The sequence below is a fragment of the Streptomyces sp. NPDC007157 genome (assembly GCF_040634235.1).
Taxonomy (GTDB): domain Bacteria; phylum Actinomycetota; class Actinomycetes; order Streptomycetales; family Streptomycetaceae; genus Streptomyces.
Genome location: NZ_JBEYFE010000004.1, coordinates 57085 through 172427 on the forward strand (window position 1 = coordinate 57085; position 115343 = coordinate 172427).

Below are 115343 nucleotides of genomic sequence, written 5' to 3' on the forward strand. Positions count from 1 at the left end.
CACGGCCGGTCACCCAGCGGATGATGTCGAAGTCGTGCACGGAACAGTCCCGGAAGATGCCGCCGGACACGGCGACATAGGCGGCGGGCGGCGGGGCCGGGTCCAGGGTGGTCGAGCGGACGGTGTGCAGCTTGCCCAGCTCGCCGGCCTGGACGGCGGCACGCGCGGCGACGAACCCCGCGTCGAAGCGGCGGTTGTAGCCGATCTGGATCGGCACGCCCCTGCCCTGTACGGCCTTGAGGACCTCGACACCGTCGCTCATGTGCTTGGCGACGGGCTTCTCGCAGAAGACGGGGATGCCGGCCTCGACGCCGGCCAGGATCAGGGCGGGGTGGGCGTCGGTGGCGGCGGCCACCACGATGCCGTCCACGCCGGCGGCCAGCAGCGCCTCGGGCGAGTCCACGACCTCGCCGCCGAACTTCTCGGCGGCGGCCTTGGCGGCATCCGCGAACGGATCGGTGAGGACGAGCGAGTCGACCGCGTCGAGCCCGGAGAGGGTCTCGGCGTGGAACGCGCCGATGCGGCCGAGGCCGAGGATTCCGATACGCATGAGGGTGTTACTCCTTGAATGCTGGGTACTGGGGCACCCCGTAGGGGCGCGGGGCTGTGTCGATATGCGGCTCCGCCGCGTGGGCGCGACAAGCCACAGCGGCGCCGCCGGCGACCGACGACGCTGGGCGGCACTCCTTCAGTCGAGCCCCCCCAAAACGTTCTGGTCCCAGTCGATCACCGAGCCGGTCACCACCCCCGACCGTTCGGACAGCAGGAACACCACGAAGTCCGCGATCTCGTCCGGTTGGCCGAGCTTTCCCATCGGCAGCCTGGAGGCCGCCTCCTCCCGCCAGCCGTCCCCCGCCCCGTGGAACGCCCGCTGCGTCGCGTCCTCGCCCTCCGTCGCCGTCCAGCCGATGTTCAGGCCGTTGATCCGCACCCGGTCCCAGCGGTGCGCGTGCGCCGCGTTGCGGGTCAGGCCGATCAGGCCGGCCTTCGCGGCGACGTACGGTGCCAGGAACGGCTGCCCGCCGTGCGCGGACGACGTGATGATGTTGACCACCGTGCCGGGCGCCTTGCGCGCGACCATGTCGGCCACCGTCGCCTGCATCGCGAAGAACGGCCCCTTGAGGTTGATCGCGATGTGCTGGTCGAACAGCTCGGGCGTGGTGTCCAGCAGGGTGCCCCGGGAGGTCAGCCCCGCCGAGTTGACCAGGCAGTCGATCCGGCCGTACGCAGCGATCACCTCGGCCACCGAGGCCTTGGCCTGTTCGGCGTCCGAGAGGTCGGCCCGCACGTACAGCGCCTTGCCGCCGGCGGCGGTGAGTTCGGCCACCAGGGCCTCGCCGGGCTCGGGGCGGCGGCCGGTGACGGCCACCGTGGCGCCCTCACGCACCGCGGCCCGCGCGATGGCCGCGCCGACCCCCTGGCTGCCGCCGTTGACGAGGACGACCTTGTCGTCGAGAAGTCCCATGGAATCCTTGGCCTTTCAGCTCTCGCGCCGGGCCGTGGCGGCCCGAAGTTCGTCCCGCAGCACCCGCGTCGCCCATCCCTCGCGCAGCGCCCGCCGCACCAGGTCCGCCTGTGACGGCGGGGCCATGCCGTCGACCGGCGGATCGCTGTCGAGGTTGGTCGGGAAGGGGTAGCCCTCGGCGCTCGCGGCGATGACGTGCTCCTGCCAGGCCTCGGAGGCCCCCTCCGTCCGGCGCCGGCGCAGTACCGGGTAGACCGCGTTGGTCACCGCCTCCCGGTCCACCGTCTCCATGGCCCGTCCGAAGGCCGAGGAGACCTGGAGCAGGTTGGCCATCCGGCGCACGTCCACGCTCCGGTTGGTGCCGGCCGCGTGGAACACCGCCGGGTTGAAGAACGCCGCGTCGCCCTTGGCCAGGGGCAGTTGTACGTGGTGGGCCCTGAAGTGGTCCTGGAACTCGGGCCGCCGCCAGGCCAGATAGCCCGGCTCGTAGGTCTGCGAGTAGGGGAGGTAGAGCGTCGGCCCGGACTCCACCGGCATGTCGCAGTGGGCGACCGCACCCTGGAGGGTGAGCACGGGGGAGAGGCGGTGCACATGGGCCGGGTAGGCCTCGGCCTGCTCGTCGGAGAGGAAGCCGAGGTGGTAGTCGCGGTGCGCGGTCTGCGCCATGCCGCCCGGGTTGACCACGTTGATCTGCGAGGTGACCTGGTAGCCGGGGCCCAGCCAGGCCCGGGAGACCAGGGCCAGGATGTCGTTGGCGTAGTAGTCGGCGAACGCCTCCGGGTCGTACAGCGCCGCCTTCTCCAGCGCGTTCCACACCCGTTCGTTGGCCCCCGGCTTCGCGAAGTGGTCGCCGGCCCGAGCGCCCGACTCCTTCTGCTCCGAGATCAGCGCCTCGAACACCCCCGTGGCCCGGTCGACGACCTTCGGGTCGGGGAACGCGCCCTTGAAGACGACGACACCGGGGCCGTCCGTGAGGGCGCGCACGAGTTCGGTCCGCACTCCTTGGGGCGTGTCTACGGTGCGCAGCCGCTCGCTGTCGTAGACGAGGACGTTGTGCTCGACGGCCGAGGCGTGCGGATAGGCCGCCGGGTCGGTGGTCCGCTCGACCAGCGCGCGGAAGGTCTCGAGGTCGCAGTCCTGCTCGGAGAGCCAGGCGCGGCCCTGTTCGGCGGCGAGGGACATCGGTGTCCTTCTTTCGGTCACGGCCACGGTCACGGCCGGGGTCAGGGCCATGGGAGCGGCGGGGCTCTGTCATTGTTGTCAGTACAAACCCATCGAACAACCAGCAGCGAGCCATCAAAAACCCCTCAAGGAGCCAGGCTGTGGGTCATCCCTTCCCGATCCGTGAAATCGCACGTCAGGCCGGGCTCAGCGAGGCCACCGTGGACCGGGTGCTGAACGGCAGGGGAGGGGTACGGGAGAGCACCGAGCGGGAGGTGCGGCAGGCGATCGCCGACCTGGACCGGCAGCGCACCCAGGTCCGGCTGGTGGGCCGCACCTTCATGGTGGACATCGTGATGCAGGCGCCCGAGCGGTTCACCACGGCGGTGCGCGGGGCGCTGGAGGCCGAGTTGCCCTCGCTGCACCCGGCGGTGGTGCGCTCCCGGTTCCACTTCCGGGAGACCGGGCCGGTGGCGGAGCTGGTGGGGACGCTCGACCGGATAGCCCGCCGGGGCTCGCAGGGCGTGATCCTCAAGGCACCGGACGTCCCCGAGGTCACCGCCGCCGTGGGGCGCCTCAGGTCGGCGGGGATCCCGGTGGTCACCCTGGTCACCGACCTGCCCGCCAGCGCTCGGCTCGCCTACGTCGGCAGCGACAACCGGGCGGCCGGCGCCACCGCCGCGTATCTGATGGGCCAGTGGCTCGGCGACCGGCCCGGCAATGTCCTCACCAGCCTCAGCAGCGGTTTCTTCCGTAACGAGGAGGAGCGCGAGATGGGCTTCCGCAGCGTCATGCGGGCCACCCATCCCGAGCGCACCGTGGTGGAGATCGCCGAGGGGCAGGGGCTGGACGCCACCCAGTACGACCTGGTCCGCGCCGCCCTCGAACGTGACCCGGAGATCCGCGCGGTCTACTCGATCGGCGGCGGCAACAACGCGACCCTGCGAGCCTTCGCCGAACTGGGCCGGGAGTGCGCGGTGTTCGTCGCCCACGACCTCGACCACGACAACACCCGCCTGCTGCGCGAGCACCGCCTGTCCGCCGTCCTCCACCACGACCTGCGGCAGGACATGCGCGAGGCCTGCCACCTGGTGATGCGCGCCCAGGGCGCGCTGCCCCCGGCGGGCCCGACCCTGCCGTCGCCGATCCAGGTGGTCACGCCGTACAACATGCCGGCCCCGACGGGACGCTGAGCCGGTCGCTCCCGGAGGCCGGCCGTACCCGTCTCACGGACCGTCCGGCCCCCTCACAGATTGATCGCGTACGCCTTGCGCAGCGTCTCGTGCACCGTCCACGTCGTACGGTCGCCCGCGCGCAGCACGGCCATGTCCCCCGGACCCACCGTGAGCGTCGGCCCGCCCTCGACCTCGATCGTCGCCGAGCCGCTGACCACCACGAACAGCTCGTCCGCCTCGGTGTCGGTGACCACACCCGGGGTGATCTGCCAGATCCCGCGGATCTGCTTGCCGTCGGCCGACTCCCAGACCACCTTGCCGGTGACCTCGGGCGTGCCGGAGCGGATCTGCGCCGGGTCCAGCGGCTCGGGTTCGAGGTCGGCGTCGGGGATGTGCAGGGCGAAGCTGTGCGTCGTCATACGGTGACCCTAGCGAGCCGACCGGCGCCCTGGGCGTGGACAGGGTGTGGGGCATCGGGCCTGGTGGGAGGACACTTCGTCGGGCCGTCTGGACTGGCGGACGCGGCGCGCCGGGGTGATCGTGGAGAACATGGCCGACTCCACGGCGGCGGTGCCGGAGCCGCACACGCACGGCACCCGCGAGGCCGTCCTGTTCGGCGGGGTCTACGGCGCCGTGCTGGCCTCCTCGATGGTGGCGGCGCTCACCCAGTACGGCCACACCTCCGCCGCGAGCCGCCGTTACGACGCCCTCTGGCTGCTGGTGACCGCCTGTGCCTCCGCCCTGGCCCACGGCTACGCCCACTACATCGCCGAGCGTGCCCCGCACCGGCGCTGGGACGGGCTGCGCGCCCTGGCCGACGAGTGGCCGCTGGTCACGGCCGTGCTGCCCACGGTCTTCCTGCTCGCGGGCGCCGGCTGGGGCTGGTGGCCGCCCAAGGGTGTCGAGTACCCGGCGTTCATCCTGAACATCGTGATCCTGTTCGGCCTGGGACTGGTCACGGCCCGCTGGTCGGCGCGGAGTTGGCCGGCGGCCGTGCTCATCGGCATCCTCGACGCGTTGCTCGGGGTGATCGTGGTGGTGGCCAACGCGCTGATCAAGTAGATCCGTTCATTGAACGGTGAACGGGTCTACGCTCACTCATGGTCACTGTTCCGCCGGGCGAGGAGCCGTCATGACAACCGAAGACGCGGTCACCACGGAGGCCGTAGAGAGCCTGCGGGCCACCGACGACCCCCGGCTGCGCGACGTGCTCGCGGCGCTGATCCGCCATCTGCACGCCTTCGCGCGCGAGACCCGGCTGACCCAGGGCGAGTGGGAGACGGCGGTCGCCTTCCTCACCGCGACCGGGCAGACCTGCACGGACACCCGGCAGGAGTTCATCCTGCTCTCCGATGTGCTGGGCCTGTCGATGCTGGTCGAGACGGTCAACGGGCACAGTGACCCCGGCGGCACCGAGTCGACCGTCCTCGGCCCCTTCCACATGACCGAGTCCCCGGTCCGGGAGCTGGGCGCGGACATCGACCTGGTGGGCACCGGTGAACCCTGCGTGGTCAGCGGAGTGGTCCGGTCCGCCGACGGCACCCCGCTGCCCGGCGCCGTCCTGGACGTCTGGCAGGCCGACCCGCACGGTTTCTACGACGTGCAGCAGCCCGAGGTCCAGCCGCCCGGCAACGGCCGCGGCCTGTTCACGGCCGACGGCGAGGGCCGTTTCCGGTTCCGGACCTGTGTGCCCAGCGCGTACCCGATCCCGACCGACGGCCCGGTGGGCGCCCTGCTGAAGGCCACCGGACGGCACCCCTACCGCCCCGCCCACATCCACTTCATCGTCTCGGCCGAGGGGCATACCCCGGTCACCACGCACATCTTCGTCGCCGGCGGCGACTACCTGGACTCCGACGCGGTGTTCGCGGTCAAGGAGAGCCTGGTCAAGGACTTCACCCCGACCGACGACCCGGCGCTGGCAGCGGAGTTCGGCGTGCCGAACCCGTTCCGGCACGCCCGGTTCGACCTCGTACTGGAGCGTTCGTGAAGCTGGACTTCGTGTACGAGACCCGGCCCGCCCGGGTGGTCTTCCGGCCCGGCGCCGCGCTCACCGCGCCCGCCGAGGAGGCCCGGCTGCTCGGTCTGCGGCGGCTCCTGGTGCTCAGCGGCGAGCGGGGTACGGGGACCGCGCGGGCCGTCGCCGACTCGCTCGGGTCCGCCTGCGCCGGCCTGCACACCGGGGCCCGGATGCACGTCCCCGTCGAGGTCGCCGACCGGGGTGTCGAGGCGGCCCGGGCGGCGGGCGCCGACGGCTGCGTGGCCGTCGGCGGCGGCTCGGCCATCGGCCTCGGCAAGGCCATCGCGCTGCGTACCGGCCTGCCGCTGATCGCGGTGCCCTCGACCTACGCGGGCTCCGAGATGACCCCGGTCTGGGGCCTCACCGAGCACGGCGTCAAACGCACCGGCCGCGCCCCCGTCGTCCTGCCGCGCAGTGTCGTCTACGACCCCGAGCTCACCCTCTCCCTGCCCGTCCCGCTCTCGGTGACCAGCGGGATCAACGCCCTCGCCCACGCCGTGGAGGCGCTCTACGCGCCGGACGGCTCACCGCTGGTGGCGCTGATGGCCGAGGAGGGCGTCCGGGCGCTGGCGGGCGCGCTGCCCGGGATCGCCGCCGCCCCGGACTCGGTACCGGCCCGCTCCCGCGCCCTGTACGGGGCCTGGCTGTGCGGGGCCTGCCTGGGCGCCACCACCATGGGCCTGCACCACAAGCTGTGCCATGTCCTCGGCGGCACGTTCGGGCTCCCGCACGCGGAGACCCACACCGTCGTCCTCCCGTACGCCCTCGCGTTCAACGCGCCCGCCGTGCCGGAGGCGGCGGCCGCCGTGGCCCGGGCGCTGGGGGCGGACGATGCGCCGGGCGCTCTCCAGGACCTCGCGCATCGCCTCGGCGCGCCCCGCTCGCTGGCCGAACTCGGCCTGAAGGAAGCCGACTTGGCGGTGGCCGCCGGACAGGTCGCCGGACAGCCGTACGCCAACCCGCGGCCGGTGTCCGGGGAGGACGCGCTGGGTGTGCTGCGGGCGGCTTACAAGGGCGGGTCCGTCCGGGGCGGGTGAGAGCCGCGGGACCCGGGGACCGGCCGGTGGGGGCTGGTCGCGCCCGCGCGGTGGAGCCGTATGCCGGATACGGTCCCGCGCCCCTGAAGGTGCGCTTTCAGTGCAGCGTGCGTACCCCGTCCAGGGCGATCGCCATGACGCGGTCGCGCTGGGCGTCGTCCTCGAAGGCCGTGCCCGTGATGCCGGAGACCATCCGGAGCAGATCGCCGATCTCCATGTCCGTCCGTACCACGCCCGCCTTCTGGGCCCGCTCCAGCAGCGGGCCGCCGGCGCCGTACATCGAGTCGCGGCAGGCATGGAAGATTTCCGACTCGTCGTTGAGGGCGTCGCGGATGGCCCGCTTGGTGACCATGTAGCCGGTGAAGCGGTCCAGCCACGAGGTCAGGGCCTGCCACGGGTCCAGCTCGGCCAGCTCGACGGCAGCCCCGCACAGGGTGTTGACCTCGTCGGCGTAGACGCTCTCGAAGAGGTCGCGGCGGGTGGGGAAGTTGCGGTACAGCGTGCCGATGCCGACCCCGGCGCGGCGGGCGATGTCCTCCAGGGAGGCCTCCGCGCCGTTCTCGGCGAACGCCTCGCGGGCGGCCGCGATCAGTGCGTCGTAGTTGCGGGCCGCGTCTTTGCGGTGCGGTCTGCGGGACGCGACGATCTCACTGACGGGGAAGGGGCCGACGGCCACTGCTGCCTCCCGGGGGACGAGGGTGAACCGGAGGGATTCCTCGACTTCGGTTGAAGCGGAGGGTTGCCTCCAGTACAGTGGAGGGGTACCTCCACTTTAGCAGTGCGGAAAGGGCCCGCCATGGCCGGACGCGGCCTGCGCCCGTGCCCTTCCGCACCGACCCAGACATCGCTTTCCCCGCGCACTTTCCCTGCGTGCTCCCTTCGTTCTTTCCCTTCGTTCTTTCCCTCCGTGTCCGATGTTCGGAGAGGCTCCTTCATGCCCCGGAAGTCCACCCGCCTCACCTTCGCGGTCCTCGCGACCGGTGCCGGCGTGTTCTCCATGCTCCAGTCGCTGGTCGCGCCGGCCCTGCCGACCGTCCAGCACGCCCTGCACACCTCGCAGTCCAACGCGACCTGGGTGATGACGGCCTACCTGCTGTCCGCCTCGGTCTTCACCCCGATACTCGGCCGCGTCGGCGACCTGACCGGCAAGAAGCGCACCCTCGTCGCCGTCCTGCTGGCCGTCCTGGCCGGCTGTCTGCTCGCCGCCCTCGCGCCGAACATCGGCGTCCTGATCATCGCCCGGGTCGTCCAGGGCGTCGGCGGCGCCCTGTTCCCGCTCTCCTTCGGCATCATCCGGGACGAGTTCGCCCCGGCCCAGGTCAGCGGCAGCATCAGCAACCTGTCCGCGGTGATCGCGGCCGGCGGCGGCGTCGGCATCGTGGCCGCCGGACCCATCGTCTCCGCGCTGGACTACCGCTGGCTGTTCTGGATCCCGGTCGGTGTGGTCGCCGTGACCGTTCTCATCGCCGCCCGCTATGTGCCCGAGTCGCCCAAGAGGGCCCAGGGCAGCGTGAGTTGGCTCGGCGCCGGGCTGCTCTCCACGTGGCTGGTGGCGCTGCTGCTGCCGCTGAGCCAGGCCGGGCAGTGGGGCTGGGGCTCGGCCAAGGTGATCGGCCTGTTCGGCACGGCCGTCGTCCTGTTCGCGGTGTGGCTGCTCGTCGAGGCCCGCTCCCGCACCCCGCTGATCGACCTGCGCGTCATGCGGCTGCCCGTCGTCTGGACCACCAACGCCGCGGCCCTGCTGTTCGGCGCGGGCATGTACGCCCTCTGGTCCTTCCTGCCCGGCTTCGTCCAGACGCCGTCCTCCGCCGGATACGGCTTCGGCGCCAGCGTCACCGCCTCCGGGCTGCTGATGCTCCCGATGCTGCTCGCGATGTTCCTCTCCGGCATGCTCAGCGGCCGGCTGGAGCCCAGGGTGGGCGCGAAGGCGCTCCTCGCCGCCGGTGCGGCCTTCGGCGCCCTCGCACTCGGCCTGCTCACCCTGTGGCACACCGCCCAGTGGCAGATCGCCGTCGTCTCCGGCCTGTTCGGCCTCGGCATCGGCCTGGCCTTCGCCTCGATGGCCAACCTCGTCGTCGGCAGCGTGCCGCCCGAGCAGACCGGTGCCGCGACCGGCATGAACGCCAACATCCGTACCATCGGCGGCTCCATCGGCGCCGCGCTCACCAGCGTCCTGGTCACCGGCCGGCTCCAGCCCTCCGGACTGCCCTACGCCTCCGGATACACCCACGCCTGGGCGCTGCTCACCCTGTTCTGCCTGACCGCCGTCGGGGCCGCGCTCCTGGTGCCGGTCCGCCGCGGACAGCGCGTCACCGCAGCGGTCACGGAGCCGGCGGCAGCAGCACCGGTACGCGTGCGGTAATGTTCACCTGCGTGATCACGCGGCATCCGCCGCGTGACTCCGCAGCGGGACGTGGCGCAGCTTGGTAGCGCACTTGACTGGGGGTCAAGGGGTCGCAGGTTCAAATCCTGTCGTCCCGACTTTACGAAGTCGCGGGTCAGGGGCTGTTTCGGAGCGATCTGAAACAGCCCCTCGACTGTTTCGGGGACCAGTTGGGGACCAGCGCACTTGACTGCGTTGAGGCGCCCCTTGACCCAGTCAAGGTGTGCCATATGGTCCGTCGACGTGCACACTTTCCGCCCTCCGCGGGCCGGTGCCGGAACGGTCGCGTCCATTCATTTGACGCTCCTGCCGGGAACCGCCGGTGCCCGTTCCTGTGTTCCGGGTTGTGGTGTCGTGAATCGTGTGGGCTTCCGCGGACGACGCCCGTCCCCGAACCCTGGTAGACGCACCCGCCCGGATCCGCGTCGAGGTTCGGCCGGAAGTGTCGAGCAAGGCAGCCGACGCGACCGCACACTGGTCAAACTCCCGGCCCCGCTCGCCCATCTGGCCAACGCCCCGCACGGCCGGTACGTGCTCGCCTGCCGGGTCGCCTTCGCGCACCGCGGGCCCGAGTGGGCGGACCGGGTGGCGGCGAACCGCGCGGTTGCCTACCGCATCCATCTCGATGCGGCACGGGGCCGCTGGTATGTGACGGCCTCCTGGCAGGTCCCGGTGTCGAAGACCGTCTCGATGGCCGCCGCCCTCGCGCACGGTGTGATCGGCGTCGACACGAACGCCGGTCACCCCGCTGCCTGGCGCCTGGACGCCCACGGCAACCCGATCGGCAACCCGCGCGGGTTCTTCTTCGACCTCACGGGCACCGCGCAGCATCGTGATGCCCAGGTCCCCCACGCCCTCACCCGGCTGTTGAACTGGGCCAGAACCTGTTGATGATGACGCCTCGCTCGCCCTCGTCGTCGGGGACTTTGTTCAGCATCGCCGCGGCGGCCCGGCTCATGACGTTGAAGGTGCCCACGAGACTCGTGGCGACCATGCGAGTGAACTCGGCCGGGTCCGCCGGTGTTCCGTCCGCCTCGGTCAGCTGGACCGCGGCGATGTGGGCCGCGGAGTTGACGTTGATGTCGAGCGTGCCGAATCGGTCGAGGGCCGCGTTGACGGCGGCGGCCGCCTGGTCGGGGTCGGTGATGTCCGCGCCGGGACCGAGAGTGTTGCCGCCGAGGACGACGTGAGCGCGGCGTTCGGCGAAGTGCCGGGCTACGCCCAGCCCCTGCCCGGAGGTGGCTCCGGCGATGAAGGCGGTTTTTCCTTGGAGGTTCATGGGGCCGGAGGTGACCCCTTCAGGAGCGGAGTGTCTCAGGCGCGGGACCACCCGCTGTGCGAGGTGGGCGAGTTGGTGCTCGACCGAGGCATGGCCGACGCGCACGCGGAGAGGGAGCAGGCGGCGTTCGAGTCGGACGACCAGGTGCCCGGCACCGGTCTTTCACCTGGCCGCGGCCAGGTGGCCCGTGGGTGCTCCTGCGGTGATGAGCATCGCGCCCGGCCGGGTGAACAACCGGCACCGTGACCGGATCATGCCGCCAGGCGGCTTCGCACTCCGTGGCGGCAGCCCGCCGTTCCGCGTGCTTGCCGGCGCGGGTCCGGGCCGGCTGATCGTCGGAGCCGTGGTCGCAGGATGCGCAAGGGCAAGGAGGTGTGCACGGCCGCCAACCGCTTCGTCGCCGGATGCGCGTGCTGTGCTGAGCTGATGCGGTCGCCGGGCGGTGCGGCCCCAGGGCGCCACCCACGCCCGCCTTGGTCGCGACCCCGGCTCGGGCGTCTTCCGGGCGCCTGGGGGAAGCGGTTCCCGCAGGTGGGCGTGGGTGGCGCCGTGGTCGTCGTCGGATGTGTCGCGGCAGTCACTGTTCCCCGTCACTGCTGCCAGGCCCGATCGCTGTGGCGGGGAACGTGGACGTTCTTGTCGGGGCCGGTGAGGATTTTGACGTCGATGTGCAGCGCGACGGTCAGAACCGAGTGGTGCACGTCACCCGTTACGTTCATGATTCAACTTCTTACATGGAAATACTTTCTCTGGAAGAAGGTTTGAGCTGAGCGTCCTGCCCGGGGTCGGATCACCTGCCCTGGCGTGACACCCAAGGAGGCCGCGATGTCGGCATCCAAGAACGAATCGCAGGGACTGATGGCACGGGTCGGCCGCCTTTTCGGCCGATCCGCCGCGAAGCACGCCAGGCGTGAGTCCCTGTCTCTACTGGAAGAAGAGGAACCCGTCATGTTCAGCGCTGCCAACGTCCAGGCCGCTCCCAGCCCGGACCTGCTCACGCCCGACAACTCGGTCATGCTGTTCGTCGACCATCAGCCGCAGATGTTCTTCGGCACCGGCAGCGGTGACCGCACCTCGATCATCAACGCCACCGTGGGTCTGGCCAAGTCCGCCAAGGCGTTCAACGTCCCGACGGTGCTGACCACCGTGGCCGCGGAGTCGTTCTCCGGCCCGATCCTGCCGCAGCTGGCCGGGGTCTTCCCGGGCCAGGAGCTCATCGACCGCACCACGATGAACGCCTGGGAGGACAGCCGGGTCGTCGAGGCGATCAAGGCGACCGGCCGTCGGAAGCTCATCATCTCGGGTCTGTGGACCGAGGTCTGCATCGTGCTGCCGGTGCTGTCCGCGCTCGGTCAGGGCTACGAGGTGTACGTGGTGGCCGACGCCTCCGGCGGCATCACCCCCGAGGCCCACGAGCACGCCGTCCAGCGCATGGTCAGCGCCGGCGCGGTGCCGGTGACCTGGGTCCAGGTCCTGCTCGAGCTGCAGCGTGACTGGGCCCGTACCGAGACGTACCTGCCCGTCATGGACATCGTCAAGGAGCACGGCGGCGCCTACGGCCTCGGCGTCGTCTATGCCCAGTCCGTCATCGGCGCCCACGCCGCCGGCTGACCCTCATCTGGCCCGCCGGCCCGGGAGCGCCTCGCCCCGGGCCGGCGCCGGCCCATTGTCCACAGGACCTCGACGCGCACGACGTTCGGGGAATTCGAGGGGCGCGGAGGTCGTCCCGCGTCGCACGGTGAACGCACCCGCCGCAGGCGGGCGCCGAACCGTGCGCGAACAGCGGTCGGTTGGACGGCCTCTGAAGGGTGCCGTCGCCTGCGGGACCTGGCGCGGCAGCTGGGTCGCCGGCCGACGGCCCGCGACCGTGAGCGCTGGGGCGGTGCCTCCTGCCCACGGCTACCGGCCGGATGACCGAGGGCCCTGGCGAAGAACTTCGATCGCATCCTGGGCACCGCCCGGGAGCCGACCCGTGCCCGCGGCAGAGCGTCCAGCCGATGCGACGGGCCGCGTCCGCACGCGAGAACAACCCGAATCGGACATGGGCTGCGGCCCAAGGAAACGACAGTGAACCTCAATCATTCCTCGGCGCCCGGAGCGCCGGGCCGTCGTGAGCCGCTCCTGCCGGCCCTCATGACCGTGACGACGGTGAGCGGCCTCATCGACGCGATCAGCTATCTGGGGCTGGGGCATGTCTTCACCGCGAACATGACCGGAAACGTGGTCATCATCGGCTTCGCCGCCGTAGGCGTCCCCGGCTTCTCCGTGCTCGGCTCGCTGGTGTCGCTGGCCGCCTTTCTGGCCGGTGCGGTGGTGGCCGGTCGTCTGGAAACCGTGCTGCGCCGCCGCGGTCCGTCGAGTTGGCTGCGCCGGATTCTGGTTCTTGAAACGGTTCTGCTGGCCGTGGCGACCCTTGTCGCGTTCGCCGCGACTCATGCGGTCCCTGCGCTGATCGCCTTGATCGCGCTGGCCATGGGCCTGCGCAACGGGACGGTCCGCAAACTCGCCGTGCCGGATGTGACCACGACGGTGCTGACGCTCACTTTGACGGGACTGGCATCCGACTCGACTCTGGCAGGCGGTACCAATCCGCGCGCCGGGCGCCGACTGGCCTCCGTACTGGCGATGCTGGCCGGGGCGCTGGGGGGAGCCTTGCTCGTGCGGCATGTGGGGCTTGGCTGGCCCCTGCTGGTCAGCACGTTCGGTACCGCTGCCGCGGCTCTGGTCGTGCCGCGCGGCACGACCTCCGACTGACGCGGCCCGCCGGTCACTCCCACCTCGCCCGGCCCGTCGGTCACCGCCGCCCTGCCGCGGCCCTGCGGTAGCCGCTTCACCCCTCACACAGCTTCTGAGAACCCCCCACTTACTGGAGATGATCCCCATGGCCACTATGCCTGTGGCTGGCCTTCCCCCCGTCACCGATGAGAAATCAGCCGAGGCCACGGTGCGCAATGTGCACCTCGGCATCGAGTACCCCGCGGCCCACATCGCGGACGTGGTGGTGCGCAACGCCAAGCTCTACACCGGTGCCCCGGGCCGTCCGCAGGCCAGCGCGGTCGCGATCAAGGACGGCAAGGTCACGGTGGTCGGCGACGACGCCGACGTGGCCCGTCTGATCGGCCCGAACACCCGGGTGGTGGACGCGCTGGGCCGCCGGGTCATCCCCGGCCTGAACGACTCTCACCTGCACGTGATCCGGGGCGGGTTGAACTACGTCCTGGAACTGCGCTGGGACGGTGTGCCCACGCTGCGCCAGGGCCTGGCCATGCTGCGCGAACAGGCGGCCCGCACCCCCAAGGGCCAGTGGGTCCGCGTCGTCGGCGGCTTCTCCGCCAGCCAGTTCGCCGAGAAGCGCCTGCCCACCGTCTCCGAGCTCAACGCCGCGGCCCCGGACACCCCGGTCTTCGTCCTCAACCTGTACCAGTCGGCGATCATGAACCGCGCCGCCGTCGAGGCGGCCGGCTTCACCAAGGACACTCCCGACCCGCGCGGCGGGCAGATCGTCCGTGGCCCGAACGGCGAGCCCACCGGCATGCTGCTGGCCGCCCCGGGCGCCCTGATCCTGTACTCCACCCTGGCCAAGGCCCCCACCCTCCAGGGCGAGGACCTCAAGACCTCCACCCGTCACTACCTGCGCGAGCTCAACCGCTTCGGTCTGACCTCCGCCATCGACGCGGCCGGCGGCTTCCAGAACTTCCCCGACAACTACGGCACCGTCATCGACCTGGCCAAGGAAGGCCGTCTGTCGCTGCGCATCGCCTACCACCTCTTCCCGCAGACCGGCGGCCAGGAGGTTGCCGACCTCAAGCGCTGGATCGAAATGGTCCGCCCCGGCGACGGCGACGAGTGGCTCCGGCTCAACGGCGCCGGCGAGAACCTCACCTGGGCCGCCGCCGACTTCGAGAACTTCTCCCAGCCCCGCCCGGAACTCGGCCCCTACGAGGCCGAGTTCGAGCAGGCCGTGCGTCTGCTGATGGAGAACGGCTGGGGCTTCCGCCTGCACGCCACCTATGACGAGACGATCCGCCGTGACCTCGCGGTCTTCGAGAAGCTCGCCGCCGACGGCCTCTTCCCTGCCGGTAACCGCTGGCTGTTCGACCACGCGGAGACCGTCTCGAAGGACAGCCTGGACCGGATCGCCGCCCTCGGCGGTGCCGTCTCCGTCCAGAACCGTATGTCCTTCCAGGGCGAGAACTTCGTCCGCCGCTACGGCGCGGGTGCGGCCGCGGAGGCCCCGCCGATCCACGCGATGCTGGAGCGCGGCCTGACCGTCGGCGCCGGCACCGACGCCACCCGGGTGTCCTCCTACAACCCCTGGGTCGCCCTGCACTGGCTGGTCTCCGGCCGCACCGTCGGCAACCTGGCCATCTACCCGCCGGAGAACCGCGTCTCCCGCGAGAAGGCCCTGGAGATGTACACCCAGGCCGGCGCCGAGCTCACCGGAGAGCAGGATGTCAAGGGCATCCTCGCCCCCGGCTACTACGGTGACCTCGCCATCCTCTCCGACGACTTCTTCAGCGTCGACGAGCAGGACATCCCGCACATCGAGTCCCTCCTCACCGTCACCGGCGGCCGCATCGTCTACGCCGCCGGCGAGTACGAGGGCCTGGACGAGCAACTCCCGCCGGTGAGTCCGCTGTGGAGCCCGGTGGCGCATTTCGGCGGCTACCAGGCCACCGTCAAGCCCAGCATCCCGGGCGCGCGACAGGCCGAACTCCTCGGCCAGGCCGTCGCCGAATCCGAACAGCACCGTCAGTGGCGTGTGGCCCGCGGCTTCACCCCCGAGGCCGCGCCCGAGATCTTCGACGCCTGCTTCGTGCTGTAACGCACCCCACACCCCGACTCACCGCTCCAGTACCACCCACCCACGCATGAGGAGAGTGCGATGAACACCGGATTGCTCATCCTGAGGCTGGCCCTCGGCCTGCTGTTCGTCGGGCATGGCATCCAGAAGGTCAGCCACCGGCTCGGAGGCCACGGGATCGAAGGTGGAGCGGAGGAGTTCCGGGCAGACGGGTTCCGCGGCGGCCGCCTCACAGCGGCCGCCGCGGGAGGCGGGCAGATCGTCGCGGGCCTGCTGTTCACCGCGGGAGCGCTCACCCCCCTTGCGGCCATCATCGCGGCGGGAGTCATGACGGTCGCCGTCACGGTGAAGTGGCGCAACGGACTCTGGGTGCAGAGCAACGGCTACGAGTATCCGCTCGTGCTGCTGATCCTGCCGGGCGTGCTGACGCTCACCGGACCCGGCCGCTGGTCGGTCGACCAGGCCATCGGCCTGCTTCCCTGGGCCCCATGGTGGACAGCCGCGGCCGTCGGCCTCGGCATCGCCAGCGGACTGATGACCCGCGCCCTTCTCGGCGGCAGTCGCTACTGAACCATCGCATCACGCATAGATCAGTGCATACAAACATGCACTCCATCCGACTTGATTTTCCGGAAGATCAAACGAACGAAGGGTATTGGCATGTCCACTTGGTTCATTACCGGCGCGGCCCGCGGTTTCGGCCTGGAGATCGCACGCCAGGCACTGGAGCGGGGTGACAAGGTCGTGGCGACGGCCCGCAACCCCAAGGCCGTGCAGGACGCCCTCTCCCAGTACGGGGACAGCCTGCTCGCTGTCGCCCTGGACGTCACCGACGAGGCGCAGGCCCGTGCGGCTGTCGAGGAGGCCGTGCAGAAGTTCGGGACGATCGATGTCCTGATCAACAACGCGGGACGCGGTCTGCTGGGCGCGGTGGAGGAGACCACCGACGCCGCGTTCCGCTCGGTCTACGACACCAACGTCTTCGGTCTGGCCAACGTCACCCGTGCCGTGCTGCCGGTCATGCGCCGCCGGCGGTCGGGCCGCATCCTCAACGTGAGTGCCGTCGGCGGCTTCAGCAGCGTGGCGGGCTTCGGCGTCTACTGCTCCACCAAGTTCGCCGTGGAGGGCCTCTCGGAGGCCCTGCGTGCCGAGCTGGCGCCGCTGGGGATCCAGGTCACGGTCGTCGAGCCGGGATACTTCCGCACCGACTTCCTCGACGCCACCAGCCTGCACACGGAGGACCAGGTCATCTCCGACTACGCCGCGACCGCGGGTGCCGTGCGTCAGGCCGTCCCGGGCCTCAACCACGCCCAGCCTGGTGACCCCGTCAAGGGGGCCAGGGCCATCCTCGTCCTCGCCGACGCCGCGAACCCGCCGGTCCGCGCGCAGCTCGGCGGCGACTGCCTGGCGGAGATGGATCGCAAGATCGCTTATCTGCGGGAGGAGACCGACGCCTGGCGGGAGCTTGCCCTGTCCACGGACCACGACGATGTGAAGGGCGCCGTCCGACCCGCCGCGTGACCCGCATGAGTCAGACGACATGCAGGTGCACCTCGCAATCCATGGGAAACGGGCCACCCGACCTTGGTTCTGCGAGGCAGCGGCGCCGTGCCACGGTGCGAGTTGTCACTCCGGCGGTAGCGTAGACAGGGAGACCCTCTGATCGGTCGGAGATGACCATGGTCGATGAGGAGATCAAAGCCCTGGCGGCCGTGTTGCTCGAACGTGTCGGGGAGCTGGCCAAGGAGATGGCGGCGCGCGTCCGAGCCGGCTCGCACGACTACCAGTACGACGCGGTGCCCGACGAGGAGCTGGAGGAGGCCTGCCGCAAGCATCTCGGCAACGCACTCGGCGCGTTGTCCGGACAGGAACCTCTGGACACCACGGTCGCGGCCCGCATCGGCTGTGGACGCGCGCTGCAGGATGTGCCGCTTCCCACGGTGATGACGGCCTACCGCATCGGCCTGAAGTACTTGTGGGAGACAGTGGTCACCGAAGCCACCGAGAACGCCCATGTGGAGTGCGACGTGCTGGTCGCAGTGGCCTCGGCGATGTGCGAGATCCAGGACAACATCACCCAGGCCATGGTCTCCGGGTACCACGACACGGTGGCCCAGCGGATCCTCGCCAGCGAGCATGAGCGTTCGGCGCTGGTGGAGGCGCTGCTGGAGGGCAGAGCCATGGACGCCGACGCCGTGTTGTCCGCTGCGGAGGTCATGGGAGTGCCGCGCAACGGTCCCTTCGTCGTGGTCGTCGCGGAGGTGCCGCAGATCGGTCGGCAGGCCCTGCCGGACGTCGAGGACGTCCTGAACCGGCGTGGCATCCGCTCCTTCTGGCGGCTTCGCCCCGATCTCCAGCAGGGCATCGTGTGCCTGCGTACCCTGCGGGAACTCGGCGACCTCACCGAGGTGTTGCGCCGCCACGCGGAGCAACGCGTAGGGGTGAGCCCCTCCTACAACGAACTGATCCGGACGGGGGAAGCTCTGCGCTTCGCCAAGGTAGCCATGCGTGCCGGCGACGCGGAGAGCGCCGCCGTGACCGTCTTCGACGACTCTCCGGTCGCGGTCGCGTCAGCCGGCGCGCCCGACGTGATGGCACACGTCGCCAGCAACGTCCTCGGTCCGATCGAGGCCCTGCCGGCCGGCGAATGCGCTGTGCTCCTGGACACGCTGGACGCCTGGCTCGGCTGCGGCGGATCGGCCGACGAGGCCGCCAAGCGCCTGTACGTTCACCCCAACACGGTGCGCGCGCGCCTGCGCCGCATCTCCGAGCGTACCGGCCGCTCCTTCACCGATCCCCGGGGCGTCACCGAACTCTTCCTCGCCCTGTGCGCAGTGCGGCAGATGCCGAAACCCCCGTCCGCGGTGCTGCCCGGCGCCATGGGGACGTTGAAGACAGCGAGCAGCTGAACCGATCGGTATCCGGGCTGAGTTGCCCCTCGCCGCGACTGCTCGTCCCTCGATGCCGACACCTCGGACCCGACGACGACCTTGGCGACGTCGTGGTCCATGTCCGGCATCTTCGCCGTGCCGCGGCAGCAACCCGAGCAGACAGTGACTGTGCCGTGCTCCGCCGCTTCGGCGCCGCCGGCGGCGGGTGCCGACCGGCGCCTCACACAATTCGCATACTCGGTGGCTCAGGGGACCTGCGCGCCCCGGATGACACGTGGAGGCAGTTTTCCACGCGGATGTTCCTCTGCACATCCCACCCCTCGCGGACGGTGGCCGGGGTGCTCCTGGGTGCTGCTGCCCGGCATATCCGGTACGTCGGGGCTGCCGTGCTCACCGCGCCGCTCGTCGCCGGAGCGCCGGAGCCAGAGACAGCTGCCCCAGTGCCGCCAGCAGGCACAAGGCGGCACAGGTCAGCCAGAGGGGTGTGGAGCCGATGACGAGGAGGCGGGTGCCGATGATCGGCGCGATCAGGAAGCCGGTTCCCCAGGCCATTCCGATCAGACCGTTGTAGCGGCCGCGGAGAGAGGCCGGTGCGAGGTCGGCGACGACGGCCGCGGTGATGGCGAAGACGAGGATTTCTCCCAGGGTCGACACCGCGACGGCCACGGCGTACACGACGGTTGTCGAGGCGACGGCCGTCACCGTGTTGCCGCAGGCCGCGACGGCGAATCCGGTGGCGAGCAACCGGCTCTTGTCGTAGCGGGCCAGCCGGTGGCCGATCAGCGGCTGTATCGCGATGACGACGACACCGTTGACCCCCATGACCAGTCCGTAGGCGCCGCTGGACATGGTGGTGCTCCGCATCGCCAACGGCAGGGTGGCGAAGGCCTGTTGGAAGACGATCGCGTAGACCACGATGATCCCGGAGAAAGCCAGCATCGCCCGGTCCCGCAGAGGGGTGCGGAACCCGCCGGCCGTACGGTCGTGGGCGGCCGGGCGGGTTTCGGGGATGGCGAGCCACACCAGTACGCCGAAGACCGTACAGGCCGCCGCGTCCAGCCAGAAGAGCAACTGGTAGTCATGGGAGGCGAGGTAGCCGCCCAGGACCATGGCGAACGAGAAGCCGAGGTTGATGGCCCAGAGCAGGAGGCCGAAGGCCCGGGTCCGGTCGGCGCCGGGCACCGCGTCGGCGACCAGGGCCTGGGCGGCGGGGCGGAAGAGGTCGATCGTGATGCCGAGCACGAAGCAGGCGAGGACGAGCACCGTGAGGCTCCGGGCGTGACCGAGCACCAGCAGCGTCGCGCCGTTCGCCAGCATTCCGCCGGTCAGCGCGACGCGGCGGCCGAAACGGTCCGCGAGGAATCCGCCGAGCGGCTGGGAGATCACCGAACCGATGCCGACGACGGCCAGGATGAGCCCGGTGGTGCCGAGGGAGACGTCTCTGACGCCGGTCAAGTAGAGGCTCAGGAACGGATTGACCATGGAGCCCAGGCGGTTGACCAGGGATCCGCCCCACAACACCCAGAAGGCGCCGGGTAGTCCGCCCGCCCGCACCCGTACGAACGTGCGCAGCCGCCCCTCGCGGTGCCCGTCGGACTTCGGGGAGGGCGCGTCGATTCTGCTCAAGGCTCTCTCCTACGGGGCGTACGAGTGGGGTGCGGAGGCCGCATGCGCGCCGTCCGCCAGCGCCCCACGGTCGACCTTGCCGTTCGAGGTGGTGGGCAGGCTGTCCAGCAGTTGGATCTCCTGCGGAACCATGTACGCGGGCAGCGTCTGCGCGCAGAACTCGCGCAGGTCGCTCGCCTCGCGTGTGCCGCCCGCACCACTCACGTCGTGCACCGTGAGGACGACGAAGGCGGCCAGTTGCCGGCCTCCGCCGGGGAGCCCCAGCGGCATGGCGGCCACGGCGGCGACGCCGGGGAATTCCGCCAACCGCCGTTCCACCTCCCTCAGTTCGACGCGATTTCCGTTGATCTGCACCTGGGAATCGGTCCGGCCGCAGAAGTGGAACTCGCCTTCCGGCCCTTGGACTGCCAGGTCTCCGGTGCGCAGGACGACCTGGCCGGACTCCGGGGACAACGGGTCGGGGACCAGCGCCGCCCGGGTGGCCTCCGGATCGTCCCAGTACCCGGAGAACAGTGCGGGGCTGCGCAGATGGATCTCGCCGGGGACGCCGGGCTCGTCCACGACCTGGCCGGCGTCGTCGCAGAGGAGCATCTCGGCACCGGGATGGGCGATCCCGATGGAGAGCCGCTCCACCGATTCGGGGAGGGGGTTGGGCACGTCCGCGAAGGAGCAGGCCATCGACTCGGTGCTGCCGTAGCAGTTGATGATGCGGGCGTGCGGCAACAGCTGCTGGAGCTGCCGCAGTTCGGGCAGCGGGAACTCCTCGCCGCAAAAGAGCACGCCGCGCAGCCGGTTGAGTGCGGCCAGTCGGCCGGGCTCGTACCGCAGCGTCTGTCGCCAGATCGACGGTACGCCGTTGACCTGGGTGGCACCGGTGTCGCGCAGTGCCCGCAGCAGATGCCGTGGCCAGCGCACCAGGTGCTGCTGGACGGGCACCACGCAGGCGCCGCTGCCCAGCGCGAGGCCGATGTTCAGCAGCGAGAAGTCGAACTGCAGCGGTGAGGTGCTGGCGATCCGGTCCTCGGGCGTGGCGATGTGGTGCGCCAGCATGCCCCGGTAGAAGGCGACCACCGCCCGGTGGCTCATCACCACGCCCTTCGGCCGCCCGGTGGTGCCGGAGGTGAAGATCATGTACGCGGGGTCGGTGACACACGCCGTGCGGCGCCGGGGCGGTCGCTGCTCAGGCGCGCGTTCGACGGTCAGCCCCTTCGCGTCGAACCGGGCCGTTCCGACGGGGTGCGGGACGTCCTCGCGTGCGCCGGCCATCGTCTGGAGGTGAAGCGCCGGCCGCGTGGCGGCGATGATGGCCTTCAGCCGCTGTTGCGGTATCTCCGGGCTTACCGGGACAAAGGTGAGGCCGGTTCGGGAACAGGCGAGAAACATCGCTATGGACAGGGCGGTTGTGTCGGCCTCCAGGATCACCCGGGCGCCGATCTCGATGCCGAGGGCGTTGAGCCCGGCCGCGTAGGTGTGCGCCAGGGAGCCGAGTTCCGCGTGGGTGGTCACGGTGGTGTGTCCGGCCCGCGCGGACTCGATGACGGCGGGAGCGTCGGGCGTGTGCCGGCCCGGTCCGAGCAGGAAGTCATGGAGGAACTCCCCGGCGGAACCGGCTCGGACGGGTGGCTGCTGGCTCACGTTGCTGAGACCCCTCGTTTCGTGCGCGAACGGTGATCGTGATCCGGGGCGGGCCGGGCGGTCGGCAGGCGGGTGGAGCCGAGTCGGCCAAAATTCCGGTATGCGGAAAATAGATTCCGATTATCAGCGAGCAGGCTCTCATGTCCGTAGCGGGGGCGGGGGGTGACGTGGATCACTTCTGTGGGGGTGGAGGCTTCGATGGGGTTTTCTCCGGTGCGGGGCGCTGGTGCGGAGTGTTGCTTCGCCCTGAGGTAACTCCCTTGCCCCTGTGGCCAGTTCGGGCCCGCAGGAAGTGCGGGGAATGCGTCCGCCGGTGTCTCGGCCTGGACAGGGTTCAACAAAGTGTGGCAGCGTCGGACTCAACGTGGAAGTCAAATTCCGCATCCTGGAATTACGTCACTTGGGGGGGTGTATGTCCGAGGCGGGACCGCTTTCGTTGGGTCAGCTCTCGGTGTGGCACGACATCCGAGACCTGCCGCCCGTCCGGTGGCACGAGCCGAACAACGCGGCGGCCTGGCCCCTTTCGCGAGGCGTCGACGCGGGGCGCGTCCGTGCGGCGGTGCGGGCGATGGTCACCCGTCACCCGTCGCTCCGGACGCGATACGACCTCCACGACGCCGAGGCGCCCGGCCAGTTGCCGCCCGACGCCCACTGCCACGACGAACTGCCGGTGATCGAGGGTGGCGATGCCGAACCCGAGAGCATCGCGGCCGAGCTCGCCGCCGAGCCCTTCGATCTGGGCCGCGAACACGGCTGGCGGGCACGGTTGTTGACCCGAGACGGGACGGCTTCGCACCTCCTGTTCATCAAACACCACATCGTCGCGGACGCCTGGGCACAGGAACTGCTCCGCCAGGAATTCCAGCAGGCACTCACCGACTCGGTGGGGCTCGGCCCCACCCCGCCGGGTCCCGCCGAACTCGCCGCGGAACAGCACACCCCCGCCGGGCTCCGAAGACAGGCGGCGGCACTCGACCACTGGGCTCAACTCCTCGACCGGGCCCCTGCGGCCGCGCTGCCCGGTGCCGTCGGCGCGAGGGGCGACGTCGTCCAGGGCACCATGCACTCCGCACCCGCCCGCGCGGCCGCACACACCGTCGCCGACCGCGCGGGGGTGTCCGTCTCCAGCGTCATCCTGGCGGCGTACGCGTGCGGCGTGGCCCGCGCGTGCGGTACCGACTCCCTGCTGGTGCAACTGATGAGCGCCAACCGGTTCTCCAGCCGCTGGAAGAACCTGGTGACCTCGATGAACCAGTGGGTGCCTGCGCTGATCGAGGACGCCCGCGAGGGCGACCTCGGCATGCTGGCCCGTGCCGTGCACTGGAGTGGCCTGACCGCTTTCCGGCACGGCATGCACGACGTCACCGCCGTCGCGGCCCTGCTCGCCCGCCGGCCCGACGCCCCCGAACCGGCTTGTGCCTTCAACTACGTGGCGGTACCCGAGAACGCGCCGCACCGGGCCGGGGGACCGGTGCCCGACAGCGCGCCCGCCATCACCTGGGAGGAACCCTTCACCACCATCGGCCCGCGCTGCTACGCCCGCGCATCGGAGAACGCGCACTCGCTGTCTGTCCGGCTCACCGCCAAGGACCTGAGCCGTGCACAGTGCGCCGCACTCCTCTGGGACCTGCACGACACCCTGCTGACCGCCGCCGAGCGGTAGTGACCGGGCGGAAGGGGCCGCGGACCGAGGCGTCGCCGTCGGCCACGCCGCCACCCAACCGGCACGGCCGGCCCGCCCCGCACTCTTGTGATCCCCCACCGGACCACGGGAGTCGGCGCACTTCGGCGACGGACCTCGCCTCGTCGAAACCCGTGGTGGCGGGCCGTGGCGAGCGACTTCGCCGCACACCGCGCCTCCCGTCCCGGACCGCACCACCGCCCCGTCCGCCGCCCGCGCTCGTTCCTGCCCAAGGAGGCCTCCCCGTGCCCGAACACGTGATGATCATCCACCGGTGGTCCGACCGGTATGCCGACTACGCCGCGTACCTGGACCACGCCGCACACCACGTCAGCTACATCACCACTGAACGAGGCGCCCGCCACCTGCCGCTCGAACAGGCCGCCGGCGTACGGTTCGTCGACAGCACGGAGAACGTCAAAGCGGTCCGCGACGCGCTTGACTCCCTGGTCGAGCAGGTCGGGCCGCCGACGCGGATCGTCGCGCTGCAGGAGACCGACCTCGACCTGGCAGCCGAGTTGCGGGCCGCATTCGACCTCCCCGGCCTGCGCGAGGCGGATCTGGAGCCGCTGCGCGACAAACTGCTGATGGCGCGAAGGCTCGCGGAGACGGGTATCGCGGTGCCGGCGACCGCCGAGGCGCCGGACCACGACGCTGTGACCGCCTTCGCCACCCGGCACGGCTGGCCGGTGCTGGTCAAACCGCGACGGGGGACCGCCAGCGCGGGGATCACCCGGCTGGACTCCCCGGCGGACCTTCGGGCGTACGACTTCCCACGGGACATCGACATGCTCGTACAGCCGTGGATGCCCGACCAGGTCCTGCACGTCGACGGCGTCTACACCGGTACGGGGCTCGGAGCGTGGCGGGCGTCGCGCTATCTGAGTACCTGCCTGGAGTTCACCACCGGCACGGCCCTCGGCTCCGTCGAGATCGACGACCGCCCACTCCTCGGCCGTATCGGTGAGCTCACCGCGGCCACGGTCGGCACGCTGTTCACCGGGCCGTCGGTCTTCCACCTGGAGCTGTTCGAAAGCGGCACCGGTGCACTGACCGTCCTGGAGATCGGGGCCAGGCCGGGCGGGGCCGAAGTGCCGTTCATCTGGCGCGAAGTACACGGCATCGATCTGATGGCTGCGGCCTTCGCCCACCAGACGGGCACCGAGGACCGCACCGCCCGGACCGTCCGCGACCCCTCCCAGGTGGCGGGCTGGCTGCTGGTGCCGCCGTCCGTACCGATGCCCTGCCGGGTGCGTGCGATCACCTCGCACCAGGGGCACGCACCGTACGCCGAAGTCCTCCCCGAAGTCGGAGAGTTGTTGAACGGCGGCGGCTACGAGCACGCCGGGGCACGGTTCCGGTTCCGCGGCCGCAGCAGTGCCGAGGTGACGGCCGCCGTCCGCGGCACGATCGGGGACGCGGCGCTGGAGTGCACACACGTCGACACCGAGGCGCCCGCACAACTCGTCGTGGTGGGCTGCGGCAACCCGCCCTACCGCGAGTACGCGCTGCGCACCGTCGCCGCCCGGGTCCGCACCGCCCTCGTACAGCGTGCGGACATCGACTGGCAGCGCCGGTACGTGGCAGACGCCTTCCGGTCGGTGGACACCTCCGACGCCTCGGCCACCACCGCTGCCGTCGCCTCGCTGCTCGCCGCTCAGCCCGGCCCGGGAGCCGTACTGACCTGGGACGAGACGCTTCTGGAGACCACCGCCGAGGTCGCCCGCCGGCTCGGCCTGCCGCATATGAGCCCCGAGGCCGTGCGCCGCTGCCGCGACAAACTCGCCACCCGTCGGCTGCTCGGCGCCGCGGGCGTACCCTCCGCCCGCTTCCGCCATGTGCACACCCGGGAGGAGGCGCTGGCGGCCGCGGAGTCACTCGGGCTGCCGGTCGTCATCAAGCCCCGCGCACTGGCCGGCAGTATCGGCGTCACCCTCGTAGCCGACCCCGAACAGGTCCGGGGCGCCTTCGACCAGGCACACACCGCCTCCTTCCCCGGCATCGGCGCACTGGACGGGGCGATGGTGGAGGAGTACCTGTCCGGGCCCGAAATCAGCGTGGACTGCGCCGTGTTCGGTGGAGTGGTGCGGATCGTGAACGTGGCGCACAAGCGCCTGGGATTCGCGCCGTACTTCGAGGAGATCGGCCATCTCGTCGCCCCCTGGCGCCACGAACCCTGGGCCGACGAGATGCAGTCCGTGGTCACCGACGCCCACACGGTCCTCGGTATTGGCACCGGCCTCACCCATACCGAACTGCGCCTCACCGCCACCGGGCCGCGCATCGTCGAGGTCAACGGCCGGCTCGGCGGCGACTTCATCCCGCTGCTGGGCACCCTCGCCACCGGCGTCGACCCGGTCGAGGCGGCCGCCGATATCGCGCTCGGCCGAACTCCCGGGCTCACGCCCACCCGTGACCGCTGTGCCGAGGTCGGTTTCGTCTACCCCGACCACGACGGCGTGGTGAACTCCGTCGATCTGACCGCCGCCGCGGCCGAGCCCGGCATCCTCGAAGCCATCCCGCTCGCCGCCCCGGGCACCACGCTGCTGCTGCCGCCCCGCGGCATCGTGCCCCGGCTCGCCGCCCTGGTGGCCGTCGGCGAAACCTCCGAGGACTGCGCGGCCGCCCTCGCCCGCGCCCGACGCGCCGTACGGCACTCCCTCACCCCGCTCCCGCGACGCTGACCACCGGTCAACGAGGAGAGATACCCATGACATGGATTCTTGGTGTCAACGCACCGCCCACCGGCTGGCACGACAGCGCGGCCTGCCTCATCAACGGAGACGGCGAGATCATCGCCTTCTCCGAGGAGGAGCGCTGCAACCGACACCGTCACTCGCTCTACCGCAAGCCGCTCGGCGCCGCCCGGTTCTGCCTGGCGCAGGCCGGGATCCCCGCGGCCGACATCGATGTGGTCGCTCTTGGCTGGGACAGCGAGCAGCTCTACCCGCGGCGCTTCGCGACCGACGCCGAGTTCCTCGCGTACGCCGTCGGCCTCGACTTCGGCGACCGCTCGCCCGAGGTCGTCCGTGTCCCCCACCACCAGGCGCACGCAGCCTCCTCCTTCTACGCCTCGCCCTTCTCCGAAGCCGGCGTGCTCGTCATCGACGGACACGGTGAGAACGAGTCCTCCACCATCTGGACGTACAAGGACGGCGCCGAGCCCCGCCTGGAGCGCACCTGGCAGCGCACCGCGTCGCTCGGCTACGCCTATGACGCCGCCTCGACCTGGCTCGGCTTCTCCTTCCTCAATGCGGGGAAGACGATGGGCCTGGCCGCCTACGGACGCGCCGCCCGCCTCCCGGTGGAATCCCTCGTGGACATCGAGGCCGACGACTTCCGCCTCGCCGTCGAGCCGCTGGCGGAGCGCCACGGGAGTGCCACCGCCGAGCAGATCAAGGAGCAGTACGACGCCGTCGTCGGGCGGTGGCGGGAGCGCTACACGAAGATCGCCGGGGCGGCGGGGCCGGGCGCCCCCGAGGAAGCGCTCACCGAGGACCCGAACGCGATTCTCGTCGCGTACACCGCGCAGCGCCTCATCGAGGAGACGGTGACCCACCTCGCGGCGCTGACCCGCAAGGCATCCGGCGTCGAGCAGCTGTGCCTCAGCGGTGGCGTCGCTCTCAACTGCAGCACCAACGGCACCCTGCCCGGCCCGTTGTACGTGCCGCCGGTGCCGCATGACGCGGGCGTCGCCCTGGGCGCGGCGTGGACGGTGTGCCCGCCGCGGCGGCGGACCGGCCCGCTCAGCCCCTACCTGGGCACGGACATCCACGGACCCGACCACGTCAACGGCCCCGCGGCCCTGGACACCTCCGGCCTGATCCGCCGCGACCTGGACATCGACGAGCTCACCACGCTGCTGCTGGACGGCCGGGTCGGCGCGGTCGCCCAGGGCCGGGCCGAGGTGGGCCCGCGTGCCCTGTGCCGCCGGTCGATCATCGCGATCCCGAACACCGCGGATGTCAACACCCGGGTGAACGTCATCAAGAACCGTGAACAGTGGCGTCCCTTCGCGGGTGTGACCCGGCCCGGCTACGGGGCCCGGCTGTGGGAACAGCAGGAGCACCTGAGCCGCTACATGCTCGGCGCGGCCAAGGCCACCGAACTCGGCCGACACGTCGCCCCCGGCGTCGTCCACGTCGACGGCACCACCCGGCCGCAGGTGCTGCACGGCGACGAGGCCCCGGCCGTGGGAGCCGTACTGGACTCCCTCCAGCGGCACGGAGTACCGCCGGTGCTGCTCAACACCTCCTTCAACGACAAGGGCGAGCCCGTCGTCGACACCGCGGCCGACGCACTGCACTCGTTCCGCTCCATGGACCTGGACTTCCTGGTGCTCGGCGACGAGGTCTACCGCAAGCCGAAGCAGCGGGGAGGTGCGCACTGATGCCGGTCGGCCTGCCGGAACCCGTCCGCTTCCGGGCGTACGGCCCGCGCCACATCGACGACATCGCCCGCCGCTACGGACTGCCGGAGGAGATCCGGAAGACGGTGCGCAGGGTGTCGCTGGTACTGCCTTTCCGGGTCAACGAATATGTGCTGTCCCAGCTCATCGACTGGGACCGGGTCCCCGACGACCCGATGTTCCAACTGACCTTTCCACAGCGCGGCATGCTCACCACGTCGGATGAGGACCAACTGGCCAAACTGTCCGCCGACCCCGCCGACAAGCTCCTGCTGCGGGAGGCCGTTCAGGAGATACGCGGCCGTCTCAACCCGCATCCGTCCGGTCAGCAACAGCTCAACGTGCCGAGCCGGGACGGCGTCCAGCTCCCCGGCCTCCAGCACAAATACCGCGAGACGGTGCTCTACTTCCCCGGCCAGGGCCAGTCCTGCCACGCCTACTGCACCTACTGCTTCCGGTGGGCGCAGTTCATCGGGGACGCGGACCTGCGCTTCGCCGTGCCCGACCCCCGCGGGCTCATCGACTATCTGGGCGGGCACCCCGAGGTGCAGGACGTGCTGGTCACCGGCGGGGACCCGATGGTGATGTCCACCGAACGGCTGCGCAGCCATCTGGAGCCGCTGCTGGGCGTCGATTCGGTCCGTACGATCCGGATCGGCACCAAATCCGTGGCCTACTGGCCGCAGCGGTATGTCACCGATCCGGACGCCGACGACGTCCTGCGGCTGTTCGAGCGGGTCGTGGCGTCCGGGCGGCAGCTCGCCGTGATGGCGCATTTCAGCCACCCGCGCGAGCTGGCGACCGACCTCGCGCGGCAGGCCGTGGCCCGCATCCGGGCCACCGGCGCGGTGGTCTACTGCCAGGCACCGCTGATCGCGCATGTCAATGACGACGCCCAGGTGTGGAGCGAGCTGTGGCGGGCGGAGCTGGCGGTCGGCGCGGTCCCCTACTACCTGTTCGTGGAGCGGGACACGGGGCCGTACGACTACTTCAAGGTGCCGCTGGGCAGGGCCGTCGAGATCTTCTCCGAGGCGTACCGCACGTTGCCCGGGCTCGCCCGGACCGTGCGCGGCCCGGTGATGTCGGCGACGCCCGGCAAGGTCCTGGTGGACGGGGTCGAGGAGCGGCCCGACGGGACGTTCTTCCGGCTGCGGATGGTCCAGGCGCGGATCCCTTCACTGGTGGGCAGGCCGTTCGCGGCCCGCTACTCGGCCGGTGCCGCCTGGCTCGACGAACTGGAACTGGCCCCCGGCACACCCGCCGACCTCGTGGCAGCCGTGCGCGGCGGCGCACCGGCCGGATCCGAACCCGAGAACCCGGCACGCACCGCGCGGCCGACCGTGCGGAAAGGAATCTGAGATGACCGCCGTCGTCGTGGCACCTCCCTCCCCGAATCTGGCGCTGAACCAGTTGGTGGACCAGCGCCGGGCCGCGGGGGAGTCACTGGTCCACATGGCCTTCGGCGAGGCCAGGCTGCCGGTACTGCCCCAGCTGGCCGAGCGGCTGGCACAGGGCGCGACGCGCTCCTCCTACGGCCCGGTGGCCGGCGCCGCGGGCGTACGCGGCGCGGCGGCCGGCTACTTCGCCCGCCGGCGGCTGTCCACCGCGGCCGACAGCATCGTGCTCGCGCCGGGCAGCAAGCCCCTGTTGATGGCGTTGCAACTGGTCACCCCCGGCGATGTGCTGCTGCCACGGCCCGCCTGGAACACCTACGCGCCACAGGCGGCATACGCCGGCAAGCGGGCCTACGGCGTGCCGATCCCCGCGCAGTGCGGCGGCGTGCCCGAGCCGGCCGCGCTGCGCGAGACGATCCGTACGGCACGGGCGGCGGGCGGCGACCCCCGGATGCTGATCCTCACCCTCCCCGACAACCCGACCGGAACCCTCGCGCCACCCGCCTTGATCCGCGAACTGTGCGCACTCGCACGGGCCGAGGACCTGCTGATCGTCTCGGACGAGATCTACCGGGACATCGTCCACGACCTACGAGCCACCCCCTTCCTCAGCCCCGCCGAAGTGGCCCCGGAACGCACCGTTGTCACCAGCGGACTGTCCAAGACGCTCGGGCTCGGCGGCTGGCGGATCGGCGTGGCACGCTTCCCGGAGAGCGACAGCGGGTCCCGGCTGAGGGACGCGGTGATCTCGGCGGCCAGCGAACTGTGGTCGACGCTCGCCGGGCCGATGCAGCACGTCGCGGAGTACGCCTTCGCCGAGCCGCCCGAGATCGTCGAGCGGATCCGGGCGAGCGCCCGGCTGCACGGTGCGGTGGCCCGTGCGGTCCACCGGATCGCGGTGGACGTCGGCGCCGTATGCCGCCCGCCCACCGGAGGGTTCTACGTCTACCCGGACTTCGAGCCGCTGCGCGACCGGCTGACCGGACGTGGCGTCACGGACTCGGCGTCCCTCGCGGGCCGCCTCCTCGACGACTCCGGGCTCGTCGTGCTGGCCGGTCATCTGCTGGGCGACACCCCGCACGCACTGCGCTTCAAAGTCGCCACCAGCCTGCTCTACGGGAACGAGCACCAACAGGAGGAGGCCCTGCGTACCGACTCGCCGACACGCTTGCCGCACATCGCCGGCGAACTGTCCAGGATCGCCGAGGGCTTCTCCCGGCTGGTCGCCTAGCGCACCGTGCGGACCGCCGACGAGAACAGCCCGAGGAGGAAACACGTTGAAGGAAACACGTTGAAGGAAACAGCCCCCACCCCGGAGTCCTTCCAGGAGATCGCCGCCGCCGCGGACCGCCTCCTGGCCGGCCTGGCACGGCTTGATGACGACGACATCGCGGCACCGTCATCGCTTCCCGGCTGGACCCGCGGCCATGTCCTGAGCCACCTGGCGCGGCAGGCGCCCGCGCTGGAGCGGCTGATGGAGTGGGCGCGTACAGGGGTCGAGACACCGCAGTACGAGAGCCGGGAGGCCCGGGACGCCGAGATCGCGGCGGGCGCCGGCCGGTCGGCCGCCGCGCTGGTGTCGGACGTCCGTGAGACCGCGGCGCACTTCCAGCACACGATCGAGACGCTGCCGGCGGGCGCGTGGCAGGCGCTCATCAGGCCGTTCACCGGTGAACTCTGCACCCCGCGGCGGATATTGGTCATCCGGATACGCGAACTCGAATTGCACCATGTGGACCTTGACATCGGATACGGGTGCGCCGACATTCCCGACGCGGCGCGGGAGATCATCCTGGCCGACGTACTCGGCTACTACGCCGAGGCCGAGGGCGTACCGGAATTCACGCTGCTCGACAGCGCGGGAGTGGTACTCGGGCGTTTCGGCACCGGCGGCCCGGACGTGTCCGGCACGCGCGCGGACGCGCTCGCCTGGCTGGCCGGGCGCTCCGGCGGAGCGGGACTCGCCTCGACCGCGGAGCTGCCTGTACTACCCGGATGGCTCTGACCGGCAGGCCCGCAACGTGTGCCGGAACAACTCCCAGCGACCTCCCGGCAATCCCCGAACGGTCTCCGAGGAATCAAGGAATGTGAACGGATATGGCGGACACAGTGGAACCGGAGCATTTCGACATCGGTTCAGTTCATACCGGTCTACTGGACTGCATTCAGGTAAACCTGGCGGTACTCGCCGACCACCACTACGGCCCCGGGGCACATCTGCGACTGGGCGCGTCGCTGGACTTCCGCTGTTGGGAACGCGCGGACGGTCTGCCGACGGTCGACCCACCGCTGACGGAACACCTGAACACACTGCCGGCAGCCCTGGGGCTCCAGGTGGTACGGCGGGAGTGCCTGCCCCGTGCCGAACTGCTGGCGGCGATCGCCGAGCGCGGCGGGACGTGGTACGTCGTCGCGGACTCCTTCCACCTGCCCTGGCTGCCGTACCACCGGCAGGCACACATGGATCACAGTTTCCTGCTCGCTGCCGGCCCGGACGGCTGGCGTGTCACGGACGCGTACCGCAGCGAGACCCAGTGGGGGCCGGCCGTGCCCGGCCACTGGACGCCGGCCGAGGAAGACCTGGCGGGCATCGAGTCGGCCGAGCTCATCGAACTGGTGGCGGTGGGTGCCAAGCCCGTGTCGGAGCTGCCGCCCACGCTGACCTCGGACGAGGCCACGGTGGCGGCGTACCTCGCCGCGTACGACGCCTGCGCCGACCGCGAGCGCGCTGTCGAACAGCTCACGGTCGAGACCTGGCTGCTGGCCAGAGCGCGCAAGTTGCACGCGAAATACCGTGCGCTGTTCGCCGACCGTGCCGACAGGACAGAGGCCGAGGAGGGTCATCTGCGTGCCTGGGACAAGGTCGTCGAGCAGACCTATCTCGCGCACCGACGGGTGTCCCGAGGGCACGCCGAGCCACCGGGTGTGGTGGACCGCCTGCGGCAGGCCCTCGCCGGCGACCGCACCCTCCTCGGCGTCGCGCCCGCTGGGCACCCGGCCACGGACGACGCGCTGCGGCATCGCGTGGCGGCGGTGGCCGGTGCGGTGCTCGGTGTCGGGGAAGCCGAACTGCTCGGCGGTGCCCCGTTGGACTCCTTCGCCTCGTTCAGCTCGTTCCGTCTGATCGAAATCATCGAGCGGCTGGAGAGCGAACTGGAGAGGGAGTTCGACGCCGACGAGCTCATCCCGGAAAACCTCCGTCGACTCGACGACCTGTGCCGCATCGCCCGTTGACCACCCCCAGAACTGACGAGAGGTGTCCCGCCATGGATCCCCGTTTGACCGAACTCCTTCGGCCCTTCCTCAAGAACGCCGGCCCCGATGAGCTCGTCATCACGTCCGACACCGACCTGCGCAGGCTCGGCGTCGACTCCATGCAGGCCATCGAGCTGCTCTTCGCCATCGAGGACTCGTTCGGGATATCCCTGCCGGACGACGAGCTCAACGACGCCACGTTCGCCACCGCCGGCAGCCTGTGGCGAGCGATCTCCGCACAGATCCCCGACGCGCCCGACGACGGGATCACCGGCCGGGTGACCGCATGAACACCGGGCCCACCGTCTCGAGCTCCGTCCCCCTGGACCTGGCCGCCCGTCTCGCCCTGGTTGCCGAGGCCACGGACCGGCACGCGGCTCGCACCGACCGTGCCGCGGAATTCCCGGTGGACGCGCTGGATGCGCTGCGCCGCACCGGGCTGCTCGGCCTCCTGATCCCCCGCCGATACGGTGGACTCGGCGGCGGCGTGAGCGACCTCTTGGCGGCCACGCAGACGCTGGGGCGGAGCGACATGTCCGTCGCGATGATCTTCGCGATGCACTGCCAGCAGGCGTCGGCCCTTGTCCGGTACGGAAACGAACGGCTGCGCAAAGAGCTCCTGCCGAAGACAGCGGCGGGAGAGATCTATCTCGCCTCCGTCACCACCGAAGCCGGCAAGGGCGGACATCTGCTCAGCGCGCAAGCCCAACTGAACGATTCCGGGGCGGATTTGGTGATCGACCGCTTCGCGCCGATCGTCACCGGTGGAATGCACGCCGACGGCTTCCTCATCACGATGCGCAGCCCGCAGGCCGCCACGGCGAACGAGGTCTCGCTGGTCTACGCGCACCGCGACCAACTCACCCTCACCGACTCCGGGGAATGGCAGCCGATGGGCATGCGGGCCAGCCACAGCATCGCGCTGAAACTGACCGGGAGCATCCCCGGGCACCAAGTCGTGGGCGAACACGGCGAGTTCCATGAGATCGCCACCGAGATCTTCGGGCCGCTGGCCCATCTGGGCTGGTCGGCGGCGTGGCTCGGCACGGCGGCGGGCGCGCTCTCCCGAGTGCTGCGGCTGCTGCGCAGTCCGGCGGGCCGTGAGCGCTTCGATCTGACATCGGAGCTGCTGCTCACCCGGATCTCCCGGTCACGCCGGCGCCTGGACGCCGTCCACGCACTGCTGCGGCAGACAGCCACAACGGTGGAATCGGGCGCGGACCTCTCACTGCCGGCACGGCAACTCCAGCTCAACTCCCTCAAGATCACCGCATCCGAGGAGTGTTTCGCGGCGGTGGACGATCTGGTCACCGCGCTCGGGCTGCGGCACGGCTACCTCAAGGACTCGCCCACCCGTCTCGAACTGGCGCTGCGGGACCTGCGCTCCGCGGCGCTGAACTACAGCAACGACCGGCTGCACCTCGCCGACGGCCGACTGGCGCTACGCGACCAGGGAGTGACCTTTGCCTGAGACACGGCCACAAGAGCCCTCGGCAGCGTCGCCCGTCATGCCGTCTTTCCCGTCGTCCGGCATGTCATCCGGCACCGGCGCACCGGACGCCACCGGCTACGCCGCGCTGGACGCCCTGCCCCGTACCGCGAGCGGCGCCCTGGTATGGGCCGCGCTCGGCCGGGCGGGCCTGGTCACGCGCGGCTACCACGACGGCGTCGTCCCGACAGGCGCCGACCCCGTGGGGCTCGCAGGGCTGCTCACCGCCGTGGACGCCCGTTTCTCGATCGCGTCCACACTCTCGGTGAGCGTCCAGCTGGCCACCGCGCTGCCGGTCCTGGCGACGGGCCGCACGCCGGTGGCGCGGCACGCGCTGGAACGTGCGCTCACCGGCCAGGTGACCATCGCCCTGGCCGCAACCGACGTCACAGCGGGCACCGACCTCACCGCGCTGCGCACCCGGGTACGGATCGAGGACGACGCCCTGGAGGTGGCCGGCGAGAAGAACTGGATCGCCAACACCACCACGGCCGGATACTTCCTGGTGCTGGCCCGGCACCGCCCGGGGCGGCACTTCACCCACTTCACCTGGGTCCTGGTACCCGCCGACGCCCCCGGCGTCACCGTGCGCCCCGCCGACTCCGCGCTGTTCGCCGCCTCGGGAGTCGGCCATGTCACCTTCGACGGTGTACGACTCGACCGGGACCATGTGCTGGGCCGGATCGGCTTCGGACTCCCCGTCTTCGTCCGCCACATCGGTACCGAACGCCTCGCCGGCGCCCAGTGGGGCGTGGCCCTGTGCCGTCGCGTACTGGAAGACACCCTGCGCCACGTGCGCGGTCGGCCGCACGGCGAGGGCAGCCTGTGGGATCTGGAGGGCGTACGGCAGCGCTTCGCGACCTGCCTCGTGCGGGTGCGTGAACTCCAGGCCCTGGTCGCGCAATACGCGGAGCCGGTCACCCTGCGCCATGACACGACGGCCGCCGCAACCCTCAAAGCGGCCGCCGGATCCACCGTCAACCACGTCCTGACCGAGTGTGGGCAGCTGTGGGGGGCGGCCGGCTTCGCCACCGGCGGTATCCAGGAAGTCCGCGCCCAGGCCGCGCTGTTCGGCATCGGGGGCGGCGCGAACGAAGTGGTCCTGGGCGCGGTCGCGGACGCCGCCGAGAGCATACTGGCCGGCCTGGCCCTGCCGGGCACCCTGCCGTGAGGGCACCGCTCCAGGTCGGGGACCAGGTCTGGGTGACCTCCACGACGGCCGACCAGGTGGCGCCCAGCACCCACCACGGCGATCTGCGCCGGGCGGCCGAACTGCCGGAATGGCGAGCCCGCGCGTTCCTGACCGGCCGCGCACTGCTGAGAGCACTGGTCGCCGAGGTGCGGCCGGCCCTGACGGGTGCGGAGATCACCGTGGACCGGCGCGGGAAGCCCTGGCTGCGCGACCATCGCGAAATCGGCGTCAGCGTCTCGCACAGCCGGGGCACGGTCGCCGCGGGCGTCGCGGTCGGCCGCCTCCTCGGCGTGGACATCCAGAGGCCCGACACCTCCGTCACCACGTCTTTCGCCCGCAAGTTGCTGCGCGAGCACGCCCAGCGGCTCGCCACACTGCCCCCGGCACGGGCCGTCGAGGAAGTGGCCTGGGTGTGGACCGCTCAGGAGGCATGCGTCAAGGCCAGCGGGGCGGGGCTCGCCGGCCGGCCATGGACCATCGACGTGCCGCCGGGCGCCCGCACCGGCCGCTGGGGCGACTACCGCTGGATCAGCCTGCGCGACCATTCCTCCGTTCCGTTCAGCTGCGCGTTCCCGGAGCCCGCGTCCGATGCGGCTGCAGTTGGCATGTCCGGCAAGACCGCGAAACACGAGAAAGGCGAACGGTGAGTATGCCCGCCGAACGGCACACCCTCTACGACTGGTTCGCTGCGTCGGCCGCCAGGTACGCAGACCACTCAGCGCTGGAGGTCGGCGACACAGCCCTGACGTACGCGGAACTCTCCGCCCTCGCCGACAGCGTCGCGGTCCGCCTGCTCCGGCTCCTGGACGGCCGACCGCCACACCGGGTGGGCTTGCTGGCCGGGCGCACCATCGATGCGTACGCGGGATATCTCGCCATCCAACGCCTCGGCGCTGTGGCCGTCCCGCTCGGCCCCGCCTTCCCGGCCGAGCGCAACGCCCGGATCGTACAGGCCGCGGGGGTCGATGCCGTCCTGGCCGACGGGACCACCGACCAGACCGGTCGGCTCGACGTCCCGGCCCTCACCCTGGCCGACCCCCAACCGTTCCGCCGCACGCCCGACCCCGCCCTTCCCGCCGGCAGGGCCCGGCCCGAAGATCTGGCCTACATCCTGTTCACCTCGGGCTCGACCGGTGTCCCCAAGGGCGTCCCGATCCAGCAGCGCAACATCTGCGCCTATCTCGCCCATGTCGTCCCGCACGCGGCGGCGGGCCCCGGCGCCCGTCTCTCGCAGACCTTCGACCTGACCTTCGACCCCTCGGTCTTCAACATGTTCACCGCCTGGGGGAGTGGTGCCACGCTGGTCGTGCCGACCCGCGACGAGCTCCTGTCGCCGGTCCGCTTCGTCAACCGGCGAGCCATCACCCACTGGAACTCCGTACCCTCGGTGATCTCGATCGCCAAGCGGCTCCGGGCACTGCGGGCCGGGATCATGCCGACGCTGCGCCGGAGCATGTTCTGCGGGGAGGCGCTGACACTCCAGCAGGCGGCGGCCTGGCAACAAGCGGCTCCGCACAGTTCGGTGGAGAACGCCTACGGCCCGACCGAACTGACCGTCACCTGTACCACCTACCGGCTTCCGCCGGACCCGGCGGACTGGCCGGAACCCGCCAACGGCACCGTACCGATCGGCACCCTGCACCCGGACCTGCAACTCCGGCTCCATGAAGGTGAGTTGTGCATAAGAGGTCCGCAGCGCTTTCCCGGCTACCTCGATCCGGCGGACAACACCGACCGCTTTCTCGCGCCCGACGGCACTCCCTGCGACCCTTCGACCGCGCTGACCGACGCCCACTGGTACCGCACCGGCGACCGTGTCGGTCCCCTGTCCGACGGCCGCGGCGACGCCGAGAACAGCGGTACACCGGGCGATCTGCCGCTGGTTCACCTCGGGCGCTTCGACCAACAAGTCCAGGTGCACGGCTACCGGGTGGAGCTCGGTGAGGTCGAGGCCGCGCTGCGCACACTGCCCGGAGTCGTCGACGCGGCCGTCCTGACGCTGACCACCCCCAGCGGCATCGAACTCGCCGCCGCGTACACCGGCACGACGGACGACGTGGACGATCTCCGAGCCGCCCTGCGCCGCCGTCTCCCCGCCTATATGGTGCCCGCGGGCCTCACGGCACTGGACGCTCTCCCGCTCAACCGCAACGGCAAGGTCGACCGCGCGGCCCTCGGCGCCGTACTCGGGGCGGCGGCCCGCTCGGCCGTTCTCGGCGGCTGAGTCCGAACGCGCCCGGTCACCCCGCACATCAGGGCCGACAGCCGTCAGGCCGCCGTCATCCCGCCGTCGATCGTCAGCGCGGCCCCGTTGATGAACCGGCCCTGGTCTCCCGCCACGAAGGCGACGAGTGCGGCGACCTCCTCGGGGGTGCCGAGCCGGCCGTCGAGTTGGCGGGCCGCCATCGCCGCGCGGGCCGCGCCGGGATCGGGGGCGTCGGAGAGGATCTTGTCGATCCACTCCGTCTCGACCGTCCCCGGGCAGATCGCCACACAGCGCACGCCCTCCCTGGCGTGGTCCACCGCGACGGCACGCGTCAGTCCGACCAACCCCGCCTTCGACGCGCAGTACGCGGCACGTCGTGCGAGGCCCACCTGACCGCCCACGGAAGCGATGTTCACGATCACACCCGCACCGGCCGAGATCATGTGGGGCAGGACGGCCCGGGTCAGGTAGAACGGCCCGGTGAGATTCACGCCCAGCACCAGGTCCCAGTCACCGTCGCTGGTCTCCAGTACGTTCGCTGCCACCCCGACTCCCGCCACGTTCACCAGGACGGCCGGGGATCCCAGCAGGCCGACGGTGGACTCCGCCGCCGCGGTGACCTCCTCGGCCCGGCGCAGGTCCAGGGGAGTCTCGTGAGCGGTGCCGCCCTCCTTCTCGATCAGGACCCGGGTCCGGGACAGGCCGGCCCGATCGAGGTCCAGCAGAGCCACCGTGAAACCGTCACCGGCCAGCCGTAGGGCGGTTGCCCGGCCGATTCCCGAGGCGGCTCCGGTGACGATGGCGGTCCTGTGCTGAAGCGTCATGCCGCGACCTTTCGTAGTGTGCGGACGTCCCGCGGCGATGCGCCGTACGGTCGAGGAGGGGCTGTTCGGGTCACAGGACCGCCCCCATGCGCCAGGGGACGATCTCCTCCGTCCCGAAGCCGAGTGCCTCGGACTTGCTCTCGGCGCCCGACGCCATGTCCACGAGGGCCTCGAACAAGGCGGTGCCGTACGAGACCTGGTCGGCGTGGCTCATGGCCGGGCCGGCGTCGAAGTCGATGTCGCCGCGCATCCGCTCGTACAGCCCGCTGGTGGTGCTGATCTTCAGGCAGGGGACCGGACGGGAGCCGAACAGCGAGCCGCGTCCGGTCGTGAAGGCGAGCAGGTTGGCGCCGCCGGCGACCATGCCGGTGGCCGACACGGGGTCGTAGCCGGGCGTGTCCATGAAGGTGAGGCCCGGCGCGGTGACCGCCTCTCCGTATCCGACGACGTCGTTCAGCGGGCTGGTCCCGGACTTGAGCACGGCGCCCAGGGACTTCTCCCAGATGGTGGTGATCCCGCCGGCCCGGTTCCCGCGCGACGGATTGTTGTCGAGTGTGGCGCCGCCCGCGGCCGTGTACTGCTGCCACCAGGCGATGAGTTCGTCGATGCGGGCCGCCGCCTCGGGGTTCGACGCCCTGTCCCGCAGCAGGTGGTGGGCGCCGTAGATCTCGGGGGTCTCGCCGAGGACGACCTTCCCGCCGGCCGCGACGAGCAGGTCGGCCGCGACGCCGAGGGTGGGGTTGGCGGTCAGCCCGGAGTACGCGTCGCTGCCGCCGCACTGGAGACCCAGCGTCAGTTCCGCGAGGGGGATCGGCGTTCGGCGCGATGCCGCGATCCCGGAGACCAGGCGCTCGATGCGGTCGAGCGCGGCGTTCACCGTCGCCGCGGTGCCGCCGAGGTCCTGGATGGTGAGGGTCTCGGTGCCGGCGTCGTCGCCGAGGAGGTTCTCCGGCTGGTTGACCTCGCAGCCGAGGCTGATCAGGAGGGCCGCCGCCACGTTCGCGTGGCCGAGGTAGCCCCGCAGGGTGCGCCGCAGGATGGCGTCACCGGGGGTGCCCTCCGCCATTCCGCAGCCGAGGTCGTGCGGAAGCGCGATGACGCCGTCGAGGCCGGGAGTCCCCTTGTGCCGGTCGTCGGCCCGCTGGGCGATCATCCGGGCCACCGTGGCGGAGCAGTTCACGGTCGGCACCACGACGATGTAGTTCCGGGTGGCCGCCCGCCCGTCCGCCCTGCGGTAACCGAGGAAGTGGTCGCGGGTGGGGGCGGCGGAGGCGGGCCGCGTGCGGGCCGGCGACGGACGCGTCGCCGGCTCCTGCCACCCGCCGATGCCCAGGTTGTGCACATGCACGTGCCCGCCCGCCGGGATGTCGGCCAGGGCCACGCCGATCACCTCGCCGTACTTGCGGACCGGCGCACCCTTCGCGATATCGCGCAGCGCGACCTTGTGCCCGGCGGCGATGTCCTCGACGACCGGTGCCGTGCCGTCGGCGAGTTCGACGGGCGTCCCCCGTGGCACATCCCCGAGGAGCAGCCCTATGTCGTCCGGTCCGGGCCGGGGCACCAGCGGCCTGACGGCTGCCACCGGGCCCGCTGCCTCTGTGTCACGACGTTCACTGTCCATGCCATCGACCGTATGACGCCAATACCGCACAAGGGAAAGACGGTTATCGATGGTCATTCATCCGGAATGCGAATGCCCCGTGCCCTGGGGGCGGTTCCGTCAGGCCCGGAACGGCCGGACGGGGACCCCGTGCGTACCGGTCTCGATGACGAAGACGGAACCGGACAGCGGGGACCTGTCCAACTCCTCGGCGGACAGGCCGTTGCGGGCCGAGGTGATGTACAGGCGGCCGTCCGGACCGAAGGCGCAACTGGTCGGCTGGAGGACGGGCACCGGAACGATCCCGACGACCCGCCCGGTCGGGTCGTACCGTCGCACCTCGCGGCCCCCGTGCATGGCCACCCAGAAACACCCCTCCACATCGACGGCGAGGCCGTCGGGAACGCCGGCCCCCTCGGTCTTGGCCAGCACCTCCAGGCGGCCGAGCTCTCCCGGCTCGGCGTGGAAGTCGGCCCGGTAGAGGAGATTGGCGTAACTGTCGGCGAGGTACAGGACGGTGTCCTCGGCGTTCCAGCCCAGGCCGTTCGGCAGGACGAGACCGCCCGCGACGACGACGCTCGGCCCGTCGCCGTCCCACCGGTGCAGCCGGCCCTGGCCCGGCGCGAACTCCATGTCGTTGCTGCCGGCCCAGAACCGGCCGTGGGAGTCCACCTTGCCGTCGTTCATGCGCAGGTTGGGCTCGGGCAGCACCGGGTCGACCAGCGTCAGCCCGCCGTCGGTGACGAAACCGAACCCGTCCGCCACGGCGGCGGCGAAGCCCTCCTGCGTGGCGCGGGGCGCGACCGCGCCGACCATCGTGCCGACCTCCGTGACGGTCTGCCGTCCGTTCGACAGATCGTCGTCGTACACCTTGCAGCCGTAGATGTCGACCCAGAGGAGGTGTCCGGTACGCGGGTCGAACACCGGCCCCTCACCCACGTCCGACGTATCGCTGCGTACCGCCACATCGAGATTCGAGTACGTACGGACAGTGGCCATCGCGACTCCGATCCTTGCGGCTTTCGACCAACCTCACCCCGCTCACCCCGAGATCGTCAACGGCGATTCACGGATGGGGGGTATTCTCCCCGCGAATGAATCCCCGCGTCGTCACAGCGGTGGAATGGCGGTCGTCCCTTCGGGCCGTGGAGCCTTTATCACCGCTCGGATGAAAGCCTGTGCGGCCGCGCCCAGCGGTCGCTCCGAGTGCCACCAGATTCCCACGTCCCGATACCGGTTGAGATGGCGAATGGGCCGCATTTCCATTCCCTCGCGCAGGACCATCACCCCGCCCAGGTAGTTGATGATGCCGATTCCGTGCCCGGCCCGCACCATGGCGCCGAGGGTGGTCGGCTGATGGGACACGATTCCGCTCGGCGCGACCAGGTCCTTGATGCTCAACTCGACCTCGGCCTCGTAACCGACCACCGTGTTGGCGAGCGGATCGCCGATCGTGATGACGCGCTGGCCCGTGAAGTCCGCGAGATCGACCTCGCTCTTCTCCAGCAGGGGATGCCCGGTCGGGGCGAGCATGACGAAGGGTTCCCGCCACAACGGACGCATGGTGAAGGCGTGGTCGTGCGGCTCCGGCCGGACCGTGCGCAGGGCCACCGAGACCCGGCGCTCGGACAGCGCCGCCTCGATGAAGTCCACGTCACCGTCCAGGACCGCCACCCGGATCCCCGGGTGTTCCTCCTGCAGCGCCGTGATGACCCCCGGGAGGAACTCCGAACTCCCGCTGGCGAAGCTCGCGACGGTGACGGTTCCCGTGATGTCGCCCCGGTCGGTCTGGCGCGCGGTGACCAGTTCGTCCGCCGCCGCGAGCACCGCCCGCGCCCGGGCCAGCAGGGCGCGCCCGTCGTCGGTGAGGGTGAGCGGCCGGATACGGCGCTCGATAAGCAGACATCCGAGTTCACGTTCCAGATTCGCGATGTGCGCCGACACGCGTGGTTGCGACAAATGCAACTTTTCGGCCGCTCTGGTAAAGCCACCGGTATCCACGACCTCGACCCAGGTTCGCAACCAGGCCAGTTCGAGAGTCATTGACCGAACCTCCTCGCCGCGCAGCCGGGCCGCCGCCGGTACGGAATTCCTTCCGGCGTCAGGGCATCTGCGCGGCAGATCATGTGTATTCGCATTTCGCCGTTGACGAGTTCCGGCGGCCATGGCCGACTGGAACAATGACGGATCAGACTTCCTTCGGCACCGCCCGCGGCCTGTTGTCCGCGCACGGCGCGGACCTCCTGCGCGGCGACGACGGTGCGGTGATCACCTCCGTGGAGACCTATGCCCTCGCCGTGCCCCTGAAGCGGCCCATCGCCGACTCCACCGCCGCCATGGCGCACTGGACGGTACCCGTGGTCGAGATCCGCACCGCCGACGGCCGTGTCGGCACGGGTATCTCCGGCGTGCACTGCGCTCCCGAACTCCTCTCCGACGTGATCCTTTCCTACTATGCCGATGCCCTTCTGGACACCTCGTCGGAGGACATCCTGGGCACCTGGAAGCGCCTGTACTGGCTGCCCACGCACTGGATGGGCCGGGCGGGCGTCGTCCACATGGCGCTGGCCATGGTCGACATCGCCCTGTGGGACCTCGCCGCACAGCGGGCCGGCATGCCCCTGTGGCGCCTCCTCGGCGGCACACAGGAGAGCGTGGAGGCGTACAACACCGACGGAGGCTGGCTCAACCTCTCCGACAGCGAACTCGTCCGGGACCTCACCGCGCTGGTCGACCACGGCTGGTCCCGGGTGAAGATCAAGGTGGGCCGGTCCGACTGGCGGGAGGACGCCCGCCGCGTGCGCGCGGTCCGCCGGGCGCTCGGCGACGACGTGACCCTGATGTGCGACGCCAACCAGCGCTGGGACCTGTCGACGGCGAACCAGATCATGCCCGTCCTGGAGGAGGCGGCGATGGACTGGGTCGAGGAGCCCGTGCACGCCGACGACCTCCAGGCGCACGCCCGCCTCCAGGCGTCGACGCGGCTGGACGTGGCGGCCGGGGAAAGCATCTACTCCTACCACCAGTTCGCCTCCTTCATGGCGGCCGACGCCATCCGGGTCGTCCAGGCCGACGTCACCCGGGTCGGCGGGGTGACCGAGTTCCTGCAGATCGCCTCGCACGCGGCGGCGCGGGGACTGCGGTTCGCGCCGCACGCCGGCGACATGATGCAGGTCCACCAGCACCTGGTGGGGACGGTCCTGTCCGAGGTGCCGCCGCTGGTGGAGTTCATTCCCTGGACGCAGGAGGCCTTCGTCGAGCGCAGCGTCGTACGCGAAGGGCTCATGGAGCGTCCGCAGGGTCCGGGCGCCTCGACCGCGATCGATCCGGCCGCACGCGTCCGCTGGCAGATCCCCGGAGTGGGGTCGGCCAAGACGCTGTGAAGCCGCCCCACGCATCCACCGACGGAAGGAACGAGATGACCGAGTCGCCCCTGAGGCACACCGACGAGCGAGTGGCCGTCGTCACCGGCGCGGGCCAGGGAATCGGGCGCGCCATCGCCGTGGCGCTCGCGGACCGTGGCGTACGGGTCGTCGTCACCGACCGCAACACGGAGACCGGCACCGCCGTGGCCAAGGAGGTGGGCGGCGACTTCCTGCCCCTGGACGTCTCCGACCCGCGGGCCGTCGCCGAGGCGGCCGACGAGGTCGTACGGCGCTTCGACCGCGTCGACGTCCTGGTCAACAACGCCGGCATCGCCCACGAGGACGCGGCCCTCGACGTGTCGGACGACGTCTGGAACCGCATCCTCGGTGTCGACCTGACCGGGACCTTCGTGGCCTGCCGCGAGTTCGGCCGGCACTTCGTGAGCCGACGGTCCGGGTCGATCGTGAACATCTCCTCCATCGCCGCCTTCATCGGCTCCAACCCCGAGTACCACGTCGCCTACGACGTGGCGAAGGCCGGAGTGGCCCAGCTGGCACGGTCCCTCGCGGTCGAGTGGGCGCCGTACGGGGTGCGGGTCAACGCGGTCGCGCCGGGCCGCACCCGCACCCCCATCCTCGACACCGTCGGGATGGACGATCCGCTGCGGATGACGCAGTGGATCGGCCAGATACCGATGGGCCGGCTGCTGGAGGCCGAGGAGATCGCGACGGCCGTGGCGTTCGTGGCGCTCGACGCGACCGCGATGACCGGGCAGACCCTGCTCGTCGACGGCGGCCAGATCGCCCAGTGACGACGTCACCGGCGCCTGCCCTCAGCCGAGGCCGAGGGCAAGCGCCTCTCCCTCGGCGAGCCGTACGTCGAGGAGGTCGGCGCCGTACCGCACCTGCACGACCGTGGCCCGGGACGCCCGGATACGCGCGGCTTCCAACCGCCCGTCGCGCCACCGGACGTCCGCGGTGAGGCCGCCACGGGCGCGCAGTCCGCACACGCTCCCGTCGGGCCAGCCGGACGGCAGCGCGGGCAGCAGTTCGACCTCGCGGCCGTCGGACTGCAGGAGCATCTCGGCGACTCCCGCCGTGCCGCCGGCGTTGCCGTCGAAGGAGTAGATGTTCTGCGCCGCGCCCGCCACCCCGCCGGCGGAGAACGTCATCAGGTTCGCCTCGCTGGCGTCCGCGATCAGGCTGGTGAGGTGCCTGAGGGCCGAGTCGCCGTCGAGGAGACGGGCGAAGTAGACCGTGAAGTTGGCCTCGACCCACTCGGTCTGCTCCCACCCCGGAGCCTGCTGCCTGCGCTCGACGGTGACCTCGGCGGCGCGGGCGAGCTCCGGTGTGCCGCGCGGGGTGATCTGGCGCTCCGGGAACAGGGCGCTGAGATGCGAGGTGTGCCGGTGGCTCGGCTCGGCCTCCTCGTAGTCGTGCAGCCACTCCTGCAACTGCCCGTGCCGCCCGATCCGCAGCGGCGGCAGCCGTCGGCGCGCGGCGGCGATCCTGGTCCGCAGGTCGGCATCCTCACCGAGCAACTCGGCGCTCTCCGCGCAGATCCGCAGCACGGCCTCCATGAACACCCGGTCCGCGGTGGCCCCCATGGACACCGAACACCGGCTGCCGTCGGGCGCGAGATACCAGTTCTCCGGCGATTCGGACGGCCCGGTGACGAGCAGGCCGTGCTCCGGCTCCTCGACCGCGTAGGCGAGGAGGAACTCGGCGGCCCCCCGCAGGACCGGGTACGCGCGCTCCCGCAGGAACGTCTCGTCACGGCCGTACTCGAAGTGCTCCCACAACTGGAGGGCGAGCCAGGCCCCGCCGGTCACGTTCATGCCCCAGCCGACGCCGGAACCGGGCGCCGTGTACCCCCACGCGTTGGTCACCGTGTGGGCGACCCAGCCAGGTGCGCCGTACATCTGCTCGGCGGTCGCCCGGCCGTGGTCCGCCAGGCGCTCCAGGAGGCCGAACAGCGGTTCCTGGCACTCGGCCAGGTCGGTGGGTTCGGCGGCCCAGTAGTTCTGCTGGGTGTTCATGTCCAGGTGGAAGTCGTTCGTCCAGGCCGCGCTGCTGGCCAGGCCGTCGTTCCACAGCCCCTGCAAGGCCAGCGGCAGGGGGGAGTCGCGGCGGGAGCCGGCCACGGTCAGGTAGCGGCCGTACTGGAAGTAGAGCGCTATGAGAGCGTCGTCGGCCTGTCCGGAGGCGAGCCGGTCGCGGCGGGCGTCCGTGGGCAGGGCCGCGATGTCGGACGGTGCCGATCCGAGATCCAGCGAGACCCGCCGCATCAGCGCCCGGTGGTCCGCGATGTGTGCCGCCCGGACGGCCTCGTATCCGGCTGCCGGCCCGGCGGCCAACAGGGATTCCGCCCGCGCCCGCGGGTCCGCCCCCGCCCAGTCGGTGCCGACGACGACGTAGACGACCGCGCTGTCGGCGCCCTCCAGACGGAGCGCGTCGCCCGCCCGGTGCACGGTGCCGCCGTCGGCTTCGAGACGGGCGTGGATCTCCAGCGCGACGCCCTGCTGCCCGTCGCTGTGCAGGGTCTCGTAGGCGTGACCGCTGAAGACGACGGAGGAGTCCGTGGTGGTCGTGTCACCGGGGAGCAGGCCGTCCCGGACGGACAGGATGAAGCCGAGCGATCCGGGGCGGTCCGTGGTGAGACGGATCGCGATCAGACCGTGCGGGTTCGTGGCGAACACCTCGCGGGAGAAGCGGACGCCGCCTTGCCGGTAGGTGACCGAGGCGAGGCCGGTGTCCAGGTCGAGGGTCCGGCGGTAGTCCTCGGCCGGAGGCCCGTCGGGGAAGGCGAACTGGACCTCGGGGAGGGGGAGGTTGGTCCCGAACGACCTCGGCCTGCCCGGTAGATGCTCCGCCGCGAGCCGCTGTGCTTCGGCGTGTTCGCCGGCGAAGAGGAGCTCGCGGATACGCGGCACCTGCGCCCGGGCGGTCGGACTCAGGTCCGTCGCGGAGGGACCGCCCGACCATGCGGTGGACTCGGAGAGCTGGATCCGCTCGCGGTCGGTGCCGCCGTGGACCATGCCGCCCAGGCGGCCGTTGCCGACGGGCAGTGCTTCGAGCCAGCGGGTGGCCGGGCGGTCGTACCAAAGCGTTCCGGGCGGGCGGCGGACATCGCGGAAGTCGTGGGCGGAGAAAGCTTTCAGCATGGCGTGCGCTTTCGGTACGGGGTGACGGACGGAGGACGGCTCACGCGGGGCGGACGCGGGAGCGGCGCGCGGCGCGGAGGAGAGGCGCTCGGGGTTGCCGGGCGGGGCGAAGTTGTGTTCGCGGGGCAACCGGGCGAGGCGAAGTGGTGTTCGCGGGGCAACTGGGCGGGGGCGAAGTGGTGTTCGCGGAGCAACCGGGCGGGGTGAAGTGGTCTTCGCGGGTTACTTGGCGGGGGCGAAGATGCGCTGGGCGGCGACGGCGGCGCCGCCGCGGGCCCACTCCTCGAAGGGGAGGGGTCTGACGACGAGGTCGCAGTCGGCCGCGGCGCCGAAGGCGCGGGCCGCGAAGGTGGTACGGATCTGCTCCTCGTAGAGGTCGTAGGTGGCCACGCCCTCGCCCGAGATGATGATGCGTTCGGGCCCGATGAGGTTGGCCACGGAGGCCAGCGCCAGGCCCAGGGCGTGGCCGGCCCGGGCGAAGACGGCGCGGACGTCGGCGTTGCCGGTGTGGGCGAGGCGGACCGCCTGGTCCATCGTCAGCACCGGATCGCCCGTCGCCCGGCGGGCCTGTTCGGTGATGGCCTGGGTGGAGGCGACGGCCTCGACACAGCCGGTGTTGCCGCAGGTGCACACCCGGTCGGTACCGCCCACCGGAAGGTGCCCCACTTCCCCCGAGACACCGTGGGCCCCGGAGACGACCCGGCCGCCGAGGGAGATCCCGCAGCCGATGCCCGCGCCGACGGTGACCAGGGCGAAGGACGACAGCCCGACCCCCACGCCGAACCACTGTTCCGCGACGGTCAGCGCGCGTACGTCGTTCTCGATCACGGTCGGTATGTCCGTGGCCGTCTGGACGAGTTGGGCGAGGGGAACGCGGCGCCAGTTCAGGAAGGGGGAGTACTGGACGGTGCCGGTGTGGCCGTCGACGTCCCCGGAGATCGTGACGCCGATGCCGTGCAGGGCGCCCGCCGCACGGGGCGGTGCCTTCGCGGTCAGCCGGTCGACGAGCCGGGCGATGGCCAGGACGACCGTACCGACGTCGCGGGAGGTGAGGGTGGCGCGGGCGGTGGCCAGGGTCCGTGCGGTGAGGTCGGCCAGCACACCGATGAGTTCGTCACCGGTGACCTTCACGCCCACGAAGCGGGCACGGTCGGCCCGCACCGCGATCAGCGTGGCCGGCCGGCCGGCGGTGCGCTCGGCCGAGCGGCCCAGCTCGGTGATCCAGCCGTCCGTCAGCAGGGGAGTGGCGACCTTGGTGATCGCGCCGGGTGACAGGCCGGTGCGACGCCCGATCTCGGCGCGGGTGAGCGGGCCGTGCGCGAGCAGGGTCTGGAACAGCAGAGCGGCCGCGGGTGGCTGATCAGCGAGCGTCATGCGGCGACCATACATTTCCATTGGAAAAGAAGATAGGAGAAGTTCGCCGCCGGTCAGTGCCCGCCTTCCCTACTCATCGCCCGAATCCTGATCCATTCTTTCCGCGAATGTCGATGATTCGGGCCGCGCAATATGTTGACGCTGGAAGAAAAGCCTGGCTACATTCGCGGCACCTCAGGACAGGTGGATGGGACGTCCACCCGTGCAGGTGGCGGCCGGTTTCCTCCTCGACCGGCCGCGTAAGTCATCGCGGGCTGCGCTCCCGAACGGGCGTCGCCTTACGGCCACTTGGGCGCCCGAACGCCCACTCGACCAATTCCCCATGCGGCTGACCGTGCAGAGGCACTTCCAGGCCTTCCGAGGGCCCCGCCGTGCCTTTCGCGCCGAGATGGAGTAATCACATGGCTCGTCCAGCAGGACCTGCTGCATCCGTACGCCACAGACTCCGAGCGGGCGGTGCGCGCCTGCGGCACCTGCCCGTCCTGGCCGCCACCGCCCTGGTGGTGTCCCTCGCCGCACCGACCGCCGCGACGGCGGCCGGAACCTCCCCGTCGACGGCTGACGCCTCCTCTTCGGTGCCGAATACCTCGGTGCCGAATACCTCGGGGCCGAGTGCCTCGCTCGCGAGCGCCTCCCCGTCGGGTGCCGGCCGCCGACAGGACCTCCTGGCCGCCAAGCCGTACATGGGCTGGAGCAGTTGGAGCCTGGAAGCCACCAGCTTCCCCGGCTACGGCGGGGTCGGCTGGCTCACCGAGGCACACGTCGAGCAGCAGGCCGACGTGGTCGCCAAGAAGCTCAGGTCCCACGGCTACGAGTACGTCAACGTCGACGCGGGCTGGTCGAACGGCTTCGACCGGTACGCCCGCCCGACCGCCAACCCCACCACTTTCCCGCACGGCATGAAGTCCCTGGGCGACTACCTCCACCACAAGGGCCTCAAGTACGGGCTGTACCTGGCCGTGGGCCTGGACCCGGCCGCGTACGGCGACGGGAAGACCCCGATCTACAACGCGCCCGGCTGCACCACCTCGGACGTCGTCTACTCCGACCTGCGCAAGACCAACGGGTGGAACTCCGCCTACAAGATGGACTTCGCCAACCCCTGCGCACAGAAGTACATCGACTCCCTCGCCGACCAACTGGCCGGCTGGGGCGTGGACTTCCTCAAGGTCGACGGAGTGGGACCGGGCTCCTGGCAGGGCGACGCGGACCACGACAACACCCCGGACGTGAAGGCCTGGCACACCGCGCTCCAGCAGTCCGGCCGTCCGGTCCAGTTGACGCTGTCCTGGTCGCTCAGCCACACGAAGGCCGAGACCTGGAAGGCGAACTCCAACGGCTGGCGGATCGACACGGACGTCGAGTGCTACTGCAGCACGCTGGTGACCTGGAACAACTCCGTGAAGGGCCGCTGGAACGACGTCGTGCAGTGGATCGACGACGCCGGGCCCGGCCACTGGAACAACCTCGACTCGCTGAACGTGGGAGTCGGCGCCATGGACGGCCTCACCGAGGCCGAGCGGCAGAGCTACATGACGCTGTGGGCCATCGAGTCGGCGCCCCTGTACTCGGGCGACGACCTCACCAAGCTCGACTCCTACGGGCTGAAGCTGCTCACCAACGACGAGGTGATCGCCGTCGACCAGGCCGGCCATCCGGCGCGGCCGGTCAGTCAGACCACCGACCAGCAGACCTGGTACGCCCGTAATCCCGACGGCAGTTACACCGTCGCGCTGTTCAATCTGGGTTCCGGCGCCGCCGACGTCACCGCCGACTTCGCCGACCTGGGCATCGACGGCACGGCGGCGGTCCGCGACCTGTGGCGGCACAAGGACCTCGGCCGCGTCTCCGGGCACCTCACACAGAACCTCCCGCCGCACGGCTCGCGGCTCTTCACCTTCACCCCGACCCGCCACGGCAACCAGCCCGGCACCCCGCTCGGCCTGCACGGCACCGCCGCCACCTCGACGAGCGTCTCGCTGGCCTGGGACGAGGTGAACACCGGTGCCTCACCCGTCACCCGCTACACCGTCTACGCCGACGGCCGGCCGGCGGCCACCACCACCGGCACCACGGCAACGGTCAACGGCTTGAGTGCCGCGGGCGCCCACACCTTCACCGTCGTCGCCCGTGCCGGCGAGGGGCTCAACTCGGGCCCGAGCAAGGCCCTTTCGGTCACCACGCCCGCGTCCGGCGGCCCTACCGCCTACGAGGCCGAGGCCTCCGGCAACCCCCTCACCGGCAACGCCACCGTCGCCGGCTGCGACGGCTGCTCCGGCGGGCAGAAGATCGGCAACCTCGGCGGCGGTGAGGTGGCCATCACCCACGTGAGCGCCCCGAAGGACGGCACGTACCTGCTGAAGCTCGACTACGTGGACGGCGACTCCAGCCGTGTCATCGACCTCACCGTCGGCGGCACCACCCTCCACATCCCGGTGCCGGGCACCAACGACAACAACTGGGGTGCCCCGCAGGCCCTCACCGTCCCCGTGCCGCTGAAGGCCGGAGACAACACGCTCAGCTTCGGCAACGCCACCGACTACGCACCCGACATCGACAAGATCACCGTCTGATCCGCCAGTTCGTACCGCTCGTACCGCACGCACGTATCGCACGTACCGCACGTATCGCACGAAGGAGGGTGCTGTGGTGGTCACATCACAGGGCAACCACGCAACGCCGGTGAAACCGCGCTCCGGTGAACCGGGCGCGGTGGCCACCACGGCCGCCTCGCCGGTCAGGAAGAAGACCACACCGAGGAAGGGGCGGCGGCCCGGCGCCACCAGGTCCGTCGCGGCACGCCGCCGGGACCTGCCGGTCGCCCTGCTGCTCATCCTCCCCGCCGTGGTCGGCTTCGCGTCCTTCTACGCCTATCCGACCCTGCGCGGCATCTACCTCAGTTTCACCGACTTCCACGTCCTGAGCCCGCCGCAGTGGGTGGGGCTGGACAACTTCCGGGAGCTGATCGGGGACGACGTCTTCTGGCACTCGCTGCTCGTCACCGTCTACTTCGTCCTGCTGTCCGTGGTCTTCGGCACCTTGATCTCCCTGGTGACGGCTGTGGTGCTGGACCGGGTGACCCGGTCGTCGGTCCTGCGCGGCGTGATCCTGCTGCCGTTCCTGATCTCCAACGTCATCGCCGCCCTGGTGTGGCAGTGGATGCTCGATCCGACCCTCGGCATCGTCAACATCGCCCTCAAACACCTGACCGGCCACTCCATCCTGTTCTTCGGCAGCGGGGGATGGGCGATCCCCTCGCTCGCCGCGATCAGCGTGTGGAAGTGGATGGGCTACTACGCCCTGCTGATCTTCGCCGGTCTGCAGACCATCCCGCCGACCATCTACGAGGCCGGCCGCGTCGACGGCGCCAGCGAAGTGCAGATGTTCCGCCGGCTGACCGTGCCCCTGCTGCGGCCGATCCTCGTCATGGTGGTCGTCCTGACGGTGATCAACTCCTTCCAGGTGTTCGACATCGTGCAGGTCACCACCGAGGGCGGCCCGGCCAACGCCTCGAACGTGCTGCAGATGTACATCTACCGCAAGGCCTTCCGGCAGTTCGACTTCGGTTACGCCGCCACCATGTCGCTGGCCCTGTTCGCCCTGCTCATCGCGGTCACCTTCACCCAGCTGCGGCTCGCCCGCGCCAACGAATCCGACCTGAACTGAAGGAGACCGCCATGGCTGTCACCACCGCACCCGGCCCGGCGGCCGCCGCGCGCCGCCCGGTCCGGAAGGACTCCCGCAGGCTCTCGCCCGGCAGGGCCGTGGCCTGGATCTACCTCGGCGTCATCGTCCTCGTCACGCTCTTCCCGTTCTACTGGATCCTGCGCACCGCGCTGTCGAACAACTACAAGCTGGCGACCAATCCGTCCTCGCCGCTGCCGGTGGGCTTCACCTGGGGTGCCTTCGAGCGGGTCCTGGGCCTTGCCTCCACCGCGGAGGCCCAGGCCCAGGGCGGCTCCGGCGCCACCCTCGACATCGCGCTCTACCTGCGCAACTCGGTGATCTACGCGTCGGTGCAGACCGCGCTGATCGTGCTGATCTCCGCGGCCGCCGCCTACGCGTTCTCCCGGCTGCACTGGCGCGGCCGCGACCTGGTGTTCAACATCCTGATCAGCGCCCTGATGGTGCCCAGCGTGTTCACGCTGCTGCCCAACTTCGTCCTGGTGAAGGACCTGGGACTCACCGACACCTTTGCCGGACTCATCCTGCCCGGCGGCCTCTTCCAGGCCTTCACCCTGTTCTTCCTGCGGCAGTTCATGCTCGGCCTGAGCAGCGAGGTCGAGGAGGCCGCCATCATCGACGGCGCCGGCCCGCTGCGGATCTTCTTCCGGATCATCCTTCCGATGTCGACCGCGCCGATCGCCACCGTGTCGCTGCTGATGTTCGTCAACGCCTGGAACGACTACTTCTGGCCGCTGCTGATCGCCAACGACCAGAACGTCCAACCGCTCACCCTCGCACTCGGCGTCTTCAAGCAGTCCTCGCCCCAAGCCGCCCCCGACTGGGCGGGCCTGATGGCCGCCGCCCTCATCGCGGCGCTGCCGATGCTGCTGCTCTTCCTCGCGTTCGGCAAACGCATCGTCAACTCCATCGGCTTCTCCGGCCTCAAGTGACCAGTGAAAGAAGGAACCATGAGAGTTCGCAAGGCTGTGGCCCTGGGAGCCTCGCTCACCCTGGCGGCCCTCCTCTCCGCCTGCTCCTCCAACTCCGACAGCGGCTCCGGCTCCGGCACCCTGAACTGGTGGACCTGGGACGACAAGCAGGCGGCCGCCTACCAGGTCTGTGCCAAGGACTTCGAGAAGGCCAACCCGGGCGTCAAGGTGAAGATCACCCAGTACAACGTCACTGACTACTTCACCAAGCTCACCGCCGGCTTCGTGGCCAACAAGGCCCCCGACGCGTTCCAGAACAGCGTCCAGTTCTTCCCGCAGTACGCCGACCAGCACCAACTGCTCCCGCTGGACGACTACATCAAGAAGGACGGCTTCGACCTGTCGCGCTTCTCCGTCGGCGTCGACTCCTGGAAGTACACCGACGGCAAGCAGTACGGCCTGCCCCTGGACTGGGCGGCCACCGGCCTCTACTACAACAGCGACATGCTCACCAAGGCCGGCTACACCGCCAAGGACGTCCAGAACCTGAACTGGAACCCCGACAACGGCGGCACGATCGGCAAGATGATCGCCCATCTGACCCTCGACACCAAGGGCCGGCGCGGTGACCAGCCGGGCTTCGACAAGGCACACATCAAGACCTACGGCTTCGGCCAGCTGGCCGCCAAGGACTTCCTGGGCCAGTCCACCTGGAGCTCCTTCGTCTCCACGACGGGCTGGCGGCTCGGCAACAAGGCCAACTGGCCGACCGAGTTGAACTACAACGACCCGCGCCTGGTGAAGACCATGGACTGGATCCGCACCCTGGTCGCGAAGGGGTACGCACCCAAGATCGGTACGTTCACCAACACGGTATCCGACGTCGACCTGCTCTCCTCCGGCAAGGTCGCGATGGAGACGGGCGGATCGTGGTCGGCGTCCACCTTCGCCAAGATCCCCACCATCAAGGTCGGCATCGGGCCCACGGTCCTCGGCCCCGACGGCAAGACCCGTGCCGTCTTCAGCAACTCCAACGGGAACACCATCTGGGCCGGCACGAAGAACCCGGACCTGGCCTGGAAGTGGGTCTCCTACATGGGCTCCGAGGCCTGCCAGACCAAGGCGTCGGCGACCGGCACCTTCTTCCCGTCCATCCCCGCCTCGATGGACGCCTCCGCCAAGGCGCTCAAGGCACAGGGCGTCGACCTCACGGTCTTCACCGACATGCTCAAGAACAAGGAGCTCTACCCCTCTCCGGACTTCAACAACGGCGCGGAGCTGCAGGACGCGATCGAGCCGCTGATCGAGGCCTACTTCGGCGGGCAGAAGGACGACAGCGTCTTCGCCGACATGCAGGCCAAGACGAAGAGCATCCTGAACAAGAAGTGACCGCCGCCGCCTCGGCGCACCGCGACCGGGACGCGGCCCGTACGGCGCGTCCTGCCGCCCTCCCTGAAAAGAGACCGTATGCCCACCACCCCCGCGCGAATCGTCAGCCTGCGCGCGGCCGGCACCTGCTTCGCCGTGGAACTGACCGAACCGGTGCCCCGAGTCCTGCACTGGGGAGCCGACCTGGGCGAACTGGCCACTGAAGATCTGACGGCGCTGAGCCTGACCGCCGAGCCCGCGCTGCTCAACAACGCCCCGGACCTCCCGCGCCGCTTCACCGTCTGGCCCACCGAGGCGGACGGCTGGTCCGGCACTCCGGCCCACCACGGCCACCTGTCCGGCACCGCCGGCGCTCCCCGCCCGACCCTGACCGGAGCCACCCACCGCACGGACCCCGACGGCGGCGGCGAACTCCAACTGCGGTTGGCCGAGGCGGCGTCAGGTGTGGACATCACGCTCACCTACACCCTGGACGCCCACGGGATCCTCACCGCCGACGCCGTCCTCTGCCGCACCGAGGGCGCGGACCCGGTGCCGTACGACCTGTCCGGCGCGCTGACCCTGCTGCCTCTGCCGCGCCGGGCCACCGAGATCCTGGACTTCACCGGAAAGTGGAGCCGGGAGCGCTCCCCTCAGCGGCGCCCGCTGCACCAGGGGGCCCATGTCCGTGACGTGCGACGCGGGAAGTCCGGTGTGGACTCTCCGTATCTCCTGACGGTGGGAGTGCCCGGCTTCGGATACCGCACGGGCGAGGTGTGGGCCGTGCACGTGGCCTGGAGCGGTGACCAGCGCTACCTGGTGGAGCAACTCCCGGAAGGAGCAGGCGTACACGCCTCGGCGCTCGGCGGTGGCGAACTCCTGCGGGCGGGCGAGATCCGCCTGGCGCCCGGCGACTCGTACCGCACTCCGCGCTGCCACTTCGTGTGGTCGGCGGACGGCCTGGACGGCATCGCGGACCGCTTCCACCGCCACCTGCGCGCACGCCCCCAGCACCCGCGCGGCCCCCGTCCCCTGGTCCTCAACAGCTGGGAAGGGGTCTACTTCGACCACGACCTCGGCCGGCTCAAGGCCCTGGCCGAGCGTGCCGCCGCGGTGGGGGTCGAGCGCTTCGTGCTCGACGACGGCTGGTTCAGCGGCCGTCGCGCCGACACCGCGGGGCTCGGCGACTGGCTCGCCGACCCGACCGTCTGGCCCGAGGGACTCGGCCCGCTCGCCGACCATGTCCGGGCGCTGGGCATGGACTTCGGACTCTGGGTCGAACCGGAGATGGTGAACCTCGACTCCCACCTGGCCCGTGCCCACCCCGACTGGATCCTGGGTCCCGCGGCCGGCCTCGGCCCGTCCGCACGCCATCAGCACGTCCTGGACCTCTCCCGTCCCGAGGTCTTCGACTACCTGCTGAAGTCACTGGACGCCCTCGTCGGAAGCTACGGCATCGCCTACCTGAAGTGGGATCACAACCGGGAACTCCACGAAGCCGTGCACGCTCGCGGCGACAGGCCCGCGGCCCACGCCCAGGTCGAGGCGTTGTACCGGCTCCTGGACGCGGTCAAGCAGCAGCACCCCGGCCTGGAGATCGAGAGCTGCGCCAGCGGCGGCGGCCGGGTCGACCTGGGCATACTCGCCCGCACCGACCGGGTGTGGCCCTCGGACTGCAACGACCCCGTGGAACGCCAGGCGATCCAGAACTGGACCGGCCAACTCCTCCCGCCCGAACTGGTCGGCTCCCATGTGGGCGCCGCCCTCAGCCATACCACCAATCGCGTCACTTCCGACACGTTCCGGCTGGTCACCGCCTTGTTCGGGCATGCGGGCATCGAGCAGGACCTCAACGAGTGCTCGGAGCAGGAGCTGGCCGCGCTGACCGCCTGGGGTGCCCTCTACCGCGAACTCCGTCCCCTGCTCCACACCGGTCGTACGGTCCGCGCCGACCTGGAGGACGAGTCCCGCCTCCTGTACGGGGTGGTGGCCCAGGACGGATCCAGGGCGCTGTATTCCTGGGCGCGGGTGGCCACTTCCCCCGAAGGCCAGTCCGGCCGCACGCCCTTTCCCGGCCTGGACCCCGACGCCCGCTACCGACTCCGCGTGCGGACCGACCTCGGCCTGCCCTCGTTCCACCAGGTGGCACCACCCCGGTGGTTGACGGCAGCCCTGGACGACTGGCTCACTCTGCCCGGCGCCGTCCTGGCCACGGCCGGCCTGCCCATGCCCACCCTCAACCCTGACCAGGCCCTCCTCGTCGAGGTCCGCCGCCAGGCCTGAACTCGCCGTGCCCGAAGCCGCACGACGCGCCTGGCACACAGCCACGCCGGCCCAGGCCGTCGAGCCGGCCCGAGGCGCGTTCAGGACCGCACGGCGAGAAGTGGGTCCCCGCGGCATGGCAACCTCCGACGGGGGCCAGAGGGTTACCCGTTCGTGCATCCCGACAATTCTGTGGCGACACCTGGTGAACGCCGACGCCGAAAGCCGCTCACGACGGTGGCCCTCACCGTGACCGTGGTCAGCGCTCTGCTGGCCGGCTGCTCCTCCCCGACGAGTCCTTCTCTCCCGGGGGCGGGCGGCCCGGCCCCGACGACGGCCGGCGCGGCCGGCCCCTCCGGAGAGACCGAGCCCGTCTACTCGTACCAGAAGGCCGTCCGGGAGACCGTGTGGGTCGACACCGGGCTCGACGAGGACGGGGACGGGAAGAACGACCGGGTGGCCGTCGACGTCGTGCGCCCCGGTGAACCCGCCGCCCAGGGCCACAAGATCCCGGTCATCATGGAGGCCAGCCCCTACTACTCCTGCTGCGGTCGTGGCAACGAGAGCCAGAAGAAGACCTACGACGCGGGCGGGCGACCGGTCCGCTTCCCGCTCTTCTACGACAACTACTTCGTCCCGCGCGGATATGCCTTCGTCGCGGTCGATCTCCCCGGCACCGGTCGCTCCGACGGCTGCACGGACGCCGGAGGGTCCATCGACATCCAGTCCACGAAATCCGTCGTCGACTGGCTGAACGGGCGCGCCCACGGCTACACCACGCACACCGGCACCACCCGCGCACAGGCCACCTGGACCGACGGCGCCACCGGGATGATCGGCAAGAGCTGGGACGGCAGCATCGCCAACGGGGTCGCGGCCACCGGCGTCAAGGGACTGAAGACGATCGTCCCGATCAGCTCCATCTCCTCCTGGTACGACGCCTACTTCTCCCAGGGAGCCGGGCTGGTCGGGAGCGCCCCCACGCCCGGTGCGCTGATCCGCACGGTCGAGAGCGATGCCGCCGGCGGGCGCTGCGCCGCCGTCAACAAGCCGCTCGGCGACGGGGCCGCCGTCAAGTCCGGCGCCTGGTCCTCCACTTGGGCCGAGCGGGATTATGTGGCGGACGCGGACAAGGTGAAGGCGAGCGTCTTCGTCGTGCACGGCCGGCAGGACCTCACGGTCCGCACCAAGGAGTTCGGCCAGTGGTGGGACGCGCTCGCCAAGAACGGTGTCGAGCGCAAGATCTGGCTCTCCCAGACCGGGCACGTCGACCCCTTCGACTACCGCCGCGCCGCCTGGGTGGACACCCTGCACCACTGGTTCGACCATGAACTCCTCGGTTACGACAACGGCATCGACCGCGAGCCGATGGCCGACATCGAACGCACCCCCGACCACTGGACCACGGACGCCGTCTGGCCGCCGAAGTCGACGGCCACCGTGACCCTCGACCCCGGCCAGGGCACGCAGCCGGGCGTGGGCACGCTCGGTACCCGCACCGGCAGCGGGACCGACACCTTCACCGACGATCCCGAGAAGAGCGAGACCGACTGGGCCGCGCACATCGACCAGCCGACCGGGGAGAAGGCCGGCTTCGTCAGCCGGCCGCTGGCAGGAGCCGTCCGTGTCTCCGGAGCCTCGAAGGTCACCGTCACCGCCACCTCGACGACCGTGACCGCGAACCTGTCGGCGGTCCTCGTCGACCTGGGCCCGGCCACCATCCGCGACTACGACCCGGCCGGCCTGGGCATCTCCACGGTCTCCGGAAAGTCCTGCTGGGGTGAGAGCACGGCACAGGACAGCGCCTGTTACAAGAAGACGGCGACCGACACCGTGCACGTCACGAGCACCGTCTTCAGCCGGGGCTGGGCCGCGCTCGGCACCGCCGCCGCCGCGCACCGGGTCCAGCCGCTCACGCCCGGCAAGGCGTACACCCTCACGCTCACGCTCGCGAGCACCGACCACGTCGTCCCGGCCGGCCACCGGCTCGCCCTGATCGTCGCGGGGACCGACCGGGGCATCGCCTCCCATGCGGCCGACCGGCCGACGATCTCCCTCGATCTGGCCCACACGTCCCTGCGGCTGCCGGTGGTCGGGCAACCCGGTTGGCCCTCCACCTAGTTCCCTGAGTACGGGACCCATGAACACGGCGGGGGCAAAACGGAGTGAACCAGGTGGAGGCGGCGGATACCGAGTGGAGTTTCGAGGAGTTCGTCGCCGTCCGCGGAGACCGTCTGTACCGGGCCGCGTGGCTGCTGACGGGCGACGCCCACGCGGCCGAGGACCTGTTGCAGACCGCGCTGGCCAAGGTGTGGCCCAAGTGGTCCCGAATCGCCGGCGACAACCCCGAGGCGTACGCACGCCGGGTGCTGGTCAACACCCATGCCTCGTGGTGGCGTCGGCGCTGGCGTGGCGAGACCCCCACGCCGGAACTGCCGGACGTCACCGCGGTCCGGGACGTCTTCGCCGAGGTCGACCTGGAGCAGTCGCTGGCCGGAGCGGTCCGGCGGCTGCCACCGAGGCAACGGGCGGTCGTCGTCCTGCGCTACTTCGAGGACCTCAGCGTGGAGGAGACCGCGCAGGTGCTGGGCTGCCGCCCCGGCACGGTGAAGAGCCAGGCCGCCAAGGCACTGCGGATCCTGCGGCAGCACCTGGGGCCGTCGCACGCGCTGGAGGTCGGTGAGCAGCCATGACACGTACGCCAGGGGACGCGGAGGAACACCAGGAGGGGCACGCGGAAGAGGAACTGCTGCGTGTGGTGCTGGGCCGGGCCACCCCGTCGGGCTGGAATCCGCGGCGCGTCCAGGAGATCCGGCGGCGTGTGGTGGCCCGGCGCCGGCGCCGGGTCGCGCTGACGGGCGCCGCCGCTGTCGCGTTGGCGGTGGCTGTCACGACGCAGCTCTGGGATTCGCCGCCCGCCAGGGACCGCACCGCGGCGACGCCCGAGGTGTCCTGGGCGCCGCCCGGCTTCACCGGACTTCCGCTCTCGGGCCTGTCCGCGGGCCCGTCCGCCGGGTGGCGCACGGTGCTGCGTCCGGACGGAAAGCCGGGCACGGCTGTCGTCGCCGCGTTCAGCCCGAGAGCCTCCGCCGCCCCGCTGACTCCCGTCGTCGCGGGCGGGGCGCTGGTGTTCTACGTCCAGACCGAGGCCGGAGGTCCCCGTGCCGCCGTACGCCGACTGGACCGGGTCGAGGGCTGGTGCGCGCGGGCGGGCGGCTCACAGGAACTGATGCGCATCGTGGCTCCGGCCGAGGACGGGCATGCGGCGCGCACCGGCTATGCGTGCCTCAACAACGCCTCCCCGACCGTGATCCAGCAGACCACCGAGATCCTGGCCACCGCCACCGCCACCGCCACCGCCACCGTCGGCCGCTGATGCGGTGGGTGGACGCGGACCCGGTCGTGGAGTCTGCCGGACGGCGGCGGTCGCCTCGTTCCGCGACGTCCGCCGCCGGGTTCCGGCGGACGACCGGCTCCAGCGGTCCGGAGGGGCCTCGGGCTTCGATGCCCCGGGCCGGGCCCGCTCGACCGAGGCCCCGCCGCGGCCTGTTGTGCCTCCGTCACCTGCCCCAGATCTTGCGGTACGCCTCCTGGTAGCCCGAAGGGTTCCAGGCCGAGGTCCCTTCGCTGTTGGCCGCCGTGGAGACGTGCACCGGCGCGACGTAACCGCTGGCCGGACGGCCGGAGAAGGCGCGGTTGAACTCGTCGGCGATCTGCCAGCCCTGCAGCGACAGCGGCTCGGGGACGGTGGCCGCCTGGTACTGACCGCCGTTGATGCGCTGGAAGGCGGACGGGTCGCCGTCGCCGGCGCCGATGTTGAAGGGCGGGCCGGTGCCCCGCTCCCCGGCCGCGCGGAAGGCGGGGGCGGCGTCGGCGAAGTACAGGTCGTTGATCGCCACGGAGTGGGTCCACCGGCTCCCGAACCGGGCCAGGAGGGTGGAGACCTCCCTGGCGGTACGGGCGCTGGTGTCCGGGATCGGGATGTTCTCGTACGCCAGCACCCGCACCCCCGCACAGGTGGCCAGCCCCTTTCTGATCAGCTCGGACTTGTGGTGGGCGAACGGGATCGAGGCGTCGGTGAACAGGACGACCCCGGCGTTGCCCCGGGAGTCCGCGACGACCCACTGCGCGCTGATCGCGGCGACCTCGCCGACGTCGGTGGTGACGTTCGTGAAGAGCCTGGGCCGCACGCTGGGACCGGGGGAGGTGACCGCGTGCCAGCCGACGAGCGGGATGCCCGCCGCGGTGGCCCGCGCGGTCTGCTGCGAGGTCGAGTCGGGGTCGAAACCGCCGATGACGATGCCCGAGGGCCGCAGCGCCACGGCCTCGCTCAGCGCCGCCTGGATACCGGCGGGGGTACCCTCGCCGTCGATCACCCGGACGTTCCAGCCGATGACCTTCGCGGCCTCCCGCAGGCCCTTCGCGACGCCCGCCACCCCCGGGTTGGTCATGGTCTGCGCGACGTAGACGATCGTCCTGCCGGACACCGCCGCGGGGCCGGTGGTCGGCCCGTTCCAGGGGATGTCGGTCCGCTCCGCCCGGGTGACGGCCGCCTGGGCCCGCGCCTGGACCGCCGGGCAGCCGCTCGGGCCGGTGGCGGAGACCGCGGGGCCGTCCGGCGACCCGCGTTCGCAGCCCGCGAGCGCGGTCGCCGCCGCCAGCAGGACGACGGTGACGGACCGGGCCGGGCAGACCCTGCGGTTGCCGTGCACGGGGGCTCCTCGCACGGGAGAGGGACGCGGGGCACTCATGGCGTGGGGCCCGCCGGGTCACCGTCCCGGGCCGAGGGGGACGGCTCGCCGGGTGCGGCGGCCGCGTCGGCTCCGGTGCGCAGACGGCGGGCGGAGTAGCCGGCCAGTCCTACGGCGAGCAGGAGCGTGCCGCCGTAGAACAGCGGGACCGTCCAGAAGTCCGCGCCCAGCTGGCCGATGCCGGTGAGGCCGACCGCGAGCACGGCGACGGCGACCAGCGTGCCCAGGGCGTTGGGGCGGCCGGGTCTGATCGCGGTGGAGCCGAGGAGGGCCCCGGCGAAGGCGGGCAGCAGATAGTCCAGGCCGACACTGGGATTGCCGATCTGCTGCTGGGCCGCGAGCAGCACACCGGCGAAACCGACCAGCAGCCCCGACGCGGCGAACGCGTAGACGGTGTACCGGCGGGCCGGGATGCCGACGAGTTCGGCCGCGCGCGGGTTCGAGCCGACGACGTAGAGGTAGCGGCCGAGCGGCAGCCGCTCCAGCACCAGCCAGAGGGCGCCGGCGAGGGCGAGCACGTACCAGGCGGGCACCGGAAGCCCTAGGAACCTGGAGTTGTAGAGATCGGTGAAGGCGGCGGGGAGTCCCAGCGGACCGGGGACGATCCGGCCGCCGTCGGTGATCCAGCCGGTCACGGCGTACATCATGCTGCCGGTCCCGAGGGTGGCGATGAAGGAGTCGATCCGGCCGAACTCGACGACCGCACCGTTGAGGACGCCCACGACCGCCCCGCCGGCGACCACCACCAGGCAGGCCCAGGGCCAGGGCCACTGCTCGGTGACCACGAGGTGCATCACCATCACGTGCGCCAGGCCGAGGCCGTAGCCGAGGGAGAGGTCGAACGCGCCGGTCACGATGGGGACCGTGGCGGCGAGCGCGAGGACGGCCGGGATCGACTGGGTGAACAGGATCGAGTCGACCGTGTCCCGGGTGGGAAAGGTGCGGGGCAGCGCGAGCGAGAAGACCAGGAAGAGCAGCGCGGTGAGGGCCGGCAGGCCGTAGGCGCCGACGTGGTGTCCGACAGAGCCCCGGCGCGGCCGGGCCGGGGCCCGGGGCGAGGCGGTCATGAGGCCGTCGCGGTTCCGGCGGGGGGCATGGCCGAGGCCGCCCGGGTGAGCCCGGCGACCGTGAGCGCGGGACCGCTCAGTTCGGCCGTCACGGAGCCGCGGACGAAGACCAGGGCCCGCCGGCACACGCCGGCGACCTCCTCGAAGTCCGTGGAGACGAGCAGCACCGCGAGTCCGGCGGCCAGTGCCTCGTCGAGCAGCCGGTAGACGGCGGCCTTGGCCCCGATGTCCACGCTCGCCGTCGGGTCCTCCAGGATCAGCAGGCGCAGGCCCACCGGATGCCAGCGGCCGATCATGACCTTCTGCTGGTTCCCGCCGGACAGCGTGCCGAGCGGGGCCTCGCTGTCCCGGGGACGCACCGAGAACCGTTCGATCAGGCCGGCTGCCACCGCGCGTTCACGGCGGGGGACGATCCGGCGCAGCGCCGGCACGCCCGCGGCGCCCGGGTTGGCCAGGAGGTTCTCCCGCACGGTCAGTTCGGCGGCGCAGCCCTCCCGCTGTCTGTCCCCGGGCACCAGGCCGACCCCGAGGCGGACGGCGTCGGCGACCGTACGGGGGCGGTACGGGCGGCCGTCGAGCAGTACCCGGCCGCCGAGGACGGGGCGGGCACCTGCCAGGGCCCGGCCCAGTTCCCGGTGTCCGGCGCCGGAGAGGCCGACCAGACCCAGCACCTCGCCCGCCCTGAGGTCCAGGCCGACCGGTCCTGAACCGGCGGTCCGTACGCCGTCGAGGGTGAGGACGGCGGGGCCGCCCGCGGGGACGGTGGCGGGGCGGTACGGCGCGGGTTCCTCGCCGACGATGTCGTGGACCAGGCGGGTGGGGCTGTGGCCCGCCAGGTCGCCCTGGCTGACGAGCCGGCCGTCGCGCAGGACGGCGAAGGCGTCGGCGACCTCGTACACCTCGTCCAGCCGGTGGGTGACGTAGATCAGACCGTGTCCCTGGTCGCGCAGGGTGCGCAGGACGCGGAACAGCCGGGCGCAGTCCGCGGCGGGCAGCCGGGCGGTCGGCTCGTCCAGGACGACGAGTCCCGCCCGGGTGGCCAGGGCCCGGGCGATGGCGACCAGCGACCGCTCGGCGGGGGAGAGCCGGGCGACCGGCGTGGCGGGGTCGAGGTGTCCGGCGACGGCCGTCAGGGCGTCGGCGGACCGCTCCCGGGTGCGCCGCCAGGAGATCAGCCCGGCGCGGCGCGGGTATCCGGTGCTCAGGGCGATGTTCTCGGCGACCGTCATCCACTCCACCAGACCGAGGTCCTGGTGGATGAAGGACATGGCGGCGGAGGCGGCACGGCTGCCGAGCGGGTGCCCGTCCACTGTGATCCGTCCCGCCTCGGCGCGGTGGATGCCGGCGAGCACCTTGATGAGGGTGGACTTTCCGGCCCCGTTGGGGCCGAGCAGGGCGAGGACGCTGCCCGCCCGGACGTCGAGGTCGACCCCGTCGAGCGCGAGGGTCCCGCCGAACCGCTTGGTCAGCCCGCGGACGCGGACCAGGGGGTGCGCAGAGGTGTCGGGAGGGTCGTGCACGGACATCTCCGAGGGTCGGCCTGGCGAGTTCTTCCCGACTGTCACCAGCGATCCTAATGCGACAATCCATACCAGATCGGGTATCTGTCGCTCCGTGTGACACCAACGGGTCAGTGGCCGGTGCCGGTCTCAGCTGCCCCCGAGGCCGCACTCGGCCCAGATGACCTTGCCCTGCGGCAGATAGCGCGTCCCCCAGCTCTGTGCCAGCTGGGCGATGAGGAACAGGCCCCTGCCGCCCTCGTCGGTGCTGGCCGCCCGGCGCAGATGCGGGGCGGTGTTGCTGGTGTCGGAGACCTCGCAGATCAGGGTGCGGTCGAGCAGCAGCCGGACCCGGATCGGGCCGGAGCCGTGCCGGATGGCGTTGGTGACCAGCTCGCTGAGCGTCAGTTCCGCCGCGAACGCGGCCTCGTCGACTCCCCAGTCGGCCAGTTGCCGCATGGCGGCGGCCCGGACCTGGCCGACGAGGGCCGGGTCGGCCTCCAGGTCCCAGTCGGCGATCCGGTCGGGGGACAGGGCGAGGGCGCGGGCGACGAGCAGCGCGATGTCGTCACCCGGGTGGACGGGTGCCACGCTGTTCAGGATCGCCTGGCAGGTCTCGTCCGGTGTGCGCCCCGGTTGCGCCAGGACCGCACGCAGCCGGTCGAGGGCGACGTCGACGTCGCGGTACCGGTCCTCGATGAGCCCGTCGGTGTAGAGGACCAGCAGACTGCCCTCGGGGAGGTCGACGTCGACGGCTTCGAAGGGCAGGCCGCCGAGGCCGAGCGGCGGACCGGCGGGCAGCTCGGGGAGGGACACCGTGCCGTCGGGGCGGACCAGCGCGGGCGGCGGGTGCCCGGCACGGGCCATGGTGCACTGCTGCGTGGTCGGGTCGTAGACGGCGTACAGGCAGGTCGCGCCCAGGATGCCCGCTTCGGCGGCCGCGGGGTCCTCCCGGTCCAGGCGTCCCACCAGGTTGTCGAGATGGGTGAGGACCTCGTCCGGGGGGAAGTCGAGTTCGGCGAAGCTGCGGGCGGCGGTGCGCAGCCGGCCCATGGTGGCGGCGGAGAGCATGCCGTGGCCGACGACGTCCCCGACCATGAGCCCGACCCGGGTGCCGGAGAGCGGGATGACGTCGTACCAGTCCCCGCCCACGTCGGACTCGGCCGGCAGATAGCGGTGGGCCACCTCGACGGCGTCCTGGTCGGGCAGGCCCTGCGGGAGCAGGCTGCGCTGGAGCGCCAGGACCATGGTGCGTTCGCGGGTGTAGCGCCGGGCGTTGTCGATGGACAGGGCGGCACGGGCGGCGAGTTCCTGGGCCAGCGAACGGTCGTCGTCGCCGAAGGGTGCGGGATCCCGGCCGCGGTAGAAGGCGGCTACGCCCAGGACGACACCGCGGGCCACCAGCGGGACCGCGATCAGGGAGTGGACGTGGGTGAGGAGTTCCTCGGAGTGCTCGGGGTCGTGGGCCAGCCAGCCCGCGGCGACCTCCAGATCCGGCTCCAGCACCGGCTCCCCGCCGGTCAGGCAGCGCAGCTGCGGAGTGGTCGGGCCGTAGTCGACCTGCTTGCCGACCGGATGGAAGGGGCAGTCGTCGCGGATGCCGTGCACCACCGTACGGCGCAGGTCGCCGTGCGGCTCGGCGGACTCCTCGCCGCGCAGTACCGCCTCGGGCAGGTCGATCGTGATGTAGTCGGCGAGTCGTGGCACCGCCGTCCGGGCCAGTTCCTGGGCCGTGCGGCGCACGTCCAGGGTGGTGCCTATGCGCGTACTGGCCTCGGACAGCAGCTCCAGCCGGCGTCGGGCGGCGAGGGCGTACCGTCCCACCTCCGGTTCCCCCACGAGCAGCAGCCCTCTCGACGGAGGCGCGACGGCGGGACGGCCGGCCCGTGCTCCCGCGACCGTGACGTCCCTGCCGCCCGAGGAGACCTGACCGGGCCCGGTGACGGTGACGGCCCCGGACGGCAGGACGAAACCGGGGGCGGCGGGCGCGGCGGGGAGGTCCGGCAACTCGTCGAACCGCCCCGGGGTGATGAGGGGATCGCGTGGCGCGAGGCCCGGCAGGACGGCCTCGATGGCCACGCCCTCGACTCCGGTGGTACTTGTCATGGGGCGGCTCAGCAGCGTGACACGGCGGCCGTCGGACAGGCAGACGTGGACAGCTGCCCGCTGTGCGCGGGAGAGCAGCTCGGTGGCCTTCTCCATGAGGATCGCGCGGTCCCGCGGGTGCTGTCCGAGGGCCAGTTCGTCCAGTCCGACGGTGTGGCGACAGCCGACGGCGGCCTCCGCCTCGGTCTCCACGTACGCCCCCAGCAGTGCCCGCTCACGTGCGGAACTCTGTCTCAGCAGCCGCCGTTCGACGGCTCGCGCCGCCTTGCGGATCACGGTGGCGAGCCGGGGGTCGTCGAAGGCGCGGGGATAGCCGAAGCACAGCACGCCCTCGATACGGCCGCTGAGCGGGTCGCGGACCGGGAGCGCGCGGCAGGCACTCGTCTGGGCCCGCTCGGCGAAGTGCTCGGCGCCGTAGACCCGGATGAGCTGCCGCTCCGCCAGTGCCAGACCGATGCCGTTCGTGCCGGCGACCTGCTCGGCGAACACGAACCCCGGCACGCACTGGATCGCCGGGAGGCTTCTGGCCAGGGACGCCTCTCCGAAACGGCGCAGCAGGACGGTGCCGTCGGCATCGGCGACGGAGATGTTCAGCCGAGTGCCGGCGAACCTGTACTGGAGCCGGTCGAGCACCGGCACGGCCGCGCGCACGATCCGGGCGTCCCGCTCGAAATCGTCCCGGAAGGGGAGGTCGCTCTGGTCCGCCGAGAGCCCCAGGGACCGGCAGCGCTGCCACGAGTTCTGGATCGAGGTGCGCACACCCGCGTCGACGGATTCGCCCTCCAGGAACCGCTCACGCGAACGCGCGGGCCCTGCGCCGTCTGTCGCACGCCCCGTGGCCGTTGGTGCCCCGCCGAACCGCACCGCGCTTCGCCTCGCTCGCGATAGTCCGCTCTCCGTAAACAATTTTCCATAACAATCCGACATGAAAGACAATACGGACATTAGGGGTGTGAGTCACGGGGTGGCACCGCTGTCCGCGTACGCCGCCGGGCCGCACGTCACAGGACCGCCACCGGGTTGACGGGCGAACCCGTCCCGCCCGGGACGTTCAGCGGCGCCACCACCAGCAGGAACTCGTACCGCCCGGCCTCCGCGGTGGCGGCCGAGAGGGCCTCCAGGTCGAGGTTGTCCAGCAGCGGGACGCCCATCGCGGCCAGGGCCAGGGCATGGACCGGCGAGTGCACACCCTCGACGGGCGAGGGCCTTACATCGCTGTCGCCGTCACCGCCGAGCAGCGCGATACCGCGCTCCGCCAGCAGCGGTACGGCGTCCACGTGGAAGCCCGCGCTCGCGGTGTCCGGGTCCCAGGCGCCCATTTCCCCGCGGCGGCGGACGTGCCCGGACCGCAGCAGCACCGCGTCACCCTCGCCGATCGTCACCCCGAGCGTCCGCTCCGCGTCGGTGACGTCCCGCGCGTGCACCGCTCGTCCCGGCTCCAGCCAGCGGACCCCGAGGACGGCGGGGAGGTCCAGGAGCACACTCCTGGTGACGAGGGGCCCGAGCGCCGACACCGCTCCGAAGCGGGCGCCCGCGGTGCCCACGACGTCGGCGGCCGTCCGGCCGTCGTAGAGCTGCCCCCGGTAGGCGATGTGGCACAGGGCGTCGAGATGCGTGACGCCCTTGCCGTGGTAGTCGGCGGCGATGAAGTCCTTGTGGGCGGTGGGCTCCGGGCGCTCCACGTCCCCGAGGTCGGTCATGTGGTGCAGCGCGGGCCTGCGGTTGTCGGGGCCGGGCCGGGTGTTCCACGGCAGCGCCAGCGGGACGACCGTCCCGGACCGCACGCCGGCCGTGGCCCGCCGTACCCGGTCCGCGGTCACCCGGTTCCAGGCACCGCGGTCGGCCGGGTCCCACCGCCCCCAGGTGCGGACCGCCTCGAAGAGCGCGTCGAACTCCCGCCGGGAGACGGCGGGCCCGTTGCCGGTGACGGCCGAGCCGGGACCAGGGGGGTCGGGGGCGGCGGCGGGCTTCGAGGTCATCGGTACTCACCGTCCTCCGTCTCCCGGGCGGACGCACGGGAGCGTGGCGCCTGTGATCAACTCCAGCTTCGCACAGCGGCCCGCGCGGGCGGGCCCAGATGTGGGCCGCCTCGGTCTGGGGCGACCATGGATGAAGACAGCACGCCCGCCGACGTGCCACGAGCCAGGGCACCGGGCGGGAGGGAAGATGAGGGATGGGCACGACGGACTCTCCCCGAGCAGTCGCCGGCCGGTCGGCGGCCGGTTCCGCCACGCCACCCAGCGGCCTGCTGGATCTGCTCAGCGTCGCCGCGGTGGTGCTGAACGCGCAGGGCCAGGTCGTCCTGTGGAGCCCGAAGGCCGAGGAACTGTTCGGCCACAGCGCCGGGGAGGCGCTCGGGCAGTACGCGGCTGAGCTGATGGTCCACGAGGAGCACCGGGACGAGGTCGTCAAGCTGTTCGCGCAGGTCATGGAATCCGGCCAGGACTGGGCCGGGGTCTTTCCGGTCCGGCACAAGGACGGCAGCACCCGCCTGGTGGAGTTCCGCAACATGCGGCTGCTGGACGACCTCGGCGGCTTCTACGCGCTGGGTCTCGCCGCCGACCAGGCCGCGGTCGAGCGGGTCGAGAGGGACGCGGCCCTGGCCATGCGTCTGGTGTCCCAGTCCCCGGTCGGGCTGGCCATCCTGGACTCGGACCTGCGGTACCGGGCCGTCAATCCCGCCCTGGAACGCATCACCGGCCAGCCCGCCGCCGATCGCCTGGGGCGTTCGGTCGGCGAGATCCTGACCTACCTGGACACCGGACCGGAGGCGCGGCTGCGCCGGGTCCTGGAGACGGGCGAGTCGGTCGTGGACCGGGACATCGTCTGCCGTCCGCCCGGCGACCCGGACCACGACCACGCCTGGTCCGTCTCGTACTACCGGCTGGAGGACTCCGGCGGGCGGGTGCTGGGCCTGGCCTACTCCGTCATCGACGTCACCGAACGCCATCGGGCGGCCGCCGAGGCGGCCGACGCCCGGCGGCGGCTGGCACTGATCGCCCAGGCCTCCGCCTCCGTGGGCACCACCCTCGATCTGGAGACGACGGCACGCGAGCTGGCCGACGTCGTCGTACCGGACCTGGCCGACGTGGCCGCCGTGGACGTGCTCGACCGGGCGCTCGACGGCCGGACCGCTGAGCAGGAGGGCCCGCTGTGCTTCCGCACCCTCGCCCTCAGCGCGGTCCACGCCGGCGAGGAGATGCGCGCGGCCCACCCGCCCGGGGAAGTCGCCGTCTACGACAGCGACCGTCTGATCGCCCGGTGCGTACGCGGCCGTCAGCCGGTCCTGCTGCCCCGCACCACGCGTCGGGACCTGGAGCTCATCGCCCGCGACGACGCGACCGCCGCCGTCCTCGCGGACTCGGGCGTCCACTCCTACCTGGCCGTACCGCTGCCGGCCCGGGGCGAGGTCCTCGGCGCCCTGACCCTCGCCCGCACCCGGAACCCCGCGCCCTTCGACGACGACGACGTGTTCCTCGCCTGCGAGCTGGCCGCCCGGGCCGCGGTCTGCATCGACAACGCCCGCGGCTACCAGGCCCAGCGCCATGCTGCCCTCACCCTCCAGCGCTGTCTGCTCCCGCAGCTCGCGACGCACCTGCCGGGCCTGGAGGTGGCCTGCCGCTACCAGCCCGCCGGCGCCACGAGCGAGATCGGCGGCGACTGGTACGACGCCATACCCCTGCAGGGCGACAAGACCGCCCTGGTCGTCGGGGACGTCATGGGCAGCGGTATCAACGCCGCCGCCACCATGGGGCAACTCCGCAGCGCCGCACGCGCCTTCGCCGAACTGGACCTCGCCCCGGACGAGGCCCTGTACCACCTCGACCACCTCACCGAAGGGAGCGAGCAGGCCATCACCACCTGCCTCTACTGCGTCTGCGACCCGCACCGGGGCGAGTGCCGGATGTGCCTCGCCGGCCACCTGCCCCCGGCCCTGCTGGCGGCCGGACACCCGGCGCGGCTGCTCGACCTGCCGCCCGGCGTACCGCTGGGCGTCGGCGGGGTGCCCTTCGAGGCCGCCACCATCGAGTTCCGCCCCGGCGACGAACTGGTCCTCTACACCGACGGCCTGGTCGAGACCCGCAGCGAGCCCATCGACGCCCGCCTGGACACCCTCCTCGACGCCGTCACCGCGACCCGCGGCCGCGATCTGGAAGAGACCTGCGAACGCATCCTGGAGACGCTGCGGCCGCCCGGCGGCGAGGACGACGTCGCCCTGCTCATCGCCCGGGCCCAGCCCCTGCTCCCGGGCAGTCCGCCGAGTCCGGGGCCGGCGGAGACCTTCTGCACCGGACGACCGGTCGGCGAGTGGTCTCGGGGACAATCGTCACCGTGAACGACCGTATGAGCGAAGCGGAGAACCGGCTGGCCAGGATCGAGCGGCTGCTGGCGGACGGCGAGCGGGAAGTGGTGCCCGCGTGGCGCAGGGCCACGCAGGGCGAGCCACGGTGGGCCGTGACCGCCGTGATCCTGCTGGCCGTGGTGCTCCAGCTGGCGCTGCCGCACCGGCTCGCCCTCCAGCCGTACTGGGCCCTGCCGGCCCTGGAACTGGTGCTGCTGGCCGGCCTGATCGTCGGCAACCCCCGGCGGGTGGAGCCCCGCACCCGGTGGCTGCGCGTGCTGGGCCTGGTCCTGATGTGCGCGATCAGCCTCGCCAACGGCTGGGCGGCGGTGCGGCTGGTGGTCGGACTGGTGAACGGCACCGAGGGCGAGGACGCCGGACCGCTGCTGCTGACCGGCGGCGGCATCTGGCTGACGAACGTCATCGTGTTCGCGCTCTGGTACTGGGAGTGGGACCGCGGCGGACCGATGGCGCGGGTCCAGGGCCACCACCAGTACGCGGACTTCCTCTTCGTGCAGATGCAGAGCCCCGAGACCGCCCCGCAGGACTGGGAGCCGACCTTCCTCGACTACCTGTACCTGTCCTTCACCAACTCCACCGCCTTCAGCCCGACCGACGTGATGCCCTTGTCGCGGTGGGCCAAGATGCTGATGATGCTGCAGTCCTCCGTCTCCCTGGTGACGGTGGTCCTGGTGGTGGCGCGGGCCGTGAACATCCTGCACTGACGGCCGGGCTGCCATAGGTTCGGCGGTATGAGCGAAGACTCCCTGCGCCTGGTGACGGTCGAGCGCACCGCCACCGGCCGCTTCACCGCGACGAACGCACGCGGCGGCACGATCGTCTTCGGCACCGCCGACGGCACCGAATTCACCCCGGTGGAGCTGCTGCTCGCCGCGATCGGCGGCTGCACCGCGGCCGACGTCGACGTCGCCACCAGCCGCCACACCGAGCCTGCCGCCTTCACCGTCGCCGTCAGCGGCCACAAGGTCGGCGACGAGGGCGGCAACCGGATGACGGACCTCGCGGTCGCCTTCTCGGTCACCTTCCCGGACGGCCCGTCGGGCGACCGGGCCCGCGCCATCCTGCCCCGGGCGGTCGCCGTCTCGCACGACCGGCTGTGCACGGTCAGCCGCACGATCGAGGCCGGGACGCCCATCGCCGTCTCGGTCGAGGACGACTGACCCCCGTGGGCGGTGTGCCGCCGGTGGTTCGTCAGGTCCGGGGCGGCGAACCGGCTGTGCGGGCGCCGTGCTTGGGTGGAGGGATGAACGGATTCCCACCTTTCGACCGGACCGCGTGATGAGCACCGTCGACGCGTTCCCGCTCGGCGCCTCGACCACGCTCGCCGAACTCGCCCGCGATCCGCACCCGCGCCTGGCACGGCTGCGCGCCGACGAACCCGTGTCCTGGCTGCCCGAGTTGAACGGCTGGCTGGTCACCCGCCGCGACCTCGCGCTCGGCGTGATGCGGGACGCCGTCTCCTTCACCGTCGACGACCCGCGCTTCTCCACCGCCCAGGTCGTCGGCCCGAGCATGCTCTCCCTGGACGGCGCCGCGCACACCCGCCACCGCGAGCCCTTCGCCGCTCCCTTCCGGCCCCGCGAGGTGCACGACGGCTTCGCCGCGTTCATCGAGGGGGAGACCGACCGCCTCATCACCGCACTGGAACCGTCCGGCGCCGCCGAACTGCGCCGTACCTTCGCCGGACCGCTCGCCGTCGCCGTGGTCACCGAGGCGCTCGGACTGGTCGGGGCGACCACGGACACGGTCCTCGGCTGGTACGACGCGATCGTGCGGTCCGTCTCGGACATCACCGAAGGACTGGAAGCAGGCCCCGCGGGCACCGCCGCCTACGCGGAACTGCGGGCCGCCGTCGAGGCCACGATCGTCGACCGGCACGCGACCTCGCTCCTCGTCTCCGCCGCCGGCCGGCTGACACCGCCCGAAGTGGCCTCCAACGCCGCGGTGCTGATGTTCGGCGGCATCGAGACCACCGAGGCGATGATCACCAACGCGCTGCTCCACCTGCTCGGGGACCCCGGCCAACTCGCCCTCGTCCGGGCCGATCCGACCCTGCTGGACGGTGCGGTCGAGGAGTCGCTGCGCCTGGAGCCCGGGGCGGCGGTGGTGGACCGCTACGCCACCCGGGACATCGTCCTCGGCCCGGCCGCCGTCCGCCGCGGCGACCTGGTCACCGTCTCCCTGAGCGGCGCCAACCGTGACCCGGCGGTCTTCCCCGACCCCGACCGCTTCGACGTCCGCCGGGGCAACGCCCGTCTCCAACTGGCCTTCGCCCACGGCCCGCACCACTGCCTCGCCGCCCATCTCGCCCGCCTGGAGACCCGTATCGCTCTCCAACGCCTGCTCGAACGCCTTCCCGGACTGCGCCTCGACCCGGAACGGCCCGCCGCGCCGTACGGTCTGGTGTTCCGCAAGCCCCCCGGCCTGCACGTGCGGTGGTGAACGGTCTGACCCGTGCCGGAGTGTGCGCAAGCACCTCGACGGGGCGTGGGTGACGCAACAGGCATGCATAGCTTGCGGACTCCGGTACGGCGCCGCACCCCCCGCCCCGACGTAGCGTGAGCCCGTCACCGCAAGCCCGCCCGCAGCAGGGGAGTCCCCGATGGCCCGCTCCGAAGCCCGCGTCACCACCGACCGCCCCGCCCGCTACGCCAAGCAGCTCGCCTCACACCTCGGCCGCCGCTCCCGGACCAGCTGGGACGAGGAGACCGGCACCGGCGCGATCGTCTTCCAGAACGGCACCGGCACCCTCACCGCCACCGACGGTGCCCTGCTGCTCACCGTGGAGACGGACCCCGAGAACCTCGACCTCCTGGAGGGCGTCGTCGGCCGTCATCTGGTCCGTTTCGGCACCCGCGACGAACTCCTCGTCGCATGGCACCGCGACAACGGCGAACCGGGTACCACCCAGACCGACTCCGGGGCCCCGCAACCGCACTGAGCTAGTCGAACTGGCTCGGCATCGGTGCCGGGGTCTTGCCGGACAGGACGTCCTTGAGGCGCTGGGCGCCGGTCTGCACGGCCAGCGCGGTGCTGTCGTGGTCGACGCCGGACAGGCTGCCGTTGGTGACGGCCGCGCCGGAGGCGCCGATACGCAGCACGGCCACGTCCGTGGTGTAGGTGGCGGACTGGCCGTTGGCGTTGCCCTGCACGGTCACCGTCAGGGCCTCGCGCGCGTCGCCTGACTTCGGCACCTTCGCCGACACGACCTGTACGGTCCGCTGCCCGCCGTCCTTACCGGTTGCCGTGAACTGGTTGCACTTGTCCGGCAGGGTCTTCAGCCAGGCCAGCGTGGCGTCCAGGTTCGCCGAGCCGTAGTCGCCGACCTGGTACAGCATCCGGGAGTCCTCCGAGGTGAACCCGCGCAGGCCGGAGGCGCCGGAGGCACGGCCGAGGAGGCTGTCGGAGTACAGGCCGTCGAGGAGGCGCTGGCAGTCGGCGGCGTCGGACTTGGCGGTGAGGAAGTCGGCCACGTCGACCTTGCCGACCAGCATCGTGTTGCGCCAGGTCGCCGCGTCCTTGGCCAGCTGCCAGTTGTCCTCGATGTCGGCCGGTGTGATCAGGGCGGCCTGCGCGCCCGCCCCGGTGAGGGCGGGGGTCGCCGACGGGGACGCGGGCGAGTGCTCGCCGGCCGGCGAGACGGACACGGCCTCGGGGCCGCCGCTCTCGTCCGTGCAGGCCGCCGTGGCGAGCAGGATCCCCGTCGCCAGGGCCGAGACGAGAACACGCACGGATCGGGACGGACGGATCATCGCGACTGCCTCCTCGGGAACGCGGTACGTCACTTCGCGGGGGGCAGCGGTGCTGCGTCACTCCACGGGCAACGGCGGTACGTCCCTCCACGCCACCATCCGGCACGGTCGCCGACCACCCGCGCGTGCCATCCGGGTGAGCGTCATGATCCGGGAACGGTGATCCGCACCTTCCGGCTGCCGCAGCGCGGGCACACCGCGTCGGTGAGCGGCGACCACACGGCCCGGCCGGCCTCGTCGACGTACTCCTGGGTGCTCTGCAGGTCCGGGTCGGCGATCGGGTCGGTGAAGAACACCGCCGGGAACGTGGCCTCCCAGACCTCGCCGCACCGCCCGCAGGCGAACACGAAGGTCTCGGGCACGGCGCCGGGCACGGGTCCGGGACCCGGGGGCTCGTTCATCGCATCCGGCTCCTGTCACTCGGCCTGCGCCTCCAGCGGACAGCCCCTGCCGCCCGGCGGCAAGCCGGGCCGGGTGGCCCAGGCGTGGACGCCCCCTTGACGGCACGCGGAGGCCGATCGACACTCCAGGTGGGAATCCTAGTGAAAAGGTAGGGAAAGATGGGTCGGCTGCGCACGGTCACCGGCAGACAGCGCCGAGGGAACCGCACGCCCTGCCCCGTCCCGCTGCTCACCTCCCGTCTGCACATCGATCTGCAGCGAGTGTGCAGCGCCATCAGCCGCACCGGCTGAGCACCCGCCGCCGGCCGTACCAGCCGCCCGGCCGCGACGAGCCGGACGCCCGTAGCCGGCCGCACCCGCCGAACGCCCACCCACCGAGTGTCCGGCCGTCGGGCGCCCGCCCGCCGAGCGCCCACCCACCGACGAACGCTTCCGCCGCGCGTACGTCCGCGCGCCCCTACCCCCAGGGAGACGCATGTCCATCACTCCGCTCGCCGCCCTCCCGTCCGTCCGCACCGCCCCCGCCTTCCGCGGGCGCATCGGCCGGGACGCCCGCAGCGGGCACTACGCCGTGCCGCGCCGCTACCGGCTCCACCTCGCCACCGCCTGTCCCGACGGCCTCCGCATCGCCGTCGGCCACAGTCTGCTGGCCCTCGACGACTGTTGTCCGGTCACCTTCCTGCCCGCCGTCCCGGACTGTCCCGACGGCAGCCACAGGGCGCTGCGCCCGCTGTACGAGGCGAGCGCCCACCACTACGCGGGACCGGCCCTCGCGCCGGTGCTCAGCGACGACTGGTCCGGCCGGATCGTCAGCACCCACAGCCGGGACATCCTGCGCGACCTGGACCGCCACTTCGGCGACGGCGTCGTCCGGCTGTACCCGTGCGGTGCCGAGGCCGAGATCGAGGAGGTCGAGCGGCTCTGCGCGGAGGACATCGCGCAGGCGGCACAGCACGCCGGCCGAGAGGGCGGCGACCCGGAGGCGCTGGAGACGCTGCTCGCCGCGCTGGACGAGCTGGAGCACCGGCTGACCGGGGCGGAGTTCCTGGTCGGCGGACAACTCACGGCCGCGGACGTCGAGTTGTGGGTGGCCCTGGTGCAACTCGACACCGTGCACCGCAACCACCTGGACGCCGCCGCCGTGCACGGCATCGCCGGCCACCCGGTGCTGTGGGCCTACGCCCGTCGGCTGGCCGCCCACCCGGCCTTCGGCGCCCATCTGGACCTCGACGGCATCGCCCGCCGCCACCACGGCCGTTGCCAGGGCCTGGAAGCCGCCGGCGCGGCCGTCCAGATCCTGGACTGGGCGGGCCACGCGGCGGACGCTCCCGGCGCTCCGCGCAGGTGAGAGCGGTCCGAACTGTTTCGCCAGTCGGACAGGCGTTGACATTCGTTCGGGCGGCTGCCTAACTTACGCACGAGAACGGTCAAGAGCGTCAGCGTCAAGCCCTGGCTTGCTGACCGGCAACCCTCGCACCGCGGTGGGGTGCCCCAGGTGACGACCGGACCGGATGACGATGTTCGGTAAGCGCGAGGCCCCCCAGGGGCCGCCACAACAGCGACAGGTGACAGGACATGTACGCAGCTTCCAGGTCGGCCGAGGGCCGCACCCAGGGCTGCGTACAGCCGTATCCGAGCCCGCTGGTCGCCGACCGCGCCGTCGACCTGCTCCGCGTCAACAGCGCCCTGTGTAGCGCGTGTACCGCACCGGGCCGCGCCCGCTGTCGGGTCTGACCAGGCCTTTCCGCCTCGCCCGCAGCGCGGCTCCCGCAGCCTCGCGTCCCAGCGTCCTCGTCGAAGCACCGGCCGCCCCGGTGCGAAGCCGTCCGCCCCATCCCGTGTCCCGCGCGCCCCCGCGCACCTGTGCCGTGTCCCGACGCGGTGCGGTGCCGCGGCCCCGGCCGTGTGATCCGGGGTGTCCGACTCCGCCGGAGCCCGCCATGAGTGAACCCCCAGGCGTCCTGTCCGTGGCCGAGGCGCCACCGCCCACCGACGCACCGTCAAATCCTCTGAAAAGCCAGCGAGTTCAGCCGCTGCGCCGACCCGGCCGGTGGATCGCCACCGCCGTCGTCCTGGTGCTCGTCGCCCAGTTCGTGCACGGGCTGGCCAGCAACCCCTTCTACCAGTGGGACCGCTTCCGCTACTGGTTCCTGCGCCCCACGATCCTCGACGGGCTCGTCGTCACCCTCGAAGTCGCCGCGCTCAGCGCCGTACTGGGCCTGCTCGGCGGCGTCGTACTGGCCCTCGCGAGGCTCTCCGGCAGCCCGGTGCTGCGGGCGGTGAGCTGGACCTACACCTGGCTGTTCCGCTCGATCCCGCTGATCGTCCTGCTGATCTTCCTCTACAACTTCTCCGCCCTCTACAGGACGCTCAGCCTGGGTGTGCCCTTCGGCCCGTCCTTCGTCAGCTTCGACGAGTCGAAGCTGGCCACCGACATGGCCATCGCCGTGATCGGCCTCAGCCTCAACGAGGCCGCCTACGCGTCCGAGGTGGTGCGCGGCGGCGTCCTCTCCGTCGACCAGGGCCAGCACGAGGCGGCCGCCGCGCTCGGCCTGCCCAAGGGCTACCAGTTCACCCGGATCGTCTTCCCGCAGGCCCTGCGCTCCATCGTGCCGAACTACGTCAACCAGCTGATCGGCCTGATCAAGAGCACGTCCCTGGTGTTCTACGTCTCGCTGCTCGACCTCTTCGGCTCGGTGCAGTCCATGGGCAGCACCTACCCCGGTGACATCGTGCCGCTGCTGCTCGTCGCCACCGTCTGGTACCTGATCCTGACCAGCGCCGTCTCCGTCGTGCAGTACTACGTCGAGCGGTACTTCGCCCGCGGCGCCACCCGCACGCTGCCGCCGACCCCCCTCCAGAGACTCCGCACCGGCCTGGCCGGCCTGCGGGAACGGATACGCCAGGAGGCCGCCGTATGACCACCGCACCGGAGAAGGCGCCGGACATCGCGCCGGCCGCCCTGGAGATCCACGGCGTCCACAAGTCGTACGGCGCCCACCGCGTCCTCGACGGCATCGACCTGACCGTCCGCCCCGGCGAGGTCACCGTCGTCCTCGGCCCGTCCGGCTCCGGCAAGTCCACGCTGCTCCGGGTCGTCAACCACCTGGAGAAGCCCGAGTCCGGCCATGTCAGCGTCGGCGGCGAGCTGATCGGGGTCAGACGCCACGGCGACGGTCTCAAGGAACTGAGCGAACGCGCCATCCTGGCCCAGCGCAGCCGGATCGGCTTCGTCTTCCAGAACTTCAACCTGTTCCCGCACCTGACGGTCCTCGACAACGTCGCGGCCGCCCCCGTCGCCACCGGAAAGCTCACCAGGCCTCAGGCCCAGCAGCTGGCCAAGGAACTCCTCGAACGGGTCGGCCTCGGCGAGCGCGTCGGCGCCTATCCGCGCCAGCTGTCGGGCGGCCAGCAGCAACGCGTCGCCATCGCCCGCGCCCTCGCGCTGCGCCCCGGGATCATCCTGTTCGACGAGCCGACCTCCGCGCTCGACCCCGAGCTGGTCGGCGAGGTCCTCGCGGTCATCAAGGACCTGGCGTCCAGCGGCACCACCCTGGTGATCGTCACCCACGAGATCGGCTTCGCCCGCGAGGTCGCCGACCGGATCGTCTTCATCGACGGCGGAAAGATCGTCGAACAGGGCCCGCCCGCCGAGATCCTCGACCGTCCGCGGCACGAACGGACCCGGGACTTCCTGCGCAAGGTCCTCTGAACGACCTCCCCCTTTCATTTCCCGCCCGAACTCTCACCTTTCGCTCGAACACGAAGGACAGCCATGCCCACGCTCCTCTCCCGACGCAGCCTGATCCGCGGCCTCACCACGGCGACCGCCGTCGCGACCCTCGCCACCGGGCTCGCCGCCTGCGGGGGCGACAGCGACGCTGCCACCACGACCGGCAGCGCCAAGAGCGGCGAGGTCGTCATCGGACAGGTCTCCAACGGCGCCGCGCAGCAGACCACCATCAAGGTGTCCGAGGTCAAGTCCATCAGCGCCGAACTGCCCGCCGCCGTCCGCAAGAGCGGCAAGCTCGTCATCGGCGAGGGCGCCCTGCCCGCCGGATTCCCGCCGCTGGCCTACGTGGGCAGCGACCAGAAGACCCTCACCGGCTCCGAACCCGACCTCGCCCGGCTGGTCGCCGCGGTCTTCGGCCTCACCCCCGAGGTGAAGAACTTCACCTGGGAGAACATGTTCGTCGGCATCGACAGCGGCAAGGTCGACGTGGCCCTCTCCAACATCACCGACACCGAGGAGCGCAAGAAGAAGTACGAGTTCGCCTCCTACCGGCAGGACAACCTCGCCTTCACCGTGCCGAAGAAGAGCACCTGGAACTTCGGCGGCAACTACGAGAACCTCGCCGGCAAGACCGTCTCCGTCAGCGCCGGCACCAACCAGGAGAAGATCCTCCTGGAGTGGAAGGCCAAGCTGGCCAAGGAGGGCAAGAAGGTCACGGTCAAGTACTACCAGGACAGCAACAGCGTCTACCTGGCCCTCAACAGCGGCAAGATCGACGCCTACCTCGGCCCCAACCCCGGCATCGCGTACCACAACAGGCAGACCGCGAACACGCCCAACGCCACCCGCACCGCGGGCACCTACTCCGGCGCGGGCGGCAGCCTCCAGGGCCTGATCGCGGCCACCGCGAAGAAGGACAGCGGTCTCGCCAAGCCGCTCGCCGACGCCATCAACTACCTGATCGAGAACGGCCAGTACGCCGAGTGGCTCAAGGCCTACAACCTCTCCAACGAGGCCGTCGCCAAGTCCGAGGTCAACCCGCCCGGACTGCCGCTCGACAACTCCTGATCAACCGTCAGGCAGCAGCCCCCACGAAACCCACAAGGCGAGAAAGGACCCCGCCTCCGTGACCCTCCGGACCGACCTCCACGGAAGCGGGACCCCGCTCGTACCCGACCCGGCCCCGCTCGACGACGCCGTCCGGTCGGCCCTCACCGGGCCGCACGCCCACGTCGCGAGCGAAGCGAGAGGGGGTCCCCCCGGCCCGAAGGCCGGGGGGAGGCTGCGGCTGCCCGGCTGGACGGAGATCAGCGCCGTCTGCACCGACCCGGAGCACCGGGGCCGGGGCCTGGCCACCCGGCTGGTCCGCGCGGTCGCCGCCGGTATCCGGGAGCGTGGCGACACACCGTTCCTGCACGCGGCCCCGGGCAACACGGGCGCGACCCGGCTGTACGAGTCGATCGGCTTCACCGAGCGGCTGCGCACCCGCACCCTGCTGGTGCGCAGCCCGGGAACAACCACGGAAACCGGTCTGTTGTGACTCACGACGAGATGTACGCGGAGCAGGCGGGGAGGTGCCGGACGTGACACGTGTCCTCAGTCCCAGCCGCCGTACCGTCCTGCACTCCCGGCCGCACATCGACCTCCAGCGCGTGGCCGGCGCGCTCTGTTGCCGCTGACCTTCCCCCAGCCTTCGGCCGGGGGACCCCCACCTGGCCGCGCTCGCCCGCCGCGCCCCTGACTTCGGTGCGCCCTAGTACGGACCCCTCAGGAAGGCACCCCTGTGTCCTCATCTCCCGCTTCCCACCTGCACCTCGCCGTGGCCCTGGACGGTACCGGCTGGCACCCCGCGTCCTGGCGCGAGCCGGTCGCCCGCCCGCGCGACCTGTTCACCGCCGGATACTGGGCCGATCTGGTCGCCGAGGCCGAGCGCGGTCTCATCGACTTCGTCACCATCGAGGACGGCCTCGGCCTGCAGTCCTCGCACTACGGCGAACTGGACGGCCGCACCGACCAGGTCCGCGGCCGGCTGGACGCCGTCCTGATCGCGTCCCGGATCGCTCCGCTGTCCAGCCACATCGGCCTGGTGCCGACGGTGATCGCCACCCACACCGAGCCGTTCCACATCTCCAAGGCGATCGCCACCCTCGACTACGTCAGTACCGGCCGCGCCGGCCTGCGGGTGCAGATCTCCGCCCGTCCGCACGAGGCGGACCACTTCGGCCGCCGTACCTTCCCGCCGATCGACCTCGCACAGCTGCGGTCGCCGGCCGGACAGCAGCGGCTCACCGAGCACTTCGACGAGGCCGCCGACCACGTCGAGGCCGTGCGCCGGCTCTGGGACAGCTGGGAGGACGACGCCGAGATCCGGGACGCGGCCACCGGCCGCTTCATCGACCGCGACAAGCTGCACTACATCGACTTCGAGGGCCGGCACTTCAGCGTCAAGGGCCCCTCCATCACCCCGCGCCCGCCGCAGGGCCAGCCGCTCGTCACCGCCCTCGGCCACCAGACCGTCCCCTACCGGCTGATCGCCCGACAGGCCGACGTCGGCTACGTCACCCCGCAGGACGGCGCCGACGCCCGCGCCGTCGTCGCCGAGATCCGCGCCGAGCAGGAGGCCGCCGGCCGGGCCGGCGACACCGTGCACGTCTTCGGCGACCTCGTGGTCTTCCTGGACGACGACCAGGCCGCGGCCGCCGCCCGCAAGGAACGCCTCGACGCCCTCGACGGCTCCGCGTTCACCAGCGACGCCCGGATCTTCACCGGTACGGCGGCCGAACTCGCCGACCTCCTGGAGGAGTTTGCCGCCGAGGGCCTCACCGGCTTCCGGCTGCGTCCCGCCGTCCTCGGCCACGACCTGCCGCGCATCACCGCGGACCTGGTCCCCGAACTCCAGCGCCGCGGCCGGTTCCGCACCGCCTACGAGGCCGACACCCTGCGCGGCCTGCTCGGGCTCGCCCGCCCCGCCAACCGCTACGCAGCCGCTGCCACCGCCTGAGCCGGAAGGACCGCACCCGACATGAGCAAGCCCCTGAAGCAGATCCACCTGGCCGCGCACTTCCCCGGCGTCAACAACACCACCGTGTGGAGCGACCCGGCCGCCGGCAGCCACATCGAGTTCAGCTCCTTCACGCACTTCGCGAAGACCGCCGAACGCGCCAGGTTCGACTTCCTGTTCCTCGCCGAGGGCCTGAGGCTGCGCGAACAGGGCGGGAAGATATACGACCTGGACGTCGTCGGCCGCCCCGACACCTTCACCGTGCTGGCCGCGCTGGCCGCCGTCACCGAGCACCTCGGCCTGACCGGCACCATCAACTCCACCTTCAACGAGCCCTACGAGGTGGCCCGCCAGTTCGCCAGCCTCGACCACCTCTCCGGCGGCCGGGCCGCCTGGAACGTGGTCACCTCCTGGGACGCCTTCACCGGCGAGAACTTCCGGCGCGGCGGCTTCCTGCCGCAGGACGAGCGCTACTCCCGCGCCAAGGAGTTCCTCGCCACCGCGAACGAACTCTTCGACTCCTGGCACGGCGACGAGATCATCGCCGACCAGGCCACCGGCACCTTCCTGAGCGACGCCAGGGCCGGCTCCTTCGTGCACAAGGGCCACCAGTTCGACATCCACGGCCAGTTCAACGTGCCGCGCTCCCCGCAGGGCCGCCCGGTGATCTTCCAGGCCGGCGAGTCCGACGAGGGCCGCGAGTTCGCCGCGTCCGGTGCCGACGCGATCTTCAGCCGGTACGCCACCCTCGACGCCGGCCAGGCCTTCTACACCGACGTGAAGTCCCGCCTCGCCAAGTACGGCCGCAGCCCCGACGAACTGCTGATCCTGCCCGCCGCCAGCTTCGTCCTCGGCGACACCGACGAGGAGGCCGAGGAGATCGCCCACCAGGTGCGCCGCCAGCAGGTCAGCGGCGCGACGGCCCTCAAGCACCTGGAGTTCGTCTGGAACCGGGACCTGTCGTCGTACGACCCCGAGGGACCGCTGCCCGACGTGGACCCGCTGGTGAGCGAGGAGCACATCTCCCGGGGCCGCGCGCAGGTCCGGATGTACCGCGACCCGATCGCCGTCGCCCGCGAGTGGCGCGAGCTCGCCGAGGCCAACAAGTGGTCCATCCGCGACCTCGTGATCAACACCGGCAACCGGCAGACCTTCGTCGGCTCCCCGGCCACCGTCGCCCGCACGATCAACGACTTCGTGCAGGCGGACGTCTCCGACGGCTTCATCCTGGTCCCGCACATCACCCCCGGCGGCCTCGACCTCTTCGCCGACACGGTCGTACCGCTGCTCCAGGAGCAGGGGGTCTTCCGCACCGAGTACGAGGGCACCACGCTGCGCGACCACCTCGGCCTCGCCCACCCGGACGAGAAGCGGAACGAGCGGGTGGCGTCGTGAAGTTCCTGGCGATCACCCTGATCGTGCACCGCCCGGATCCGGTCACGGGGAGACAGAAGTCCACCCACGAGCGGTTCCGCGAGGTCCTCGACAACGCCGTGCTCGCCGAGGAACTGGGCTTCGACGGCTTCGGGGTGGGGGAGCGGCACGAGCGCCCGTTCATCTCCTCCTCGCCCACCGTGGTGCTCAGCCATGTCGCCGCGCTCACCCGGCGCATTCGGCTCTTCACCGCCGTCACCACGCTCAGCCTGCTGGACCCGGTGCGGGCGTACGAGGACTACGCGACCCTCGACCACCTCTCCGAGGGGCGCCTCGACCTGATCATCGGCAAGGGCAACGGCACCGCCCAGCGTGAGCTGTTCCATGTCACGCCCGAGGACCAGTGGGACCGCAACGCCGAGAGCTACGAGGTGTTCCGGCGGCTGTGGCGGCAGGACAAGGTGACGGCGAAGACCAGGTTCCGGCCGGAGCTGACGGACGCGGAGGTCTGGCCGCGCCCCTACCAGCGGCCGGTCCGGGTCTGGCACGGCAGCGCCACCAGCAGGGAGTCCGTCGACCTCGCCGCGCGCTACGGCGACCCGCTGTTCTCCGCGAACGTCACCAATCCCATCGAGCCGTACGCCGAGTTGATCCGCTACTACCGGGAACGCTGGGAGCACCACGGCCACGACCCGGCGGACATCGCCGTCGGCGCGGGCACGGCAGGCGTCCTGGTGGCGCCCACCAGCCAGCAGGCGCTGGCCGCCTACCGCCCGGTGTTCGAGGCAAACCTGGCCTTCTTCCGGCGGGCCGGACTGCCGGTGGTCTTCGAGACCCTGGAGGACTTCGTCGAGCGCAGCTCGGCGCTGATCGGCAGTCCGCAGCAGGTCATCGAGAAGGTGCACCGCTATCACGACCAGTTCGGGCACACGGTCCTCCATCTGCACGCCGACGCCGGCGGGCTGACGGACACCCAGCACCGCGACTCGCTGGAGCTGTTCCAGTCGGCGGTGGCCCCGGTCCTGCGCAAGGACATCCCCGACCCACCGTTCCCGTGGGCACCCGTACTCCCGGCCGCCGAGGAGCCCGCACATGTCTGACATCCCCCTCGGCGTCCTCGACCTGGTGCCGGTCCCGAGCGGTGCCAGCGCCGCCGACGCGCTGCGTAACTCCATCGAACTCGCCCGGCGCACCGAGGAGTTCGGCTACTCCCGCTACTGGTTCGCCGAGCACCACCTCAACCCGGGGGTGGCCGGCACGTCCCCCGCGGTGGTCCTGGCGCTCACCGCCGCCGCGACCTCCACCATCCGGCTCGGTTCCGGCGCCGTACAGCTCGGACACCGCACCGCGCTGTCCACCGTCGAGGAGTTCGGCCTCCTCGACGCCCTGCACCCGGGCCGCCTGGACCTGGGCCTCGGCCGCTCCGGCGGCCGCCCGCCCGCGGAGAAGACGGACAGCCCGACGACGACCCCGGTGGCCGACGGCCGGGCACCGGGCGGCCTGGTCATCCCGCCCCGCTTCTCCTTCGCCCGCCTCCTCGGCTCCCCGCGGATCGCGCTCCACCGCAAGCTGCTGCTGCTCCCCGGCGCCGAGTCCCAGGACTACGCCGAACAGATCGACGACATCCTCGCGCTGCTGGCCGGGACCTACCGCACCGAGGACGGCGTCGAGGCCCACGTCGTGCCCGGCGAGGGCGCCGAGCTCGAGGTGTGGATCCTGGGCAGCAGCGGCGGCGAGAGCGCACAGGCCGCGGGCGAGCGGGGCCTGCGCTTCGCCGCCAACTACCACGTCAGCCCGGCCACGGTCCTGGAGGCGGTGGACGGCTACCGGTCGTACTTCCAGCCCTCGGACGTTCTCGACAAGCCGTACGTCAGCGTCTCCGCCGACGTCGTGGTGGCCGAGGACGACGCCACCGCCCGCGAACTCGCCACCGGATACGGCGCCTGGGTCCGCAGCATCCGCACCGCCGAGGGCGCCATCCCGTTCCCCACCCCCGACGAGGCCCGGGCCCACGTCTGGACGGACGAGGACCGGGAGCTGGTCCAGGACCGCCTCGACACCCAGTTCGTGGGCAGCCCGCGGCACGTCGCCGACCGCCTGGAACAGCTCCAGGAGGCCACCGGCGCCGACGAGTTGCTCATCACGACGATCACCCACGACCAGGCCGACCGCGTCCGCTCCTACGAACTCCTCGCGGCGGAATGGCGTCGGCGCTGAGGCTCACACCTGCGCGGCCACCAGCTCCAGCAGCCGGTGGCCCGCCCGTCCCGAGAACCACTCGGCATGGCCGACGTAGTACTCGTACGCCAGCCGGGCGTTCTCCCGGGACCGGGTGACCCCGTGGAAGTAGTCCAGCTCGGACAGGGCGAACTCGGCGTGCACGAGCGGCAGGAGGGCGGGCAGGGCCGCCGATTCGGCGGCGGTGAGCGGGCGCACCGACTGGTATCCGTGCAGCAGCTCGATCACGTGCTTCTCCTGGACCGGGCGGTCGGGGTCCAGCCACTGCACGGTGTTGCGTTCCAGGGCCGTGGCCAGATCGTGCACCGCGGTGGTCCGGTCGCTCATACCGAAGTCCAGGACCGTGGCGACCTCGCCGTCCTCGCCCCACAGGAGGTTGGAGGCGTGCCAGTCGTTGTGGGTCCACAACGGGGTGAGAGCCGGGAGGTGCGGGGCCAGGCGCTCGTGGAGCGGGAGCAGCACACGGTGGGTGTCCTCGTGCCAGGGAAAATCCGCCAACGCCCCCGCCAGCCGGGGCCGTTCGGCCGTGTACGTGGTCAGCGCGGCCCAGGGGTCCGGAGCCGCGAACACCGTGAACGAGGCGACCAGCGGCTGCGGTGAGCGGCGCGGTGCGGCGAAGCCCTCCGCCGCCAGGTGCAGCCGGGCCAGCGCCTCGCCCGCCGCCCGGGCATGGGCCGTACCGCGGAACGGCGACCAGGACAGCGCGTCCCGGTACAGGTCCGTGCCGGTCCCGGTCGAGTGGACCTCGTACGTCCACTCGCCGCGCTCCACCAGGTCCAGCACCTCCACCACCGGCGCCCCGCGCTCCCGCAGATGGCGCAGGAAGGCGTGCTCCTCCGCCAGGCCCCGCGGGGTGCGTACGGAGACATGGTGGCGTTTCACGAACAGCCGCCGCCCGTCCCGTTCCACCACGGCCGCCGCCGACAGCGGACGCGGGCTGCGCCACACCACCCGGGCCGGACCGGTGACGGCCGTGACCTCGGTGTCGGTCAGCACCGGCCAGTCCGGCTCGACCGGCTCGGTGCCCAGACCATGGGCGAGATGCGAAGTCACGGCGCACTCACCGCCGTTGTGCCGCGCAGGGAGTCCAGGATCCGGCGTTCCGTCGCCGCGAACTCGGGCGCCGTGAAGTCGTCGGCGCCGCGCGGACGGGGCAGCGGGACCTCCACCCGGTCGACCACCGTGGCCGGGCGCGGGGACAGGACGTGGACGGTGTCGGCGAGCAGCACCGACTCCCGGATGTCATGGGTGACCAGGACGACCGTCCAGCGGTGGCGCTGCCACATGCCGGCCAGCCACAGCTGCATCTCCGTGCGGGTCAGCGAGTCCAGCGCGCCGAACGGCTCGTCAAGGAGCAGCACCGGCCGCTCCAGGACCACCGTGCGCAGCAGCGCGGCCCGCTGCCGCATGCCGCCGCTGAGCTGGGACGGATAGGCCTGCTGGAAGCCGTCGAGGCCGAAGTCGGCGAACAGCGCACCGGCCCGCGCCCGCGCCTCCTTCTTCCGCACGCCCTGCGCCTCCAGGCCCAGCGCGGTGTTGTCGAGGACCGTCCGCCAGGGGAACAGCAGGTCCTTCTGCGGCATGTAGGCGACCTTGCCGGATTCCACCCCGGCCGGCTCGTCCTCCACCAGCACCTGTCCGGAGGTGGGTTGGTCGAGCCCCGACACCAGGTTGAACAGGGTGCTCTTGCCGCTGCCGCTGGGCCCGATCACGGCGGCGAACTCGCCCGGCTCCACGGTGAGGTCGAGGTCGCGCAGGACGTCGAGGTCCCCGAACGACTTGCTCACCCGCTCGACACTGAGACCGCTCATGGCCGCCGCTCCTTCCGTTCCCAGGGCAGCACCAGCCGCTGCAGCAGATAGGTGGCCCCGAACAGCGCGATGCTCAGCGCGGCCGTCACCGCCACCGCCGCGAAGACGAGGTCGGTCCGGAACGCGCTCTTCTGGGCCTGCATGTAGATCCCGAGCCCCGACTCGGCGCCCGCGTACTCGGCGAACACCGCGCCGACGACGGCGTAGGTGATGCTCACCCGCAGCCCGGCGAAGAAGTACGGCATCGCGCTCGGGACCCGCACCAGCCGGAACGCGCGCCGGCGCCCGGCGCCGAGCGAGCGCAGCAGCCGCATGGCCTCCCGGTCGGTAGCCGCGAAGCCCGCGGCCAGGTTGGCGGCCAGCGGGAAGAACGTCGTGAGTGTCACCACCAGCATCTTCGGCAGCAGCCCGAAGCCGAACCAGATGATCAGCAGCGGGGCGACCGCCACGATCGGGATCGTCTGCGTGGCGACCAGCAGCGGGTACAGGCCCCGCCGGGCGGCGGCGGAGAAGTCGAGCAGCACGGCCACCAGCCAGGCCGCCGCGAACGACAGCGCGAACCCGAGCAGCGTCTCCTGGAGCGTGGGCAGCGTCTGGTCCCACAGGTCCTGGCGGTTCGCCCAGCCCTGCTCGGCCACCCGGGCGGGGGAGGGCAGCGTGGTCGGGTCGACCCCGGCCGCCGTCACGTACAGCTGCCAGCCGCCGACCACCACGGCGAGCACCAGCAGGGGCGGCCACAACGACCGCAGGACCGGCTTCACTTGGCGACCGGGAGGTAGGCGTCGGTGAAGAACGTCGAGGTGTCCGGTGCCTTCGTCAGCTTCTTGCCGTTGGCGTCGACGAGCAGTCCGGCGTCGTACTCGAAGTCGGCGAAGGCCTTCCAGCGCGCGGCGCTCTGGGTGCCGGTGGTGCCGTCGGCACCCTTGTAGTACTCCTCGGCCAGCAGCCGCGAACTCTCCTTCACCAGCTTCGTGTTGGTGAGCACGCTCTTGTTGGCGGCGATGAGCAGGTCGGCGGCCTGGTCGGGGTTCCCGGCCGCGTAGCGGTAGCCCTTGTCGACGGCGGCCAGGAACTTCTTCGCCACCGCCGGGTTCTTCTTCAGGAACTGGTCGGAGGACGCGATCAGCGTGGAGTAGATCGCCGGGAAACCGTAGTCGGAGAGCTGGAAGTCCTTCAGCGGCTTGCCGCTGAGCTTCGCCTCCAGCCCCTCCCAGGTCGGCATCGGCATCGCGAAGTCCGCCTTGCCCGCGTACAGCGCCGCGTACGCCGAGGTGTTGAGGGTGACCTGCTTGAAGTCGCCCTCGCCGCCCGCGTTCTTGATCACCTTCTGGAGGAGCGGCTTCTCGTAGGGGGCGCCGAACCCGGCGTACGTCTTGCCGTCAAGGTCCTTGGGCGAGGTGATGTCGGTGCGGTCGGCGCGCACCGAGACGGTCACGTCCGTCTTCTGTGTGACGGCGTAGACCGAGGTGATGTCCTGGCCGGCGGCGCGGGCCGTGGTGACACCCTCCTGGTAGGAGATGCCGAAGTCGGCCTTGTGGTTGGCGATCAGGGTCTCCGGCGCGGTCGAGCCGTAGGGGATGATCTTCAGGTTGATCCCGGCGTCCTTGAACCAGCCCTTGGCCTGGGCGACGTAGATGCCGGTGTGGTTGGTGTTGGGGGTCCAGTCCAGGGCCAGGGTGACGGTGGTGGTGCCGTCCTTGGCGGCCGCCGTGGAGTCGGCATCGGCCGAGCAGGCGGTGGTGACGGCGAACAGTGTCGTGGCGGCCAGGGCCGACAGCGCGGTGCGGCGGAGCATGGTGGAGGGTCCTTCGTACGGGGAGGGGAGTCGGGCGGCGGTGCGGGGCGGTCAGGCCCGACACAGCGCGCTGTCCACCCGCTTGAAGTCGACGGCGAGCCGCCGGGTGAGCAGGGTCATGCGGTCACGTCCAGCAGGCTGTTGGTGAAGGACCGGTTCCAGTCGTGGTCGTGGGCGATCGCACCGTTCTCGGCGAGCCAGTGCGCGTACGGGCCCATACGGTCCTCGTCGATCACACCCCAGCGCCCCTGCGGATCGGTCCACGTGGGCGCGATCAGGGCGAGGGAGCGGGCGATGAGCGGACGCGGGAAGTACGGGATGACCCGCTCCAGCATCTCCAGGGTGGCGTCGGGCTCCCCGGCCGCGGTGGCGTAGCCGCGGGCCGTCACGGTCAGGAAGTCCCGCACCAGGGACGGCTGCTCGTCACGCAGCCGCTCGCTCGTGCCGAGCAGATAGCTGTGGTAGCGGGGCGCGCCGATCTCGTCGACCGGCCAGGTCAGACGCCGTCGCTCGGGCAGGTCGCCGCGCAGGGCGTCCCAGGACCAGTAGTTGCCGAAGGTCGCGTCCGCCTCGCCCGCCTCGATGTCGTCCACGGTCAGCTCACGGGCGCCCGCGTCGACCGTGATCACCGCGTCCGGGTCGCCGCCGTCCGCCGCCACCAGATGGCGGACCATGGCCCGCCCGCGCGGGGTCGGGTTGAAGGCGAGACGGCGGCCGGCCAGGTCGCGGGGGCGGCCGATACCGGTCGAGGTCGTGGTCTGGATCGCCTCCAGACCACGATGGTTGACGGCGGCGACCGCGACCAGCGGCTGGCCGAGTGCCGCTCGGCGGGCGAGCAGCCGGTTCGGCGGGAAGATCCCGAAGTCCACCTCGCCCCGGGCCAGGTACTCCAGCGTGTCCCCGCGCCCCGGATCCTGCACCACGAGTTCGACGTCCAGCCCCGCGGCCGCGTACCAGCGGCGGGCACGGGCGACGTAGAGACCGGCTGAATTAGGCCATGGATGGAAATAGTCGAGCATGACCCGTATGTGCGGCATGGGGGTACTCCGAAGGCGGTGCGCGCGGGCGCGAGGGGTGAGCGGGGTGCGGGGGAGGCGGCGGTCAGCGGGACCGGCGACACCAGGTGTGACGACAGCGGGCGCGACAACAACAGGAGCGGGCAGCGCGGTCAGGCACCGGGGACTGCGGCTCTACTGCTGTGGGCACGTGGACTCCTACGCGGGGCGCAAAGCGCTTCTGGTGCGGTCGGCGTCCCCATGGGGACCGCGCCCGCGCTCGGCGAACGGATCCCAGACGCCCTCTCAGCCCGGTCGGGGAGGGGCTCCCGCGTAGATGGCCGAAACCATAACCGCAGCTCCCGTATGCCGCGCAAGCCGCGTCCGGAATGTGGGACGCTACTGCCCATTAAATGAGACGCCCAGGTCACGGGCGTACGATCGGCCGCCATGACCACCCTGCTCCCCGGCCCCCTGGTCGACGACACCTGGCTCGCCACCCACCTGGACGACCCGCGCCTGGTCGTCCTCGACGCCACCGCGCTGCTGCCCTCCCCGCGCCACGACGGCGACCACCGCTCCGCCTCCGGCCGCGCCGGCTGGGCCGAGCGGCATGTCCCCGGCTCCCGCCATGCCGACCTCACCGGGGACCTCTCCGATCCCGGCGCGCCCTACCACTTCGCCGTTCCGGCCCCGGACGCGCTGGCCGCCGCGCTGGCCCGGCTGGGTGTGGGGGAGGGGACCGAGGTCGTCGCCTACGACACCGGCGGTGGTATCTGGGCCGCCCGGCTGTGGTGGATGCTGCGCGCGATCTCGGTACCGGCCGCGGTGCTGGACGGCGGCCTGGCCGCGTGGGAGGCGGCGGGACGGCCGGTGGCCACGGGGGACGGCGACCCCGGGCCTGCCGCCGTACCGGTGACGCCGGTGCCGCGGGCCGAACTCTGGTCGGACATCGAGGAGGTGGCTGCGATCAGCAGGGGGGAGCGGCCGGGGGTGCTGGTGTGCGCGTTGCCCTCCGGCGGGTACGCCGGGTCCGTGCCGACGCGGTACAGCAGGCGGGGGCATATCCCGGGGAGTGTCAGCCTGCCCGGGCGGGGCCTGCCGCCCGCCGAACTCGACGCGAGGGTGCGGGAGTTGGGTGACGCCTCGCCGGTCGTCCTCTACTGCGGTGGCGGGATCTCGGCGGCGGGGGCGGCGCTTGCGCTCACGCTGCTGGGCCGTGCGGACGTGTCCGTGTACGACGGTTCGCTCGAGGAGTGGTCCAAGGACCCGCGGCGGCCGCTGGAGTTGGGCGGATGAGGGGTGGGGTGGACGCGGTGATGCACCGGGTGCGGGTGCGTGGGGGCCGGTCGCGCCCACGCGGCGGAGCCGCATGTCGACAGGGTCCGGCGCCCCTGGGGCGTATCCCCGGCGGAGTGAAAAGCGCACCGGTAGGGCCGCGGCACGTATCCCTCCCCCGAAGGCTACGTGCCGCGACCGCTTCCCCCGGCGCCGGACAGTGGTCCGACCTCCGCGTCACGGCCCTGTGCCGGTGTCACCAGCACATGACCGCTGTCTCCCCCGACCCCCACGTGGAATGGAGACGGACGCGGACGAAGTAGCGTCGGCCCTTGACGAGCCGGACCCTGATCCCGGTGTTGTGCGGGGTGCCCCCGTCGTCGTGGCCGGTGAGGTAGCGCGGTTCCCCGTCGCGCACCTCGAAGACCACGACGACGGAGTCGCTCTCTCCGAAGGTGCCCACGCGGTACACGCGGGTCTCCGGCGGCTCCACGGCGAAGTCCGCCTGCTCGCCCGGGCCGAGGCCGAGCGGCACCGAGCGGAACGGCGCCAGCGCGGCCGGGGCGTCGGCGGGCGGGTACCAGCGGAGCACGAACTCCTTGTCGGCCGGGGACAGCGAACCCGGCGGGTACAGACCGTTGTGGTACTGCTCCGGCTCCAGGATCAGCCCGGGGCCGAAGGGGAACTGCATCACGGACTGCGGATCCCACACCGAGCCGTTGGCCTCGGCCGGGTCCAGCTTCCGCAGGATGTTGGAGTCCGTCCTGTCCCGGCTCCAGTGGTTCGGCGGGCCGGCGAGGTCGGTGTAGACCGCCTCGTCGTCCCAGTGGACCCCGGCGAACGGGCTCTGGTGCTCGTGCCGCATCCCGAGCGCGTGCCCGATCTCGTGCAGGGCCGTCCAGCGCCCGCCGGCCTCGGTCAGGTCCCAGCCCAGGTTCATGGTGCGCTCGCCCGCGCCCACCGAGAGCGCGTCCCGGCCGACCGCCGACCAGGAGCCGTCGCCCAGCTGGAAGCCGATCCGCAACTCGGCCTCGCAGCGGTCGAAGACCTCGGTGAACGTCACCCCGATGCCGAGGTCCTGCCACTCCCGGAAGCACTCGCGCACCAAGTCCCGCTGCTCCTTGGCGCCGGCCCACGGCACCCGGCGGGTCTCCCCGGTCCCCGGGACCGGGATCACCGAGGCGTCGGAGTCGGCGTCGAAGAAGTAGTAGTGCAGGACCGTGCCGTTGACCCACATCCGCCACCCGCCGATCAGCGCGCCGAGCCGCTCGGCGGCCAGCCCCGGGGCGAACGCCGGGACCGACTGCCGCGGAAGCGAGCAGTAGCGTCGGGTCATGCGCCCAGACTGCCGTTCCCCCCGGCCGGCCGCCTGAGTCGGAAGCTACTCAAGTCCCCCTGTATCAGGGCTGAGTAACGCGACTCATACTCACGTGACGAGTTGCGAACAGGATGCGCGAACCCTCGAACCGCCCTGGCCGTTCACCGGCCGGGAGGACGAGCTGGAGCTGGTCAGGCGGTCGCTGGGGATCGGCCGGCAGGGTGTCGTGGTGACCGGACCGGCCGGCGGCGGCAAGACCCGGCTGGTCACGGAGGCCGTGCGGGGCACCGACTGCGTCCGGGTGACCGGCACCCCCGAGACCTCCGCCCTCCCCTTCGCGGCGTTCGCGCACCTGCTCCCCGGCCGCCTCTCGCTGCCCGCCGCGATCCAGCACCTCTCGGGGGTACGGCTCCTCGTCGTCGACGACGCCCATCTCCTCGACGAGGCCTCCGCCGCCCTCGTCCACCAGCTCGCCGTGCACGGCCGCACCCGGCTCGTGGTGGCCGCCACCGACCCGGCGCCCGTCCCCGGCGCGGTCTCCCGGCTGTGGACCGGCGAACTCCTCACCCGTCTCGCCCTGGAGCCGCTGCCGTACGACGAGACCGCCCAACTGCTCGCCGGCGGCGGCCTGGAGCCGCTCACCGTGCGCCGGCTGCACCGGGTGTGCCGGGGCGATCTGCGGCTGCTGCGGGACCTGCTCGGCGCGCTGCGCGAGTCCGGTGCGCTGAACCGGGTGCCGGACACCGCCGAGTGGGCCTGGCGCGGCCCGCTGCCGCTGACCGCGACCGTGCGGGACCGGATCAGGCCCCTCTTGGACCGGCCGGACCCCGGTGAGCGCGACACCCTCGAACGCCTCGCCTTCGCCGAGCCCTTGCCGCCGCACCTCGACGACGGCCTCGACCTCGGCATCCTCGAACGGCTGGAGACCGACGGCCTGATCCAGGTCGACGACCGGGGCGCGGTCCGCCTCGCCCACCCGCTGCACGGCCCCGCGCTGCGCTCCCGCGCGGGCCGGCTCCGAGCCCGCCGCCTGGCCCGCACCCCGGGCCAGTGCGAACCCGCCCTGAAGAACGAGCAAGAACAACTCGCGGAATGTGTCGACCACTTGGACGTACGGGAGGTGCCGGCCCCGGTGGGGGAGTGGCTGGCCTCGGGAGGCCTGCCCGTACCGGCCGGGTACGCGGCCGTGCGTGCCCGGTACTCGCGGCTTCGGGGGGAGCTGCGAGAGGCGGCGGCGTGGGCGAGGGAGGGACTGCGGACGGCGCCGGGCGACGCCTCCTGCCGTACCGAACTCGCCCGTGCCGCCGCCGAGTCGGGGGAAGCTGCCGTAGTGCGCGGGGACGGGGGTCTCGCGCACTACGGCGCAGTACGGCTGGGGGAGCCGGCGGCGGCCGCCGGACGGCTGGACGGCGTCCTGGCCCGGCACGCGGAGGCCCTCGCGCGGGGCGACGGGGCCGCCCTGGACCGGGCCGGGGAGGCGCTGGCCGAACGCGGTCTGCTGCTGTTCGCGGCGGAGGCGCACGCCCAGGCGGTCCGCGCGCACCGCGACCCGCGGGCCGCCCGGATGTCCCGCACCCGCGCCGTCGCCCTCGCCCGCCGCTGCCAGGGCGCCCGCACCCCAGCCCTGTCCGGTCTGGTCCTCGGTGAACTCACCGCCCGGCAGCGGCAGATCGTCACGCTCGCCGCGGCCGGCCTCAGCAACCGCCAGATCGCCGAGCGGCTGACCCTGTCCGTACGGACGGTGGGCAACCACCTCTACAGCGCGTACACCCGCCTCGGCGCGAGCGACCGGGCGGCACTGCCGTGGCTGGTGGAACAGCCCGAGAAAGAGTCGGCGTGACGCTCCGGCGCCCCGAAGGGGCGCGGGGAACTGCGCGACCAGCCACGACGGCGCCGCACCCCGACGACGGTCCTTCGCGGCGCCCCGCCGAACCGCAGCCGGCTTGACTCGGTCGCTCAGGCCGCCCCGAAGGCCGCGAACGCCCAGCCCGTCGCCTGGTGGACCGCGTCGCCCGGCAGGGCCGCCCGGGCGTCCCGGAGCGCTTCCGCCAGCGACAGTCCGGCACCCAGGCCCTTGTGCAGGGCCAGCATCAGCGGGACCACGGCCGCGTCGTTGACCGGCGCACTGCTCGCCACCACGCCGGCCGTGCCCAGCGGCAGCAACGCCGTGACCAGGCCGAGGAGTTCGTCGGCGCCGACCGAGGCGAGGCGGGCGGTGTCGCAGCTGGAGAGGATGATCCGGTAGGGGCTGCGGGCCAGGCGCTCGAAGTCGTGGACGATCAGCGGGCCGTCGGCCATGCGCAGCGAGGAGAAGAGCGGGCTGTCGGCGCGGAAGGTGCCGTGCGCCGCGATGTGCGCCAGCGCCGCCCCGTCCAACTCGTGCAGCACAAGGGGGACTTGGGCGTCCTGCTGTTCAAGGATCCGTGCCGTCGCGTACCGACCCGCCACCTCGGGCACCTCCGCGCCCCCGGTCGCCAGTCCCGGCCCGCGGACCAGCACATGGCGGCCGCCCGGCGGCGGCTCGGTCTCCCGGGCCCGCAGCCAGCTCCCCGCCGACGGCGACACGCTGAGCACCCGCTCCCGCAGCGAGGGCAGCAGGGCCCACGGCACCCGGTGCAGCGCCCCCGGCGGGACGATCACCACGGGCCCCGAGCCGAGCTGGTCCGCCGCCGCGCCCAGCAACAGCTCCTCCAGCCGCCGCCCGGCCGCCTCCACCACCGCGAGCCGCCTCTCCGCCCCCGGATGCGCCAGCCGCCGCAGCCCCGCCTGGACGTGCTCCGCCTCGGCGACCGCCTCCGCCAGCAGGCCGCCCGCGAAGCGCCGTACCCGGCCCTGTCCGCACAGCAGGATGTGCACCCGCCCGTCCAGCACGGCGAGTTCGACCAGGCGGGCGTCGCCGAGCCGGTCGAGCAGCCGGGCCGGGTCGAAGCGGTCGCCGCCGCCGGGGGCGTCGCCGTGGATGTGGTGGGTACGGGAGCGGATCTCCCCTTCCAGACGGCGCTGTTCGCGCTCCAGCGCGGGCACCGGACGGCCCTGCCTGCGGGCGTCCTCCGCGCGGGAGGCGATCTCACGGAACGCGGTGAGCGAGGTGAGCAGGGCCGGGTCGGCGGGCGGCCGGGTCGGGGGAGTGGACAGCACCGTGGCCCGCCAGCGTTCGCTCCACTCCAGGAGCCGGCGCGGTCCGCCGTGCGTCAGGCTCGCCTGCTGGGCCAGCGCGGCCAGCTCCGCGCCCTGCGCGGTGGCCCGGGCCCGCAACTCCGAGGCGCCCAGCGTCATCCGGTGGTCGTCCAGGACGTCCAGGCCGCGCCGGCAGGCCTCCAGCACGCCCCGCCGCGAACCGGCCGCCCGGGCGCGCAGCGCCTGTGCCGCCCAGCCGGTCATCCGGGCCAGCGGCGGTCCGCCGTGTCTGCTGCGCGCGGCCACCGCCAGATGCCGTTCCGCGTCCGCCGTCCAGCCCAGCGCCAGCGCGATCCGCCCCGCGAGCAGCGAGGCCTCCGGCGCGGCCGGCGCCCCGAAGGAGGCCAGCTGGTCGGCGACCGCCGCCGCGTCCTGCACCAGCCGTCCCGAAGCGGCCCCGCCCGCCACCCGCGCCTCGATCAGCACCAGCCGGGCATGCGTCTCCCACCAGCTGCGCCGCTGCCCCGAGAAGAGCCGTACGGCGACGGCGGCACGGGCGATCGCGGTCTGCGCGTCCCCCGCCGAACGCGCGGCCCGGGCGGCGGCCAGCAGCAGTTCGGCCTTGCGCGTGGACTGGCCGCCGAGCCGGTCCAGCGCCGCGATGGCCGCGTCCGCCTCGGCCAGCGCCTCGGGCGCGAGCCCGGCCGCCATCAGCACCTCGCAGCGCCGGATGTACAGCATGAACGTCGGTGTGCCCAGCTCGGCGTACCGCTCCTCGGCCTCGGCGAGCAGGCGCAGCGCCGCCGGGATGTCGCCCGCCCTGAACGCGGCCAGGCCCCGGCTCTCCACCGCGTCCGCCTTGTCGTGCTCCTGGCCCGTCGTCTCCCACAGCAGCTCCGCCGCCGTGAAGTCCGCGTCCGCCCGGTCCACCGCGCCGAGCGCCAGATGCACAGTGGCCCGGAGCGTCAGCGCCCGGGCCGTCCAGATGACGTCGTCGGCCTGCCGCAGCACCGGTATCGCCCGCCGTACGTCCTCCAGGGCCTCCTTGTGCCGGCCCAGCACCCACCAGACGTACGCCCTGCGGTACAGCACCCGGGCCCGGGTGTGTCCGCTGCCCCGCGCGACCCCGCGCTCGAACGCGGCCAGCCCCTCCCGGGTGCGCCCCGCGTGCACCAGCGCGACCCCGAGCGTGGCGAGGACGTCCGCCTCCCGCTCCGCCGAGTCCGCGCGCGCCGCGAAGTCCCGGGCGCGCCGCAGCTGGTCGAGGGCGACGCCGAGGTCACCGAAGTCCCGTTGCCAGATGCCGATGACCTGGTGGGCGATGGACGCGTCCAGCGGCGACGGATCGGACCGGAGGACCCGCTCCGCCCGTGCCAGGGCCTCGCCGGGGGCGGCGAACACCATCGGCAGGAGTTCCGTAACCGATTCGCTTCGCGCTGTCACCCCTCGGATGGTAGTGGCCTGGGCATTCATGCCCCACCGGTTTGGCGCTGTATCAGGCGGCAGGCGAGAGACTCTGACTGAAGAACGCCGTTTCTGGGGGAGGACGACAGGCCATGGCACCTCAGCGATTCCACGAGCAGTTCGATCAGATCCAGCGCTCCATGCCGGACGTTCCGCTGGCGATGGGGCCGGACGACTCCGCCGAGTTCTTCTACGAGAAGGGGGTCGTCCTCGCCCGCGACGGTGCGGACGCCCGAGCCGTCGAGGACACCGTGCGCGCTCACTTCACCGCCACCACCGGCCTGGTCGCCGACCAGGTGCGCCGGGCGGGCCCGGAGACCAACCGCACCGGAATCACCCGCATCCAGGTCGGCGACCCGAACCACGGCGACCGGTCCGGCGACCGCGCGGTCGGCCACGCGCTGCGCGCGCTGCGGGAGGCGGAGGGCCGCACCGGACGCCGACTGGTCAGCCGCAACCACGTCGTGTCCACCACGGTCAATGCCTGCAACCCCTCCGAGCCGCTCCCCGCGCTGATCACCCAGACGCCCAACCCGCAGCCGGTGGAGGGGAGTCACGACCCCGAGACGGCCGTCGGCGTGCTGGTGATCGACACCGGTCTGGTGCACGACTACCGCAGCTACCCGCTCCTCGACCGGGTCCAGGGCGACCCGCAGCTGGCGGAGACGGACGCCGACGGCATCCTTCAGCAGTACGTGGGCCACGGCACGTTCATCGCCGGACTCGTCGCGGCCCTCGCCCCCAACACCGACATCACGGTCACCAACACCCTCAACGACGCGGGCGCCATCCTGGAGTCGGAGTTCGGCGCGAAGCTCTTCGAGGCGGTCGACCGGCACGGCTGGCCGGATGTCATCAGCCTCTCCGCGGGCACCCCGAACGGCAGCACCGACGGACTCCTCGGCGTCGAGAGCTTCATGCAGGCCCTGCGCGACCAGCCCGGCACCCTGCTGGTCGCCGCCGCCGGCAACAACGGCAGCGCCACCCCGTTCTGGCCCGCCGCCTACGCCGACCTGCCCGGCTACGAGAACGCGGTCCTCTCGGTCGGCGCGCTGCGCAGCGACGGCGAGTACGGCGCCTGCTTCACCAACCACGGCGGCTGGGTCAAGGTCTACGCCCCCGGCGAGCAACTCACCAGCTCCCTGGCCGGCTTCGCCGCGCCCGTGCCGTACGTTTACCAGCACACCACCTACGAGGCCTGCCGGTTCGGCTTCACCTACGCCTGCACCTGCCAGTACCCGCGCCACACCGGCGTGTTGACCGACACCGGGACCACCGGCCCCGGCAAACCGGACCAAGTCATGTTCGAAGGGTTCGCACAGTGGAGCGGAACGTCGTTCGCCACCCCCGTCGTCGCCGGCCTCGTCGCCGCCCGGATGACCGCGCACAAGGAGTCCGACCCGCGCGCCGCACGCACCCAACTGCTGGAGAGCGGCACGGATTACGCCGAGGTGCGCGGGGCCCATGTACCGGCGCTCCGCCCGGCGAGCTGGCAGCCGGTCCCGGTCGTACGGCTGGCTCCCGGGGCCTGAGTCCCGGAACACTCCCCTCCACGGCGTACCATGACTTGCCGTACACGAGGGGTGGGACCGTGGACCGAGCAGAGGTCGGCGCGTTGGTCCAGTCCGCCGTCGACGGCGACGCGGCGGCCTGGAAGGCGCTCGTGGAAGGGCTGAGCCCACTGGTGTGGTCCGTGGTGCGCGCGCATCGGCTCTCCGACGCCGACGGGCACGAGGTGTACCAGACCGTGTGGTTCCGGTTCGCCCAGCACCTGGGCCGGATCCGGGAACCCGACAAGGCGGGCTCCTGGCTGGCCAGCACGGCACGCAACGAGTGCCTGAAGGTGATCCGCGGACTGACCCGGCTGCTGCCGACCGACGATCCGCAGGTCCTGGACCGGGTCAGCGAGGTCCGGACGCCCGAGCAGTCCCTGATCGACGCGGAGGACCAGGCGGACGAGGCCGAGCGGATCCGTCTGCTGTGGCAGGAGTTCGAGGAACTCGGCGCCCGGTGCAGGCAGTTGCTGCGGGTCCTGATGGCCTCACCGCCGCCCAGCTATGTCGAGGTGTCCGTGGCGCTGGGCATCGCGGTGGGCAGCATCGGCCCGCTGCGCCAGCGCTGTCTGCGCCGGCTGCGGGCCCGGCTCGACGCGAAGGGTGCGGTATGAGCGACGACGGTTTCCCGGTGGCGGAGGACCTCGACGGCACCGACTTCGACGCGGACCTCCTGGAGGAGGAGCTGCGTCAGGCGGCCGCCGTCCTCGACCCGCTTCCGGCCGGGCTGCTCCAACTGGCCATGGACGCCTATGTGCTGCACGACCTGGAGGCCCGGGTCGCCGAGCTGACCTTCGACTCCCTGGTCGACGCCCTCCCGGTCAGAGGGGCCGAGGCGCCGCCCCGGATGCTGACCTTCCAGGCGGGCGATCTGACCGTGGACATCGAGGTCACCGACGAGGGACTGCTGGGCCAGGTGCTGCCCCCGCAGTCCGCGCGGATCGAGGTGCTCGGCGGTCCGGCGGCGGCGCGCCCGCTCACGGCCGACGGCATGGGCCGGTTCGCCAGTGACACCCCGCCCGCCGGCCCGTTCGCGCTCCGGCTGCGGACCGGCGGGGACGTGATCGTCACGGAGTGGCTGCGGGCCTGAGTCCGGCTCCGTCTCACCAGGCGACGGGCAGGGTCAGCGGCCCCCGGATCATCGTCCTGCGGCGCCACCGCACGTCCTCGGCCGGTACCGCGAGCCGCAGCCCCGGCAGCCGGTCGAGCAGGGTGTCGACCAGCAGCTCGGTCTGCAGCCGGGCGAGGACCGCGCCCGTGCAGTAGTGCGGGCCGTTGCCGAAGGCGAGATGCGGGTTGGGCTCGCGGTCCGGGACGACACCGTCCGGGTCGGGGAAGACGGCCGGGTCGCGGTTGGCGGCGAGATAGGAGACGTACACCGGATCGCCGGCCGCGATCCGGGTGCCGTCGCCCAGCTCGACGTCCTCCAGGGCGATCCGGGCCAGCCCGACCGTGCTGCGGTGCGGGATCCAGCGCAGCAACTCGTCCAACACCGGCCCGCGCTCCACCGCCGGGTCCCGCAGCCGCGCCAGCAGCTCCGGGCGGGTGAGCATCAGGTACAGCATCTGGCCGCAGTTGTGGGTGACCGCCTCACCGCCGATCTGCAGCGGACCGGCCAGCCCCACGGCCTCCTCCTCGCCGATCTCGCCCCGGGCCACCGCACCCCCGAGCAGCGAGTACACGTCGTCGCCCGGGCCGCCGGCCCGCGCGCGTACCGCCCCGGTGATCCACCCGTACAGCCCCTGCTTGGCCGCTTCGGCGGCCTCGACCCCGCCCGAAGTGGAGATGATCTGCCGGGTCCAGGCGTGCACCCGCTCCCGGTCCGCCTCCGGCACCCCCATCACCTCGCTGACCACGGTGATCGGGAACGGCTCGAGCACCCGCTCGATCAGATCGGCGGGCGGTCCCTCCCGCACCATCCCGTCGACGAGTTCGTCGAGGATCTCCTGCGCCCGGGGCCGCAGCCGCTTCATCGCGCCGACCGTGAAGGCACCGGCGACCGGCTTGCGCAGCCGGTTGTGGTCGGGCTGGTCGGCCCAGGCCAGCGAGCCCGGACGGGGCTTGAAGTGCGGGGCGAGCCGGGTCACCCGGCGCCGGGTGACCTCGGTACGGCTGAACCTCGGGTCGTTGGTGACCGTCCGGACGTCCTCGTACCGGGTGGCGAGCCACGCCCAGCCCTCACCGAACGGCAACCGGATCCGCGTCACCGGCGCCTCCCGCATCAGCGCGGCGAGGATCGGGTCGAACTCGGTGCCCTCCAGGTCGTACGCGGGCCAGTCCCGTACCGGCGGCGCCGCCGGACAGACGGGCGGAGCCGGCTCCGCCATCGGGGGCGCGGCCGGCTCCGTCGTGGTGAGCTCGGCCGGCTCCGTGGTCGTGGGCGCGGTGATCTCCGTGGTCATGCCTCCACGGTCGTACGGCCCTACCCGCGTGTCCTGCGGGAATGCTCCAGCCGGAGGGTCAGCGGCCGACGGAGTCCACCAGCACGGCGAGCGCGGTGGCGAGCCGGGCGGCTCCCGCCCCCGCCGGACCGCCCGGCTCCGTCATGTAGAGGTCCCGCCGGATCTCGATCATCAGAGCGCCGACCCGAGCGTCGGACCCGTAGAACTCCAGCGGCACATAGGCCCCGCCGAACGGGCTGTCCAGCCCCGTCTCCCCACACCCCGCGAAGGCCGCGCGCGCCGCCTCCGTCAGCTCGGCGGGGGTGTGGAAGCCGTCCGTGCCCAGACACACCGGCGGCCGCGGCCCCGTCCCGTGCAACTCGTAGGGCAGCGCCCGGCTCGGATAGGAGTGCACATCGATCACCACGGCCCGCCCGGTCGCCGCCAGCCGCCCGGCGACCGCCTCCGTCATCGCCCGGGCGTACGGCCGGAAGTACCGCTCGACCAACGGCCCGGGATCGAACGGCTCGTCCCGCAGCACACCCCGGTGCGTGGTCCGCGTGTACACGGCCCCCATCCCGACGGCGAGCATCTCCTCCCGCTCGTCCGGGAACCGCTCCGGATCCACCACCAGCCGGGACAGCCGGTTGACGAACCGCCAGGGAGTCACCCCGGCGAGCCCGGCCGCCGCCTCTGCGAGCTCGGCCGTGTGCGCGTCCGTGATGTGGTCCAACTCCCGCTCCAGCGCGGCATCGTCGAGCACGATGTCCGCGCGCACGCCGGCCGGGACCGCCCGCGCGGAGTGCGGCACGTGCAGGATCACGGGCGACGCGGCGGCGCCGGGCAGCAGTTCGTACGACGGCTCGGACACGGGCGGCTCCCGGGGCGTGGTCGGTGACGGGGTGCAGGATCAAGGTGTCACACCGACGCCGGGCCGAGCAGCTCCCGGACCAGGCCGCCCACCTGTCCGGTCTCGATCAGGAAGCCGTCGTGCCCGTACGGCGACTCGATCAGCCGGAGCCCGTCGGCGCCGGGGATCAGCGCGGCCAACTCGGCCTGCTGGGCCGGGGGATAGAGACGGTCGGAGTCCACGCCCGCCACCAGGGTGCGAGCCGTGACCCGGCCGAGGGCGGCCCGCGGGCCGCCCCGGTCGCGGCCGGCGTCATGGGCGTTCATCGCCTCCGACAGGACGACGTAACTGCCGGCGTCGAAGCGCCCGGTCAGCTTGGCGGCGTGGTGGTCGAGGTACGACTCGACCTGGTAGCGACCGCCGTCGAAAGGGTTCTCGGCGCCCTGCGGGGCCCGGCCGAAGCGGACCGCGAGTTCGGGCTCGCTGCGGTAGGTGACATGGGCGACCCGGCGGGCCAGACCCAGGCCGGTGTGCGGGGCGCGGCCGGTGCCGTGGTAGTCGCCGCCCTGCCAGCCGGGGTCGGCGCGGATGGCGGTGAGCTGGATGTTCGCCCAGGCGATCTGCTCGGCACTGGCCGCCGCCGTGGTGGCGAGCAGCAGCAGCGCACCGACCCGCTCCGGGTACGACACCGCCCACTCCAGGGCCCGCATCCCGCCCATCGAACCACCGGCCACCAGCGCCCAGCGCTCGATCCCCAGGGCGTCGGCCAGCCCGGCCTCGGCGGCGACCTGGTCCCGCTGGGTCAGGAAGGGGAACGCACCGCCCCAGGGGCCGCGCCCGTCGGCGCGCGGGGAGGACGGTCCCGTACTGCCCCGGCAGCCGCCCAGGACGTTCGGGGCGACGACGAACCAGCGGTCGGTGTCCAGCGCCAGGCCCGGCCCGACCACGCCCTCCCACCAGCCGGGGGTCGGATGCCCCGGTCCGGCGGCCCCGGCGACATGACTGTCACCGGTGAGCGCGTGCAGCACGAGCACCGCGTTGCCGGCGTCGGGTGCCAGCCGGCCCCAGGTCTCGAACGCCAGTCGTACCCCCGGCAGTTCGCCGCCCGCCTCCAGGGGCAGCGGCTTCTGTGCCGCGTACCACTGCCGGCGGCCCGGCGGCTCCCCCTCCCGCCAGGCCACCGCGGCCGGCGGAAGGGGGACCTCGTGAGGCGGTGCGGCGTTCAGGACGCGGCGCCCTTCGCGGCGCGGAAACCGGCCTCCAGATCGGCCTTGAGATCGGCGAGGTTCTCGATGCCGACGGACAGCCGCACCAGGCCCGGCGTGGTCCCGGTCGCCGCCAGTTGCTCCTCGTCCAGCTGGCTGTGGGTGGTGGACGCCGGATGGATGATCAGGCTGCGGACGTCACCGATGTTGGCGAGATGGCTGAACAGCTCGACGGCGTCCACGAACCGCTTGCCCGCCTCGATCCCGTCCCGGAGCTCGAAGGAGACGATCGCGCCCGCCCCGCGCGGCAGATACCGCTGCCCCGCCTCGTACCAGCGGCTGGAGGGCAGGCCCGGATAGTGCACCGCGGCGACCTCGTCGCGCCGCTCCAGCCACTCGGCCAGGGCCAGGGCGTTGGCCGAGTGCCGCTCCAGCCGCAGGCTCAGTGTCTCCACGCCCTGCAGCAGCAGGAACGCCGAGTGCGGGGAGAGCGCCGGGCCGAGGTCGCGCAGCAACTGCACCCGCAGCTTGATCGCGTACGCGCCCGGGCCGAGCGCCGGCCAGTAGCGCAGCCCGTGGTAGCTGGGGTCGGGCTCGGAGAAGTCGGGGAAGCGGTCCGCGTGCGTGCCGAAGTCGAAGCTGCCGCCATCCACGACCACACCCGCGATGGCGGTGCCGTGCCCGCCGAGGAACTTGGTCGCCGAGTGCACCACGATGTCCGCGCCGTGTTCGAGGGGCCGCAGCAGATACGGAGTCGGGACCGTGTTGTCCACGATCAGCGGTACGCCCGCCGCGTGCGCCACGTCCGCGACCGCCCGTACGTCGAGCACGTTGCCGCGCGGGTTGCCGAGCGTCTCCGCGAACAGCGCCTTGGTGTTCGGGCGGACGGCCGCCCGCCAGGCCTCGGGGTCGTCCGGGTCGTCCACGAAGGACACCTCGATGCCGAACTTCGGCAGCGTGTGCCGGAACAGGTTGTAGGTGCCGCCGTACAGGGACGTGCTCGACACGATGTGGTCGCCGGCCGCCGCCAGCGTCAGGATCGCCAGGGTCTCCGCGGCCTGCCCGGACGACAGCGCCACCGCCGCGACTCCGCCCTCCAGGGCCGCGATCCGCTGCTCGAAGACGTCCTGGGTGGGGTTGTGGATACGGGTGTAGATGTTGCCGGGCTCGGCGAGGGCGAACAGGTCGGCGGCGTGCTGGGTGTCGCGGAACACGAACGACGTCGTCTGGTAGATCGGCGTCGCCCGGGCGCCGGTCGTCGGGTCCGGGACGGCCCCGGCGTGGATCTGCCGGGTCTCGAACGACCAGGCCGAGGTGTCCGGCCCGGCGGGCGGCTCCTCGGGCGTGTGACCGGCGGTGACGGAGTCGATGGGCTGGCTCATGGTGCTGCTCCTCGTGCGGGAAGGCAGGACGGCGCGCGCGTGCGGGCACGCGTCGGCGGAACGGGGCAGAGCGAGGGAAGGGCCGGAGCGGAGCGTCAGCTCTCGGCGCGACACCCTGTGGTGGTGACACGCACATGATCGACATGGCGTCGGGTCACAAGCACCGTCATGCGTCGAGCGAACCACAGCGGGTCACGGCGGACCAGCGGCCCGCCGCACCCGACACGCAGACTTCACGAACGGCATACGCACGTCACGAGGGGCGGACACGGCTCCGCCCCGGCGGGCGGGCTGCCTGCCGGGGCGGAGACGTCGATCAGGAACCCTCAGCGGGTCCCCGGGGCCGGGGTACCGGCTCAGAGGGACGCGAGCGCCGCGTTCCAGGTGGCCGACGGGCGCATGACCGCGTCCGCCTTGGCCTTCTCGGGCTGGTAGTAGCCGCCGATGTCGGCCGGGGAGCCCTGGACGGCGAGCAGCTCGTCGACGATCTGCTGCTCGCTGGCGGTCAGCGTCTCGGCGAGCGGCGCGAACGCCTTGGCGAGCTCGGCGTCGTCCGTCTGCCGGGCCAGCTCCTGCGCCCAGTACAGGGACAGGTAGAAGTGGCTGCCGCGGTTGTCGATGCCGCCGACGCGACGGGTCGGGGACTTGTCCTCGTTGAGGAAGGTCGCCGTGGCGCGGTCGAGGGTGTCGGCGAGCACCTTGGCGCGGGCGTTGCCGGTGGCCGTGGCGTACTGCTCGAAGGACGGGACCAGGGCGAAGAACTCGCCGAGGGAGTCCCAGCGCAGGTAGTTCTCCTTGACCAGCTGCTGGACGTGCTTCGGCGCGCTGCCGCCGGCGCCCGTCTCGAACAGGCCGCCGCCCGCCATCAGCGGGACGACCGACAGCATCTTGGCGCTGGTGCCCAGCTCCAGGATCGGGAAGAGGTCGGTCAGGTAGTCACGGAGCACGTTGCCGGTGACGGAGATGGTGTTCTCGCCGCGGCGGATGCGCTCCACCGACAGCTTGGTGGCCTCGACCGGCGCCAGGATCCTGATGTCCAGGCCCTCGGTGTCGTGCTCCGTCAGGTACTGGTTGACCTTGGCGATCAGCTGCGCGTCGTGCGCACGGCCCTCGTCCAGCCAGAAGACGGCCGGGTCGCCGGTGGCGCGGGCGCGGCTGACGGCCAGCTTCACCCAGTCCTTGATCGGCGCGTCCTTGGTCTGGCAGGCGCGGAAGATGTCACCGGCGGCGACCGGCTGCTCGATCACGACGTTGCCGGCCGCGTCGACCAGGCGGACCGTGCCGGCGGTGGCGATCTCGAAGGTCTTGTCGTGCGAGCCGTACTCCTCGGCCTTCTGCGCCATCAGGCCCACGTTCGGGACCGAGCCCATGGTCGACGGGTCGAAGGCGCCGTTGGCCCGGCAGTCCTCGATCACGGCCTGGTAGACACCGGCGTAGGAGGAGTCCGGGATCACCGCGAGGGTGTCGGCCTCCTGGCCGTCCGGGCCCCACATGTGACCGGAGGTGCGGATCATGGCCGGCATCGAGGCGTCGATGATGACGTCGGAGGGCACGTGCAGGTTGGTGATGCCCTTGTCCGAGTCGACCATCGCCAGGGCCGGGCCCTCGGCGATCTCGGCGTCGAAGGAGGCCTTGATCTCGGCGCCCTCGGGCAGGTTCTCCAGGCCCTTGAGGATGCCGCCGAGACCGTCGTTCGCGCTGAGGCCGGCCGCCTTGAGGGTCTGGCCGTACTTCGCGAACGTCTTCGGGAAGAAGACGCGCACCACGTGACCGAAGATGATCGGGTCGGAGACCTTCATCATCGTGGCCTTGAGGTGCACGGAGAACAGGACGCCCTCCTGCTTGGCGCGGGCGATCTGCGCGGCCAGGAAGTCGTTGAGCTGGGCGACGTGCAGCACCGAGGCGTCGACGACCTCGCCCGCCAGGACCGGTACGGAGTCCTTGAGCACGGTGGTGGTGCCGTCCTCGGCGACCAGCTCGATCTTCAGGGCGCCGGCCTCGGAGATCACCACGGACTTCTCGGTGGAGCGGAAGTCGTTCTCGCCCATGGTGGTCACGTTGGTCCTGGACTCGGAGGACCAGGCACCCATGCGGTGCGGGTGGGTCTTGGCGTAGTTCTTCACCGAGGCGGGGGCACGGCGGTCCGAGTTGCCCTCACGCAGGACCGGGTTCACGGCGGAACCCTTGATCTTGTCGTAGCGGGCGCGGATCTCGCGCTCCTCGTCGGTCTTCGGGTCGTCCGGGTAGGCCGGCAGCGCGTAGCCCTTGCCCTGGAGCTCGGCGACGGCGGCCTTCAGCTGCGGGATCGACGCCGAGATGTTCGGCAGCTTGACGATGTTGGCCTCGGGCGTCTTGGCCAGGTCGCCCAGCTCGGCCAGGGCGTCCGGGATGCGCTGGTCCTCGTTCAGGTACTCCGGGAAGTGGGCGATGATGCGCCCGGCCAGCGAGATGTCGCGGATGTCCACGGCGACACCGGCCTGCGAGGCATACGCCTGGATCACCGGCAGGAACGAGTGCGTCGCCAGGGCCGGGGCCTCGTCTGTGTAGGTGTAGATGATGGTCGAGTCAGTCACCGGGTGCTCCGCTCCACGTCTGCAACATTGCTCGACATCAAGATATCTCGTGAGCGACCCGGACTCGACAGGGGTCCGCGACTCGGAAGATCCGTTTGTCATACGACAGGCAACCGGATCGGTCAAAAGTGTGGTCATGACGAACGAGCCACCATCGACCGGCGGCCGGACCGACCACCCGGCCGCCCGAGCGAAAGCGGACCATGAGAAATCGCACCAGAGTGACGGCCCCGGCGGCCGCCCTGCTCGGCACGGCGACCGTACTGGCCACGGGCGCCCCGGCCCTCGCGCGTCCCTTCTCCGCGGGGGAGAAAAGCGACGCCGCGGGGGCCGGGGGCAAGACGCCCGCCCAGGGCCCGGAGACCCTCGGCGACCCCGTCTACCCGGCCCTCGGCAACGACGGCTACCGGGTCCACGCCTACGACCTCGACCTCGCCTACGACGCCACGACCCGCCTGGTCGACGGCACCGCGACGCTGAGCGTCCGCACCACGCGGAACCTGTCCCGCTTCTCCCTGGACGCGCTCGGCCTCGACATACGCTCCGTGCGCGTCGACGGCCGGAACGCCGCCTTCGAGCAGGCCGGCGAGAAGCTGCGGATCACCCCGGCCCGCCCGCTCCGGGAGCACGACCACGTCACCGTGTGCGTGGAGTACGGCGCCGATCCGCGCCGCCCCCTTCCGCACACCGCCTGGGTGCCCACCCCGGACGGCTTCGCCGTCTGCCCGCAGCCGAACTCCGCGCACACCGTCTTCCCGTGCAACGACCACCCCTCGGACAAGGCGGACTTCACCTTCCGCGTCACCGTCCCGAGCGGCCTGCGCGGCGTCGCGAACGGCCTGCTCACCGCCACCGAGAACCTCCCCGGCGACCGGACCGCGTACGCGTACCGCTCCCGCGCGCCGATCGCCACGGAACTCGTCCAGATCAGCGTCGGTGACTACGTGGTCAAGGACCGGCAGGGCCCGCACGGCCTGCCGCTGCGGGACGTCGTCCCCGTCGCCCGGGCCGCCGCCCTGGAACCGGCGCTCGCCCTCACCGCGGGCCAGGTGGCGTGGCTGGAGGACCGGCTCGGCGTCGCCTTCCCGTTCGAGACGTACGGCCTGCTGCCCTGCAACTCCGACGACCCGAACGCCTTCGACTTCACCGGGCTGGAGACCCAGACCCTCACCCTCTACAAGCCGGCCTTCCTGCTCCAGGAGGAGGCGAAGATCGGCTCGCACATGATGCACGAGCTGGTCCACTCCTGGTTCGGCAACCTGGTCTCCCCCGCCACCTGGGCCGACCTCTGGCTGAACGAGGGCCACGCCGACTTCTACGGGCTGCTCTACCGCTACGAACGCGGCTGGCCGGACTCCCTGGGGATGACCACCATGGAGGCCCGGATGAAGGACACCTACGCCCGCGGCGACCAGTGGCGCCACGACTCGGGGCCGGTGGCTGCCCCGAACGCGGTGAACCTCTTCGACAGCCAGCGCTACCTCGGCGGCGTCCTGACGCTGTACGCCTTCCGCGAGCTGGTCGGTGAGGACGTCTTCCACCGGGTCGAGCGCACCTTCCTGGACCGCTTCCGGCGCCGCTCGGCGTCCACGGAGGACTACATAGCCGTCGCCACCGAGGTCTCCGGCCAGGACCGGTCGGGCTTCCTGCGCGACTGGCTCTACGGCACCACGACCCCGCGGATGCCCGGCCACCCCGACTGGACGGTCACCCCGGTGACGCCGTCCCCGGCCACCCCGCACAGCCTGCGCGGCGGCCATCACCACGACAACTCGGCCACGCTGTAGGCGGGACCGGCGGGGGGCTAGTCGGTGTGCGGCAGGCCCGACGGCAGGTCGTCCGGGACGCGCTGCTGCGGGATCACCACGGCCCCCTGCTGGAGCGCCACCGTGCGGGTCGGGGCCGGGATGCGGATGCCCTCCTCGCGGTAGCGGCGGTGCAGGCGCTTGATGAACTCGTGCTTGATCCGGAACTGGTCGCTGAACTCGCCGACGCCCAGGATCACCGTGAAGCCGATCCGCGAGTCGCCGAAGGTGTGGAAGCGGATGGCCGGTTCGTGCTCCCGAACCGCGCCGGTGATCTCTGTCATCGTCTCGGCGATGACCTCGTGCGTGACCCGCTCGACGTGGTCCAGGTCGCTGTCGTAGCTCACGCCCACCTGCACCAGGATCGTCAACTGCTGCTCGGGCCGCGTGTAGTTGGTCATGTTCGTCTTCGCCAGCTGGCCGTTGGGGACGACCACCAGGTTGTTGGAGAGCTGACGGACGGTCGTCTGCCGCCAGTTGATGTCCACGACGTAGCCCTCCTCGCCGCTGCTCAGCTGGATGTAGTCGCCCGGCTGCACGGTCTTGGAGGCGAGGATGTGGATGCCCGCGAAGAGGTTGGCCAGGGTGTCCTGGAGCGCCAGCGCGACCGCGAGACCGCCCACGCCCAGGGCGGTGAGCAGGGGCGCTATGGAGATGCCCAGCGTCTGGAGCACCACCAGGAAGCCGATCGCCAGGACCAGCACCCGGGTGATGTTCACGAAGATCGTGGCCGAACCGGCGACCCCGGAGCGGGACTGGGTGACCGACTGCACCAGTCCGGCGATCACCCGCGCCGCCGAGACCGTCACCGCGAAGATGAGCAGCACCTTCAGGCACTGGTTGGTGTGGTGCTGGACCGTTCTCGTCAGCGGCAGCACCGCCGCGGCGGCCGCCGCGCCGCCCGAGAGCGCCGCCCACGGGACCACCGTGCGCAGCGCGTCCACGATGACGTCGTCACCGCTCCAGCGGGTCCGCTTCGCGTGCTTGGCCAGCCAGCGCAGCATGCCGCGTGACAGAAAGGCCAGCAACAGGCCGGCCGCCAGGGCGATGCCGGCCAGGACCAGGTCATCGACGGTGAGCGCTCGGTTCACCGGTTACCTCCCATTCGATCGTGCAACCGCTCATCCTGCCGTATCCGGGGGACCGAATCCGCACAGAGGTTCGTGCCGCGGCCCCTGTCGGCCGGCACCGTGCTGAATCCGTGCGGCTCGAACTCTCGCCACACCGCGCCTGGTTGACGCGGCCCGCCGCACGGCGGCAGGCTGTCGCGCAGTGATCGTCAGGGAGGCTCGATGACAGGTCCGGTGCTCGCGGTCGACCAGGGCACGTCCGGTACCAAGGCCCTGGTGATCTGCCCCGAACGGGGCGTCATCGGCACCGGATTCGTCGCCACCAGGCCCCGGCACCCGCCCGGCGGCCCGGCGGAGGTGGACCCCGAGGAGCTCTACGACTCGGTGCTCGTCGCCGGCCGCCGAGCGCTCGCCGAGGCCGGTGAACCGGTCACCGCGCTGGGCCTGGCCCACCAGGGCGAGACCGTCCTGGCCTGGGATCCGGGCACCGGGCGCCCGCTCACCACCGCGATCGGCCGGCAGGATCGCGGGGCCGAGTCCGTCTGCGCGGAACTCGCCGAACACACCGACGAGTTACGGGAACTCACCGGACTGCCCCTCGACCCCTGCCTCGCCGCGCCCAAGATGGCCTGGATCCGCCGCCGTCTCACCACCGGGGGAGTCGTCACCACCACCGACGCCTGGCTGGTCCACCGGCTCACCGGCGCCTATGTCACCGACGCCGCCACCGCCGGCCGCACCCAACTCCTCGATCTGGACCGGGTGCAGTGGTCGCCGCGCGCCCTCGACCTCTACGGACTGTCCGCCGAACGCCTCCCCGGGATCGTCGGCAACTGCGAACTCGTCGGCACCACGGGGGAGTTCGGGCGCGAGATCCCGCTCACCGGACTCGCCGTGGACCAGCAGGCGGCCCTCCTCGCCCAGCGGATCACCGACCCGGGCGGCGCCAAGTGCACCTACGGCACCGGGGCGTTCCTGCTCGCGCACACCGGCGACACCCCTCGGCGCAGCGCCTCAGGACTGGTCAGCCGGGTCGCCTGGCGTCTCGCCGGAGAGACCGGTTACTGCCTGGAGGGGCAGGTGTACGCGGCCGCCTCCGCCGTGCGCTGGCTCACCGACCTCGGCGTGATCTCCGGCGCCGCCGACCTCGACCGGGTCGGCGGCGGCGTCCCCGACACCGGCGGGGTCACCTTCGTCCCCGCGCTGGCCGGGCTCGCCGCTCCCTGGTGGCGCGGCGACCTGCGCGGCTCGCTCACCGGGCTCGGGCTCGACACCGGACCCGGGCATCTGGTGCGCGCCCTGTGCGAGGGGATCGCCGCCCAGGTGGCGGAACTCGCCGAAGCGGCCGAGTCCGGCCTCGGCACCCCGCTGACCGCGCTGCGCGTCGACGGCGGACTCACCCGCTCGGCGCTGCTCATGCAGACCCAGGCAGACCTGCTGCAACGCCCGGTCGAGGTGTCCACGCTGCCCGACGCCGCCGCCCTCGGGGTGGGTGCCCTGGCCTACCTGGGCACCGATCCCACCGACTTCCTGCCGGACGGCACACCGTCCGCCGTCTACGAGCCGCGCATCTCCGCGGGGGAAGCAGCCGACCGCCTGGGCGCCTTCCGCGCGGCCGTCGCCGCGTTGCTCCCCCACGCCGGGGCCGGAGCCGGAGCGCCCGGGTGACGGCCACCGCCGAAGGCCCGCCGCCCTCACGAGGTGACGGTCGTCGGCGCCGGGGCCGTCGGCAACGCGCTCGCGCCGTGCCGCAGTGGCCGGTCAGTCGTCCGTGAAGGACCCGTGCCGGCCCGCTCCCGCCGCGAAGCGCGCCGCTCCGTCCAGGCCTTCCGCCAACACGGCCATGCCGTGGCGGATCTCACCGAGCATCGCCGTCGGTTCGTCCAGCCCCTCCTGGTCCAGCACCGACGCGCGGTCACTGCGCAGGCACGCCTGCGGGAAACCGGCGACGGACGCGGCCAGTTCCTCCGCCGCCTCCCGGGACCGGCCGGCAGGGACGACCCGGTTGGCCAGGCCCATCTCGTAGGCCTCGGCGGCCGGGACCGCACGGCCGGTCAGGATCAGGTCCATGGCCCGGCCGGTGCCGATCAGCCGGGGGAGCCGTACCGTGCCGCCGTCGATCAGCGGCACGCCCCAGCGGCGGCAGAAGACGCCGAACACCGCGTCCTCCTCGGCGACCCGCAGATCGCACCACAGGGCCAACTCCAGGCCCCCCGCCACGGCGTGCCCGGCGATCGCCGCGATCACCGGCTTGGACAGCCGCAGCCGGGTCGGGCCCATCGGGCCGTCCCCGTCCTCCGCCACCCGGTTGCCGCGCTCGCCGCCCACCGCCTTCAGGTCCGCGCCCGCGCAGAAGGTGCCCCCCTCACCCCACAGCACCGCCACCCGGGCCGCGTCGTCCGCCTCGAACTCGCGGAAGGCGGCGACCAGTTCGGCCGCCGTCGGGCCGTCCACCGCGTTGCGCGCCTCGGGCCGGGAGAGGACGACCGTGGTGACAGGACCCTTGCGTTCCAGGCGGACCGGCATGCGTTTCCTTCCGTCGGAAGGCCATCCGGGGTCAGATGACCTTCAGTCGCACCAGCGCTCCCAGTGTCAGTGCTCCCGGCAGCAACGGCACCCACACGGTGATGATCCGGTAGGCGAGGACGACGGCGGTGGCGACGGCCACCGGGCCGCCCGCGGCCACCAGCGCCACGATCAGCGCCGCCTCCACGGAACCCAGGCCGCCCGGCGTGGGGATCAGCGCGACGGCGACCGTGGCCGCCAGGTACGCCAGCGCCATGTGCGCGGGCGGCACCGCCAGGCCCAGTGCCTGCCCGACCGCCACCAGACCGGCCGCCTGGAGGGCGGGGAAGGCCAGCGAGCCGCCCCACAGCGCCAGCGCCCGGGACGGACGCGTGTGCACCGAGCGGGCCTCGCTCAGGGCGGACCGCACGAAGCGGAACACCGGCTCGCGCACCCGTCGTACGAGCAACAGCGCGGCCAGTGCCACGGCGACCAGCGCGCCGGCGACGGCCACGACCGGGCCGACCGTCCCGTGCGGGAGCAGGCCGCCGAGATGCAGCGCGTCCGGGAAGGCGACGAAGAACACGGCCATCAGGCCCACCCGGGCCACCGACTCGGCGAGCAGATACAGCGCGAGCGCGGCCGAGGAGGTGGCGAGCGGCACCCCGCACACGGTCATGAACCGCAGGTTGACCGCGCCGGAGCCCAGGCCCGTCGGCAGCAGATGGTTGGCCGAGCCGGCCGCGAGCTGGGTCGCCAGGAGCCGCCAGCGGGGCAGTTGCTGGACCACCGCGCCCTGCCGGGTGAAGGCCGCGGCCACCCAGGTCAGGCAGGTGGCGGCGCCCGCCGCCAGCAGCCAGGGCCAGGAGGCGTCACGCAGGTGGGCGAAGCCCTCGACGAGGACCGACCGGTGCTGCACCGCGATGACCGCCACGAGCAGGAGCGGAATCAGGGTGAGGATGTGCCGCCAGGGGACACCGCGGGCGAGCCGGGGGAGACGGCCCGCACGGAAGCCGGGGATTCTTACCGCTGTCACACCGGGAGAGGTTTTCCGTGCCGCGCCAACTGCGGGTGGCGGAAGAGGAGACACCGGATGACGGACGGGAAGCGGGTGAGGGCGGAGGCTCGTCCGGGCTCTCACGTGGGCTTTCGGATCAGCTTTCGGATCGGCTTTCGGATCGGCTTTCGCAGGGCCGGGCGGGGCCTTCGGGAGGCTCATCGGGTCCTTCGTACGGGGGGACGGCGAGCGGACATTGACCTCAACGAAGCTTGAGGTCTTACGTTCTCTCCCATGAGCATGGAGACCACCGCCTGGACGCAGCTGCACAGCGTGATGACCGCCGAGCAGGAGCGCCGCCCGTTCGACCGGGCCACACTGCGCCGTATCGCCGCCTTCGCCCGCCCGCACCGGGGCGGCATAGTCCGTTTCGTCCTGCTCGGGGTGGTCACCGCCCTGCTCGCCGTCGCGACCCCGGTGCTGGCCGGCCATGTCGTCGACGCGATCGTGTCGGGGCACGACACCGGCACCGTCGTACGGCTGTCGCTGCTGATCGCCGGCGTCGCGGTCGCGGAGGCGGCGCTCGGGGTGCTCGGGCGCCGGCTCTCGGCGACGCTCGGCGAGGGACTCATCCTCGACCTGCGAACGGCTGTGTTCGATCATGTGCAGCGCATGCCCGTCGCGTTCTTCACACGCACTCGTACGGGAGCGCTGGTCAGTCGTCTCAACAACGATGTGATCGGCGCCCAGCGCGCCTTCGCCAACACCCTCTCCGGCGTGGTCAGCAACCTGGTCACGCTGGTGCTCACCCTCGCGGTCATGCTCACCCTGTCCTGGCAGATCACCCTCCTCGCCCTGGTGCTGCTGCCGGTGTTCGTGGTGCCCGCCCGCCGGATGGGCGGCCGGATGGCCCGGATGCAGCGCGAGGCCGCCGCGCTCAACGCGGCCATGGGTACCCGGATGACCGAGCGCTTCTCCGCACCCGGCGCCACCCTGATCAAGCTCTTCGGCCGGCCCGAGGAGGAGTCGGCGGAGTTCACGGCGCGTGCCGCCCGGGTCCGGGACATCGGGGTGCGCACCGCCACCGCCCAGTCGGTGTTCATGACCGCCCTCACCCTGGTCTCCTCGCTGGCGCTCGCCCTGGTCTACGGCCTCGGCGGCTGGTTCGCGCTGCGCGGCACCCTGGAGCCGGGGGCCGTCGTCTCCCTCGCTCTCCTCCTGACCCGGCTCTACGCCCCGCTCACCTCCCTCGCCGGCGCCCGCGTCGAGGTGATGAGCGCGCTGGTCAGCTTCGAGCGGGTCTTCGAAGTCCTCGACCTGAAGCCCCTGATCGAGCAGAAGCCCGATGCCCGCGAGGTGCCCGAGGGCCCGGTGGCCGTCGAGTTCGAGGACGTCCGCTTCGCCTACCCGGCCGCCGACCAGGTCTCCCTCGCCTCACTCGAAGAGGTCGCGACCCTGGACGGCCGCGGCGGCGCCGAGGTCCTGCACGGCGTCTCCTTCCGCGCCGAGCCCGGGCAGACCGTCGCCCTGGTCGGCTCCTCCGGCGCCGGCAAGTCCACCATCGCCCAGCTGCTGCCGCGCCTGTACGACGTCGACGGGGGCGCCGTGCGCATCGGCGGCGCCGACGTCCGCGACCTGACCGCGAACTCCCTGCGGGCCACCCTCGGCATGGTCACCCAGGACGGCCACCTCTTCCACGACAGCGTCCGCGCCAACCTGCTGCTCGCCCGGCCGGCCGCCACCGAGGAGGAGTTGTGGGACGCCCTCGGCCGAGCCCGCCTCGACGAGGTCGTACGGTCGCTGCCCGACGGCCTGGACACGGTGGTCGGCGAGCGCGGCTACCGGCTCTCCGGCGGCGAGCGGCAGCGCATGACCATCGCCCGGCTGCTGCTGGCCCGGCAGCGCGTGGTCATCCTCGACGAGGCCACCGCCCACCTGGACAACACCTCGGAGGCAGCCGTCCAGGAGGCCCTCTCCGAGGCGCTGGAGGGGCGCACGGCCGTGGTCATCGCCCACCGGCTGTCCACGATCCGGGCCGCCGACCAGATCCTGGTGGTCGAGGCCGGCCGGATCGTGGAGCGCGGCACCCACGAGGAACTCCTGGTGGCGGACGGGCGGTACGCCGAACTGCACCGCACCCAGTTCGCGGCGGCGCCGACGCCCTGACGGCGGAGTTCACCTCACCGTCACGTTTTCCTGTGATTCCGGGAAGGGAGCGCTCCCCCACTTGACGACACTGGTCCGGACCTTTAGTTTCACGCCTTAAACAAAGCCTCACGGATGTGCTCAACGCCCGGTGACAACACGGGTGTTGGGCACAAACCGTGCTGCATCCCCCCGCGTGAAAGGCCACCCCCCGCAATGGCCAGACCTCTCCCCACGGCTGCCGCCCTGGCCGCCCTGACCCTCTCCGCAGGCCTGTTCGCCGCCTCCCCCGCACAGGCCGCCACCGGGACCATCACCGGCCTCGCCGGCAAGTGCCTCGACGTCGCCGGCGCCAGCTCCGCCGACGGCACGGCCGTCCAGCTCTACGACTGCAACGGCACCGCGGCCCAGCAGTGGACCGTCGGCAGCGACGGCACCATACGCGCCCTGGGCAAGTGTCTCGACGTGACCGGCAACTCGACCGCGGACGGCGCCAAGGCCCAGCTGTGGACCTGTTCCGGCGGCGCCAACCAGAAGTGGACGGTGACCGCCGCCCACGACATCGTCAACCCGCAGGCGAACAAGTGCCTGGACGCCACCGGCAACTCCTCGGCGAACGGCACCCGCGCCCAGATCTGGACGTGCGGCGGCACCGCCAACCAGAAGTGGACCGCGCCCGCGGCCGACGGCGGCACCACCCCGTCCTCGCCGATGGCCGTGGCGCCCTACCTCTACAACGGCTGGGGCGACCCGCCGAGCCCGACCACGATCACCAACGCGACCGGCGTGAAGTACTACACGCTCGCGTTCGTCCTCAGCAACGGTTACTGCAACCCGCAGTGGGACGGCAGCCGGGCGCTGACCGGCGGTGTCGACCAGCAGACCGTCAACACCGTGCGCGCCAACGGCGGTGACATCATCCCGTCCTTCGGCGGCTACAGCGGCAACAAGCTGGAGAGCTCGTGCTCCAGCGCGAGCGAGCTGGCGGCGGCGTACCAGAAGGTCATCAACGCCTACGGCGGTCTCAAGGCGATCGACATCGACCTGGAGGCCGACGCCTACAGCAACGGGACCGTGCAGCAGCGGGTCGTGGACGCGCTGAAGACGGTGAAGGCCAACAACTCCGGCCTGAAGGTGTACATCACCATCGGCACCGGCCAG

Annotated in this window: 96 protein-coding genes, 1 tRNA gene, 2 pseudogenes and 1 riboswitch (2 of these 100 only partly in view); of the genes and pseudogenes, 62 read left to right on the forward strand and 37 right to left on the reverse strand. The window is 71.8% G+C overall.

The window, feature by feature from the left end:
• From ABZ642_RS08215 to ABZ642_RS08225, 3 genes are all read right to left on the reverse strand, one after another.
• A protein-coding gene (locus tag ABZ642_RS08215) for a Gfo/Idh/MocA family oxidoreductase (protein WP_360479054.1) crosses the window boundary here: on the reverse strand, positions 1–550 show its 5' portion. It extends 455 nt beyond the left edge of the window; only the first 550 of its 1005 coding nucleotides appear in the window; the start codon lies at positions 548–550; the stop codon falls past the left edge of the window.
• A 138-nt stretch (positions 551–688) separates the two neighbouring features.
• On the reverse strand, positions 689–1465 hold the full coding sequence (locus tag ABZ642_RS08220) for an SDR family oxidoreductase (protein ID WP_360479057.1): 777 nt from the start codon (positions 1463–1465) through the stop codon (positions 689–691).
• A 15-nt stretch (positions 1466–1480) separates the two neighbouring features.
• Positions 1481–2647 (reverse strand): phytanoyl-CoA dioxygenase family protein, encoded by a 1167-nt coding sequence (locus ABZ642_RS08225; RefSeq protein ID WP_360479060.1) that lies wholly within the window; start codon positions 2645–2647, stop codon positions 1481–1483.
• A gap of 140 nt (positions 2648–2787) precedes the next feature.
• Here ABZ642_RS08225 and ABZ642_RS08230 point away from each other — a divergent pair, with 140 nt between their 5' ends.
• Entirely contained in the window at positions 2788–3819 is a 1032-nt protein-coding gene (locus ABZ642_RS08230; protein WP_360479063.1) for a LacI family DNA-binding transcriptional regulator, read from the forward strand.
• Positions 3820–3872: 53 nt separating this feature from the next.
• Here the strand turns inward: ABZ642_RS08230 and ABZ642_RS08235 are convergent, their stop codons facing one another.
• Entirely contained in the window at positions 3873–4220 is a 348-nt protein-coding gene (locus ABZ642_RS08235) for a cupin domain-containing protein (RefSeq protein ID WP_360479066.1), read from the reverse strand.
• A gap of 130 nt (positions 4221–4350) precedes the next feature.
• On the opposite strand from ABZ642_RS08235, the gene ABZ642_RS08240 reads away from it, so the two are divergent.
• The 3 genes from ABZ642_RS08240 (at position 4351) to ABZ642_RS08250 (ending at position 6858) form a co-directional block, all read left to right on the forward strand.
• The gene (locus tag ABZ642_RS08240; RefSeq protein WP_360479068.1) at positions 4351–4863 is read left to right on the forward strand and encodes a hypothetical protein; all 513 of its coding nucleotides are present in this window, start codon (positions 4351–4353) and stop codon (positions 4861–4863) included.
• A 70-nt stretch (positions 4864–4933) separates the two neighbouring features.
• A complete protein-coding gene (locus ABZ642_RS08245) occupies positions 4934–5791 on the forward strand; it encodes an intradiol ring-cleavage dioxygenase (protein ID WP_360479071.1) in 858 nt (285 codons plus the stop codon).
• Complete coding sequence (locus tag ABZ642_RS08250; RefSeq protein ID WP_360479074.1) at positions 5788–6858, forward strand: maleylacetate reductase; 1071 nt, start codon at positions 5788–5790, stop codon at positions 6856–6858. Before ABZ642_RS08245 ends, ABZ642_RS08250 begins: the two co-directional genes overlap by 4 nt.
• Before the next feature lie 97 nt (positions 6859–6955).
• Here ABZ642_RS08250 and ABZ642_RS08255 read toward each other — a convergent pair whose 3' ends face one another.
• Positions 6956–7534: a helix-turn-helix domain-containing protein gene (locus ABZ642_RS08255; protein WP_360479077.1), complete on the reverse strand. Its 579-nt coding sequence runs from the start codon at positions 7532–7534 to the stop codon at positions 6956–6958.
• Positions 7535–7792: 258 nt separating this feature from the next.
• On the opposite strand from ABZ642_RS08255, the gene ABZ642_RS08260 reads away from it, so the two are divergent.
• The 3 genes and pseudogenes from ABZ642_RS08260 to ABZ642_RS08270 all read left to right on the forward strand — a co-directional run.
• The gene (locus ABZ642_RS08260; RefSeq protein WP_360479080.1) at positions 7793–9220 is read left to right on the forward strand and encodes an MFS transporter; all 1428 of its coding nucleotides are present in this window, start codon (positions 7793–7795) and stop codon (positions 9218–9220) included.
• A 45-nt stretch (positions 9221–9265) separates the two neighbouring features.
• A tRNA-Pro gene (locus tag ABZ642_RS08265) sits at positions 9266–9339 on the forward strand.
• Between the two features lie 379 nt (positions 9340–9718).
• Positions 9719–10129 (forward strand): annotated as a pseudogene (locus tag ABZ642_RS08270) (IS200/IS605 family accessory protein TnpB-related protein); the annotation flags it as partial.
• On the opposite strand, the gene ABZ642_RS08275 reads toward ABZ642_RS08270, so the two are convergent.
• Positions 10098–10520, reverse strand: coding sequence for an SDR family NAD(P)-dependent oxidoreductase (locus ABZ642_RS08275; RefSeq protein WP_360479083.1), 423 nt, complete (start codon positions 10518–10520; stop codon positions 10098–10100). The pseudogene ABZ642_RS08270 and the gene ABZ642_RS08275 overlap by 32 nt on opposite strands.
• A 90-nt stretch (positions 10521–10610) precedes the next feature.
• Between ABZ642_RS08275 and ABZ642_RS08280 the strand changes: the two genes are divergently transcribed.
• Positions 10611–10766: a hypothetical protein gene (locus ABZ642_RS08280; protein ID WP_360480142.1), complete on the forward strand. Its 156-nt coding sequence runs from the start codon at positions 10611–10613 to the stop codon at positions 10764–10766.
• A gap of 344 nt (positions 10767–11110) precedes the next feature.
• On the opposite strand, the gene ABZ642_RS08285 is transcribed toward ABZ642_RS08280, so the two are convergent.
• A complete protein-coding gene (locus ABZ642_RS08285) occupies positions 11111–11239 on the reverse strand; it encodes a hypothetical protein (protein ID WP_360479086.1) in 129 nt (42 codons plus the stop codon).
• Between the two features lie 229 nt (positions 11240–11468).
• Here ABZ642_RS08285 and ABZ642_RS08290 point away from each other — a divergent pair, with 229 nt between their 5' ends.
• The 6 genes from ABZ642_RS08290 to ABZ642_RS08315 all read left to right on the forward strand — a co-directional run bounded on the left by ABZ642_RS08290 (position 11469) and on the right by ABZ642_RS08315 (position 18233).
• Complete coding sequence (locus tag ABZ642_RS08290) at positions 11469–12131, forward strand: hydrolase (protein ID WP_360479089.1); 663 nt, start codon at positions 11469–11471, stop codon at positions 12129–12131.
• A 456-nt stretch (positions 12132–12587) separates the two neighbouring features.
• Positions 12588–13274 (forward strand): YoaK family protein, encoded by a 687-nt coding sequence (locus ABZ642_RS08295; RefSeq protein ID WP_360479092.1) that lies wholly within the window; start codon positions 12588–12590, stop codon positions 13272–13274.
• A 136-nt stretch (positions 13275–13410) separates the two neighbouring features.
• A complete protein-coding gene (locus ABZ642_RS08300) occupies positions 13411–15345 on the forward strand; it encodes an amidohydrolase (RefSeq protein WP_360480145.1) in 1935 nt (644 codons plus the stop codon).
• Between the two features lie 60 nt (positions 15346–15405).
• Positions 15406–15894 (forward strand): DoxX family protein, encoded by a 489-nt coding sequence (locus tag ABZ642_RS08305; RefSeq protein WP_360479095.1) that lies wholly within the window; start codon positions 15406–15408, stop codon positions 15892–15894.
• A 90-nt stretch (positions 15895–15984) separates the two neighbouring features.
• Complete coding sequence (locus ABZ642_RS08310; RefSeq protein WP_360479098.1) at positions 15985–16845, forward strand: oxidoreductase; 861 nt, start codon at positions 15985–15987, stop codon at positions 16843–16845.
• Positions 16846–16997: 152 nt separating this feature from the next.
• Positions 16998–18233: a helix-turn-helix domain-containing protein gene (locus tag ABZ642_RS08315; RefSeq protein WP_360479101.1), complete on the forward strand. Its 1236-nt coding sequence runs from the start codon at positions 16998–17000 to the stop codon at positions 18231–18233.
• 372 nt (positions 18234–18605) lie between these two features.
• Here the strand turns inward: ABZ642_RS08315 and ABZ642_RS08320 are convergent, their stop codons facing one another.
• Together ABZ642_RS08320 and ABZ642_RS08325 are read right to left on the reverse strand one after the other, a co-directional pair.
• Positions 18606–19841 carry an MFS transporter gene (locus ABZ642_RS08320; RefSeq protein WP_360479104.1) on the reverse strand — a complete coding sequence of 412 codons (1236 nt, stop codon included), beginning with the start codon at positions 19839–19841 and terminating at the stop codon, positions 18606–18608.
• A gap of 9 nt (positions 19842–19850) precedes the next feature.
• Positions 19851–21476, reverse strand: coding sequence for an AMP-binding protein (locus ABZ642_RS08325; protein WP_360479106.1), 1626 nt, complete (start codon positions 21474–21476; stop codon positions 19851–19853).
• Positions 21477–21912: 436 nt separating this feature from the next.
• Here ABZ642_RS08325 and ABZ642_RS08330 point away from each other — a divergent pair, with 436 nt between their 5' ends.
• The 12 genes from ABZ642_RS08330 (at position 21913) to ABZ642_RS08385 (ending at position 37119) form a co-directional block, all read left to right on the forward strand.
• A complete protein-coding gene (locus ABZ642_RS08330; RefSeq protein WP_360479109.1) occupies positions 21913–23139 on the forward strand; it encodes a condensation domain-containing protein in 1227 nt (408 codons plus the stop codon).
• 263 nt (positions 23140–23402) lie between these two features.
• Positions 23403–25841, forward strand: a complete 2439-nt coding sequence (locus tag ABZ642_RS08335) for an ATP-grasp domain-containing protein (RefSeq protein WP_360479112.1) — start codon at positions 23403–23405, stop codon at positions 25839–25841.
• A gap of 26 nt (positions 25842–25867) precedes the next feature.
• Complete coding sequence (locus ABZ642_RS08340) at positions 25868–27547, forward strand: carbamoyltransferase C-terminal domain-containing protein (protein ID WP_360479115.1); 1680 nt, start codon at positions 25868–25870, stop codon at positions 27545–27547.
• Complete coding sequence (locus ABZ642_RS08345) at positions 27547–28923, forward strand: lysine 2,3-aminomutase (protein ID WP_360479118.1); 1377 nt, start codon at positions 27547–27549, stop codon at positions 28921–28923. Before ABZ642_RS08340 ends, ABZ642_RS08345 begins: the two co-directional genes overlap by 1 nt.
• 1 nt (position 28924) lies before the next feature.
• Positions 28925–30190 (forward strand): pyridoxal phosphate-dependent aminotransferase, encoded by a 1266-nt coding sequence (locus tag ABZ642_RS08350; protein WP_360479121.1) that lies wholly within the window; start codon positions 28925–28927, stop codon positions 30188–30190.
• A 60-nt stretch (positions 30191–30250) separates the two neighbouring features.
• Complete coding sequence (locus ABZ642_RS08355; protein ID WP_360479124.1) at positions 30251–30964, forward strand: maleylpyruvate isomerase family mycothiol-dependent enzyme; 714 nt, start codon at positions 30251–30253, stop codon at positions 30962–30964.
• A 92-nt stretch (positions 30965–31056) separates the two neighbouring features.
• On the forward strand, positions 31057–32193 hold the full coding sequence (locus ABZ642_RS08360; RefSeq protein ID WP_360479127.1) for a hypothetical protein: 1137 nt from the start codon (positions 31057–31059) through the stop codon (positions 32191–32193).
• Positions 32194–32225: 32 nt separating this feature from the next.
• Positions 32226–32504, forward strand: a complete 279-nt coding sequence (locus ABZ642_RS08365; protein ID WP_360479130.1) for a phosphopantetheine-binding protein — start codon at positions 32226–32228, stop codon at positions 32502–32504.
• Positions 32501–33685: an acyl-CoA dehydrogenase family protein gene (locus ABZ642_RS08370; protein ID WP_360479134.1), complete on the forward strand. Its 1185-nt coding sequence runs from the start codon at positions 32501–32503 to the stop codon at positions 33683–33685. Before ABZ642_RS08365 ends, ABZ642_RS08370 begins: the two co-directional genes overlap by 4 nt.
• A 61-nt stretch (positions 33686–33746) precedes the next feature.
• Positions 33747–34874, forward strand: a complete 1128-nt coding sequence (locus ABZ642_RS08375; protein ID WP_360479138.1) for an acyl-CoA dehydrogenase family protein — start codon at positions 33747–33749, stop codon at positions 34872–34874.
• 32 nt (positions 34875–34906) lie between these two features.
• On the forward strand, positions 34907–35542 hold the full coding sequence (locus ABZ642_RS08380) for a 4'-phosphopantetheinyl transferase superfamily protein (protein WP_360479141.1): 636 nt from the start codon (positions 34907–34909) through the stop codon (positions 35540–35542).
• 2 nt (positions 35543–35544) lie between these two features.
• Positions 35545–37119 carry an AMP-binding protein gene (locus ABZ642_RS08385; RefSeq protein WP_360480148.1) on the forward strand — a complete coding sequence of 525 codons (1575 nt, stop codon included), beginning with the start codon at positions 35545–35547 and terminating at the stop codon, positions 37117–37119.
• A 44-nt stretch (positions 37120–37163) separates the two neighbouring features.
• Here the strand turns inward: ABZ642_RS08385 and ABZ642_RS08390 are convergent, their stop codons facing one another.
• The 4 genes from ABZ642_RS08390 to ABZ642_RS08405 all read right to left on the reverse strand — a co-directional run bounded on the left by ABZ642_RS08390 (position 37164) and on the right by ABZ642_RS08405 (position 41691).
• Complete coding sequence (locus ABZ642_RS08390) at positions 37164–37925, reverse strand: SDR family oxidoreductase (protein ID WP_360479144.1); 762 nt, start codon at positions 37923–37925, stop codon at positions 37164–37166.
• 70 nt (positions 37926–37995) lie between these two features.
• Positions 37996–39546, reverse strand: a complete 1551-nt coding sequence (locus ABZ642_RS08395) for an altronate dehydratase family protein (RefSeq protein WP_360479147.1) — start codon at positions 39544–39546, stop codon at positions 37996–37998.
• A 99-nt stretch (positions 39547–39645) separates the two neighbouring features.
• Entirely contained in the window at positions 39646–40524 is an 879-nt protein-coding gene (locus ABZ642_RS08400) for an SMP-30/gluconolactonase/LRE family protein (protein ID WP_360479150.1), read from the reverse strand.
• 111 nt (positions 40525–40635) lie between these two features.
• On the reverse strand, positions 40636–41691 hold the full coding sequence (locus ABZ642_RS08405; protein WP_360479153.1) for a LysR family transcriptional regulator: 1056 nt from the start codon (positions 41689–41691) through the stop codon (positions 40636–40638).
• Positions 41692–41705: 14 nt separating this feature from the next.
• Between ABZ642_RS08405 and ABZ642_RS08410 the strand changes: the two genes are divergently transcribed.
• Together ABZ642_RS08410 and ABZ642_RS08415 are read left to right on the forward strand one after the other, a co-directional pair.
• Positions 41706–42908, forward strand: coding sequence for a mandelate racemase/muconate lactonizing enzyme family protein (locus ABZ642_RS08410; RefSeq protein WP_360479156.1), 1203 nt, complete (start codon positions 41706–41708; stop codon positions 42906–42908).
• Between the two features lie 35 nt (positions 42909–42943).
• Positions 42944–43702 carry an SDR family oxidoreductase gene (locus ABZ642_RS08415; protein WP_360479159.1) on the forward strand — a complete coding sequence of 253 codons (759 nt, stop codon included), beginning with the start codon at positions 42944–42946 and terminating at the stop codon, positions 43700–43702.
• Positions 43703–43723: 21 nt separating this feature from the next.
• On the opposite strand, the gene ABZ642_RS08420 is transcribed toward ABZ642_RS08415, so the two are convergent.
• Both ABZ642_RS08420 and ABZ642_RS08425 read right to left on the reverse strand, forming a co-directional pair.
• Complete coding sequence (locus ABZ642_RS08420; protein WP_360479162.1) at positions 43724–46183, reverse strand: glycoside hydrolase family 95 protein; 2460 nt, start codon at positions 46181–46183, stop codon at positions 43724–43726.
• Positions 46184–46276: 93 nt separating this feature from the next.
• Positions 46277–47428 (reverse strand): ROK family transcriptional regulator, encoded by a 1152-nt coding sequence (locus ABZ642_RS08425; protein ID WP_360479165.1) that lies wholly within the window; start codon positions 47426–47428, stop codon positions 46277–46279.
• Between the two features lie 683 nt (positions 47429–48111).
• Between ABZ642_RS08425 and ABZ642_RS08430 the strand changes: the two genes are divergently transcribed.
• The 8 genes from ABZ642_RS08430 (at position 48112) to ABZ642_RS08465 (ending at position 59029) form a co-directional block, all read left to right on the forward strand.
• Complete coding sequence (locus tag ABZ642_RS08430) at positions 48112–50001, forward strand: hypothetical protein (protein WP_360480151.1); 1890 nt, start codon at positions 48112–48114, stop codon at positions 49999–50001.
• Between the two features lie 73 nt (positions 50002–50074).
• Positions 50075–51094, forward strand: a complete 1020-nt coding sequence (locus tag ABZ642_RS08435; RefSeq protein WP_360479168.1) for a sugar ABC transporter permease — start codon at positions 50075–50077, stop codon at positions 51092–51094.
• Positions 51095–51105: 11 nt separating this feature from the next.
• Positions 51106–52044 (forward strand): carbohydrate ABC transporter permease, encoded by a 939-nt coding sequence (locus ABZ642_RS08440; protein ID WP_360479171.1) that lies wholly within the window; start codon positions 51106–51108, stop codon positions 52042–52044.
• A gap of 18 nt (positions 52045–52062) precedes the next feature.
• Complete coding sequence (locus ABZ642_RS08445; RefSeq protein WP_360479174.1) at positions 52063–53412, forward strand: sugar ABC transporter substrate-binding protein; 1350 nt, start codon at positions 52063–52065, stop codon at positions 53410–53412.
• Positions 53413–53490: 78 nt separating this feature from the next.
• A complete protein-coding gene (locus ABZ642_RS08450) occupies positions 53491–55674 on the forward strand; it encodes an alpha-galactosidase (protein ID WP_360479177.1) in 2184 nt (727 codons plus the stop codon).
• Positions 55675–55908: 234 nt separating this feature from the next.
• Positions 55909–57774 (forward strand): Xaa-Pro dipeptidyl-peptidase, encoded by a 1866-nt coding sequence (locus ABZ642_RS08455; RefSeq protein ID WP_360480154.1) that lies wholly within the window; start codon positions 55909–55911, stop codon positions 57772–57774.
• Between the two features lie 53 nt (positions 57775–57827).
• Positions 57828–58346, forward strand: coding sequence for a SigE family RNA polymerase sigma factor (locus tag ABZ642_RS08460; RefSeq protein WP_360479180.1), 519 nt, complete (start codon positions 57828–57830; stop codon positions 58344–58346).
• Entirely contained in the window at positions 58343–59029 is a 687-nt protein-coding gene (locus tag ABZ642_RS08465; protein ID WP_360479183.1) for a hypothetical protein, read from the forward strand. The genes ABZ642_RS08460 and ABZ642_RS08465 overlap by 4 nt, the downstream gene beginning before the upstream one ends.
• Before the next feature lie 184 nt (positions 59030–59213).
• Here ABZ642_RS08465 and ABZ642_RS08470 read toward each other — a convergent pair whose 3' ends face one another.
• The 5 genes from ABZ642_RS08470 to ABZ642_RS08490 all read right to left on the reverse strand — a co-directional run bounded on the left by ABZ642_RS08470 (position 59214) and on the right by ABZ642_RS08490 (position 67055).
• Positions 59214–60314: a substrate-binding domain-containing protein gene (locus ABZ642_RS08470; RefSeq protein WP_360480157.1), complete on the reverse strand. Its 1101-nt coding sequence runs from the start codon at positions 60312–60314 to the stop codon at positions 59214–59216.
• An 86-nt stretch (positions 60315–60400) separates the two neighbouring features.
• The gene (locus ABZ642_RS08475) at positions 60401–61471 is read right to left on the reverse strand and encodes an ABC transporter permease (RefSeq protein WP_360479186.1); all 1071 of its coding nucleotides are present in this window, start codon (positions 61469–61471) and stop codon (positions 60401–60403) included.
• Complete coding sequence (locus ABZ642_RS08480; protein WP_360479189.1) at positions 61468–62997, reverse strand: sugar ABC transporter ATP-binding protein; 1530 nt, start codon at positions 62995–62997, stop codon at positions 61468–61470. Before ABZ642_RS08480 ends, ABZ642_RS08475 begins: the two co-directional genes overlap by 4 nt.
• A gap of 123 nt (positions 62998–63120) precedes the next feature.
• Positions 63121–65835, reverse strand: a complete 2715-nt coding sequence (locus ABZ642_RS08485; RefSeq protein ID WP_360479192.1) for a SpoIIE family protein phosphatase — start codon at positions 65833–65835, stop codon at positions 63121–63123.
• 242 nt (positions 65836–66077) lie between these two features.
• Positions 66078–67055 carry a cyclase family protein gene (locus ABZ642_RS08490; RefSeq protein ID WP_360479195.1) on the reverse strand — a complete coding sequence of 326 codons (978 nt, stop codon included), beginning with the start codon at positions 67053–67055 and terminating at the stop codon, positions 66078–66080.
• Positions 67056–67249: 194 nt separating this feature from the next.
• Here ABZ642_RS08490 and ABZ642_RS08495 point away from each other — a divergent pair, with 194 nt between their 5' ends.
• From ABZ642_RS08495 to ABZ642_RS08515, 5 genes are all read left to right on the forward strand, one after another.
• Entirely contained in the window at positions 67250–69412 is a 2163-nt protein-coding gene (locus tag ABZ642_RS08495; RefSeq protein ID WP_360479198.1) for a SpoIIE family protein phosphatase, read from the forward strand.
• On the forward strand, positions 69409–70143 hold the full coding sequence (locus ABZ642_RS08500; RefSeq protein WP_360479201.1) for a hypothetical protein: 735 nt from the start codon (positions 69409–69411) through the stop codon (positions 70141–70143). The genes ABZ642_RS08495 and ABZ642_RS08500 overlap by 4 nt, the downstream gene beginning before the upstream one ends.
• 27 nt (positions 70144–70170) lie before the next feature.
• Positions 70171–70599: an OsmC family protein gene (locus ABZ642_RS08505; protein WP_360479204.1), complete on the forward strand. Its 429-nt coding sequence runs from the start codon at positions 70171–70173 to the stop codon at positions 70597–70599.
• 118 nt (positions 70600–70717) lie between these two features.
• Positions 70718–71881, forward strand: a complete 1164-nt coding sequence (locus ABZ642_RS08510; RefSeq protein ID WP_360479207.1) for a cytochrome P450 — start codon at positions 70718–70720, stop codon at positions 71879–71881.
• Between the two features lie 160 nt (positions 71882–72041).
• Positions 72042–72380: a DUF2218 domain-containing protein gene (locus ABZ642_RS08515; RefSeq protein ID WP_360479210.1), complete on the forward strand. Its 339-nt coding sequence runs from the start codon at positions 72042–72044 to the stop codon at positions 72378–72380.
• 1 nt (position 72381) lies between these two features.
• On the opposite strand, the gene ABZ642_RS08520 is transcribed toward ABZ642_RS08515, so the two are convergent.
• Complete coding sequence (locus tag ABZ642_RS08520) at positions 72382–73191, reverse strand: hypothetical protein (protein WP_360479213.1); 810 nt, start codon at positions 73189–73191, stop codon at positions 72382–72384.
• 143 nt (positions 73192–73334) lie between these two features.
• A complete protein-coding gene (locus ABZ642_RS08525; protein ID WP_360479216.1) occupies positions 73335–73592 on the reverse strand; it encodes a hypothetical protein in 258 nt (85 codons plus the stop codon).
• Between the two features lie 159 nt (positions 73593–73751).
• Between ABZ642_RS08525 and ABZ642_RS08530 the strand changes: the two genes are divergently transcribed.
• From ABZ642_RS08530 to ABZ642_RS08585, 12 genes and pseudogenes are all read left to right on the forward strand, one after another.
• Positions 73752–73883, forward strand: a complete 132-nt coding sequence (locus ABZ642_RS08530; RefSeq protein ID WP_360479219.1) for a putative leader peptide — start codon at positions 73752–73754, stop codon at positions 73881–73883.
• Between the two features lie 184 nt (positions 73884–74067).
• Positions 74068–74940: a glutathione S-transferase C-terminal domain-containing protein gene (locus ABZ642_RS08535; RefSeq protein ID WP_360479222.1), complete on the forward strand. Its 873-nt coding sequence runs from the start codon at positions 74068–74070 to the stop codon at positions 74938–74940.
• 77 nt (positions 74941–75017) lie between these two features.
• Positions 75018–75129: riboswitch (SAM riboswitch) on the forward strand.
• A gap of 38 nt (positions 75130–75167) precedes the next feature.
• On the forward strand, positions 75168–75326 hold the full coding sequence (locus tag ABZ642_RS08540) for a hypothetical protein (RefSeq protein ID WP_360479225.1): 159 nt from the start codon (positions 75168–75170) through the stop codon (positions 75324–75326).
• Positions 75327–75532: 206 nt separating this feature from the next.
• Positions 75533–76513: an amino acid ABC transporter permease gene (locus tag ABZ642_RS08545; RefSeq protein ID WP_360479228.1), complete on the forward strand. Its 981-nt coding sequence runs from the start codon at positions 75533–75535 to the stop codon at positions 76511–76513.
• Positions 76510–77304, forward strand: a complete 795-nt coding sequence (locus ABZ642_RS08550; RefSeq protein ID WP_360479230.1) for an amino acid ABC transporter ATP-binding protein — start codon at positions 76510–76512, stop codon at positions 77302–77304. Before ABZ642_RS08545 ends, ABZ642_RS08550 begins: the two co-directional genes overlap by 4 nt.
• A gap of 63 nt (positions 77305–77367) precedes the next feature.
• Positions 77368–78393, forward strand: coding sequence for an ABC transporter substrate-binding protein (locus ABZ642_RS08555; RefSeq protein ID WP_360479233.1), 1026 nt, complete (start codon positions 77368–77370; stop codon positions 78391–78393).
• A gap of 202 nt (positions 78394–78595) precedes the next feature.
• Positions 78596–78865, forward strand: a pseudogene (locus ABZ642_RS08560) (GNAT family N-acetyltransferase); the annotation flags it as partial.
• A 43-nt stretch (positions 78866–78908) separates the two neighbouring features.
• Positions 78909–79004 (forward strand): putative leader peptide, encoded by a 96-nt coding sequence (locus ABZ642_RS08565; protein ID WP_360479236.1) that lies wholly within the window; start codon positions 78909–78911, stop codon positions 79002–79004.
• 104 nt (positions 79005–79108) lie between these two features.
• Positions 79109–80326, forward strand: a complete 1218-nt coding sequence (locus tag ABZ642_RS08570) for an LLM class flavin-dependent oxidoreductase (protein WP_360479239.1) — start codon at positions 79109–79111, stop codon at positions 80324–80326.
• A 21-nt stretch (positions 80327–80347) separates the two neighbouring features.
• Positions 80348–81721 (forward strand): NtaA/DmoA family FMN-dependent monooxygenase, encoded by a 1374-nt coding sequence (locus ABZ642_RS08575; protein WP_360479242.1) that lies wholly within the window; start codon positions 80348–80350, stop codon positions 81719–81721.
• Positions 81718–82800, forward strand: coding sequence for an LLM class flavin-dependent oxidoreductase (locus tag ABZ642_RS08580; protein ID WP_360479245.1), 1083 nt, complete (start codon positions 81718–81720; stop codon positions 82798–82800). The genes ABZ642_RS08575 and ABZ642_RS08580 overlap by 4 nt, the downstream gene beginning before the upstream one ends.
• Positions 82793–83917, forward strand: a complete 1125-nt coding sequence (locus tag ABZ642_RS08585; RefSeq protein WP_360479248.1) for an LLM class flavin-dependent oxidoreductase — start codon at positions 82793–82795, stop codon at positions 83915–83917. The genes ABZ642_RS08580 and ABZ642_RS08585 overlap by 8 nt, the downstream gene beginning before the upstream one ends.
• Before the next feature lie 3 nt (positions 83918–83920).
• Here ABZ642_RS08585 and ABZ642_RS08590 read toward each other — a convergent pair whose 3' ends face one another.
• From ABZ642_RS08590 to ABZ642_RS08610, 5 genes are all read right to left on the reverse strand, one after another.
• Complete coding sequence (locus ABZ642_RS08590) at positions 83921–84991, reverse strand: phosphotransferase (RefSeq protein ID WP_360479251.1); 1071 nt, start codon at positions 84989–84991, stop codon at positions 83921–83923.
• A complete protein-coding gene (locus ABZ642_RS08595) occupies positions 84988–85749 on the reverse strand; it encodes an ABC transporter ATP-binding protein (RefSeq protein WP_360479254.1) in 762 nt (253 codons plus the stop codon). The genes ABZ642_RS08590 and ABZ642_RS08595 overlap by 4 nt, the downstream gene beginning before the upstream one ends.
• A complete protein-coding gene (locus ABZ642_RS08600) occupies positions 85746–86510 on the reverse strand; it encodes an ABC transporter permease (protein ID WP_360479257.1) in 765 nt (254 codons plus the stop codon). The genes ABZ642_RS08595 and ABZ642_RS08600 overlap by 4 nt, the downstream gene beginning before the upstream one ends.
• Entirely contained in the window at positions 86507–87544 is a 1038-nt protein-coding gene (locus ABZ642_RS08605) for an ABC transporter substrate-binding protein (RefSeq protein ID WP_360479260.1), read from the reverse strand. The genes ABZ642_RS08600 and ABZ642_RS08605 overlap by 4 nt, the downstream gene beginning before the upstream one ends.
• A 116-nt stretch (positions 87545–87660) precedes the next feature.
• Positions 87661–88581, reverse strand: a complete 921-nt coding sequence (locus ABZ642_RS08610; protein WP_360479263.1) for an ABC transporter substrate-binding protein — start codon at positions 88579–88581, stop codon at positions 87661–87663.
• A 408-nt stretch (positions 88582–88989) separates the two neighbouring features.
• Between ABZ642_RS08610 and ABZ642_RS08615 the strand changes: the two genes are divergently transcribed.
• A complete protein-coding gene (locus ABZ642_RS08615; protein WP_360479266.1) occupies positions 88990–89838 on the forward strand; it encodes a rhodanese-like domain-containing protein in 849 nt (282 codons plus the stop codon).
• Between the two features lie 235 nt (positions 89839–90073).
• Here ABZ642_RS08615 and ABZ642_RS08620 read toward each other — a convergent pair whose 3' ends face one another.
• On the reverse strand, positions 90074–91153 hold the full coding sequence (locus ABZ642_RS08620) for a M12 family metallopeptidase (RefSeq protein WP_360479269.1): 1080 nt from the start codon (positions 91151–91153) through the stop codon (positions 90074–90076).
• A 94-nt stretch (positions 91154–91247) separates the two neighbouring features.
• On the opposite strand from ABZ642_RS08620, the gene ABZ642_RS08625 reads away from it, so the two are divergent.
• Positions 91248–92975, forward strand: a complete 1728-nt coding sequence (locus tag ABZ642_RS08625) for a LuxR C-terminal-related transcriptional regulator (RefSeq protein WP_360479272.1) — start codon at positions 91248–91250, stop codon at positions 92973–92975.
• A gap of 116 nt (positions 92976–93091) precedes the next feature.
• On the opposite strand, the gene ABZ642_RS08630 is transcribed toward ABZ642_RS08625, so the two are convergent.
• Entirely contained in the window at positions 93092–95656 is a 2565-nt protein-coding gene (locus ABZ642_RS08630; protein ID WP_360480160.1) for a CHAT domain-containing tetratricopeptide repeat protein, read from the reverse strand.
• 152 nt (positions 95657–95808) lie between these two features.
• Between ABZ642_RS08630 and ABZ642_RS08635 the strand changes: the two genes are divergently transcribed.
• Genes ABZ642_RS08635 through ABZ642_RS08645 form a run of 3 tightly spaced genes read left to right on the forward strand, consistent with a single transcriptional unit; the run spans position 95809 to position 98359 of the window.
• Positions 95809–97248 carry a S8/S53 family peptidase gene (locus ABZ642_RS08635; RefSeq protein WP_360479275.1) on the forward strand — a complete coding sequence of 480 codons (1440 nt, stop codon included), beginning with the start codon at positions 95809–95811 and terminating at the stop codon, positions 97246–97248.
• Positions 97245–97883, forward strand: coding sequence for a sigma-70 family RNA polymerase sigma factor (locus ABZ642_RS08640; protein ID WP_360480163.1), 639 nt, complete (start codon positions 97245–97247; stop codon positions 97881–97883). Before ABZ642_RS08635 ends, ABZ642_RS08640 begins: the two co-directional genes overlap by 4 nt.
• A complete protein-coding gene (locus ABZ642_RS08645) occupies positions 97880–98359 on the forward strand; it encodes a hypothetical protein (protein ID WP_360479278.1) in 480 nt (159 codons plus the stop codon). Before ABZ642_RS08640 ends, ABZ642_RS08645 begins: the two co-directional genes overlap by 4 nt.
• 13 nt (positions 98360–98372) lie before the next feature.
• Here the strand turns inward: ABZ642_RS08645 and ABZ642_RS08650 are convergent, their stop codons facing one another.
• The 5 genes from ABZ642_RS08650 to ABZ642_RS08670 form a co-directional block, all read right to left on the reverse strand.
• Positions 98373–99596 (reverse strand): cytochrome P450, encoded by a 1224-nt coding sequence (locus ABZ642_RS08650; RefSeq protein ID WP_360480166.1) that lies wholly within the window; start codon positions 99594–99596, stop codon positions 98373–98375.
• A gap of 133 nt (positions 99597–99729) precedes the next feature.
• Positions 99730–100521, reverse strand: a complete 792-nt coding sequence (locus ABZ642_RS08655) for an N-formylglutamate amidohydrolase (protein WP_360479281.1) — start codon at positions 100519–100521, stop codon at positions 99730–99732.
• 47 nt (positions 100522–100568) lie between these two features.
• The gene (locus tag ABZ642_RS08660) at positions 100569–101681 is read right to left on the reverse strand and encodes a homoserine O-acetyltransferase (protein ID WP_360479284.1); all 1113 of its coding nucleotides are present in this window, start codon (positions 101679–101681) and stop codon (positions 100569–100571) included.
• Positions 101682–101722: 41 nt separating this feature from the next.
• On the reverse strand, positions 101723–103087 hold the full coding sequence (locus ABZ642_RS08665; protein WP_360479287.1) for a bifunctional o-acetylhomoserine/o-acetylserine sulfhydrylase: 1365 nt from the start codon (positions 103085–103087) through the stop codon (positions 101723–101725).
• A gap of 356 nt (positions 103088–103443) precedes the next feature.
• Positions 103444–105660 (reverse strand): NADP-dependent isocitrate dehydrogenase, encoded by a 2217-nt coding sequence (locus ABZ642_RS08670; RefSeq protein WP_360479290.1) that lies wholly within the window; start codon positions 105658–105660, stop codon positions 103444–103446.
• A gap of 203 nt (positions 105661–105863) precedes the next feature.
• On the opposite strand from ABZ642_RS08670, the gene ABZ642_RS08675 reads away from it, so the two are divergent.
• Positions 105864–107447, forward strand: a complete 1584-nt coding sequence (locus ABZ642_RS08675; RefSeq protein ID WP_360479293.1) for a M1 family metallopeptidase — start codon at positions 105864–105866, stop codon at positions 107445–107447.
• A 17-nt stretch (positions 107448–107464) separates the two neighbouring features.
• Here ABZ642_RS08675 and ABZ642_RS08680 read toward each other — a convergent pair whose 3' ends face one another.
• On the reverse strand, positions 107465–108556 hold the full coding sequence (locus ABZ642_RS08680) for a mechanosensitive ion channel family protein (protein ID WP_360479296.1): 1092 nt from the start codon (positions 108554–108556) through the stop codon (positions 107465–107467).
• A 201-nt stretch (positions 108557–108757) separates the two neighbouring features.
• Here ABZ642_RS08680 and ABZ642_RS08685 point away from each other — a divergent pair, with 201 nt between their 5' ends.
• Positions 108758–110203: an FGGY family carbohydrate kinase gene (locus tag ABZ642_RS08685; RefSeq protein ID WP_360479299.1), complete on the forward strand. Its 1446-nt coding sequence runs from the start codon at positions 108758–108760 to the stop codon at positions 110201–110203.
• A 93-nt stretch (positions 110204–110296) separates the two neighbouring features.
• On the opposite strand, the gene ABZ642_RS08690 is transcribed toward ABZ642_RS08685, so the two are convergent.
• Positions 110297–111061, reverse strand: coding sequence for a crotonase/enoyl-CoA hydratase family protein (locus ABZ642_RS08690; RefSeq protein ID WP_360479302.1), 765 nt, complete (start codon positions 111059–111061; stop codon positions 110297–110299).
• 31 nt (positions 111062–111092) lie between these two features.
• A complete protein-coding gene (locus tag ABZ642_RS08695) occupies positions 111093–112061 on the reverse strand; it encodes a lysylphosphatidylglycerol synthase transmembrane domain-containing protein (RefSeq protein ID WP_360480169.1) in 969 nt (322 codons plus the stop codon).
• A 276-nt stretch (positions 112062–112337) separates the two neighbouring features.
• On the opposite strand from ABZ642_RS08695, the gene ABZ642_RS08700 reads away from it, so the two are divergent.
• Entirely contained in the window at positions 112338–114203 is a 1866-nt protein-coding gene (locus ABZ642_RS08700; RefSeq protein WP_360480172.1) for an ABC transporter ATP-binding protein, read from the forward strand.
• A gap of 195 nt (positions 114204–114398) precedes the next feature.
• On the forward strand, positions 114399–115343 hold the 5' portion of the coding sequence (locus ABZ642_RS08705; RefSeq protein ID WP_360479305.1) for a ricin-type beta-trefoil lectin domain protein. Its footprint extends 417 nt past the window's final position; 945 of the gene's 1362 nt are visible here — the first part of the coding sequence; the start codon lies at positions 114399–114401; its stop codon lies off the right edge, out of view.

Coding starts and splice junctions, on each gene's coding strand:
- ABZ642_RS08645 (WP_360479278.1), top strand. CDS start 97,880: ATGAGCGACGACGGTTTCCCGGTGGCGGAGGACCTCGACGGCACCGAC.
- ABZ642_RS08360 (WP_360479127.1), top strand. CDS start 31,057: ATGGCGGACACAGTGGAACCGGAGCATTTCGACATCGGTTCAGTTCAT.
- ABZ642_RS08310 (WP_360479098.1), top strand. CDS start 15,985: ATGTCCACTTGGTTCATTACCGGCGCGGCCCGCGGTTTCGGCCTGGAG.
- ABZ642_RS08575 (WP_360479242.1), top strand. CDS start 80,348: ATGAGCAAGCCCCTGAAGCAGATCCACCTGGCCGCGCACTTCCCCGGC.
- ABZ642_RS08425 (WP_360479165.1), bottom strand. CDS start 47,428: ATGACGCTCGCTGATCAGCCACCCGCGGCCGCTCTGCTGTTCCAGACC.
- ABZ642_RS08520 (WP_360479213.1), bottom strand. CDS start 73,191: ATGATCCGTCCGTCCCGATCCGTGCGTGTTCTCGTCTCGGCCCTGGCG.
- ABZ642_RS08550 (WP_360479230.1), top strand. CDS start 76,510: ATGACCACCGCACCGGAGAAGGCGCCGGACATCGCGCCGGCCGCCCTG.
- ABZ642_RS08350 (WP_360479121.1), top strand. CDS start 28,925: ATGACCGCCGTCGTCGTGGCACCTCCCTCCCCGAATCTGGCGCTGAAC.
- ABZ642_RS08395 (WP_360479147.1), bottom strand. CDS start 39,546: ATGGACAGTGAACGTCGTGACACAGAGGCAGCGGGCCCGGTGGCAGCC.
- ABZ642_RS08465 (WP_360479183.1), top strand. CDS start 58,343: ATGACACGTACGCCAGGGGACGCGGAGGAACACCAGGAGGGGCACGCG.
- ABZ642_RS08260 (WP_360479080.1), top strand. CDS start 7,793: ATGCCCCGGAAGTCCACCCGCCTCACCTTCGCGGTCCTCGCGACCGGT.
- ABZ642_RS08275 (WP_360479083.1), bottom strand. CDS start 10,520: ATGAACCTCCAAGGAAAAACCGCCTTCATCGCCGGAGCCACCTCCGGG.
- ABZ642_RS08220 (WP_360479057.1), bottom strand. CDS start 1,465: ATGGGACTTCTCGACGACAAGGTCGTCCTCGTCAACGGCGGCAGCCAG.
- ABZ642_RS08235 (WP_360479066.1), bottom strand. CDS start 4,220: ATGACGACGCACAGCTTCGCCCTGCACATCCCCGACGCCGACCTCGAA.
- ABZ642_RS08515 (WP_360479210.1), top strand. CDS start 72,042: ATGGCCCGCTCCGAAGCCCGCGTCACCACCGACCGCCCCGCCCGCTAC.
- ABZ642_RS08610 (WP_360479263.1), bottom strand. CDS start 88,581: ATGCCGCACATACGGGTCATGCTCGACTATTTCCATCCATGGCCTAAT.
- ABZ642_RS08525 (WP_360479216.1), bottom strand. CDS start 73,592: ATGAACGAGCCCCCGGGTCCCGGACCCGTGCCCGGCGCCGTGCCCGAG.
- ABZ642_RS08700 (WP_360480172.1), top strand. CDS start 112,338: ATGGAGACCACCGCCTGGACGCAGCTGCACAGCGTGATGACCGCCGAG.
- ABZ642_RS08675 (WP_360479293.1), top strand. CDS start 105,864: ATGAGAAATCGCACCAGAGTGACGGCCCCGGCGGCCGCCCTGCTCGGC.
- ABZ642_RS08530 (WP_360479219.1), top strand. CDS start 73,752: ATGGGTCGGCTGCGCACGGTCACCGGCAGACAGCGCCGAGGGAACCGC.
- ABZ642_RS08410 (WP_360479156.1), top strand. CDS start 41,706: ATGACGGATCAGACTTCCTTCGGCACCGCCCGCGGCCTGTTGTCCGCG.
- ABZ642_RS08505 (WP_360479204.1), top strand. CDS start 70,171: ATGAGCGAAGACTCCCTGCGCCTGGTGACGGTCGAGCGCACCGCCACC.
- ABZ642_RS08375 (WP_360479138.1), top strand. CDS start 33,747: ATGTCATCCGGCACCGGCGCACCGGACGCCACCGGCTACGCCGCGCTG.
- ABZ642_RS08605 (WP_360479260.1), bottom strand. CDS start 87,544: ATGCTCCGCCGCACCGCGCTGTCGGCCCTGGCCGCCACGACACTGTTC.
- ABZ642_RS08630 (WP_360480160.1), bottom strand. CDS start 95,656: ATGGTGTTCGCCGCCCCCGGCGAGGCCCTGGCACGGGCGGAGCGGGTC.
- ABZ642_RS08475 (WP_360479186.1), bottom strand. CDS start 61,471: ATGACCGCCTCGCCCCGGGCCCCGGCCCGGCCGCGCCGGGGCTCTGTC.
- ABZ642_RS08240 (WP_360479068.1), top strand. CDS start 4,351: ATGGCCGACTCCACGGCGGCGGTGCCGGAGCCGCACACGCACGGCACC.
- ABZ642_RS08415 (WP_360479159.1), top strand. CDS start 42,944: ATGACCGAGTCGCCCCTGAGGCACACCGACGAGCGAGTGGCCGTCGTC.
- ABZ642_RS08545 (WP_360479228.1), top strand. CDS start 75,533: ATGAGTGAACCCCCAGGCGTCCTGTCCGTGGCCGAGGCGCCACCGCCC.
- ABZ642_RS08400 (WP_360479150.1), bottom strand. CDS start 40,524: ATGGCCACTGTCCGTACGTACTCGAATCTCGATGTGGCGGTACGCAGC.
- ABZ642_RS08385 (WP_360480148.1), top strand. CDS start 35,545: ATGCCCGCCGAACGGCACACCCTCTACGACTGGTTCGCTGCGTCGGCC.
- ABZ642_RS08650 (WP_360480166.1), bottom strand. CDS start 99,596: ATGGCGGAGCCGGCTCCGCCCGTCTGTCCGGCGGCGCCGCCGGTACGG.
- ABZ642_RS08690 (WP_360479302.1), bottom strand. CDS start 111,061: ATGCCGGTCCGCCTGGAACGCAAGGGTCCTGTCACCACGGTCGTCCTC.
- ABZ642_RS08595 (WP_360479254.1), bottom strand. CDS start 85,749: ATGAGCGGTCTCAGTGTCGAGCGGGTGAGCAAGTCGTTCGGGGACCTC.
- ABZ642_RS08535 (WP_360479222.1), top strand. CDS start 74,068: ATGTCCATCACTCCGCTCGCCGCCCTCCCGTCCGTCCGCACCGCCCCC.
- ABZ642_RS08685 (WP_360479299.1), top strand. CDS start 108,758: ATGACAGGTCCGGTGCTCGCGGTCGACCAGGGCACGTCCGGTACCAAG.
- ABZ642_RS08430 (WP_360480151.1), top strand. CDS start 48,112: ATGGGCTGGAGCAGTTGGAGCCTGGAAGCCACCAGCTTCCCCGGCTAC.
- ABZ642_RS08305 (WP_360479095.1), top strand. CDS start 15,406: ATGAACACCGGATTGCTCATCCTGAGGCTGGCCCTCGGCCTGCTGTTC.
- ABZ642_RS08300 (WP_360480145.1), top strand. CDS start 13,411: ATGCCTGTGGCTGGCCTTCCCCCCGTCACCGATGAGAAATCAGCCGAG.
- ABZ642_RS08540 (WP_360479225.1), top strand. CDS start 75,168: ATGTACGCAGCTTCCAGGTCGGCCGAGGGCCGCACCCAGGGCTGCGTA.
- ABZ642_RS08345 (WP_360479118.1), top strand. CDS start 27,547: ATGCCGGTCGGCCTGCCGGAACCCGTCCGCTTCCGGGCGTACGGCCCG.
- ABZ642_RS08225 (WP_360479060.1), bottom strand. CDS start 2,647: ATGTCCCTCGCCGCCGAACAGGGCCGCGCCTGGCTCTCCGAGCAGGAC.
- ABZ642_RS08480 (WP_360479189.1), bottom strand. CDS start 62,997: ATGTCCGTGCACGACCCTCCCGACACCTCTGCGCACCCCCTGGTCCGC.
- ABZ642_RS08245 (WP_360479071.1), top strand. CDS start 4,934: ATGACAACCGAAGACGCGGTCACCACGGAGGCCGTAGAGAGCCTGCGG.
- ABZ642_RS08555 (WP_360479233.1), top strand. CDS start 77,368: ATGCCCACGCTCCTCTCCCGACGCAGCCTGATCCGCGGCCTCACCACG.
- ABZ642_RS08495 (WP_360479198.1), top strand. CDS start 67,250: ATGGGCACGACGGACTCTCCCCGAGCAGTCGCCGGCCGGTCGGCGGCC.
- ABZ642_RS08490 (WP_360479195.1), bottom strand. CDS start 67,055: ATGACCTCGAAGCCCGCCGCCGCCCCCGACCCCCCTGGTCCCGGCTCG.
- ABZ642_RS08450 (WP_360479177.1), top strand. CDS start 53,491: ATGCCCACCACCCCCGCGCGAATCGTCAGCCTGCGCGCGGCCGGCACC.
- ABZ642_RS08285 (WP_360479086.1), bottom strand. CDS start 11,239: ATGAACGTAACGGGTGACGTGCACCACTCGGTTCTGACCGTCGCGCTG.
- ABZ642_RS08635 (WP_360479275.1), top strand. CDS start 95,809: ATGGCACCTCAGCGATTCCACGAGCAGTTCGATCAGATCCAGCGCTCC.
- ABZ642_RS08315 (WP_360479101.1), top strand. CDS start 16,998: ATGACCATGGTCGATGAGGAGATCAAAGCCCTGGCGGCCGTGTTGCTC.
- ABZ642_RS08280 (WP_360480142.1), top strand. CDS start 10,611: ATGGCCGACGCGCACGCGGAGAGGGAGCAGGCGGCGTTCGAGTCGGAC.
- ABZ642_RS08665 (WP_360479287.1), bottom strand. CDS start 103,087: ATGAGCCAGCCCATCGACTCCGTCACCGCCGGTCACACGCCCGAGGAG.
- ABZ642_RS08510 (WP_360479207.1), top strand. CDS start 70,718: ATGAGCACCGTCGACGCGTTCCCGCTCGGCGCCTCGACCACGCTCGCC.
- ABZ642_RS08405 (WP_360479153.1), bottom strand. CDS start 41,691: ATGGCCGCCGGAACTCGTCAACGGCGAAATGCGAATACACATGATCTG.
- ABZ642_RS08440 (WP_360479171.1), top strand. CDS start 51,106: ATGGCTGTCACCACCGCACCCGGCCCGGCGGCCGCCGCGCGCCGCCCG.
- ABZ642_RS08585 (WP_360479248.1), top strand. CDS start 82,793: ATGTCTGACATCCCCCTCGGCGTCCTCGACCTGGTGCCGGTCCCGAGC.
- ABZ642_RS08445 (WP_360479174.1), top strand. CDS start 52,063: ATGAGAGTTCGCAAGGCTGTGGCCCTGGGAGCCTCGCTCACCCTGGCG.
- ABZ642_RS08340 (WP_360479115.1), top strand. CDS start 25,868: ATGACATGGATTCTTGGTGTCAACGCACCGCCCACCGGCTGGCACGAC.
- ABZ642_RS08290 (WP_360479089.1), top strand. CDS start 11,469: ATGTTCAGCGCTGCCAACGTCCAGGCCGCTCCCAGCCCGGACCTGCTC.
- ABZ642_RS08620 (WP_360479269.1), bottom strand. CDS start 91,153: ATGACCCGACGCTACTGCTCGCTTCCGCGGCAGTCGGTCCCGGCGTTC.
- ABZ642_RS08370 (WP_360479134.1), top strand. CDS start 32,501: ATGAACACCGGGCCCACCGTCTCGAGCTCCGTCCCCCTGGACCTGGCC.
- ABZ642_RS08390 (WP_360479144.1), bottom strand. CDS start 37,925: ATGACGCTTCAGCACAGGACCGCCATCGTCACCGGAGCCGCCTCGGGA.
- ABZ642_RS08615 (WP_360479266.1), top strand. CDS start 88,990: ATGACCACCCTGCTCCCCGGCCCCCTGGTCGACGACACCTGGCTCGCC.
- ABZ642_RS08365 (WP_360479130.1), top strand. CDS start 32,226: ATGGATCCCCGTTTGACCGAACTCCTTCGGCCCTTCCTCAAGAACGCC.